Annotated in this window: 117 protein-coding genes, 2 pseudogenes and 2 riboswitches (1 of these 121 cut by a window edge); of the genes and pseudogenes, 106 read left to right on the forward strand and 13 right to left on the reverse strand. The window is 31.5% G+C overall.

The genetic code is table 11. The features are described 5' to 3' along the window. Positions 1-47: 47 nt before the first annotated feature. Complete coding sequence (rpsT, locus tag HMPREF2897_RS06765) at positions 48-299, reverse strand: 30S ribosomal protein S20 (RefSeq protein WP_001831221.1); 252 nt, start codon at positions 297-299, stop codon at positions 48-50. A gap of 292 nt (positions 300-591) precedes the next feature. Between rpsT and lepA the strand changes: the two genes are divergently transcribed. From lepA to recO, 19 genes are all read left to right on the forward strand, one after another. Beyond that, on the forward strand, positions 592-2,415 hold the full coding sequence (gene lepA, locus HMPREF2897_RS06770; RefSeq protein ID WP_002457751.1) for a translation elongation factor 4: 1,824 nt from the start codon (positions 592-594) through the stop codon (positions 2,413-2,415). Positions 2,416-2,532: 117 nt separating this feature from the next. Continuing rightward, positions 2,533-3,657: a radical SAM family heme chaperone HemW gene (gene hemW, locus HMPREF2897_RS06775; RefSeq protein WP_002457750.1), complete on the forward strand. Its 1,125-nt coding sequence runs from the start codon at positions 2,533-2,535 to the stop codon at positions 3,655-3,657. 99 nt (positions 3,658-3,756) lie between these two features. Further along, the gene (hrcA, locus tag HMPREF2897_RS06780; RefSeq protein WP_002457749.1) at positions 3,757-4,734 is read left to right on the forward strand and encodes a heat-inducible transcriptional repressor HrcA; all 978 of its coding nucleotides are present in this window, start codon (positions 3,757-3,759) and stop codon (positions 4,732-4,734) included. Positions 4,735-4,762: 28 nt separating this feature from the next. Further along, the gene (gene grpE / locus HMPREF2897_RS06785) at positions 4,763-5,395 is read left to right on the forward strand and encodes a nucleotide exchange factor GrpE (RefSeq protein WP_002457748.1); all 633 of its coding nucleotides are present in this window, start codon (positions 4,763-4,765) and stop codon (positions 5,393-5,395) included. 55 nt (positions 5,396-5,450) lie between these two features. Beyond that, positions 5,451-7,280 (forward strand): molecular chaperone DnaK, encoded by a 1,830-nt coding sequence (gene dnaK, locus HMPREF2897_RS06790; protein ID WP_002446567.1) that lies wholly within the window; start codon positions 5,451-5,453, stop codon positions 7,278-7,280. 144 nt (positions 7,281-7,424) lie between these two features. Further along, positions 7,425-8,546 carry a molecular chaperone DnaJ gene (gene dnaJ / locus HMPREF2897_RS06795; RefSeq protein ID WP_070592837.1) on the forward strand — a complete coding sequence of 374 codons (1,122 nt, stop codon included), beginning with the start codon at positions 7,425-7,427 and terminating at the stop codon, positions 8,544-8,546. 3 nt (positions 8,547-8,549) lie between these two features. Beyond that, on the forward strand, positions 8,550-9,488 hold the full coding sequence (gene prmA, locus HMPREF2897_RS06800; RefSeq protein WP_002446565.1) for a 50S ribosomal protein L11 methyltransferase: 939 nt from the start codon (positions 8,550-8,552) through the stop codon (positions 9,486-9,488). A 1-nt stretch (position 9,489) separates the two neighbouring features. After that, positions 9,490-10,242 (forward strand): 16S rRNA (uracil(1498)-N(3))-methyltransferase, encoded by a 753-nt coding sequence (locus HMPREF2897_RS06805; protein WP_002457746.1) that lies wholly within the window; start codon positions 9,490-9,492, stop codon positions 10,240-10,242. 5 nt (positions 10,243-10,247) lie between these two features. After that, complete coding sequence (mtaB, locus tag HMPREF2897_RS06810; RefSeq protein WP_002457745.1) at positions 10,248-11,594, forward strand: tRNA (N(6)-L-threonylcarbamoyladenosine(37)-C(2))-methylthiotransferase MtaB; 1,347 nt, start codon at positions 10,248-10,250, stop codon at positions 11,592-11,594. A 124-nt stretch (positions 11,595-11,718) separates the two neighbouring features. Next, positions 11,719-11,895 carry a 30S ribosomal protein S21 gene (rpsU, locus tag HMPREF2897_RS06815; RefSeq protein WP_000048060.1) on the forward strand — a complete coding sequence of 59 codons (177 nt, stop codon included), beginning with the start codon at positions 11,719-11,721 and terminating at the stop codon, positions 11,893-11,895. A gap of 846 nt (positions 11,896-12,741) precedes the next feature. Beyond that, the gene (locus HMPREF2897_RS06820) at positions 12,742-13,452 is read left to right on the forward strand and encodes an NfeD family protein (protein ID WP_002457744.1); all 711 of its coding nucleotides are present in this window, start codon (positions 12,742-12,744) and stop codon (positions 13,450-13,452) included. A 14-nt stretch (positions 13,453-13,466) separates the two neighbouring features. Then, positions 13,467-14,456: a flotillin-like protein FloA gene (gene floA, locus HMPREF2897_RS06825; protein ID WP_001830989.1), complete on the forward strand. Its 990-nt coding sequence runs from the start codon at positions 13,467-13,469 to the stop codon at positions 14,454-14,456. Positions 14,457-14,471: 15 nt separating this feature from the next. Then, positions 14,472-15,155, forward strand: a complete 684-nt coding sequence (locus HMPREF2897_RS06830; protein WP_002457743.1) for a hypothetical protein — start codon at positions 14,472-14,474, stop codon at positions 15,153-15,155. Between the two features lie 290 nt (positions 15,156-15,445). Continuing rightward, positions 15,446-16,393, forward strand: a complete 948-nt coding sequence (locus tag HMPREF2897_RS06835) for a PhoH family protein (RefSeq protein ID WP_002475446.1) — start codon at positions 15,446-15,448, stop codon at positions 16,391-16,393. Further along, on the forward strand, positions 16,394-16,861 hold the full coding sequence (gene ybeY / locus HMPREF2897_RS06840) for an rRNA maturation RNase YbeY (RefSeq protein ID WP_070592838.1): 468 nt from the start codon (positions 16,394-16,396) through the stop codon (positions 16,859-16,861). Position 16,862: 1 nt separating this feature from the next. Then, the gene (locus tag HMPREF2897_RS06845) at positions 16,863-17,219 is read left to right on the forward strand and encodes a diacylglycerol kinase family protein (protein WP_070592839.1); all 357 of its coding nucleotides are present in this window, start codon (positions 16,863-16,865) and stop codon (positions 17,217-17,219) included. Continuing rightward, the gene (cdd, locus tag HMPREF2897_RS06850) at positions 17,219-17,623 is read left to right on the forward strand and encodes a cytidine deaminase (RefSeq protein ID WP_002457741.1); all 405 of its coding nucleotides are present in this window, start codon (positions 17,219-17,221) and stop codon (positions 17,621-17,623) included. The genes HMPREF2897_RS06845 and cdd overlap by 1 nt, the downstream gene beginning before the upstream one ends. Continuing rightward, the gene (era, locus tag HMPREF2897_RS06855) at positions 17,623-18,522 is read left to right on the forward strand and encodes a GTPase Era (RefSeq protein ID WP_002457740.1); all 900 of its coding nucleotides are present in this window, start codon (positions 17,623-17,625) and stop codon (positions 18,520-18,522) included. Before cdd ends, era begins: the two co-directional genes overlap by 1 nt. A gap of 25 nt (positions 18,523-18,547) precedes the next feature. After that, positions 18,548-19,309, forward strand: coding sequence for a DNA repair protein RecO (recO, locus tag HMPREF2897_RS06860; RefSeq protein WP_002486998.1), 762 nt, complete (start codon positions 18,548-18,550; stop codon positions 19,307-19,309). Positions 19,310-19,418: 109 nt separating this feature from the next. On the opposite strand, the gene HMPREF2897_RS06865 is transcribed toward recO, so the two are convergent. Continuing rightward, a complete protein-coding gene (locus HMPREF2897_RS06865; RefSeq protein ID WP_002457738.1) occupies positions 19,419-20,810 on the reverse strand; it encodes a glycine--tRNA ligase in 1,392 nt (463 codons plus the stop codon). A 335-nt stretch (positions 20,811-21,145) separates the two neighbouring features. On the opposite strand from HMPREF2897_RS06865, the gene HMPREF2897_RS06870 reads away from it, so the two are divergent. From HMPREF2897_RS06870 to HMPREF2897_RS07015, 31 genes and pseudogenes are all read left to right on the forward strand, one after another. Continuing rightward, positions 21,146-21,769: a transcriptional regulator CcpN gene (locus HMPREF2897_RS06870; RefSeq protein WP_079994851.1), complete on the forward strand. Its 624-nt coding sequence runs from the start codon at positions 21,146-21,148 to the stop codon at positions 21,767-21,769. A gap of 11 nt (positions 21,770-21,780) precedes the next feature. Then, positions 21,781-22,599: a pyruvate, water dikinase regulatory protein gene (locus HMPREF2897_RS06875; RefSeq protein WP_002457736.1), complete on the forward strand. Its 819-nt coding sequence runs from the start codon at positions 21,781-21,783 to the stop codon at positions 22,597-22,599. A gap of 173 nt (positions 22,600-22,772) precedes the next feature. Then, the gene (gene dnaG, locus HMPREF2897_RS06880; RefSeq protein ID WP_002457735.1) at positions 22,773-24,569 is read left to right on the forward strand and encodes a DNA primase; all 1,797 of its coding nucleotides are present in this window, start codon (positions 22,773-22,775) and stop codon (positions 24,567-24,569) included. Between the two features lie 270 nt (positions 24,570-24,839). Then, complete coding sequence (rpoD, locus tag HMPREF2897_RS06885) at positions 24,840-25,946, forward strand: RNA polymerase sigma factor RpoD (protein ID WP_002446547.1); 1,107 nt, start codon at positions 24,840-24,842, stop codon at positions 25,944-25,946. 154 nt (positions 25,947-26,100) lie between these two features. Next, positions 26,101-26,790, forward strand: coding sequence for a tRNA (adenine(22)-N(1))-methyltransferase (locus HMPREF2897_RS06890; protein ID WP_002476250.1), 690 nt, complete (start codon positions 26,101-26,103; stop codon positions 26,788-26,790). Then, positions 26,780-27,880: a Nif3-like dinuclear metal center hexameric protein gene (locus tag HMPREF2897_RS06895; RefSeq protein ID WP_002446545.1), complete on the forward strand. Its 1,101-nt coding sequence runs from the start codon at positions 26,780-26,782 to the stop codon at positions 27,878-27,880. The genes HMPREF2897_RS06890 and HMPREF2897_RS06895 overlap by 11 nt, the downstream gene beginning before the upstream one ends. 34 nt (positions 27,881-27,914) lie before the next feature. Beyond that, positions 27,915-29,261: a DEAD/DEAH box helicase gene (locus tag HMPREF2897_RS06900; RefSeq protein WP_060545271.1), complete on the forward strand. Its 1,347-nt coding sequence runs from the start codon at positions 27,915-27,917 to the stop codon at positions 29,259-29,261. 9 nt (positions 29,262-29,270) lie between these two features. Then, positions 29,271-30,161 carry a deoxyribonuclease IV gene (locus HMPREF2897_RS06905; RefSeq protein ID WP_002446543.1) on the forward strand — a complete coding sequence of 297 codons (891 nt, stop codon included), beginning with the start codon at positions 29,271-29,273 and terminating at the stop codon, positions 30,159-30,161. A 201-nt stretch (positions 30,162-30,362) separates the two neighbouring features. Further along, a pseudogene (locus HMPREF2897_RS06910) lies at positions 30,363-31,161 on the forward strand (metal ABC transporter ATP-binding protein). Positions 31,162-31,194: 33 nt separating this feature from the next. Beyond that, positions 31,195-32,043, forward strand: coding sequence for a metal ABC transporter permease (locus tag HMPREF2897_RS06915; RefSeq protein WP_002446541.1), 849 nt, complete (start codon positions 31,195-31,197; stop codon positions 32,041-32,043). Between the two features lie 2 nt (positions 32,044-32,045). Then, on the forward strand, positions 32,046-32,465 hold the full coding sequence (locus HMPREF2897_RS06920; protein ID WP_001831164.1) for a Fur family transcriptional regulator: 420 nt from the start codon (positions 32,046-32,048) through the stop codon (positions 32,463-32,465). A gap of 403 nt (positions 32,466-32,868) precedes the next feature. Next, the gene (locus tag HMPREF2897_RS06925) at positions 32,869-33,468 is read left to right on the forward strand and encodes a superoxide dismutase (RefSeq protein ID WP_001831217.1); all 600 of its coding nucleotides are present in this window, start codon (positions 32,869-32,871) and stop codon (positions 33,466-33,468) included. A 400-nt stretch (positions 33,469-33,868) separates the two neighbouring features. Beyond that, positions 33,869-35,956 carry a peptidoglycan D,D-transpeptidase FtsI family protein gene (locus HMPREF2897_RS06930; RefSeq protein ID WP_002475076.1) on the forward strand — a complete coding sequence of 696 codons (2,088 nt, stop codon included), beginning with the start codon at positions 33,869-33,871 and terminating at the stop codon, positions 35,954-35,956. Positions 35,957-36,060: 104 nt separating this feature from the next. Then, positions 36,061-36,210 (forward strand): 50S ribosomal protein L33, encoded by a 150-nt coding sequence (gene rpmG, locus HMPREF2897_RS06935; protein ID WP_001830957.1) that lies wholly within the window; start codon positions 36,061-36,063, stop codon positions 36,208-36,210. A 180-nt stretch (positions 36,211-36,390) separates the two neighbouring features. Continuing rightward, a complete protein-coding gene (locus tag HMPREF2897_RS06940) occupies positions 36,391-36,942 on the forward strand; it encodes a 5-formyltetrahydrofolate cyclo-ligase (RefSeq protein WP_002446539.1) in 552 nt (183 codons plus the stop codon). After that, positions 36,943-38,403 (forward strand): rhomboid family protein, encoded by a 1,461-nt coding sequence (locus HMPREF2897_RS06945; protein WP_038813170.1) that lies wholly within the window; start codon positions 36,943-36,945, stop codon positions 38,401-38,403. Next, positions 38,387-38,587, forward strand: a complete 201-nt coding sequence (locus HMPREF2897_RS06950) for a YqgQ family protein (protein ID WP_002446537.1) — start codon at positions 38,387-38,389, stop codon at positions 38,585-38,587. The genes HMPREF2897_RS06945 and HMPREF2897_RS06950 overlap by 17 nt, the downstream gene beginning before the upstream one ends. Continuing rightward, on the forward strand, positions 38,587-39,573 hold the full coding sequence (locus HMPREF2897_RS06955) for an ROK family glucokinase (protein WP_002446536.1): 987 nt from the start codon (positions 38,587-38,589) through the stop codon (positions 39,571-39,573). Before HMPREF2897_RS06950 ends, HMPREF2897_RS06955 begins: the two co-directional genes overlap by 1 nt. Continuing rightward, the gene (locus HMPREF2897_RS06960; protein WP_001831234.1) at positions 39,573-39,899 is read left to right on the forward strand and encodes an MTH1187 family thiamine-binding protein; all 327 of its coding nucleotides are present in this window, start codon (positions 39,573-39,575) and stop codon (positions 39,897-39,899) included. Before HMPREF2897_RS06955 ends, HMPREF2897_RS06960 begins: the two co-directional genes overlap by 1 nt. After that, positions 39,899-40,522: an MBL fold metallo-hydrolase gene (locus tag HMPREF2897_RS06965; RefSeq protein ID WP_002446535.1), complete on the forward strand. Its 624-nt coding sequence runs from the start codon at positions 39,899-39,901 to the stop codon at positions 40,520-40,522. Before HMPREF2897_RS06960 ends, HMPREF2897_RS06965 begins: the two co-directional genes overlap by 1 nt. A 56-nt stretch (positions 40,523-40,578) precedes the next feature. Further along, a complete protein-coding gene (comGA, locus tag HMPREF2897_RS06970) occupies positions 40,579-41,553 on the forward strand; it encodes a competence type IV pilus ATPase ComGA (RefSeq protein WP_002446534.1) in 975 nt (324 codons plus the stop codon). Beyond that, complete coding sequence (gene comGB / locus HMPREF2897_RS06975) at positions 41,525-42,592, forward strand: competence type IV pilus assembly protein ComGB (protein ID WP_002446533.1); 1,068 nt, start codon at positions 41,525-41,527, stop codon at positions 42,590-42,592. The genes comGA and comGB overlap by 29 nt, the downstream gene beginning before the upstream one ends. Before the next feature lie 17 nt (positions 42,593-42,609). Continuing rightward, positions 42,610-42,927, forward strand: coding sequence for a competence type IV pilus major pilin ComGC (gene comGC, locus HMPREF2897_RS06980; protein ID WP_002446532.1), 318 nt, complete (start codon positions 42,610-42,612; stop codon positions 42,925-42,927). Then, positions 42,917-43,354 (forward strand): competence type IV pilus minor pilin ComGD, encoded by a 438-nt coding sequence (gene comGD / locus HMPREF2897_RS06985; protein WP_002446531.1) that lies wholly within the window; start codon positions 42,917-42,919, stop codon positions 43,352-43,354. Before comGC ends, comGD begins: the two co-directional genes overlap by 11 nt. Further along, the gene (locus HMPREF2897_RS12320; RefSeq protein ID WP_002446530.1) at positions 43,341-43,634 is read left to right on the forward strand and encodes a hypothetical protein; all 294 of its coding nucleotides are present in this window, start codon (positions 43,341-43,343) and stop codon (positions 43,632-43,634) included. The genes comGD and HMPREF2897_RS12320 overlap by 14 nt, the downstream gene beginning before the upstream one ends. Then, the gene (locus HMPREF2897_RS06990; protein ID WP_002457724.1) at positions 43,558-44,049 is read left to right on the forward strand and encodes a competence type IV pilus minor pilin ComGF; all 492 of its coding nucleotides are present in this window, start codon (positions 43,558-43,560) and stop codon (positions 44,047-44,049) included. Before HMPREF2897_RS12320 ends, HMPREF2897_RS06990 begins: the two co-directional genes overlap by 77 nt. A gap of 164 nt (positions 44,050-44,213) precedes the next feature. Then, positions 44,214-44,726 carry a shikimate kinase gene (locus HMPREF2897_RS06995; protein WP_002457723.1) on the forward strand — a complete coding sequence of 171 codons (513 nt, stop codon included), beginning with the start codon at positions 44,214-44,216 and terminating at the stop codon, positions 44,724-44,726. After that, a riboswitch (glycine riboswitch) is annotated at positions 44,723-44,865 on the forward strand. Its footprint overlaps the gene before it by 4 nt. Before the next feature lie 78 nt (positions 44,866-44,943). Further along, the gene (gcvT, locus tag HMPREF2897_RS07000; RefSeq protein WP_002457722.1) at positions 44,944-46,035 is read left to right on the forward strand and encodes a glycine cleavage system aminomethyltransferase GcvT; all 1,092 of its coding nucleotides are present in this window, start codon (positions 44,944-44,946) and stop codon (positions 46,033-46,035) included. Positions 46,036-46,054: 19 nt separating this feature from the next. Next, positions 46,055-47,401: an aminomethyl-transferring glycine dehydrogenase subunit GcvPA gene (gcvPA, locus tag HMPREF2897_RS07005; protein ID WP_002446526.1), complete on the forward strand. Its 1,347-nt coding sequence runs from the start codon at positions 46,055-46,057 to the stop codon at positions 47,399-47,401. Next, positions 47,394-48,902, forward strand: a complete 1,509-nt coding sequence (gene gcvPB / locus HMPREF2897_RS07010; RefSeq protein ID WP_002446525.1) for an aminomethyl-transferring glycine dehydrogenase subunit GcvPB — start codon at positions 47,394-47,396, stop codon at positions 48,900-48,902. The genes gcvPA and gcvPB overlap by 8 nt, the downstream gene beginning before the upstream one ends. 499 nt (positions 48,903-49,401) lie before the next feature. After that, a pseudogene (locus HMPREF2897_RS07015) lies at positions 49,402-49,919 on the forward strand (transposase); the annotation flags it as partial. A gap of 93 nt (positions 49,920-50,012) precedes the next feature. Here the strand turns inward: HMPREF2897_RS07015 and HMPREF2897_RS07020 are convergent. Next, positions 50,013-50,399 (reverse strand): rhodanese-like domain-containing protein, encoded by a 387-nt coding sequence (locus HMPREF2897_RS07020; protein WP_002446524.1) that lies wholly within the window; start codon positions 50,397-50,399, stop codon positions 50,013-50,015. A gap of 159 nt (positions 50,400-50,558) precedes the next feature. On the opposite strand from HMPREF2897_RS07020, the gene HMPREF2897_RS07025 reads away from it, so the two are divergent. Then, positions 50,559-51,389 (forward strand): lipoate--protein ligase family protein, encoded by an 831-nt coding sequence (locus HMPREF2897_RS07025; RefSeq protein ID WP_002457720.1) that lies wholly within the window; start codon positions 50,559-50,561, stop codon positions 51,387-51,389. Positions 51,390-51,429: 40 nt separating this feature from the next. Here the strand turns inward: HMPREF2897_RS07025 and HMPREF2897_RS07030 are convergent, their stop codons facing one another. Both HMPREF2897_RS07030 and HMPREF2897_RS07035 read right to left on the reverse strand, forming a co-directional pair. Next, on the reverse strand, positions 51,430-51,648 hold the full coding sequence (locus HMPREF2897_RS07030; protein ID WP_001831076.1) for an SA1362 family protein: 219 nt from the start codon (positions 51,646-51,648) through the stop codon (positions 51,430-51,432). A 13-nt stretch (positions 51,649-51,661) separates the two neighbouring features. Then, positions 51,662-52,240, reverse strand: coding sequence for a hypothetical protein (locus tag HMPREF2897_RS07035; RefSeq protein WP_070592841.1), 579 nt, complete (start codon positions 52,238-52,240; stop codon positions 51,662-51,664). A 102-nt stretch (positions 52,241-52,342) separates the two neighbouring features. Here HMPREF2897_RS07035 and HMPREF2897_RS07040 point away from each other — a divergent pair, with 102 nt between their 5' ends. The 21 genes from HMPREF2897_RS07040 to HMPREF2897_RS07140 all read left to right on the forward strand — a co-directional run bounded on the left by HMPREF2897_RS07040 (position 52,343) and on the right by HMPREF2897_RS07140 (position 72,714). Beyond that, entirely contained in the window at positions 52,343-53,404 is a 1,062-nt protein-coding gene (locus tag HMPREF2897_RS07040; protein ID WP_002457719.1) for a M24 family metallopeptidase, read from the forward strand. Positions 53,405-53,430: 26 nt separating this feature from the next. Beyond that, positions 53,431-53,988 carry an elongation factor P gene (efp, locus tag HMPREF2897_RS07045; RefSeq protein ID WP_001831269.1) on the forward strand — a complete coding sequence of 186 codons (558 nt, stop codon included), beginning with the start codon at positions 53,431-53,433 and terminating at the stop codon, positions 53,986-53,988. 149 nt (positions 53,989-54,137) lie between these two features. Continuing rightward, a complete protein-coding gene (gene argC / locus HMPREF2897_RS07050) occupies positions 54,138-55,163 on the forward strand; it encodes an N-acetyl-gamma-glutamyl-phosphate reductase (RefSeq protein ID WP_070592842.1) in 1,026 nt (341 codons plus the stop codon). A 17-nt stretch (positions 55,164-55,180) separates the two neighbouring features. Next, the gene (gene argJ / locus HMPREF2897_RS07055) at positions 55,181-56,374 is read left to right on the forward strand and encodes a bifunctional glutamate N-acetyltransferase/amino-acid acetyltransferase ArgJ (protein WP_002446519.1); all 1,194 of its coding nucleotides are present in this window, start codon (positions 55,181-55,183) and stop codon (positions 56,372-56,374) included. A 9-nt stretch (positions 56,375-56,383) separates the two neighbouring features. After that, positions 56,384-57,121: an acetylglutamate kinase gene (gene argB, locus HMPREF2897_RS07060; RefSeq protein ID WP_070592843.1), complete on the forward strand. Its 738-nt coding sequence runs from the start codon at positions 56,384-56,386 to the stop codon at positions 57,119-57,121. Then, positions 57,121-58,251, forward strand: a complete 1,131-nt coding sequence (locus HMPREF2897_RS07065; RefSeq protein ID WP_083310237.1) for an acetylornithine transaminase — start codon at positions 57,121-57,123, stop codon at positions 58,249-58,251. Before argB ends, HMPREF2897_RS07065 begins: the two co-directional genes overlap by 1 nt. Positions 58,252-58,509: 258 nt before the next feature. Continuing rightward, the gene (gene accB, locus HMPREF2897_RS07070; protein ID WP_002446516.1) at positions 58,510-58,983 is read left to right on the forward strand and encodes an acetyl-CoA carboxylase biotin carboxyl carrier protein; all 474 of its coding nucleotides are present in this window, start codon (positions 58,510-58,512) and stop codon (positions 58,981-58,983) included. Further along, positions 58,983-60,341: an acetyl-CoA carboxylase biotin carboxylase subunit gene (gene accC, locus HMPREF2897_RS07075; RefSeq protein ID WP_002446515.1), complete on the forward strand. Its 1,359-nt coding sequence runs from the start codon at positions 58,983-58,985 to the stop codon at positions 60,339-60,341. The genes accB and accC overlap by 1 nt, the downstream gene beginning before the upstream one ends. Positions 60,342-60,352: 11 nt before the next feature. Next, complete coding sequence (locus HMPREF2897_RS07080) at positions 60,353-60,715, forward strand: Asp23/Gls24 family envelope stress response protein (RefSeq protein ID WP_002440021.1); 363 nt, start codon at positions 60,353-60,355, stop codon at positions 60,713-60,715. A gap of 76 nt (positions 60,716-60,791) precedes the next feature. Next, positions 60,792-61,181: a transcription antitermination factor NusB gene (nusB, locus tag HMPREF2897_RS07085; protein ID WP_002446514.1), complete on the forward strand. Its 390-nt coding sequence runs from the start codon at positions 60,792-60,794 to the stop codon at positions 61,179-61,181. 14 nt (positions 61,182-61,195) lie between these two features. Continuing rightward, entirely contained in the window at positions 61,196-62,533 is a 1,338-nt protein-coding gene (gene xseA, locus HMPREF2897_RS07090) for an exodeoxyribonuclease VII large subunit (protein WP_002446513.1), read from the forward strand. Further along, positions 62,526-62,756: an exodeoxyribonuclease VII small subunit gene (locus HMPREF2897_RS07095; protein ID WP_070592845.1), complete on the forward strand. Its 231-nt coding sequence runs from the start codon at positions 62,526-62,528 to the stop codon at positions 62,754-62,756. Before xseA ends, HMPREF2897_RS07095 begins: the two co-directional genes overlap by 8 nt. Continuing rightward, complete coding sequence (locus HMPREF2897_RS07100) at positions 62,734-63,615, forward strand: polyprenyl synthetase family protein (RefSeq protein WP_002495739.1); 882 nt, start codon at positions 62,734-62,736, stop codon at positions 63,613-63,615. The genes HMPREF2897_RS07095 and HMPREF2897_RS07100 overlap by 23 nt, the downstream gene beginning before the upstream one ends. A gap of 317 nt (positions 63,616-63,932) precedes the next feature. Then, a complete protein-coding gene (gene ahrC / locus HMPREF2897_RS07105) occupies positions 63,933-64,385 on the forward strand; it encodes a transcriptional regulator AhrC/ArgR (protein ID WP_002489987.1) in 453 nt (150 codons plus the stop codon). A gap of 15 nt (positions 64,386-64,400) precedes the next feature. Beyond that, positions 64,401-66,077 carry a DNA repair protein RecN gene (recN, locus tag HMPREF2897_RS07110; protein ID WP_002490016.1) on the forward strand — a complete coding sequence of 559 codons (1,677 nt, stop codon included), beginning with the start codon at positions 64,401-64,403 and terminating at the stop codon, positions 66,075-66,077. 262 nt (positions 66,078-66,339) lie between these two features. Beyond that, a complete protein-coding gene (gene lpdA / locus HMPREF2897_RS07115) occupies positions 66,340-67,761 on the forward strand; it encodes a dihydrolipoyl dehydrogenase (protein ID WP_002446508.1) in 1,422 nt (473 codons plus the stop codon). 14 nt (positions 67,762-67,775) lie between these two features. Beyond that, the gene (locus HMPREF2897_RS07120) at positions 67,776-68,774 is read left to right on the forward strand and encodes a thiamine pyrophosphate-dependent dehydrogenase E1 component subunit alpha (RefSeq protein ID WP_002446507.1); all 999 of its coding nucleotides are present in this window, start codon (positions 67,776-67,778) and stop codon (positions 68,772-68,774) included. Next, entirely contained in the window at positions 68,767-69,750 is a 984-nt protein-coding gene (locus HMPREF2897_RS07125; protein WP_002496869.1) for an alpha-ketoacid dehydrogenase subunit beta, read from the forward strand. Before HMPREF2897_RS07120 ends, HMPREF2897_RS07125 begins: the two co-directional genes overlap by 8 nt. A 12-nt stretch (positions 69,751-69,762) precedes the next feature. Then, a complete protein-coding gene (locus tag HMPREF2897_RS07130; RefSeq protein ID WP_070592846.1) occupies positions 69,763-71,082 on the forward strand; it encodes a dihydrolipoamide acetyltransferase family protein in 1,320 nt (439 codons plus the stop codon). Positions 71,083-71,286: 204 nt separating this feature from the next. Then, positions 71,287-71,724 carry a bacilliredoxin BrxB gene (gene brxB, locus HMPREF2897_RS07135; RefSeq protein ID WP_002446504.1) on the forward strand — a complete coding sequence of 146 codons (438 nt, stop codon included), beginning with the start codon at positions 71,287-71,289 and terminating at the stop codon, positions 71,722-71,724. A gap of 12 nt (positions 71,725-71,736) precedes the next feature. After that, a complete protein-coding gene (locus HMPREF2897_RS07140; protein ID WP_002457709.1) occupies positions 71,737-72,714 on the forward strand; it encodes an aromatic acid exporter family protein in 978 nt (325 codons plus the stop codon). Positions 72,715-72,766: 52 nt separating this feature from the next. Here HMPREF2897_RS07140 and prli42 read toward each other — a convergent pair whose 3' ends face one another. Next, positions 72,767-72,862, reverse strand: a complete 96-nt coding sequence (prli42, locus tag HMPREF2897_RS12955; protein ID WP_002493579.1) for a stressosome-associated protein Prli42 — start codon at positions 72,860-72,862, stop codon at positions 72,767-72,769. A gap of 230 nt (positions 72,863-73,092) precedes the next feature. On the opposite strand from prli42, the gene HMPREF2897_RS07145 reads away from it, so the two are divergent. The 3 genes from HMPREF2897_RS07145 (at position 73,093) to HMPREF2897_RS07155 (ending at position 77,529) form a co-directional block, all read left to right on the forward strand. Continuing rightward, positions 73,093-74,217, forward strand: a complete 1,125-nt coding sequence (locus HMPREF2897_RS07145; RefSeq protein ID WP_002457708.1) for a M20/M25/M40 family metallo-hydrolase — start codon at positions 73,093-73,095, stop codon at positions 74,215-74,217. Between the two features lie 79 nt (positions 74,218-74,296). Beyond that, positions 74,297-75,703 carry an NADP-dependent phosphogluconate dehydrogenase gene (gene gndA / locus HMPREF2897_RS07150; protein ID WP_002499780.1) on the forward strand — a complete coding sequence of 469 codons (1,407 nt, stop codon included), beginning with the start codon at positions 74,297-74,299 and terminating at the stop codon, positions 75,701-75,703. Positions 75,704-75,873: 170 nt separating this feature from the next. Beyond that, on the forward strand, positions 75,874-77,529 hold the full coding sequence (locus tag HMPREF2897_RS07155) for a glycoside hydrolase family 13 protein (protein ID WP_002499779.1): 1,656 nt from the start codon (positions 75,874-75,876) through the stop codon (positions 77,527-77,529). Between the two features lie 234 nt (positions 77,530-77,763). Here HMPREF2897_RS07155 and HMPREF2897_RS07160 read toward each other — a convergent pair whose 3' ends face one another. Both HMPREF2897_RS07160 and zwf read right to left on the reverse strand, forming a co-directional pair. Continuing rightward, on the reverse strand, positions 77,764-78,645 hold the full coding sequence (locus HMPREF2897_RS07160) for an AraC family transcriptional regulator (protein ID WP_002457705.1): 882 nt from the start codon (positions 78,643-78,645) through the stop codon (positions 77,764-77,766). A gap of 202 nt (positions 78,646-78,847) precedes the next feature. Beyond that, on the reverse strand, positions 78,848-80,332 hold the full coding sequence (zwf, locus tag HMPREF2897_RS07165) for a glucose-6-phosphate dehydrogenase (protein ID WP_070592847.1): 1,485 nt from the start codon (positions 80,330-80,332) through the stop codon (positions 78,848-78,850). 423 nt (positions 80,333-80,755) lie between these two features. Between zwf and rnz the strand changes: the two genes are divergently transcribed. After that, positions 80,756-81,676, forward strand: coding sequence for a ribonuclease Z (rnz, locus tag HMPREF2897_RS07170; RefSeq protein ID WP_002475208.1), 921 nt, complete (start codon positions 80,756-80,758; stop codon positions 81,674-81,676). Positions 81,677-81,725: 49 nt separating this feature from the next. Here rnz and proC read toward each other — a convergent pair whose 3' ends face one another. Beyond that, positions 81,726-82,541: a pyrroline-5-carboxylate reductase gene (gene proC, locus HMPREF2897_RS07175; RefSeq protein WP_070592848.1), complete on the reverse strand. Its 816-nt coding sequence runs from the start codon at positions 82,539-82,541 to the stop codon at positions 81,726-81,728. Between the two features lie 161 nt (positions 82,542-82,702). On the opposite strand from proC, the gene HMPREF2897_RS07180 reads away from it, so the two are divergent. After that, complete coding sequence (locus HMPREF2897_RS07180; protein WP_002475195.1) at positions 82,703-83,461, forward strand: SDR family NAD(P)-dependent oxidoreductase; 759 nt, start codon at positions 82,703-82,705, stop codon at positions 83,459-83,461. Positions 83,462-83,673: 212 nt separating this feature from the next. Here HMPREF2897_RS07180 and HMPREF2897_RS07185 read toward each other — a convergent pair whose 3' ends face one another. Then, entirely contained in the window at positions 83,674-84,582 is a 909-nt protein-coding gene (locus HMPREF2897_RS07185; RefSeq protein WP_002490017.1) for an aldo/keto reductase, read from the reverse strand. 82 nt (positions 84,583-84,664) lie between these two features. Here HMPREF2897_RS07185 and HMPREF2897_RS07190 point away from each other — a divergent pair, with 82 nt between their 5' ends. From HMPREF2897_RS07190 to xerD, 3 genes are all read left to right on the forward strand, one after another. Next, entirely contained in the window at positions 84,665-85,207 is a 543-nt protein-coding gene (locus tag HMPREF2897_RS07190) for an NUDIX hydrolase (protein ID WP_002457702.1), read from the forward strand. 104 nt (positions 85,208-85,311) lie between these two features. Next, positions 85,312-85,761 carry a ferric iron uptake transcriptional regulator gene (locus HMPREF2897_RS07195; protein WP_001831103.1) on the forward strand — a complete coding sequence of 150 codons (450 nt, stop codon included), beginning with the start codon at positions 85,312-85,314 and terminating at the stop codon, positions 85,759-85,761. A gap of 42 nt (positions 85,762-85,803) precedes the next feature. Continuing rightward, positions 85,804-86,691, forward strand: coding sequence for a site-specific tyrosine recombinase XerD (gene xerD, locus HMPREF2897_RS07200; protein ID WP_002446492.1), 888 nt, complete (start codon positions 85,804-85,806; stop codon positions 86,689-86,691). A gap of 52 nt (positions 86,692-86,743) precedes the next feature. Here xerD and HMPREF2897_RS07205 read toward each other — a convergent pair whose 3' ends face one another. Beyond that, positions 86,744-87,268 carry a DUF309 domain-containing protein gene (locus tag HMPREF2897_RS07205; RefSeq protein WP_038812360.1) on the reverse strand — a complete coding sequence of 175 codons (525 nt, stop codon included), beginning with the start codon at positions 87,266-87,268 and terminating at the stop codon, positions 86,744-86,746. A 97-nt stretch (positions 87,269-87,365) separates the two neighbouring features. Between HMPREF2897_RS07205 and HMPREF2897_RS07210 the strand changes: the two genes are divergently transcribed. From HMPREF2897_RS07210 to HMPREF2897_RS07235, 6 genes are all read left to right on the forward strand, one after another. Then, a complete protein-coding gene (locus HMPREF2897_RS07210) occupies positions 87,366-88,097 on the forward strand; it encodes a segregation and condensation protein A (RefSeq protein WP_070592849.1) in 732 nt (243 codons plus the stop codon). Beyond that, positions 88,090-88,632, forward strand: a complete 543-nt coding sequence (gene scpB / locus HMPREF2897_RS07215; RefSeq protein WP_002446489.1) for an SMC-Scp complex subunit ScpB — start codon at positions 88,090-88,092, stop codon at positions 88,630-88,632. The genes HMPREF2897_RS07210 and scpB overlap by 8 nt, the downstream gene beginning before the upstream one ends. Next, a complete protein-coding gene (locus HMPREF2897_RS07220; protein ID WP_002457698.1) occupies positions 88,625-89,362 on the forward strand; it encodes a pseudouridine synthase in 738 nt (245 codons plus the stop codon). The genes scpB and HMPREF2897_RS07220 overlap by 8 nt, the downstream gene beginning before the upstream one ends. 156 nt (positions 89,363-89,518) lie before the next feature. Next, the gene (locus HMPREF2897_RS07225; RefSeq protein ID WP_002446487.1) at positions 89,519-90,244 is read left to right on the forward strand and encodes a response regulator transcription factor; all 726 of its coding nucleotides are present in this window, start codon (positions 89,519-89,521) and stop codon (positions 90,242-90,244) included. Next, the gene (locus tag HMPREF2897_RS07230; RefSeq protein ID WP_002475213.1) at positions 90,228-91,988 is read left to right on the forward strand and encodes an ATP-binding protein; all 1,761 of its coding nucleotides are present in this window, start codon (positions 90,228-90,230) and stop codon (positions 91,986-91,988) included. Before HMPREF2897_RS07225 ends, HMPREF2897_RS07230 begins: the two co-directional genes overlap by 17 nt. A 392-nt stretch (positions 91,989-92,380) precedes the next feature. Beyond that, positions 92,381-92,516, forward strand: a riboswitch (FMN riboswitch). Positions 92,517-92,578: 62 nt separating this feature from the next. Further along, the gene (locus tag HMPREF2897_RS07235; protein ID WP_038812363.1) at positions 92,579-93,118 is read left to right on the forward strand and encodes an ECF transporter S component; all 540 of its coding nucleotides are present in this window, start codon (positions 92,579-92,581) and stop codon (positions 93,116-93,118) included. Between the two features lie 398 nt (positions 93,119-93,516). Here the strand turns inward: HMPREF2897_RS07235 and HMPREF2897_RS07240 are convergent, their stop codons facing one another. Next, the gene (locus HMPREF2897_RS07240) at positions 93,517-93,765 is read right to left on the reverse strand and encodes a ferredoxin (RefSeq protein ID WP_001831262.1); all 249 of its coding nucleotides are present in this window, start codon (positions 93,763-93,765) and stop codon (positions 93,517-93,519) included. 108 nt (positions 93,766-93,873) lie between these two features. Here HMPREF2897_RS07240 and HMPREF2897_RS07245 point away from each other — a divergent pair, with 108 nt between their 5' ends. From HMPREF2897_RS07245 to ypdA, 4 genes are all read left to right on the forward strand, one after another. Then, complete coding sequence (locus HMPREF2897_RS07245) at positions 93,874-94,836, forward strand: YpbB family protein (protein ID WP_002475207.1); 963 nt, start codon at positions 93,874-93,876, stop codon at positions 94,834-94,836. After that, positions 94,823-96,202 (forward strand): RecQ family ATP-dependent DNA helicase, encoded by a 1,380-nt coding sequence (locus HMPREF2897_RS07250; protein ID WP_002446483.1) that lies wholly within the window; start codon positions 94,823-94,825, stop codon positions 96,200-96,202. The genes HMPREF2897_RS07245 and HMPREF2897_RS07250 overlap by 14 nt, the downstream gene beginning before the upstream one ends. 143 nt (positions 96,203-96,345) lie before the next feature. Next, on the forward strand, positions 96,346-97,767 hold the full coding sequence (ebpS, locus tag HMPREF2897_RS07255; protein ID WP_141751287.1) for an elastin-binding protein EbpS: 1,422 nt from the start codon (positions 96,346-96,348) through the stop codon (positions 97,765-97,767). Positions 97,768-97,899: 132 nt separating this feature from the next. Beyond that, the gene (gene ypdA, locus HMPREF2897_RS07260) at positions 97,900-98,886 is read left to right on the forward strand and encodes a bacillithiol disulfide reductase YpdA (RefSeq protein WP_070592851.1); all 987 of its coding nucleotides are present in this window, start codon (positions 97,900-97,902) and stop codon (positions 98,884-98,886) included. Between the two features lie 212 nt (positions 98,887-99,098). On the opposite strand, the gene HMPREF2897_RS07265 is transcribed toward ypdA, so the two are convergent. Then, positions 99,099-100,067, reverse strand: coding sequence for an asparaginase (locus tag HMPREF2897_RS07265; RefSeq protein ID WP_002490940.1), 969 nt, complete (start codon positions 100,065-100,067; stop codon positions 99,099-99,101). A 78-nt stretch (positions 100,068-100,145) separates the two neighbouring features. Between HMPREF2897_RS07265 and cmk the strand changes: the two genes are divergently transcribed. From cmk to HMPREF2897_RS07345, 16 genes are all read left to right on the forward strand, one after another. After that, positions 100,146-100,793 (forward strand): (d)CMP kinase, encoded by a 648-nt coding sequence (cmk, locus tag HMPREF2897_RS07270; RefSeq protein ID WP_070592852.1) that lies wholly within the window; start codon positions 100,146-100,148, stop codon positions 100,791-100,793. A 483-nt stretch (positions 100,794-101,276) separates the two neighbouring features. Beyond that, positions 101,277-102,455, forward strand: coding sequence for a 30S ribosomal protein S1 (rpsA, locus tag HMPREF2897_RS07275; protein WP_002446479.1), 1,179 nt, complete (start codon positions 101,277-101,279; stop codon positions 102,453-102,455). Between the two features lie 215 nt (positions 102,456-102,670). After that, positions 102,671-103,981, forward strand: coding sequence for a ribosome biogenesis GTPase Der (gene der, locus HMPREF2897_RS07280; protein WP_002468415.1), 1,311 nt, complete (start codon positions 102,671-102,673; stop codon positions 103,979-103,981). 20 nt (positions 103,982-104,001) lie between these two features. Continuing rightward, complete coding sequence (locus tag HMPREF2897_RS07285) at positions 104,002-105,000, forward strand: NAD(P)H-dependent glycerol-3-phosphate dehydrogenase (protein WP_002446477.1); 999 nt, start codon at positions 104,002-104,004, stop codon at positions 104,998-105,000. Positions 105,001-105,170: 170 nt separating this feature from the next. Further along, positions 105,171-105,443: an HU family DNA-binding protein gene (locus HMPREF2897_RS07290; RefSeq protein WP_001043863.1), complete on the forward strand. Its 273-nt coding sequence runs from the start codon at positions 105,171-105,173 to the stop codon at positions 105,441-105,443. A gap of 475 nt (positions 105,444-105,918) precedes the next feature. Further along, complete coding sequence (locus HMPREF2897_RS07295; protein ID WP_002446476.1) at positions 105,919-106,485, forward strand: hypothetical protein; 567 nt, start codon at positions 105,919-105,921, stop codon at positions 106,483-106,485. A 5-nt stretch (positions 106,486-106,490) separates the two neighbouring features. Beyond that, positions 106,491-107,216, forward strand: a complete 726-nt coding sequence (locus HMPREF2897_RS07300) for a demethylmenaquinone methyltransferase (protein WP_002457688.1) — start codon at positions 106,491-106,493, stop codon at positions 107,214-107,216. A gap of 1 nt (position 107,217) precedes the next feature. Beyond that, the gene (locus HMPREF2897_RS07305) at positions 107,218-108,177 is read left to right on the forward strand and encodes a polyprenyl synthetase family protein (RefSeq protein WP_002489986.1); all 960 of its coding nucleotides are present in this window, start codon (positions 107,218-107,220) and stop codon (positions 108,175-108,177) included. A 139-nt stretch (positions 108,178-108,316) separates the two neighbouring features. Continuing rightward, the gene (ndk, locus tag HMPREF2897_RS07310; protein ID WP_001831235.1) at positions 108,317-108,766 is read left to right on the forward strand and encodes a nucleoside-diphosphate kinase; all 450 of its coding nucleotides are present in this window, start codon (positions 108,317-108,319) and stop codon (positions 108,764-108,766) included. Positions 108,767-109,248: 482 nt separating this feature from the next. Further along, the gene (gene aroC, locus HMPREF2897_RS07315; RefSeq protein WP_002446472.1) at positions 109,249-110,415 is read left to right on the forward strand and encodes a chorismate synthase; all 1,167 of its coding nucleotides are present in this window, start codon (positions 109,249-109,251) and stop codon (positions 110,413-110,415) included. A gap of 27 nt (positions 110,416-110,442) precedes the next feature. After that, a complete protein-coding gene (gene aroB, locus HMPREF2897_RS07320) occupies positions 110,443-111,507 on the forward strand; it encodes a 3-dehydroquinate synthase (RefSeq protein ID WP_070592853.1) in 1,065 nt (354 codons plus the stop codon). A gap of 9 nt (positions 111,508-111,516) precedes the next feature. Continuing rightward, a complete protein-coding gene (aroA, locus tag HMPREF2897_RS07325) occupies positions 111,517-112,818 on the forward strand; it encodes a 3-phosphoshikimate 1-carboxyvinyltransferase (protein WP_070592854.1) in 1,302 nt (433 codons plus the stop codon). A gap of 3 nt (positions 112,819-112,821) precedes the next feature. Continuing rightward, the gene (locus HMPREF2897_RS07330; protein ID WP_070592855.1) at positions 112,822-114,066 is read left to right on the forward strand and encodes a tetratricopeptide repeat protein; all 1,245 of its coding nucleotides are present in this window, start codon (positions 112,822-112,824) and stop codon (positions 114,064-114,066) included. Between the two features lie 13 nt (positions 114,067-114,079). Next, entirely contained in the window at positions 114,080-114,643 is a 564-nt protein-coding gene (locus HMPREF2897_RS07335) for a YpiB family protein (RefSeq protein ID WP_002446468.1), read from the forward strand. Positions 114,644-114,654: 11 nt separating this feature from the next. Then, on the forward strand, positions 114,655-115,248 hold the full coding sequence (locus HMPREF2897_RS07340) for a DUF1405 domain-containing protein (protein WP_070592856.1): 594 nt from the start codon (positions 114,655-114,657) through the stop codon (positions 115,246-115,248). A gap of 44 nt (positions 115,249-115,292) precedes the next feature. Then, on the forward strand, positions 115,293-115,343 hold the start of the coding sequence (locus tag HMPREF2897_RS07345; protein WP_002446466.1) for a zinc metallopeptidase. Its footprint extends 645 nt past the window's final position; 51 of the gene's 696 nt are visible here — the first part of the coding sequence; the start codon lies at positions 115,293-115,295; its stop codon lies beyond the right edge, outside the window.

Consider the following 115,343-nt stretch of genomic DNA (forward strand, 5'->3'; position numbering starts at 1 on the left):
GCTATTTTGCTAGGAATTATGTCCCAGCCTCTCTGTTTTAATAATCATTATTTATTAGCTGACATAAGTTTAGATTTAATACGGTCAGCTTTATTAGAATGGATTAAATTACTTTGAGATGCTTTATCAACTTGTTTGATAGCAAATCTTAATAATTCATCTTTGTTTTCAGCATCAGTAGAGATAGCTGTTTTAGCTCGTTTCACAGCTGTACGCATAGCGTTTTTCTTAGAAATATTTCTTTCTTCAGCTGTTTCAGTTGTTCTTACACGTTTGATTGCAGATTTAATGTTTGGCATTACTGTCACCTCCTAAAAGTGATCATAACTTATCAAAATTTATTTGATTACAACAAGAAATATTTTATCAAATGTCTTATATTTGTGCAATCATTTATTTAAAAGTAACTTCAATTGAATTTATTACTTTTTAATTGTTGGAATGAACTACTGAAGTAGATATAATAGTTATGTTAGAATTTACATTTAATTAATTATGTCAAAGATATATTGCATTAAAGTAATAAAAACGTTACTATATCAAAGATACATAGAAGTGAAAGGTTATAAAGATGAAAGCGAGAAGGATAAAATGGATAAGCAAGAACGATACAATAGAAGAGAAAATATTAGAAATTTCTCCATTATTGCGCATATAGACCATGGTAAATCGACATTAGCTGATCGAATTTTAGAGAATACAAAATCAGTTGAAACTCGAGAAATGCAAGATCAATTACTTGACTCTATGGATTTGGAAAGAGAACGAGGCATCACTATTAAACTAAATGCTGTTCGATTAAAATACGAAGCTAAAGATGGAGAAACTTATACATTTCATTTGATAGATACACCAGGGCATGTCGACTTTACGTATGAGGTTTCTCGCTCATTAGCTGCATGTGAAGGTGCAATTCTTGTAGTTGATGCTGCCCAAGGTATAGAAGCACAAACCTTAGCAAACGTTTATCTAGCATTAGATAATGATTTGGAACTTTTGCCAGTTGTTAATAAAATAGACTTGCCTGCAGCTGAGCCTGATAGAGTTAAGCAAGAATTAGAAGATGTTATAGGTATTGATCAAGAAGATGTAGTACTCGCAAGTGCTAAGTCAAATATAGGTATTGAAGAAATTTTAGAGAAAATAGTTGATGTTGTACCAGCACCGGACGGTGATCCTGAAGCCCCACTTAAAGCACTTATCTTTGATTCAGAATATGATCCATACAGAGGAGTAATATCTTCAATTCGAATTATTGATGGTGTTGTTAAAGCTGGGGATAGAATTAAAATGATGGCTACCGGTAAAGAATTTGAAGTTACAGAAGTGGGAATCAATACACCTAAGCAACTACCGATAGAAGAATTAACAGTTGGTGATGTGGGCTACATTATCGCAAGCATCAAAAATGTTGATGATTCTAGAGTAGGTGACACAATTACTTTAGCTGAAAGACCTGCTGACAAGCCGTTACAAGGATATAAAAAGATGAATCCAATGGTATATTGTGGTCTATTCCCTATTGACAATAAAGACTATAATGACCTAAGAGAAGCTTTAGAAAAATTACAACTTAATGACGCATCCTTAGAGTTTGAACCAGAGTCTTCACAAGCCCTTGGTTTTGGATACAGAACTGGATTTTTAGGAATGTTACATATGGAGATTATTCAAGAAAGAATCGAAAGAGAATTTGGTATTGAACTCATTGCAACAGCGCCTTCTGTTATCTATCAATGTATTTTAAAAGATGGTTCTGAAGTTTCAGTTGATAATCCAGCACAAATGCCCGAAAGAGATAAAATAGAACATATTTATGAACCATTTGTCAAAGCTACGATGATGGTGCCGAATGATTATGTAGGTGCAGTGATGGAGTTATGTCAACGTAAAAGAGGTCAATTTATAAACATGGATTATCTTGATGATATAAGGGTTAATATTGTTTATGAAATTCCATTATCTGAAGTAGTTTTCGATTTCTTTGATCAACTTAAATCTAATACAAAAGGTTATGCTTCTTTTGATTATGAATTTATTGAGAATAAAGAAAGTAATCTTGTTAAAATGGATATATTACTGAATGGAGATAAAGTTGATGCTCTAAGTTTTATTGTCCATAGAGATTTTGCATATGAAAGAGGAAAAGCGCTTGTAGAAAAATTAAAAACATTAATTCCACGACAACAATTTGAAGTGCCAGTTCAGGCGGCTATTGGTCAAAAAATTGTTGCACGAACAAACATTAAATCTATGGGTAAAAATGTTTTATCTAAATGTTATGGTGGAGATATCAGTCGTAAACGAAAACTTTTAGAAAAACAAAAAGCAGGTAAAGCTAAAATGAAAGCAGTAGGCAATGTGGAAATTCCTCAAGATGCATTTTTAGCAGTATTAAAAATGGATGATGAATAATGTAGATGAATGGGGTATAGACATTCTTTATGTCTTACCTCATTTTATAATGTCTAGAGTGATATAAGCATATAATGTGAAAACTATATAAATGATTTAAAGATTGGTGGTTATAAAGTGAGTGTAAAAAGTGCATATATTCATATTCCATTTTGCTATAGAATTTGTACTTATTGTGATTTCAATAAATACTTTATCGATAAACAGCCAGTCGATGAATACTTAGACGCACTTATTAACGAGATGCAAGTTGATAATAACAGAAATCTTGAAACAATGTATGTCGGAGGTGGTACACCGACAGCCTTGAATATGAGACAACTTGAGAAGCTACTTAAAGCAATTAATCAAACATTTACAATTAGCGGAGAATTTTCTGTTGAAGCTAATCCTGATGAGTTAACTTATGAAAAAGTTGTACTTTTAAAACAATATGGCGTAAATAGAATATCAATGGGTGTACAAACATTTAAACCTGAACTATTAAAAATTTTAGGCAGAACTCATAAAACTGAAGATATATATAATGCTGTTAGTCATGCCCGAAAAGCAGGTATTGAATCAATAAGTTTGGATTTAATGTACCATTTACCACAACAAACTATCGACGATTTTAAAGACAGCCTAGAACGTGCCATTGCATTGGATATTGATCATATTTCAAGTTATGGATTAATTCTTGAACCTAAAACCCAGTTTTATAATTTGTATAGAAAGGGACATTTAAAATTACCAAATGAAGATTTAGGGGCAGAAATGTATCAATTTTTAATGGATCGTATGAAAAACTCATCATTTCATCAATATGAGATTTCTAATTTTAGTAAACTTAATCATGAATCAAACCATAATAAAGTATATTGGTTAAATGAAGAATACTATGGCTTTGGTGCTGGTGCAAGTGGTTATGTAAACGGTGTACGTTACACAAATCTTAATCCAGTAAATCATTATATTAAAGCGATAAATGAAGGAAAAAAACCAATACTATCTGAAACATCTCCTACTTATAACGAAAGAATGGAAGAAGAAATGTTTCTTGGTTTAAGAATGAATCAAGGTGTTAGTAAAAGCCGTTTTAAGAAAAAGTTTAATAAATTAATCGATGAGGTGTTTGGTGAAACTATTAAAGATTTGAGGTGTAGGGGACTCATAAAAGAGGAAAGAGAATTTATATCTTTAACCGAACGTGGAAAAGTCATAGGTAACGAGGTTTTTGAAGCATTTTTGCTAAATTCATAAAAAGTTAGAAATTTTAGTGCTTTAACATTGACTTACTTTGACCAATTTGATAAATTATAATTAGCACTTGAGACAAAAGAGTGCTAATGAGGTGAAAACATGATTACAAAAAGACAATTAAGCATCCTTAATGCTATTGTTGAAGATTATGTTGATTTTGGACAACCGATTGGATCTAAAACTCTAATTCATCGTCATCACTTGGATGTGAGTCCAGCTACCATTAGAAATGAAATGAAGCAACTCGAAGAAATGCATTTCATTGAGAAGACACACACATCTTCTGGAAGGGTTCCATCTGAATCAGGGATTAGATATTATGTCAATCGCCTTTTAGAACAAACATCTCATCAAAGTCAAAACAAAATTCAACGTTTAAATCAATTATTAATTGAGAATCATTATGATAGTTCGACTGCACTTTCAAACTTTGCACATGAATTATCTATGAAATCTCAATATGCAACGTTGGTAGTCCGCCCGAATCACAAGCAAGATGTTATAAATGATATACATCTAATTCGTGCTAACAACCATTTGATTATTTTAGTAATGGTATTTTCTTCTGGACATGTTGAAAATATACATTTTGTATCGCATGCTCAACTAAATAATATTAATTTAAATAAAATAGCAAACTTTTTGACTGAACATTTCAGTTTTAATCGCAAAGTACTAACTCAAAACATCGAGTCTTACTTTAGTCAAAAAGAAGAGCTATTGCTTGCAAATGAAGTAGTTGAGATGATAAATTTACAAATTGGTAATCAAAGTAATAGCATTTATATGGGTGGAAAGGTTAAACTTATTGATGCGTTAAATGAGTCCAACGTTTCATCTATTCAACCGATTCTTCAATATATAGAATCAAATAAAATAACTGAATTATTAGAAGATATATCAACATCTCAAATCAGTGTCCGAATTGGTAAAGAGATTGATGATAGTTTAAGCGATATATCAATTGTGACTAGTCAGTATCATTTTGATGAGTCACTAAAAGGTCAAATTGCAGTAATCGGACCAACTGCAATGCATTATCAAAATGTAATTCAATTATTAAACCGTATATGGTAGTAATTGGAAATGTATTGGAGGTCAGACTATGTCAGAAAAAGATCAGTCAGTGAATAATACTGAGGAAGATATTAATGTAGAAACTGAAGATAATCAGAATGATACAAAGATTGAAAACTCAGTATCTAACACAGATAATAGTGAAGCTAATGCTAGCGATTCAGAAAATAATTCAGAAGAAAGTATCAAGGATGAAGAGTCAGAGTCTCAAGATACTAAAATTAAAGAATTAGAAAAGCTTGCAAATGATAATGAAGAAAAATATTTAAGATTATATGCTGAATTCGAAAATTATAAACGCCGAATTCAAAAAGAAAATCAAATTAATGCTACTTATAAAGCTCAAGGTGTTTTAACTGACATTTTACCGTCTATAGATAATATTGAGCGTGCACTACAAATTGAAGGTGATGATGAATCGTTCAAATCACTTCAAAAAGGAGTGCAGATGGTTCATGAAAGTTTACTAAGAGCTTTAAAAGACAATGGTCTTGAAGAAATTTTAGCTGAAGGTAAGGAATTCGATCCTAATTTACATCAAGCTGTCGTTCAAGATGACAATCCTGATTTTAAATCAGGTGAAGTTACTCAAGAATTGCAAAAAGGATACAAACTTAAGGATCGTGTTTTAAGACCATCAATGGTAAAAGTAAATCAATAATTAGATTGAAAATACATTGAAATAAATAAAATGATTAAATTGGAGGAATTATATTATGGGTAAAGTAATTGGAATTGATTTAGGTACAACTAACTCTTGTGTTTCTATCTTAGAAGGAGATGAACCAAAAGTAATTCAAAACCCAGAAGGTGCACGTACTACACCATCAGTGGTTGCATTTAAAAATGGTGAAACTCAAGTAGGTGAAGTAGCAAAACGACAAGCTATCACAAATCCTAACACTGTACAGTCTATTAAACGTCATATGGGTACAGATTATAAAGTAGATATTGAAGGTAAATCTTATACACCACAAGAGCTTTCAGCAATGATTTTACAAAACTTAAAAAGCACTGCAGAAAACTATTTAGGAGATACAGTAGACAAAGCTGTTATCACTGTCCCTGCTTATTTCAATGATGGTGAACGTCAAGCAACTAAAGATGCTGGTAAAATTGCAGGCTTAGAAGTTGAACGTATTATCAACGAACCTACAGCTGCTGCACTTGCTTATGGGTTAGATAAAACTGAAACAGATCAAAAAGTTCTCGTATTTGACTTAGGTGGGGGAACATTTGACGTATCTATTCTAGAGTTAGGCGACGGTGTATTTGAAGTATTATCAACTGCCGGAGATAATAAACTTGGTGGCGATGACTTTGACCAAGTAATTATTGATTATCTTGTTTCAGAATTCAAGAAAGAGAATGGTGTTGATTTATCACAAGATAAAATGGCATTACAAAGATTAAAAGATGCTGCTGAAAAAGCTAAAAAAGATTTATCAGGTGTTTCTCAAACTCAAATTTCATTACCATTCATTTCTGCTGGAGAAAATGGACCATTACACCTAGAAATTAGTTTGACTCGTTCTAAATTTGAAGAATTAGCTGATTCATTAATCAAAAAAACTATGGAACCGACTCGTCAAGCATTAAAAGATGCTGGTTTATCTACTTCAGAAATAGATGAAGTTATTTTAGTTGGTGGTTCAACACGTATTCCGGCCGTTCAAGAAGCTGTTAAAAAAGAAATTGGTAAAGAACCACATAAAGGTGTTAACCCAGATGAAGTTGTAGCAATGGGTGCTGCTATTCAAGCTGGTGTAATCACTGGTGATGTTAAAGATGTGGTATTACTTGATGTTACGCCATTATCTTTAGGTATCGAAATTATGGGTGGACGTATGAACACATTAATTGAACGTAATACTACTATTCCAACATCCAAATCACAAGTTTATTCTACAGCAGCTGACAATCAACCAGCGGTAGATATTCATGTATTACAAGGTGAACGTCCAATGGCATCTGACAACAAAACTTTAGGAAGATTCCAATTAACTGACATTCCACCTGCACCACGTGGTGTACCTCAAATCGAAGTAACATTTGATATCGATAAAAACGGTATTGTTAACGTTACAGCTAAAGATTTAGGTACTAATAAAGAACAAAATATCACAATACAATCAAGCTCATCTCTATCTGATGAAGAAATCGATCGCATGGTTAAAGATGCTGAAGAAAATGCTGAAGCAGATAAAAAACGTCGTGAAGAAGTTGACTTGAGAAACGAAGCAGATAGTCTAGTATTCCAAGTTGAAAAAACAGTTAAAGACTTAGGCGAAAATATTAGTGATGAAGATAAGAAAAATGCTGAAGAGAAAAAAGATGCACTTAAAACAGCATTAGAAGGTGAAGACATCGATGATATTAAAGCTAAAAAAGAAGAACTTGAAAAAGTAATTCAAGAATTATCTGCAAAAGTTTATGAACAAGCTCAACAAGCACAACAACAAGCTCAAGAAGAACAAGGTTCTCAAGATAGTACTGTTGAAGATGCAGACTTTAAAGAAGTTAAAGATGACGAAGATAAAAAATAAGTTTAGTATTTAACTTATAATTATCTATTAAGTTTTTAGTAAAAAAGTCAAAGTCAATCGATCATTGACTTTGACTTTTTATTTGGATATTAAGAAACAATTAGATAAACTATTCTTGTTAAACGTATAAAAGGAGAGGTAATTATGGCCAAAAGAGACTATTATGAGGTCTTAGGCGTAAGCAAAAGCGCTTCTAAAGACGAAATTAAAAAAGCTTATCGTAAATTATCAAAAAAATACCATCCAGATATAAATAAAGAAGAAGGCGCAGACGAAAAATTCAAAGAAATCTCCGAAGCATATGAAGTTTTAAGTGATGAAAACAAACGTGCAAATTATGATCAATTTGGTCATGACAGACCACAAGGTGGATTTGGTAGTCAAGGCTTTGGTGGCAGTGACTTTGGTGGATTTGAAGATATTTTCAGCTCATTCTTTGGTGGCGGTTCACGTCAAAGAGATCCTAATGCACCTCGCAAAGGTGATGACCTTCAATACACAATGACAATAACATTTGAAGAGGCTGTATTCGGAACAAAAAAAGAAATATCAATAAAAAAAGATGTAACATGTCATACATGTAACGGTGATGGGGCTAAACCTGGTACAAGTAAAAAAACTTGTAGCTATTGTAATGGTGCTGGTCGTGTTTCTGTTGAACAAAATACTATTTTGGGTAGGGTTAGAACTGAACAAGTCTGTCCTAAATGTGAAGGTAGTGGACAAGAATTTGAAGAGCCATGTCCAACATGTAAAGGAAAAGGTACTGAAAATAAAACAGTTAAACTAGAAGTAACTGTTCCTGAAGGTGTGGATAACGAACAGCAAGTTCGTTTAGCTGGAGAAGGTTCACCTGGTGTTAACGGCGGACCACATGGTGACCTATATGTGGTGTTCAGAGTTAAACCATCCAATACGTTTGAACGTGATGGAGACGATATCTACTATAATCTAGATATTAGCTTTTCACAGGCTGCACTAGGTGATGAAATTAAGATACCTACACTAAAAAGTAATGTTGTTTTAACCATTCCTGCAGGTACACAAACGGGTAAACAATTCCGACTTAAAGATAAAGGCGTAAAGAATGTTCATGGTTATGGTTACGGGGACTTATTTGTCAACATAAAAGTGGTTACACCAACAAAATTAAATGACCGTCAAAAAGAATTATTAAAAGAATTTGCTGAAATTAATGGTGAAGATATAAATGAACAGTCATCTAATTTTAAAGATAGAGCAAAAAGATTCTTTAAAGGAGAATAGTCAATGAATTGGATGGAACTCTCAATTGTAGTTAATCACGAAGTAGAATACGATGTTACGGAAATTCTTGAAAGTTATGGCTCTAATGGAGTTGTAATTGAAGATTCACATATTTTAGAAGAACAACCTGTTGATAAGTTTGGAGAAATTTATGATTTAAACCCTGAAGATTATCCTGAAAAAGGAGTTCGATTAAAAGCTTATTTTAATGAGTTCACTTATAATGAAAACTTAAAATCCAACATTAATCATGAAATATTGAATCTTCAGCAAATTGATAAAACAATTTATGATTATCAGGAAAAACTTATTGCCGAAGTAGATTGGGAAAATGAATGGAAGAATTATTTTCATCCATTTAGAGCTTCAAAACAATTTACGATAGTACCAAGTTGGGAATCATATGTTAAAGAAAATGATAACGAATTGTGCATTGAATTAGATCCAGGTATGGCTTTTGGAACAGGTGATCATCCAACTACAAGTATGTGTTTAAAAGCAATTGAAACTTTTGTAAAACCAACGGATTCAGTTATCGACGTTGGAACAGGCTCAGGCATTTTAAGTATTGCTAGTCATTTACTTGGAGTTCAAAGAATAAAGGCATTAGATATAGATGAAATGGCTGTAAATGTAGCAAAAGAAAACTTTAAGAAAAATCATTGTGATGATGCAATTGAAGCAGTTCCAGGTAATTTATTAAAAAATGAAAATGAGAAATTTAATATCGTTATTGCAAATATTCTTGCCCATATTATTGAAGAAATGATTGAAGATACTTATAATACTTTAATTGAAGATGGTTATTTTATCACATCAGGTATTATTGAAGAAAAGTATCAAGACATAGAATCACAAATGAAGCGTATTGGTTTCAAAATTATTTCAGTAGAACATGACAATGGCTGGGTTTGTATAGTTGGTCAGAAAGTGAGTGGATAATTTGCAAAGATATTTTATGAATCAAAGCGCTGATGAAAATCAGTGCTTTTTTATTGAGAACAAAGAAGACTATCATCATATCGTGAATGTTATGCGTTATAAAGAAGGACAAAATATCATTGTCACTTTTTCAGATGAAAATGTATTTAGATGTAAAATTATTTCAATAAACGATCAATCGATTGAAATTAAATTAGAAGAAAAACAACAAATTAACACTGAACTACCTCAGAACATTACAATATGTAGTGGTTTAATCAAAGCAGATAAATATGAATGGATGATACAAAAAGCAACTGAAATGGGGGCAAACGAATTTATAGCTGTAGCTATGGAACGCTCTGTGGTCAAGCTCAATGATTCTAAAGTAGAAAAGAAATTATCGAGATGGCAAAAAATTATAAAGGAAGCTGCAGAACAAAGTTATCGTTTAACAATACCAAATATAAAATTTAAGTCGAATTTAAAAGAAATTTATGGTATGATAAATCAATATGACTATGTTCTTATAGCATATGAAGAACAAGCAAAGCACGGTGAATTAAGTCAATTTAAGCAAACAATTAAACAATTTAAGACACAGGACCGTGTTTTAATCATATTTGGACCTGAAGGTGGGTTATCAGATAGTGAAATTGCATTATTCGATGATGTAAGTACTATAGTTGGATTAGGTCCACGTATCTTGCGTGCTGAAACTGCACCTCTTTACGCTTTAAGTGCAGTAAGTTATGAAAAAGAATTATTGGGGTGAAGATTATGTCAACAGTTGCGTTTCACACATTAGGTTGTAAAGTAAATCATTACGAAACTGAGGCAATTTGGCAATTATTTAAAGATGCAAATTATGAAAGAGTAGAATTTGAAACAAATGCTGATGTATTTGTTATTAATACATGTACGGTGACAAATACAGGGGATAAAAAAAGTCGTCAGATAATTAGAAGAGCGATTAGACAAAATCCTGATGCAGTCGTTTGTGTAACTGGATGTTATGCACAAACATCATCTGCCGAGATTATGGAAATCCCTGGTGTTGACATCGTTGTAGGTACTCAAGACCGACATAAATTGTTAGATTATATTCAACAATTTCAGGAAGAGAGACAACCTATTAATGGTGTAGGTAATATTATGAAAAATAGAACTTATGAAGAATTAGAAGTTCCTTACTTTACTGATAGAACGCGTGCTTCATTAAAAATACAGGAAGGGTGCAATAATTTTTGCACGTTCTGTATTATCCCGTGGGCACGTGGATTGATGCGTTCTAGAGATCCAGAAAAAGTAGTAGAACAAGCTACTCAACTTGTTAACTCTGGTTATAAGGAAATTGTCTTAACGGGTATTCACACTGGTGGTTATGGGCAAGACCTTAAAAATTATAATCTAGCACAATTGCTAAGAGATCTAGATACTATTGAAGGGCTTGAACGTATACGTATTTCTTCGATTGAAGCAAGTCAACTTACTGATGAAGTTATTGATGTCATAGGAAACTCAAATAAGGTAGTACGTCATTTACATATACCGTTACAATCTGGGTCTGATGATGTGTTAAAACGTATGAGACGTAAATATACGATGGCACACTTTTCAGAAAGATTGACAAAATTACATCAAGCATTACCAGATTTAGCAGTTACTAGTGATGTAATTGTTGGTTTCCCTGGAGAATCTGAAGAGGAATTCCAAGAAACTTACGATTTCATCGTAAATCATCATTTTTCAGAGTTACACGTATTCCCTTATTCTCCTAGAATAGGAACGCCTGCTGCAAGAATGGACAATCAAATTGATGAAGAAACAAAAAATGTTCGTGTGCACAAACTAATTAGTCTAAGTAATCAATTAGCCAAAGAATATGCTTCTAAATTTGAAGATGAAGTTTTAGAAGTTATACCTGAAGAAATGGGTGAAGAACCACAAACACTTGTTGGCTATGCTGACAATTATATGAAGGTAAGATTTGAAGGAGATGACTCATTAATAGGTCAAATAGTGAAAGTTAAGATAGTTAAAGCTAATTATCCAATTAATGAAGGCAAAGCAATACGTGTTGTTAAACATGCAACGAATCAATCTGAAAAAGAAGTACTTGTTTAATTAATAAAAATTGTAAATTTTACTGATTGACCGTCATTTAGAGTTATATTATACTAATAACTGCATAGTTTTACTATGCAATGACTATAAAGTTCCGTTGATATTTGGAGGGAGGGAAATACAGATGTCTAAAACAGTAGTACGTAAAAACGAATCACTAGAAGATGCTTTACGTAGATTTAAACGTTCAGTATCAAAAAGTGGAACTATTCAAGAAGTACGTAAACGTGAATTTTACGAAAAACCAAGCGTAAAACGTAAAAAGAAATCTGAAGCTGCACGTAAACGTAAATTCAAATAATTAATAGCTCTGTTGACTCCCTCAACAAGAATGTTAATTATATATTAGGACAGAATTTGAATTGAATTCACTGTTCTATCTAGAAATGAAGACTAGAACTGATTTATTTGTTTTTAACGTATTTCAGTTCTAGTCTTTAATTGTTAATAAGTCAAAGCTTGGGACAATGATTGAGCTATCTCCCAAATATCGGTAAAAAACACTTTCGTTGAATTCATATTAAATTGATTCATGCGAAAGTGTTTTTCTATTAAAAGAAAATCTTATTCGATAGAAACAAAATATCAAGCAGTTGAAATGAAAGTAGATGAGTATGATTTAAAACAATTATGGAACCATTGAATCTTCAAAATAAAACACAAGTCAAGTATTGTTAGCGATGATATCAAAATGCTGAAAGCTACACATTTTCTCAACATACTAGAAAATATTAGAAAAGATATAGAATTGGATATTAAAAAACTATAAGGTAATGAAAAAAGGTATCAGCAGTAATGATTGATTTAGTGGATCACTTAAAACTAAAATATCTGTCCGAACTAATAATAGAAGTCATGCGTATATCTAAATTACCATAATAGAAAGTTTATAATATTTTCAAGTGTGTGTTATTGATATGTCTCAGTTTTTTCATTTTTATGTCCGACTATACGCTTGTAACTGTAACAAACTGTTGCAACTATATTTAAATGCGTTTGAGTAATAGTTAAAATGCTTTGATTTTATATCGTCTTATATTGCGTTTTTATTTTACTAAATTAACATACTATTTTTATTATAGATATGTAAATGACTATATGATATGTTTCATTTCATGTATAATTATTTTGAGGGCGAGGTGAAAAAATGGATAACTTACATCTAATACATATGCTGTTTATGACAAAACCTTTAAATGGAATGAATTGGGTTGAAAACCTTGCACAGTTTATCACTCAACCTTTTGTTTCTCTTATTTTCACTTGTATTATATTTATTGGCTTTTTATACCAACTATATTCAAAACGCATAAACTTAATGGGAATAATTGCATTACTTGCTTTACTACTTTTATTTTTAGCATTCCTAATTAATGGCGACGTCAACGTGATGTCAGTATTACTGTTTACAATTGGTCTCATACTACTCATCATTGAATTATTTGTTATAGGGGCTGTAATTGGTATGATTGGTATTATTCTAATAACACTAAGTATTATTATACTTGGTGACAATATTTTATTAATGCTTGGAAATGTTATAGTTGCATTAATATTATCAATTATAGAATGGGTGATTTTAGTGAAAATATTCAATAGAAAAATTCCATTTTTAGATAAAGTTATTTTAAAGGATTCAACAAATTCTGAAGCAGGTTATCGTTCACATGACGACCGCTCTCATCTTTTAGGAAAAACCGCACATACTGTTACCGATTTAAGACCAGCAGGAATTATAACTTGTGACAATGATCGAATAGACGCAGTATCTGATGGATCATTTATTTTACGTAATCGACAAGTTAAGATTCTTGAAGTGGAAGGTACACGTGTTGTTGTTAGAGAAATCGAAAAATAAAAAGGAGCGATTTAATGTTTAGTATTGGTTTTATAATCATTGCAGTCATTATAGTAGTTGCACTACTCATTCTGTTTTCATTTGTTCCAGTCGGATTATGGATTTCAGCACTAGCTGCTGGAGTACATGTTGGAATAGGCACGCTTGTGGGGATGCGTTTAAGACGGGTTTCACCAAGAAAAGTTATCGCACCTCTGATCAAAGCGCATAAAGCTGGTTTAAACTTAACTACAAATCAACTTGAGTCTCATTACTTAGCAGGTGGTAATGTTGATCGTGTTGTTGATGCAAACATTGCAGCACAACGAGCTGATATCGATTTACCATTTGAGCGAGGCGCTGCCATTGATTTAGCTGGTAGAGATGTATTAGAAGCAGTACAAATGTCAGTTAATCCAAAAGTTATTGAAACGCCATTTATTGCTGGTGTAGCTATGAATGGTATCGAAGTTAAGGCAAAAGCTCGTATTACCGTACGCGCTAACATAGCAAGACTTGTTGGTGGTGCTGGTGAAGAAACAATCATTGCTAGGGTCGGAGAAGGTATAGTATCTACAATTGGTTCTAGTGAGCATCATACAGAAGTGCTCGAGAATCCAGATAATATTTCAAAAACAGTACTAAGTAAAGGTTTAGACTCTGGAACTGCATTCGAAATTCTATCTATCGATATTGCCGATGTTGATATTAGCAAAAACATCGGTGCTGATTTACAAACAGAACAAGCACTTGCTGATAAGAACATTGCACAAGCAAAAGCAGAAGAACGTCGCGCAATGGCTGTTGCTTCTGAACAAGAAATGAAAGCGCGCGTTCAAGAAATGAGAGCTAAAGTTGTTGAAGCTGAATCCGAAGTACCTTTAGCTATGGCTGAAGCATTAAGATCAGGCAATATTGGAGTTAAAGATTATTATAACCTTAAAAATATTGAAGCAGATACAGGTATGAGAAATGCAATAAATAAGCGCACTGATCAAAACGATGATGAATCACCACAACAATAATGAAGAGGTGATAAGATGAATATTGGCATTATCATTTTCATCATATCTGTGATAATTACAGGTGTTAGCGCATTACGAGATAAAAGTCACGAGGACAGACAAAATCAAAGACCCAATCAAAAACCCTCAAACGACCAACCTCAAGAAGGTGGTTTCTTTGAAAAATTAGAAAAAACTTTTAAAGAAATTAGTGACGAATTAAATGATGAACCTGAAAAAAAGCAGAGTAAACCTTTTGAACCTTCATTACCACCACTGAATGAAGATTGGAATAAAAATGAAAAGAAAAACACATCACATCCTAAAGAAAAACAAAATACTTCACAATCCAAACGTCAAACAACGTCTACTCATGAACATCAAAATATTCCTCAGCTAGATAAGACAACATCAAGAGATGATAATTATGAAAAACTTAAACAGGAACTTGAACAAGATGTAACTAAAAATTTAAGTGATGTACGGAGAGAAATTGATAAAGAAAAAGAAAAGCAACTTGTTATGATTGAGAGAAAAGCTCAAGACATTATCAACGATAAATATCTCTCAGAAAGAACAAAGCGATATCGATTAAAACAACTACTAAATTCTAGGAATGTTGAAAAAAACATGTCGCACTCTGCTTTTCAATATGATAGTGATGAAGTTATAAATGGTATTATTTGGTCAGAAATTTTAAGTAAACCAAAACAGCTTTAATTAGTTTTAAATTTTCAAACATTAATTTAAATATTTAAGTATATGAGAGAGTATATTGTAATTTATTACGGTATACTCTCTTTTTAGTTTGTCTAAAAACAGGTATTTTAGTAAAATTTAATTAAGATTTAAAATGAAATTTAGCTATGAATGATAGTAAGAGTTTAATTCATCATTTATTCATAGCAAGCATGATACAATATTGATGTATCAAGCTAAATTTTATATTATGAAATTTATCTCATGTTGATGAAACATTAAATTTACGTAACTTGAAAAGGAGCGCGTTTATGCCAGGAATAATTCAAATTGACGATATTAATCAATCTCAAGCTTTAATAGGAAATAATGATGAAAACCTAAAAGCGATTGAAGCACATTTTAATGTCGTAATACATGCTAGAGGTCAAGAAATTGCTGTTAAAGGTGAAAAACTAGAGCATGTTGAAAAAGCAGAATTAGTTCTAAAAAATTTACTTAAAGTAATTGAATTAGGTAATACAATTACGCTTAAAGATGTAGAAGCTGCTATAAAAATGGCCGACAATAATACAATTCATCATTTGTTAGATTTATATGATGAAGAAATTACAAAAGATGCTTATGGTAAAACAATTCGTGCTAAGACTATGGGACAACGTATATATATTAATGCTATGAAGCGTAATGATTTAGTATTCGGTATTGGTCCAGCTGGAACTGGTAAAACTTTTTTAGCAGTCGTATATGCGGCTAAACAACTACGTAAAGGATCTGTTAAGCGTATTGTTCTAACGAGACCTGCTGTTGAAGCAGGTGAATCTCTAGGATTTCTGCCAGGTGACTTAAAGGAAAAAGTAGATCCATATTTAAGACCCCTTTACGATGGGTTAAATACTGTTTTAGGTAGAGAGCAAACTCAAAGACTCATCGAACGAGGTGTAATAGAAATTGCACCATTAGCATATATGAGAGGTAGGACCCTAGATGATGCATTTGTTATATTAGATGAAGCTCAAAATACGACACATGCACAAATGAAAATGTTTCTTACCCGTTTAGGATTTGGATCAAAAATGGTTGTCACTGGTGACCAAACTCAAATCGATTTACCAAAAGGGGTAAAAAGTGGTTTAAAAGAAGCGGTAAAAAAACTAAGTGGTGTCAGTGGCATAAGTATTATGAAAATGGATCAAAGCGATGTAGTTAGACATCCACTTGTAAGTAAAATTATTAATCGTTATGAAGGAGTTGAATAAATGTTTACTATAGATTTTAGTGACCATACGGGTCTAGTAGAAACGTCTTGGTTTGACCAAATAGATCAATTATTAACATTCGCAAAAAAGAAAGAAAATATTCATAATGATGCTGAATTATCAGTAACTTTTGTAGATAAAGAGGAAATTCAAAATATAAATAAAGTATATCGTAACAAAGATAAAGTTACTGATGTCATCTCATTTGCTCTAGAAGAAGATGAACCAGAAATAGATTTCAATGACTTTGAGATACCACGTGTTCTAGGTGATATTATTATATGTACAGATGTTGCCAAAGAACAAGCAGAAAGCTACGGACACTCATTTGAGCGTGAATTAGGATTTTTAGCATTACATGGCTTTTTACATTTGCTAGGATACGATCATATGAATGATAATGATGAAAAAGAAATGTTTGGTCGACAAGATGCTATACTTAACGAATTTGGTTTAACTAGAAATTAATATGAAACGTTTTAAATATGCATATGAGGGTTTTCGCGCAATTTTAAAAAAAGACCAAAATTTCTTATTCCACATTTTAGCGGCTATAATAGTTATCATATTAGGAATTGTGTTAAATATTGATCGTATAGATTGGATATTAATCATTGTAGCTATAGGACTTGTTTTAAGTTTTGAAGCTATTAATACCTCAATTGAATTTGTTGTCGACTTAATTACCACTGACTATCATGAATATGCAAAATATGCTAAAGATATAGCTGCGTTTAGTGTTGTCATCGTTTCAATCGTTTCAATATGTATTGGGCTAATTGTTTTTATACCATATATATTAGAAATATTTAAGGGAGGAATGTAATGAGTTATCAATCACACTACTTTAAAGAAGTCCGAGAGGCACAAAAAAATGCTTACGCACCATACAGTAACTTTAAAGTTGGTGCTTATTTAAGAACGAAAGATGGTCGGTGTTTTCACGGAGCAAATGTTGAGAACGCTGCATACCCGATGGGGATATGTGCAGAAAGATCAAGTTTAGTAAGCGCTATATCAGAAGGTTATCAACCGGGTGATTTTGAATCCATTACAGTTACTGTCGATGCTGATAAACCCTCGTCCCCATGTGGCGCATGTCGCCAGGTGATGATGGAACTTTGTGATAAAGATATGCCTGTATATATGACCAATCAAAACGGAGATATGATAGAAGCTACAGTTGGTGAATTATTACCATTAGGATTTTCTGGAAAGGATTTAAATTAATGACAGAACATAAATCAGGATTTGTTTCAATAATCGGTAGACCTAATGTAGGTAAATCTACCTTTGTAAACAGAGTAATAGGACATAAAATTGCTATTATGTCAGATAAAGCTCAGACGACTAGAAATAAAATACAAGGTGTAATGACGAGAGATGATGCTCAAATCATCTTTATCGATACACCTGGTATCCATAAGCCTAAACATAAATTAGGAGATTACATGATGAGAGTAGCTAAAAATACACTTTCTGAAATTGATGCTATTATGTTTATGGTTAATGTAAATGAAGATATAGGTAGAGGAGACGAGTATATAATGGAAATGCTAAAAAACGTCAAAACACCTATATTTTTAGTTTTAAATAAAATTGATTTGGTTCATCCAGATACATTGATGCCAAAAATTGAACAATATCAGTCATATATGGATTTTACAGACATAATTCCAATTTCTGCTTTAGAGGGGTTGAATGTTGATCATTTTATTGATGTATTAAAATCTTTTTTACCAGAAGGGCCTAAATATTATCCTGACAATCAAATTTCTGACCATCCTGAACAATTTGTAGTGAGTGAAATCATTAGAGAAAAAATTCTACATTTGACGAGTGAAGAAATTCCACATGCAATTGGTGTCAATGTCGATCGTATGATTAAAGAGGATGAAGATAAAGTACGTATTGAGGCGACAATTTATGTTGAAAGAGATTCACAAAAAGGTATAGTAATAGGTAAAGGTGGTAAAAAGCTTAAAGAAGTAGGTAAACGTGCACGTAGAGATATCGAAATGTTACTTGGCTCGAAGGTTTATCTTGAATTATGGGTGAAAGTACAACGTGATTGGAGAAATAAGGTTAATTTTATAAGACAAATTGGATATGTTGAAGATCAAGATTAATCAATAGAAAGTTGGTGATCAACTGATGCTAATGAAACAAAAGGGCATCATTATCAAATCTGTTGATTATGGTGAGTCAGATAAAATCATTACAATATTAAATGAATACGGAGCTAAAATACCACTAATGGCCAGACGAGCAAAAAAAGTTAAGTCTGGATTTCAAGCAAATACACAGCTTTTCGTATATGGCTTATTTATTTATAATAAATGGCGAGGCATGGGAACACTAAATTCTGTTGATGTGATTAATCAACATTATGAACTCCAACTCGACTTATTTGAAAGTAGCTATGCATCTTTATGTGCTGAAACAATTGACCGATCAATGGAAGAGAATGAGGTTTCAAAATATAATTATGACTTGCTTCAATTTGTTCTTTCCAAAATTAACGAAGGAACTCCAGCACAATTAATGTCTGTAATCGTCTTATTAAAAAGTATGTCTAAATTTGGATTCACAGCTTCATTTGATCACTGTGCAATTACCGGCATTCAAGATCAATCAAAACTTATAGCGTATAGTTTTAAATATGACGGTGCTATTTCAGAATCTGCATTATATCAGGATCAACATGCTTTTCAGCTCTCTAATCGCACTTTATATCTTCTTAATATCCTACAGCAATTACCCATAAGTAAGATGAATCATCTAAATATTCAGCAAGACATATTAAATGAAATGTCTGAATTACTTATCATGCTTTATCGTGAGTATGCTGGTATGTTTTTTAAAAGTCAAAAATTAATAAACCAATTAAATAGATTAGAAAAAGATTCATTGTGAAAAGATTTCAGAATAAATTTATCATAAAAAGCTCCTATCTGCTGTTGTTAAAACTTAAGATAGGAGCTTTATTCATAATCAAAATTTTTACTTATAAATAAATAGTAAACTAAAATTTAACTTTGTCAGCTAAAAATGTTTCTAGTTCTGATATTGGCATACGTACTTGTTCCATACTATCTCTGTCACGCACTGTTACTTGGTTGTCCTCTAATGAGTCAAAATCAAAAGTGATACAATATGGTGTACCTATTTCATCTTGACGACGATAACGTTTACCAATAGATTGTGATTCATCAAAGTCTATTGCAAAGCTAGAGCTTAGTTGTTCAAAAATTTTAATAGCTTCACTTGATAATTTTTTACTCAATGGTAGTACCGCCGCTTTATATGGTGCTAAAGCTGGGTGGAAATGCATAACTGTACGTGCATCTTTACTACCCTCAACACCTTCTTCAGCATACGCATCACATAAAAATGCTAAAGTCACACGATCTGCACCAAGAGATGGTTCAATACAATAAGGAATGTATTTTTCGTTAGTTTCAGGATCGTGATATTTAAAATCTTCACCTGAATGTTCACTATGTTGTCTTAAATCATAGTCTGTACGACTCGCAATACCCCATAATTCTCCCCAACCAAATGGGAATTTGTATTCAATATCAGTAGTAGCATTAGAATAGTGTGATAATTCATCTTCATCATGATCTCTAAGGCGCATATTGTCTTCTGAGATGTTTAAATCTGTTAACCATTCACTTGCAAAAGTTTTCCAATAATTTTGCCATTCAATTTCTTCACCAGGTTTACAGAAGAATTCAAGTTCCATTTGTTCGAATTCTCTTGTTCTGAAAATAAAGTTTCCTGGTGTGATTTCATTACGGAATGATTTACCAATTTGACCAATACCAAAAGGTAATTTTTTACGCATAGAACGTTGAACATTTTTATAGTTCACAAAAATACCTTGAGCTGTTTCAGGTCGTAAAAATAATTCATTAGTAGAATCTTCAGTAACACCTTGGAAAGTCTTGAACATAAGATTAAATTGACGGATATCAGTCCAGTTTGCAGTCTTACTGACCGGACAAACAATTCCTTCATCATCAATAATTTTTTTCATTTCATCAAAACTTAAGCCATCTGCTATAAAGTTTTCGTCACCTTTTTCATTTTGCATATAATCTTCGATTAATTTATCTGCACGATAACGAATTTTACTGTCCTTATTATCAATCATAGGATCATTAAAATTTCCTAAATGTCCTGATGCTTCCCATGTTTTTGGATTCATAAGAATCGCAGCATCAATACCTACATTGTATGGTGATTGCGTAATAAATTTTTGCCACCAAGCTTTTTTAATATTATTTTTTAATTCAACACCTAACGGACCATAATCCCATGTATTTGATAATCCACCATAAATATCACTACCAGGGAATACAAATCCTCTATGCTTCGCAAGTTGTACAATTGTATCCATATTTTTAACCATAAAAGCCTCTCCTTATACATAAAAACGCCCCAAGACAATACACATAGATTATGCAATATTATCTTGGGACGAGTTTAAATTATTTAAAACACATTGTTGAAATAACATGTGTTTATTTACATTTCAACCCGCGGTTCCACCCAAATTAGTGTAAACACTCGCTTTTATAAAAATTTAATCATATGCCAAAATATGTTTGTTAAGCTCACACCATCCTTAACTCGCTTATTAATAATTCTAATTGAAATAATTTTTAATAGCAAGTGTTTATATGTATTTGTAGCAATTGAAAATAAAAGTTATAATGAGTAAGTATTAAAAAGGGGTGAAGACCTATAGAATTAAGTCAAAGACAAGAACAAATAATAGAGATTGTTAAATCGGAAGGACCTATCACGGGCGAGCATATAGCTGAAAAAATCAATTTGACTCGTGCTACATTACGTCCTGACTTGGCTATACTCACTATGTCTGGTTTTATAGAGGCACGTCCTCGAGTAGGTTATTTCTATTCTGGTAAATCTAAAAATAAAATCATAAACGAAAAATTACGAAAATATGTTGTAAAAGATTATATGTCGCATCCTGTTGTCATAAAAGAAAACATGACTGTTTATGATGCTATATGTACCATCTTTTTAGAGGATGTCAGTACATTATTTATTACAAATGAGAATAACGATTTTGTAGGAGTATGTTCTAGGAAAGACTTACTTCGTGCCTCAATGATTGGTGAGGACATACATACAATGCCTATCAGTGTAAATATGACTAGAATGCCTAATGTTTCATATTTAAAAGAACAGGAACTCGTTATTTATGCTGCAAACCAAATGATTGATAAGGAGATAGATTCATTACCAATTGTTAGACCTAAAGAAAACGACAAATTTGAAGTAATAGGTCGCATCTCTAAAACAACAATCACTAAATTATTCGTTTCATTATTTAAAGAATAGGTGGTAAGTACATGGATAATATAAAGATAATTGTTGCCTCTGATTCAATTGGTGAAACTGCGGAACTCGTTGCAAGAGCAGGCGTTTCACAATTCAATCCTAAACAGTGTAAGCATGAATTCCTTCGATATCCATATATCGAATCATTCGAAAATGTTGATGAAGTCATTCAAGTTGCTAAAGATACGAATGCAATCATTGTTTATACATTAATAAAACCCGAAATTAAAAAGTATATGATATCAAAAGTCAATGAACATGCATTGAAATCTGTTGACATCATGGGTCCATTAATGGAATTGTTATCGAATTCTATAGAAGAAACTCCTTATTATGAACCTGGGATGGTTCATCGATTGGACGATGCTTATTTTAAAAAGATCGATGCAATCGAATTTGCTGTTAAATACGATGACGGAAAAGATCCTAAAGGATTGCCGAAAGCAGATATTGTGTTACTTGGCATTTCAAGAACATCAAAAACACCTTTATCTCAATATTTAGCACATAAAAGCTATAAAGTAATGAATATTCCAATAGTACCTGAAGTGACTCCCCCAGACGGTTTATTTAATGTTGATCCATCAAAATGTATTGCGTTAAAAATTAGTGAAGAAAAATTAAATCGTATACGTAAAGAGAGATTAAAACAATTAGGATTAGGTGACAAAGCTAGATATGCAACTGAAGCAAGAATTCAGGAAGAATTAGATTACTTTGAAAAGTTAGTCGATAAGATTGGTTGCCCTGTTATCGATGTTTCAGATAAAGCCATTGAAGAAACAGCAAATGATATTATTCATTTTATTGAAAAAAATAAATCGAAATGATTTCTTTTCCAATAAATTGAAGGTATAATAATAGAACTTTAATAAGATTGCTATCTTAGAAATGAATGTATTTTATAGGTGGCATTTATAGTTTGAAATATATTCCTTCATTCTTTTAGTAACCACATAAAAATAAAGAATTAGCAATTATGAATATTGATAGGTGATGTCTTTTGCGTATAGATCAATCCGTCATTGATGAAATAAAAAATAAAACTGATATATTAGATTTAGTTAGTGAATATGTAAAACTTGAAAAAAGAGGGCGCAATTATATCGGTTTGTGTCCTTTTCATGATGAAAAGACACCCTCATTTACAGTTTCAGAAGATAAACAAATTTGTCATTGTTTTGGATGTAAAAAAGGTGGTAATGTTTTTCAATTTACGCAAGAAATTAAAGACGTATCATTTGTTGAAGCTGTAAAAGATTTGGGTGAACGGGTGAATATCCAAGTTGATATAGGGCAGAACCAAACAAATTCCTCGACAAAAATTGCGTCTGATGAGTTGAAAATGATTGAGATGCATGAACTCATTAAAGATTATTATCATTATGCTTTAATGAAAACAGTTGAAGGTGAGGAAGCCCTCAATTATTTACATGAACGTGGCTTTACAGATGACCTTATTAAGGAAAGAGAAATTGGGTATGCACCTGATAACTCACATTTTTGTCATGATTTTCTTGAAAAAAAAGGATATGATATAGAACTAGCATTTGAAGCAGGTTTGTTATCTCGTAATGAAGAGAATTTCACATATTTTGATAGATTTAGAAATAGAATTATGTTTCCTTTAAAGAATGGACAAGGACGAATTGTTGGGTATTCAGGACGGACATATACGAATCAAGAACCAAAATATTTAAATAGTCCGGAAACACCTATTTTCCAGAAGCGTAGAATTTTATATAATTTAAATAAAGCACGTAAATTTATTCGAAAACAAGATGAGATTATTTTATTAGAAGGTTTCATGGATGTAATTAAATCAGATTACGCTGGATTAAAACAAGTTGTCGCTAGTATGGGTACCCAGTTATCACAAGAACATATTACTTTTTTACAAAAACTAACGCAAAACGTAACATTAATGTTTGATGGTGATTATGCTGGTAAAGAAGCTACTATAAAAACAGGACAAGCACTGTTGAATCAAGGATTAAATGTGTTTGTGGTTCAACTACCTTCAGGTATGGATCCTGATGATTATATTAGAAAATATGATAACGAACAATTCATAAAATTTGTTCAACAAGACAAACAATCATTTGTGCTATTTAAAGTTAAAATGTATCAAAATGAGATTAATCATAATGATCTTGCATACGAAAAACATTTTAAAGAAACTGTGCGAGACCTTTCTTTAGTCAATTCAGGTATTATTCGTAATAAACTTATTCAAAACATAGCTGATATATTTAAAGTTAGTCCAGAAACCATTCAATATGAGTTAGATGCAACTTATCAACATCAGATGCCGTCGAACACTTATCCTACTTTTCAAGATGAGCCAAGTAAACAACAATTAATACTCGGTCGTCTGACTAAAAATGAGAAAGCAGAAAGAGCTTTAATTAAGCATTTAATGAAAGATAAAGATACTTTTTTGAATTATTATCAAAAAGTTGTACCAGAAGACTTTACAAATAGCTATTTAAAGCGTATATTTAGTTATTTGTACGACTATTATTCAAAAAATGATTATTATACAATTAGCGATATGATGCAATATATTGAATCTAATGAATTGAGAGAAGTTCTTATTGAATTAGATCAATATCATCTAAATGATGAACCTTATGAAAACGAAATAGAGGACTATATTCAAATTATTAAAAATAATAATAACGAAGATTCTTTAGAAAGTTTGAATTATAAATTAAGGGAAGCATCACGTATTGGAGATTCAGAATTACAAAAATATTATTTGCAACTTATCGTTAACAAAAATAAAAATCGAATGTAAAAGCAATATTTATAAGAATTTAATTTAAAATTCAAGAGTAGTTAATCAAATATGGTTACTTTAATTATTTAACGGGTAAATTTGTTATATCAGAACTTCTAAAGTGTATATTTATTCAATTGAACACCACTTATTTAAGCACATATCACTTGATTTTCACTTACTCAGTGTAATCCAGTGATTATTTAGAATATACAAATCATATTAAATTGATATAATATATAATTATTAATAGATTATCAGTATTTACTAAAATCGGGAGGCCTTTTCATGTCTGACAACCAAGTTAAAATTAAAAAGCAAACAATTGATCCGACTTTAACACTAGAAGATGTTAAAAAACAATTAATTGATAAAGGAAAAAAAGAAGGTCATTTAAGTCACGAAGAAATCGCTGAAAAACTACAAAATTTTGAAATGGACTCAGATCAAATGGATGATTTCTTCGACCAATTGAATGACAATGACATTACACTTGTCAATGAAAAAGATAGTTCTGACACGGATGATAAAATCAATCCTAATGATTTGAGTGCCCCTCCTGGTGTCAAAATCAATGACCCAGTGCGTATGTATTTAAAGGAAATTGGTAGAGTTAATCTTTTAAGTGCTCAAGAAGAAATTGAGCTTGCAAAAAAAATTGAACAAGGTGATGAAATTGCTAAATCACGATTAGCTGAAGCAAACTTACGTTTAGTTGTTAGTATTGCTAAAAGATATGTTGGTCGTGGCATGTTATTCTTAGATTTGATTCAAGAAGGTAATATGGGCTTAATTAAAGCTGTTGAAAAATTTGATTTTAGCAAAGGATTTAAATTTTCAACATATGCCACTTGGTGGATTAGACAAGCTATTACACGAGCAATTGCTGACCAAGCGCGTACAATTCGAATACCAGTTCACATGGTAGAAACGATTAATAAATTGATTCGTGTTCAACGTCAATTATTGCAAGATTTAGGCAGAGATCCAGCTCCTGAAGAAATTGGAGAAGAAATGGATTTACCACCAGAAAAAGTCAGAGAGATTTTAAAAATTGCACAAGAACCCGTTTCCTTAGAGACGCCAATCGGTGAAGAAGATGATAGTCATTTAGGAGACTTCATAGAAGACCAAGAAGCTCAAAGTCCATCTGATCATGCAGCATACGAATTGTTAAAAGAACAATTAGAAGATGTTTTAGATACACTTACTGACAGAGAAGAAAATGTTTTACGTTTACGTTTCGGTTTAGATGATGGACGAACAAGAACACTAGAAGAAGTTGGAAAAGTATTCGGTGTAACACGTGAAAGAATTCGTCAGATTGAAGCAAAAGCTTTAAGAAAACTAAGACATCCTAGCCGAAGTAAACGTCTTAAAGATTTCATGGATTAAATTAAAGGAATAAGACATTGGCGTTTGAATTATTAATTAATAGTAATGTCGTTTAACTAAATCATCACACTAAAGTAGGGTGGGATAGTGAATTCAAATTTCTTATTACTGAATTCTATCCTACTCTTTTTTAATACATATAAGGAGTTTAAAAATGATTAACCTTAACCAAAGATTATCAATTGTATGCTCATTTATTAAAAGAGGAACATTGGCTGATATTGGCTCAGACCACGCATATCTACCTATATATGCAATTCAAAACGACTTATGCACAAAAGCAATAGCAGGAGAAGTTATTCAAGGACCTTATAAGGCCGCTAAAAGAAATATTGCAAATTATGAATTAAATCAACTGGTTGATGTACGTCTAGGCGATGGTCTAAGCGTTATAAACGCAGAAGATCAAATTGATAATATAACTGTTTGTGGTATGGGAGGACCATTAATTGCAAAAATTTTAAACGATGGGAAAGATAAATTAGTTAACCACCCAAGACTCATACTACAAAGTAATATACAAACTCAAGCATTAAGACAAACTCTTAACAAACTCTCATATGAAATCGTTGATGAAAGAATCATTGAGGAAAAGGGTCACATATATGAAATCGTGGTAGCTGAGTTTAATAATAACTTAGTTAAATTAAATATATTACAAGAAAAATTCGGACCATTTTTACTTAGAGATTGTAATAACATTTTTCAAAAAAAATGGAAAAGAGAGTTACAAGCACTGCGTGATATAAAATCTCAATTGAATTCAACTTCACATCATGAGAGACTAAAAGAAATAGAAGATGAAATCAACTTAATACAAGAGGTGTTAATTAATGAAAATTAGTGAACTGATGAAAATTTTAAATAATCACGTTCCATTTCATCAAGCTGAATCATGGGATAATGTAGGATTATTAATTGGTAATGATAATTTAGATATTACAGGTATTCTGACAACTCTCGACTGCACCGATGATGTTGTTAACCAAGCAATTGAACTTAATACTAATACCATCATTGCTCATCATCCACTTATTTTCAAAGGAGTAAAACGCATTGTTGAAGATGGATATGGTAGTATTATTCGTAAACTTATCCAAAATAATATCAATCTTATAGCATTACACACTAACCTTGATGTACATCCTGAAGGTGTCAATCGAATGTTAGCGCATCAATTAGGTTTAGAGAACATATCCATGATTAATACAAATAGCTCATATTATTACAAAGTTCAAACTTTTATACCTAAAAATTATGTTGAAGATTTCAAAGACAGTTTAAACGAACTTGGATTAGCTAAAGAAGGTAATTACGAATATTGTTTCTTTGAAAGTGAAGGTAAAGGACAATTTAAACCAGTAGGTGATGCAAACCCTTATATAGGGAAGTTAGATAGTATCGAATATGTTGATGAAATAAAACTTGAGTTTATGATAAAAAGCAATGAATTAGAAATAGCTAAGCGAGCTATTTTAGATAATCACCCATACGAAACACCAGTTTTTGATTTTATTAAAATGAACAAAGAAAGTGAGTATGGATTAGGGATTATTGGACAATTAAACAAAACTATGACTTTAGATGAATTCTCTGAATATGCAAAAAAACAACTCAGTATACCAAGCGTACGATATACAGGTCAACATGATAGTCCAATTAAGAAAGTAGCAATCATAGGCGGTTCAGGTATAGGATTTGAGTATAAAGCTAGCCAACTTGGAGCAGACGTTTTTGTTACTGGTGACATTAAACACCATGATGCTCTAGATGCTAAAATCCAAAATGTAAATTTATTAGACATCAATCATTATAGTGAGTATGTTATGAAAGAAGGATTAAAAGAATTATTAGCAAAATGGTTATTTAAATATGAAAATCAATTTCCGATATATGCCTCTGAAATCAACACAGATCCATTTAAATATAAATAAATGTTATTGATAAACATTTAAAGGAGAACAAATTATGTCAAAACATCCATTTGAACACTTTAATTTAGATGAGAATTTAATTGAAGCTGTTAAAAATCTCAATTTTGAAAAACCGACCGAAATCCAAAATAGAATCATACCGAGAATTCTTAAAGGAACAAATTTAATAGGACAATCTCAAACTGGAACTGGAAAGTCACACGCTTTTCTCTTACCATTAATTCAACTTATAGAAAGTGACATTCAAGAGCCACAAGCCATCGTAGTAGCTCCAACACGTGAACTTGCTCAGCAACTTTATCAAGTTGCTATGCATTTGGTAAAATTCAAAAAAGGTATAAAGGTAAAACTTTTCATTGGTGGCACCGATTTAGAAAAAGATAAACAACGATGTAGCCATCAACCACAACTCATTATTGGTACACCAACAAGAATTAATGATTTAGCACATTCAGGTTATCTTCATGCACATTTAGCCTCATATTTAATTATAGATGAAGCGGATTTAATGATTGACCTGGGTCTCATTGAAGATGTTGACCATATTGCAGCGAGATTAGATGATGAAAATGCTCATCTAGCGGTATTTAGTGCAACAATACCTAAATCATTACAACCATTTTTAAATAAATATTTAAGTCAACCAGAATTTGTAGAAGTAGATGGTAAAGCTCATAATAAAGAAAATATCGAATTTTATCTAATTCCTACAAAAGGTTCTGCCAAGGTAGATAAAACATTGGAACTGATAGATATATTGAATCCTTATCTATGTATTATTTTCTGTAACAGTCGTGAAAATGCCGATGAATTGGCAGACACTTTAAATAAAGAAGGAATTAAAATAGGTATGATTCATGGTGGTTTAACACCAAGAGAACGTAAACAACAAATGAAAAGAATAAGAAATTTAGATTTTCAATTTGTCATTGCAAGCGATCTTGCTTCTAGAGGAATAGACATTGAAGGCGTAAGTCATGTTATTAATTTCGATGTACCCAATGACATCGATTTTTTCACACATCGCGTAGGTCGAACAGGAAGAGGTAATTATAAAGGAGTAGCCATTACATTATATAGTCCTGATGAAGAAAGTAATATTACTCTTATCGAAGACAGAGGTTATAAATTTAAAAATGTAGATATCAAGAATGGTGAATTAAAACCGATTAAGGCACACAATATGCGTAGATCAAGACAACGTAAAGATGATCATTTAACCAATGAAGTTAAACACAAAGTAAGAAGTAAATCAAAACGTAAAGTTAAACCAGGGTATAAAAAGAAATTTAAACAAGAAGTTGAAAAAATGAAACGTCAAGAAAGAAAGCAGTATAGTAAAAAGCAAAAAAGACAAAAACGAAAAACTAATAAAGGATAGGTGAAATGAATGTTACTAGGATCACATGTTTCAATGAGTGGCAAAAAAATGCTGCAAGGGTCAGCAGAAGAAGCACATAAATATGGTGAATCAACATTTATGATTTATACAGGTGCACCACAAAATACAAGACGTAAAAATATTGAAGATTTAAATATCGAAAAAGGCCAACAGGCAATGAAAACATATGGTTTATCAAATATCGTTGTACATGCACCATATATCATTAACATTGCAAATACAACCAAACCTGAAGTATTTAATTTAGGAGTTGACTTTCTACAAAAAGAAATCGAAAGAACTCAAGCACTTGGAGCAAAAGATATTGTACTACATCCTGGGGCGCATGTCGGAGCAGGTGTAGATAAAGGAATCCAAAAAATTATTGAAGGACTTAATGAAGTACTCACACATGATAATGATGTAAGAATAGCACTTGAAACTATGGCGGGTAAAGGAACAGAAGTAGGGAGATCTTTTGAAGAAATTGCTCAAATAATTGATGGTGTTACACATAATGATCGCTTATCAGTTTGTTTTGATACGTGCCACACTCATGATGCCGGATATAACGTCAAAGAAGATTTCGATGGTGTACTAGAAAAATTCGACAATATAATTGGAGTAGATCGAATTAAAGTAGTACATGTTAATGACAGTAAAAACCTAAGAGGTGCACAGAAAGATCGTCACGAAAATATCGGTTTTGGTCATATTGGCTTTGATGCACTTAATTACGTAGTGCATCATGATACTTTTAAAAATATTCCAAAAATATTAGAAACTCCATATGTTGGTGAAGATAAAAAAAATAAAAAACCACCGTATAAATTAGAAATAGACATGTTAAAATCACAAGAATTTGATCCAGACCTCAAGAACAAAATTTTAAATCAATAAAATATTTATAAAATTAAGCCATTCATCGTCTTTTCATTCAGTGAATGGCTTAATTATTTGATCATGTTAAATAAAAATAATAACGTTTTAATTACGACTATCAAGTCATTAGACTAATTATAGAACAACCAAAACTATATGTAATTTAAAATAGTCGTAAACATTACTATTTACATAAAAATTAATAAGTTGTATAGTTATATGCGAGGTGAAAACCATGACAACGCCAGTTTTTGAATTACGAAATTTAGATTATTATTTCGATAATAAGCATGTATTAGAGAACATAAATATCAAAATTAATAAGGGCGAATTTTTAGCAATTGTTGGTCCAAACGGGGCAGGTAAATCTACTTTACTAAAAGTCATATTAGGGCTATTGCCTATACAAAAGGGTGAGATAATTGTTGAAGGAAAACCATTTAAAAGTAATAAATCTTCATTGAAAATTAGCTATGTCTCTCAGAAAGCTTCTGCCTTCAATGCAGGTTTCCCAGCTAGTGTAAAGGAAGTTGTTTTAAGTGGTCTGACTAAAACCAAAAAAATATTTCAAAGATTCAATAAAAGTGATTATCAAAAAGTCAAAAAGGTATTAGAGAGATTAAATATATCTCATTTAATAAATAAAAATATAGCTGAACTATCTGGTGGACAACAACAACGTGTACTTATTGCTAGAGCACTTATTTCTAACCCAAGTGTGCTAGTGTTAGATGAACCTACAAACGGAATTGATGCAAAACATGTAAGCGAATTTTACGATACACTTGATAAATTAAAAAAGCAGGGGATTACAATAATTTTAGTCACCCATGATATTGGCGTTGTAGCAGATACCGCTACAGAAGTAGCATGTTTAAATAAACATCTTCATTTCCATGGTTCTACAGAAGCATTCAAGTCTTTAGATGAAGTGGAAATTTCAAAAATTTATGGTCATCCTATTCAATTTGTTGATCATCAACACAACCGAACATGTTGTAATGAGGGAAATGAATAAATTTATATTAGAAACAAAGAGGAAGTGTAACTTTTGATAGATGCGTTATTAAATTTTGATTTTATTAGATATTCTTTGATTAGCGGTCTGCTTATTGGCTTTATCGCACCATTAATAGGTGCATTTATTGTAGTTCGAAGACTATCATTAATTGCTGACGCTTTGAGCCACGTGACATTAGGTGGCATTTCCTTTGGTATGTTTTTGCTTACCATTATTCCCGTATTCTCAGTAATAAACCCTATGTGGTTTGGTATTCTTTTTGCTGTTATTGGAGCGTTATTAATTGAAAAATTAAGAACTTCATTTTCTAATTATCAAGAAATTGCAATTCCTATTATAATGAGCGCTGGTATTGCCCTAAGTGCTATTTTTATTTCTCTAGCAGATGGTTTTAATCAAGAAATCGTAGGCCTACTATTTGGATCAATTAGTGCAGTAAATATTAGTGATTTAACTACAATTATTATCATTACAATAATTGTTCTCATATTTATTGTTTTATTTTATAAAGAATTATTTATTTTATCATTTGACGAAGAATATAGTAAGGTCATAGGTATACCAAAGTGGATTCAATTTTTGTTTATAGTAATTGTTGCAATGGTTATATCTGCATCAATGAGAGTTGTAGGTATATTATTAGTAAGCGCGTTAATAACTCTTCCTATAGCAATTTCAATGAGAATAACTAAAGGATTTAAACAATTAATAGCATTGAGTATTATATTAGGAGAACTGTCTGTAATTCTAGGATTAATTATAGCTTTTTACATGAATATATCACCTGGTGGTGTCATTGTTGTACTATTAGTAGTAATGCTCATACTAACGATGACTATTAAGAAGTTAAAAATTAAGTTCAAAAAGGGAGTCGTTTAAGAATGAATACAAATGATGCAATTAAAGTTTTAAAAGAAAACGGACTTAAATACACTGATAAACGTAAAGATATGCTAGATATCTTTGTTAAAGAGGATAAATATTTAAATGCTAAACATATTCAACAACAAATGGATAAGGACTATCCTGGAATATCATTTGATACTGTATACAGAAATCTTCATTTATTTAAAGATTTAGGCATTATAGAGAGTACCGAATTAGATGGAGAAATGAAATTCAGAATCGCATGCACAAATCATCACCATCATCATTTTATTTGCGAAAATTGCGGAGAAACTAAAGTGATTGATTTTTGTCCAATTGAGAAGATTAAAAGTCAATTACCCAATGTAAATATTCATACTCATAAACTAGAAGTGTATGGTATTTGTGAAGAATGTCAACGTAAAGCAAACTAAAAAACATTCGGATCATAATACTGGCACATTTCATCATTTCAATTTAAAATTTTCGGTCATGAAATTTTAAATATTTAATATAAAATGAATACTCATGATTTGTAGCAAAAGAACCTAGTGATAATAACTGAAGTTCTTTTACTAATTATAGGCCATTAGTCGTATTTATTAAAATTTATGTATTTTTATGTTTAATCTTCACAAATTTGAGATATATTTATAGTATATCAATTAGTAGATTTAGAAAAATATTAAGAAGATTCACATTAACAATTTTGATAAATTGTAGTGTGGGTCGGGAAAACAATTCTGCAATTAAAACTTTTTTGAAAGCATATTCTTTGTTGCTTATAAATCTACTTGTTATGATATAGTTATAGACAATTTAGGAGGATGATTATTTATGGCTTTTGAATTACCAAATTTACCTTATGCATATGATGCATTAGAACCACACATCGACAAACAAACTATGGAAATTCATCATGATAAACACCATAACACATATGTTACAAAATTAAATTCAGCAGTTGAAGGGACAGATTTAGAAGCTAAATCAATCGAAGAAATTGTTGCTAATTTAGATAGTGTGCCATCTAATATTCAAACAGCTGTTCGTAATAATGGCGGTGGACACCTTAACCATTCATTGTTCTGGGAACTATTATCACCAAATTCTGAAGAAAAAGGTGAAGTTGTAGATAAAATAAAAGAACAATGGGGTTCTTTAGACGAATTTAAAAAAGAATTTGCAGATAAAGCTGCAGCACGCTTTGGTTCAGGATGGGCTTGGTTAGTTGTAAACAATGGACAATTAGAAATTGTTACAACACCAAATCAAGATAATCCAATTACTGAAGGAAAAACACCAATTTTAGGTTTAGATGTTTGGGAGCATGCTTATTATCTTAAATATCAAAATAAACGCCCAGACTATATCAATGCATTCTGGAATGTTGTTAACTGGGAAAAAGTTAATGAATTATATAATGCAACTAAATAATCAATATTAAATAACTTTAGAACATAGAAATTCTAAAAATCAGTTTAAACAATACCTTATATTTTTTGTTGTAGCCCTTAGATGATCGTCATCTAAGGGCTAATTACATATAAAACTAAATACTATCTACAACACGTGAGAAATGAGATTCATTACTTAATATCCATTTTTATTAAAATCTAAATTAACATAAAAGTATATGCATTTAGTTTGAATTACAATACTGATGAAACCGATGTAAAAATTTTTATTATTGATTATTGTTTAAAAGTATATTTATAAATTTGATTATCAATTGATAAAGGAATTTTTCTGCGTCTCTTTTTTGTTAAAATGATAGAAAAATAATCTAATATCATATATCATTTGTATGAGAGACTTTGAATAGAGGTAGGTTGTTTTGCTGAAAAGATTAAAAGAAAAAACAAATGATGAAAAAATGAGAAACACCATGAATAAAAGAATCAATTTCATATTTGGATTTATAGTATTTATCTTTGCTATAGTCGTATTGAGATTAGGTTATTTACAAATAGCACAAGGATCTCATTACAAACAATTAATCAAAAACGATGAAAATATAACTGTTAATGAATCAGTACCAAGAGGCCGAATACTAGATAGAAATGGCAAAGTACTAGTTGATAATGCTTCAAAGATGTCTATTACATACACTAGAAACCGTAAAACTTCACAAAAGGAAATGTTAAATACTGCTAAGAAACTGACAGATTTAATTAAAATGGATACGGATAAAATTACTGAGAGAGATAAAAAGGATTTTTGGATTCAAATGTATCCGTCATCTGCTAAAAAGTTAATGAGAAAAGAACAATTAATGTTAGAAGATGGCAGTATTTCACAAGAACAATTTGATACACAATTAAGAGATAAAATAGGAAAAAAACAATTAAAACAGTTAACTAAAAAAGATTTGCAAGTTTTAGCAATTTATCGGGAAATGAATGCTGGGTCAACTCTAGATCCTCAAACAATTAAAAATGAAGACGTAAGCGAGAAAGAATATGCAGCCGTATCACAACAACTTTCTAAATTACCTGGTGTAAACACTACAATGGATTGGGATAGAAAATACCCATACGGTGATACTTTAAGAGGTATATTTGGAGATGTGTCGACTTCGACTGAAGGTATACCTAAAGAATTAACCGAACAATATTTATCAAAAGGTTATTCACGCAATGATCGTGTCGGTAAATCTTATCTTGAATATCAATACGAAGATGTTCTTAAAGGCACGAAGAAACAAATGAAATATACAACTGATAAATCTGGTAGAGTAATAAGTTCAGAAGTACTTAATCCTGGTTCAAGAGGTCATGATTTACAATTAACTATAGATATTGATTTACAGAAAAAAGTAGAATCTTTATTAGAAAAACAAATTTCTAAGTTACGTAGTCAAGGTGCTAAGGATATGGACAATGCGTTAATGGTTGTCCAAAATCCTAGAAATGGAGACATACTTGCTATGGCAGGGAAGCAAATTGATAAGCAGGGTAAACTCAAAGATTATGATATTGGCAACTTTACAGCTCAATACACGGTCGGTTCTTCAGTAAAAGGAGGAACATTATTAGCTGGGTACCAAAATAAAGCTATTAATGTTGGAGAAACTATGGTAGATGAGCCATTAAAATTCCAAGGTGGTTTAACTAAACGATCATATTTTAATAAAAATGGTCATGTATCTATCGATGATAAACAAGCACTTATGCATTCATCAAACGTATACATGTTTAAAACCGCACTTAAATTAGCAGGTGACCCCTATACTTCAGGTATGTCATTACCTAATAATATAGCAGATGCGGGTCGTAAATTGCGTAAAGGGTTAAATCAAGTAGGTCTTGGCTTAAAAACAGGCATTGACTTACCGAACGAAACGCCAGGCCAAATAGAGCCCTTAACTAATAATCCTGGTAACTATTTAGACTTAGCTATTGGACAATACGACACATATACACCACTTCAGTTGTCCCAATACGTATCAACTATTGCAAATGATGGCTATAGAATTCAACCACATATTGGATTGTCTATTTATGAATCTACTAATAAAGATGAAACTGGCCCATTAAAACGTAAAATTAAGGGTAATGTTTTAAATAAGGTAAATAACTCAAGTGACGAAATTAAAGAAGTTCAAGAAGGATTTAAAATGGCTTTCAATGAAAAGCAAGGTACGGGTTATGCTAGTTTTAGAAATACTGTAGTACCTTCAGCTGGTAAAACTGGGACTGCTGAAGTTTTTCAAGATGGAGAACCTAGAGTTAATTCAACATATATCGGTTATGCACCCGTCGATAATCCTAAATTATCTTTTTCAATTGTCTACACAAATCAACCTGTTCCACCACCTTGGTTAAATGGTGGAGATTTAGGTAGAGACGTAATCAACTACTATTTTAAAGATAAAGATAATAAAGATGACTCTCGATCTAATAACGAAGAGAAAGAAGATTAATTTAAATTGTCAACTTAACTAATCATAAAATTATACTTTGCAATTAGTTAAGTAATTGGTATAATAAATAAGTCGTATTTTGAAAAGGTAAGGAGGAGAAATTCATGCGCGTAAACGTTACATTAGCTTGTACAGAATGTGGAGATAGAAATTATATCTCAACAAAAAACAAAAGAAATAATCCTGAACGTGTAGAAATGAAAAAATATTGTTCACGTGATAATAAACATACTTTACATCGTGAAACTAAATAATTAATGTTTTTAAATTTGTACATGACGATATAAAATCGATTTAATCCCTTTAAAGTAACCACTTATAAAAGTGAAAACTTTGAAGGGATTTTTCATTTACTTTTTGTCTTTAAATACCAACTTAATGACATTAGTTACTATAAACGTTATAATGTTAAGTGAACGAAATGGGTGAATAAAATGGATAAAAAGGGACTACGTAGAAATATAATTAAAAAGATGAAATCTTACGACAAAGTACAAAAACATTTGGCTGATGAATGGTTGGCTAAGAAATTATATCAAAGTGAAGCTTATCGCAAAGCTAACAAAATTGGTATTGTTTTATCGATGCCTCATGAAGTTAATACATATCCAATTATTACTTATTCGCTACATAATAATAAAAAAATTTTTGTTCCTGAAACAAATTATCAACAGCAAGAAATGACTTTTAAACAACTATTATCAATTGAGGATATCGAGAAAGATGGCAAAGGTATTTATCATTCTATTTCCCCAGTCGGTACAACGAATAAAATGGACTTAATTGTAGTACCTGGGGTTGCATTTGATAAATTGGGCTATCGAATAGGTTATGGTGGTGGTTATTATGACCGATTCCTGAGCCAACATAGAAGTAATACAGTTAGTTTACTATATGATTTTCAGTTAGCCCAATTCAATATAGAACCACACGATCAACCTGTAGAGCAATTAATTATTTATCACAATAAAGTGGTGGAGGAATAAATGAATATTAATAAACTTTATTGGAAGGCCTTATATTACTGGATTAGGTATCTTAATTATAATGTAATTTATCGTGATAAAGGGGACGATGAAATATGGTTGTCTCATAAGAGAAAACAATCCATTGTTGTTTTTAGAAAAAATGTTACATCTACCCAAGAGATTAGGTTTGATAAATCAAAAATTATGGAACGACCTGAAGAAATACAACAATTCATCGGTTATTTACCTGAATCTTATGAATTTTATTATTTTACGGATAAAGAGCTTTCAAAAGAAAATTTAAATGAAGAAAAACCAACTAAACTGAAATTTAAAATTTTAAGCAATGAGCAAAGCTTAAAGTCACTCCCTATAAACTTTTTACTTATAAAAATGCTAATTAATAATGAAGATAAAAAGACTTATCTTTATTACAAAAGAAAAGTTTTGACACAAAATCTTGTTGATAAACATATGCAACGTTTTACCCCTATTACATATACACTTATCTTAATTAATATTGTGATATGGTTATGTATGATTTTATACTTAAATCGATTTTCTGATGTTAAACTATTAGAAGTAGGTGGACTTGTTCATTTTAATGTTGTACATGGAGAATGGTATAGACTTATTTCGTCAATGTTCTTACATTTTAATTTCGAACACATTTTAATGAATATGCTTTCTCTATTTATTTTTGGTAAAATTGTCGAATCAATCATTGGTTCATGGCGAATGCTAATAATTTATATTATATCCGGATTATATGGAAATTTTGTTTCTCTATCTTTTAATACGTCTACAATTTCAGTCGGTGCTAGTGGAGCAATATTTGGCTTAATTGGTTCTATTTTTGTGATTATGTATTTAAGCAAGAATTTTAATAAAAAAATGATTGGCCAGTTATTAATTGCATTGGTTGTTTTAATCGGTTTTTCACTTTTTATGTCTAATATTAATATAATGGCACACTTAGGTGGATTTATCAGTGGTGTATTAATTACATTAATAGGCTATTATTTCAAAACACATCGCTCTTTATTTTGGGCATTTTTGATTGTATTTTTACTTATATTCATTGTTTTACAAATTAGAATATTTACTATAAGTGAGGATAATATCTATGATAAATTAATTCGGGATGAAATGATTAAAGGTAATTATAGCGAAGCAAAACATGTTGTAAAGCAAACACTTAATAATAATTACGCCGATGATGAAACATATTACCTTAGTGGTTTGATTACTGCAACTAAGAGCTCGCAAGCAGAGGCCGTATCAGAATGGGAAAGAGGTTTAAGAAAATTTCCAAATTCAGGTGTACTTAATTATGAATTAGCTATAGCTAATCGTTCTTTAAGTGATGATAAAAAGGCTTTAAAATATATAAAAAAAGCTGTAGCAATTAATCCTAATAATAAAAAATATGTTAATTTAAAAAAAGAGTTGAGTAAATCTAATGACGCGAAAAATTAAAAATTTTTATGACGTGTTACAATTACTTAAAACATATGGTTTCATTATCTATTTTAAAAATCCAGATGATATGTATGAAATGATGATACAAGAGATTAAATCCTTATATAGTTATCAATTGTTAACGAAGGATGAATATCTGAATTGTATACTGATAATAAATCAAAGAAGGAATGAAAAATAATGACAGATATTATTTTAGCTGCCGATATAGGCGGAACAACTTGTAAATTGGGGATATTTGACAAGGATTTAGAACAATTGCATAAATGGTCTATTGATACTGATACAAGTGACCACACTGGTGAGTTACTTTTAAAAAACATTTATGATTCTTTTACTGAAAAGGTTGCAGAATTTAAATATGATTTTAACAATGTTGTTGGAGTCGGTATTGGTGTTCCTGGACCTGTTGATTTTGATACTGGAGTTGTATACGGAGCTGTTAATTTACATTGGCCAGGTAGTGTCAATGTAAGAGAAATTTTCAAACAATATGTTAATTGTCCAGTTTATGTTGATAATGATGCTAATGTTGCTGCATTGGGAGAAAAACATAAAGGTGCCGGTGAAGGTGCTGATGATGTAGTAGCAATTACTTTAGGTACCGGACTTGGTGGAGGTATAATTTCTAATGGAGAAATCGTACATGGACACAATGGGTCAGGCGCTGAAATTGGACATTTAAGAGCTGATTTTGATCAACGTTTTCAATGCAATTGTGGTAAATCAGGGTGTATAGAAACAGTTGCTTCTGCTACTGGTGTAGTAAATTTAGTTAATTTCTATTATCCTAAATTAACGTTTAAATCATCAATTTTACAACTTATTAAAGATAACCAAGTAACAGCAAAAGCTGTATTTGATGCAGCTAAAGCCGGTGATCAATTCTGTATATTTATAACTGAAAAAGTTGCAAATTATATCGGCTATTTATGCAGTATCATTAGCGTTACTAGTAATCCAAAATATATTGTTCTAGGAGGGGGCATGTCTACTGCCGGACTTATCCTTATAGAAAATATTAAAACTGAATATCGTAATTTAACTTTTACTCCAGCTCAAAATAATACTGAGATAGTACAAGCTAAATTAGGGAATGATGCTGGTATTACTGGTGCAGCTGGACTTATCAAAACATATATCATAGATAAAGAGGGTGCTAAATAATGGCAATTGTTGATGTAGTAGTTATTCCAGTAGGAACAGAGGGTCCTAGTGTAAGTAAATATATAGCAGAAATCCAAACAAAGTTAAATGAATTTAAACAACAAGGGAAAATTGATTATCAATTAACACCAATGAATACATTAATCGAAGGTGATTTGAAAGATCTTTTTGAGGTGATTCAAGCGATTCATGAATTACCTTTTGATAAAGGATTAGATAGAGTTTGTACAAATATTAGAATTGATGATCGTCGAGATAAATCAAGAAAAATGAATGATAAATTAAAATCAGTACAAAAACATCTAGACCATAGTGGTGAATTATAATGCGAATTTCAAATTTAACATTAGGAATCGTTGACACTAATACGTACTTCATTGAGAATGAAGAAAATGTAATATTAATCGATCCCTCAAGTGAAAGTCAAAAAATAATTAAAAAATTAAATCAAATCAATAAACCTTTAAAAGCAATTTTATTAACACATGCACACTATGATCATATCGGAGCATTAGATGATATTATTGAAAAATATCAGGTTCCAGTTTATATGAGTAAAGATGAGTTTGATTTTTTAACTGATCCAGATAAAAATGGCTCATCTAAATTTACACAATATGGTTTATCTAAAATAGAAAGTCACGCAAATCCATTAAGTTTATCAGAGGGTCCTGCAGAGATTGAAGGATTTAAATTCAAAGTATTACATACGCCTGGTCATTCTCCAGGTAGTCTTAGTTTTGTTTTTAATGACTTTGCTGTTGTTGGCGATACTCTGTTCAAAAATGGTATCGGTCGTACAGACCTTTATAAGGGAGATTATGAAACATTAATTGATTCAATAAAAGATAAATTATTTGAATTAGAAGGTGATATGCCACTTTTCCCTGGACATGGGCCTTACACCACAGTTGACGATGAGCAACTCAATCCTTTTATAAATGGTTAATATTAGAGAGTAAAAAAATCGCCTCCTACGTTTATATATGTAGGAGGTGATTTTTTTTGAAAATTTTATTTGAACAGATTATCAATCATGCAATTAAGCAAGAAGCAAGTGACATACACTTTATACCATGTGAGGAACACACTATAATTAAGCTAAGAATTAAAGATGAGCTCACAATATATGATACACTTTCATTTCCAATTTATAAAAAATTACTTATATACATGAAGTTTCAATCTGGGTTAGATGTATCAACACAGCATAGGGCACAAAGTGGTAGATATAGTTATAAGATGAAGCGTTTATATTATTTAAGAATCTCTACATTACCGTTATCATTAGGCAATGAAAGTTGTGTAATTCGTATAGTACCTCAATACTTCCAAACTAAACGAGAATCATATGAATTTAAAGATTTTAAACATTTCATGAAAAAGAAACAAGGTCTACTTTTGTTTAGTGGGCCAACTGGCTCTGGCAAAAGTACTTTAATGTACCAAATGGTCCTTTATGCACATCAAAATTTGAATTTAAATGTAATATCAGTTGAAGATCCAGTAGAACAAATACTCAATGGAATCACACAAATATCAGTTAATGAAAAGGCAGGTATAAATTATGAAAGCTCTTTCAAAGCCATTTTAAGGTGTGATCCGGACGTAATTTTAATTGGTGAAATCAGAGATTCTACCGTAGCTAAATACGTGATTCAAGCCAGTTTAAGTGGACATTTAGTTTTGTCGACAATGCACGCGAATGATTGCAAGGGAGCATTATTACGATTATTAGAAATGGGTATTTCTGTCCAAGAGTTGTGCCAGGCAATCAATTTAATTTCTAATCAAAGATTAATCACTACTACTACAAATACTCGTCAACTAGTATCGGAATTAATGTTTCAAAGCCAAATCAATTATTTTTTTGAACATAATCATTCTTTACCTAAAAATTTCACAAAATTATCTACACATTTAAACAAAATGTCTAAAGAAGGTGTTATATGTGAAGAAGTTGTCGATAAATACATTTAAATATAAGAGGAATAAATATCTTACTGAAATACAATCAATAAACTTATTACAGAGATTACATCAGCTTTTAAGTCACGGATTCACTTTATATCAAAGTTTTAAATTTTTAAACTCTTATTTTAAATATAAAGAACGAACAATAAATGAAAAGATTATCCAACATCTACAAAACGGCGCTACATGTTATGATATTTTAAAAATGATAGGGTATCCAGAATTAGTTCTTCTTCAAATAAAATTTGCTGAAAACTACGGTAACATTGATGAGGCTCTCGTTGATACTGTTCAATATATGAAAAGAAATTTGAAAGCTAAAAAACGACTCATCAAAACCTTACAATATCCTGTTGCATTAATTTCTATCTTCTTATTCATATTAACCATTTTAAATATAACTGTCATACCTCAATTTCAACAACTTTATGAGACTATGAATGTTAAATTATCAACATTTCAAAATCTACTAACTCTTATTATTACCCTTCTTCCCAAGCTAACTTTCATTTTTATCTTTATGAGTGGTATAGCATTTTTTATCACTTATAAATTTTACTATTATCTACCAATTGAGAGAAAATTAAAATCTATTTTAAAAATCCCAATGATTAATACGTATTATAAAATATATAGAACTTATCAACTTTCCAATCAGCTTTCTTTATTTTACAGAAATGGTACAAGTCTTCAACAAATTGTCCAAATATATCGTAATGAGCAAGATAACGAATTTCTTAAATTTCTGGGTAATTGTCTTTTTAAAGAAGCTAATAGAGGGCTCCCGTTACCTACTATATTAATGAATCTACAATGTTTTCAAAATGATTTAATTAAATTCATAGAACAAGGAGAGAAAAATGGAAAATTAGATATAGAATTAAAATTATACAGTCAAATGTTATTACAGCAATTTGAGGAAAAAGTGTTAAAACAAACAAAATTTATACAACCTATCATCTTCTTTATCTTGGGAATTTTTATTGTATCTTTATACTTAGTCATTATGCTTCCTATGTTCGAACTTATGCAAACAATAAAATAATTTGAGGAGTGACATCAATGAAAACATTGAAATTATTGAAACAAACACGAGCATTTACCTTGATAGAAATGCTTTTAGTATTACTAATAATCAGTTTATTATTAATACTTATAATTCCAAATATTGCAAAACAAACATCTCATATTCAGTCAACTGGATGTGATGCTCAAGTTAAAATGGTAAACAGTCAAATAGAAGCCTACGCTTTAAAACATAACCGCAACCCTTCTAATATTGATGATTTGGTTTCAGATGGTTTTATAAAAGAAGGACAAAAAACATGTAAATCCGGTCAGACAATTAGTATTGCAAATGGAGAGGCAGTTGCCAATTAAAAACATTAAAGCATTTAGTTTAGTCGAGATGATTTTTACTTTGTTTATTATCAGTTGCTTGTTGATAACAACTTTATGGTCACGAAACCTATTCGACATTCAGCTAATTGATGAAGAACATGAAATTAAGCAATTAATAACAAAATTTAATTACTATAAATCTAAAGCTATTAGCAACAATGAATCGATAACTTTATTATTTTTTAATAATTCAAATAGAGTACAAGTAGTTGAAGAAAATGGAGATAAATATAGTTTTAAACTTAATAAAGGAAAAGTGACTAATATAGCTAAAATTCAAACATTAAATTTTGATAAAAATGGAAATATCAATCATTTTGGTTCGCTCATTTTACAATATAATTCACATGCTTATAGATTAATCTTCCATATTGAAAAGGGGCGTTTGAGATTTGTCAAAATATAAATTTAAAGGGTCTTTAATTATTGATGCATTGCTAGCCTTTTTTATAGTTAGTACAATAACAATGATTTTAATACCTATGTTTTCAAACTTAAACAATCAGTATCTTATCAATTTAAATAACATAAAAATCAAGCAAATCATGATAACTAGTCTTCAACACTATAAAAAGAAAGAACTTTATCAAGGGGTTGTAATAGAAAATTATGAAATACAATTATTCAATCATAAAATATGTGGGGCGGATAAAGCATTTAATACGCGAACATGTATTTCTATTTAATATAAAAGCATTTACTTACATCGAAGCATTATTTGCTTTATTTGTGACTACTTTAATACTCACTTTATTACCGACTATACTTAAATTGACTTCATTTTATCTAAATACTGCTCAAAATAACGAAGATATTCAATTTGAATTTTTTAGAAGAGATTTACTTAAAGAGAAAATGACGACTAAAAACAATTATGAGATCGAAAATGCATATACAATTAAACTTAAGAAAAATAAAGATGTTATTAGGTATATTTATAAGAACCGTAAAATTTACAAAAATATTAATCAAAGAGGTAATATTACATTGTTAAATCATGTCTTATCTACTCGTATATTAAAAACGAACGATAATATAGTGAAATTATTAATAACAACAGGAGATGCGAACGATAAACACAAAGAAATCCTTTTTTTATAGCCAAAAAGCGTTCATTAGTTTATATTTAATAGTAATTTTTTCAATTTATTTATCAATTATATCTTTTTATATCTCTCAATATAGTTTAAAATTAAAGACAATACATAACTTAGATGTTTACTACAATAAAGTTATCGTTAATAAGTTAAAAGAGGTAGATTAATTTGAAGAGTATTCAAGTGCCTATTATTTTAGTTGGTTTCATGGGAACTGGTAAAACCACTGTTGGAAAATATCTTTCAGATTTATATAATTTAAGTTATGTGGATTTAGATAATTTTATTGAAGTAAATGAATGTAAATCTATACCTGATATATTTAATGATATCGGAGAAAAAGGTTTTAGATCATTGGAGACAAAGTACCTAAAAGCATGTCTCAATACTTTCGATATTATTTCAACTGGAGGAGGTATTATAGAAGATACGAATTCATTAAAGCTCTTAAAAAGCCAAAAGCATGTGGTTTGGCTAGATTGTGACATTGAAATCATTTTCAAACGAGTTAAAAATGATTCACATAGACCCAATGCTAAAAGTAAAAATCTTAACCAACTTGATGCCTTGTATTCTTCAAGACTTTCAAGATATAATGAAATCGCATTCATGAAAGTTGATAGTGCACAGAGTGTCTCTGAAATTTGTACTTTAATTAAAACAAAATTATTAAGCGATTGATCAGTATTAGAGAGAATAGAGATCAAAACTTGAATCATTATGAGTTAAACGATTATAGTCTATTACAATTTTGACTCTCTATCGCCGAAGGTGCAAGTGAAATAACGAAACTCTCAGGCAAAAGGATAATACTGTGACGCATTCCTGAAATGAGTATTAAAACAGGGTAGCTTTATGCTATCCTGTTTTTTAAAAATTATTAATTGGGGGTACAAGTATGACAACAGATTTGAAAAAAACACCTTTATATCAAAATTACGTTGATAGTGGTGCTAAAATTGTTGAGTTTGGTGGATGGGCAATGCCTGTTCAATTCTCAAGTATCAAAGAAGAACATAACGCAGTTAGATATAATGTTGGTCTTTTTGATGTAAGTCATATGGGAGAGATAGAGATTAGTGGTAAAGATGCAGAACAATTTATACAATACATCCTTTCTAATGATACAAATCTTCTAACAAATGATAAAGCAATGTATAGTGCTTTATGTAATGAAGAAGGTGGAGTCATTGATGATTTAGTTACATATAAACTTAATGAAAACCACTACTTGCTTATTGTAAATGCTGCAAATACCAATAAAGATTATCAATGGATTAAAAAACATAGCTCTAATTTCACCGTAGATGTAAGCAATACTTCAGACAAATACGGACAATTAGCTATTCAAGGTCCTCGTTCAAGAGCATTGATAAATGAATTAGTGGATGTAGATGTAAGCCATATGGCAATGTTTGAATTTAAACAGAATGTACAACTTTTTGGTAAATCTATTATTCTTTCGCAGTCTGGTTATACTGGAGAAGATGGCTTTGAAATTTACTGTAAGCAAGAAGATACTAAGGATATATGGGAACAATTATTAAAATACGATGTTACACCATGCGGTTTAGGTGCTCGTGATACTCTAAGACTTGAAGCTGGATTACCTTTACATGGTCAAGATTTATCTGAATCAATTACTCCTTATGAAGGAGGAATAGCCTTCGCTGCTAAACCGTTAATTGCAAATGATTTTATTGGCAAATCAGTACTCAAAGCTCAAAAGGAAAATGGTTCCGAGCGTAGAACAGTAGGTCTTGAACTATTAGGTAAAGGCATTGCTAGAACAGGTTATGAAGTACTAGATGAAAATAGTAATCAAATTGGTTTCGTTACATCAGGAACACAATCCCCATCTTCTGGTAAATCTATAGCACTTGCAATAATAGATAGAGGTGCATTTGAAATGGGCAAAAAAGTAATAGTGCAAATACGTAAGCGTCAAGTTGAGGCAAAAATAGTTAAAAAAAATCAAATTGAGAAATAAATTTAAAGGGGTGTAAATATTGAGTCATCGTTATATACCATTAACTGAACAAGATAAAAATGAAATGCTAAATAGTATTGGGGCAAAGTCTATTTCCGAATTATTTGATGATATACCTACAGATATTTTATTAAAAAGAAATTTAAACATTGCCGAAAGCGAAGCGGAGACGATATTACTTAGAAGGTTAAATCGTCTCGCAGCTAAAAATACAACTAAAGAAACACATGCAACATTTCTGGGTGCGGGCGTTTATGATCATTATACTCCTGCTGTTGTCGATGCAATGATTTCAAGATCTGAATTCTACACCGCATATACACCTTATCAACCTGAAATTTCTCAAGGTGAGTTACAAGCAATTTTTGAATTTCAAACACTCATTTGTGAATTAACAGATATGGATGTAGCAAATTCTTCTATGTATGATGGTATGACTAGTTTTGCTGAAGCATGTATATTGGCGCTAAGTCATACGAAAAAAAATAAAATTGTAGTTTCAAGTGGACTACATTATCAAGCCTTACAAATTCTACACACATACGCCAAAACTCGTGATGAATTTGAAATAATTGAAGTTGACCTTAAAGGTACTATTACTGATTTAGAAAAATTAGAACAACTTATCGATGACAACACAGCAGCTGTCGCTGTACAATATCCAAACTTTTATGGTTCTATTGAAGATTTAGAACAAATTAATAATTATATAAAGGATAAGAAAGCTTTATTTATCGTATACGCCAATCCACTTTCTTTAGGATTACTAACACCACCAGGTACATTCGGGGCAGACATAGTAGTGGGAGATACACAGCCTTTTGGTATTCCTACCCAATTTGGGGGTCCACATTGTGGATATTTTGCTACAACAAAGAAATTAATGAGAAAAGTACCTGGTCGATTAGTTGGACAAACTCAAGATGACGAAGGTAATCGTGGATTTGTTCTCACCTTACAAGCTAGAGAACAACATATCCGTCGTGATAAAGCCACTTCTAATATTTGTTCAAATCAAGCTTTAAATGCACTTGCATCTTCAATAGCAATGTCTGCTTTAGGTAAACAAGGGATTTATGAAATTGCAGTTCAAAATCTTATAAATGCTAATTATGCTAAAAATAAGTTTGAAGAGCATGGTTTTGAGGTACTAAAAGCACAATCTTTTAATGAATTTGTAGTCAAATTTAATCAACCAATAAAAAATATTAATCTTAAATTAGCAGAATATGGGTACATTGGTGGTTTTGACTTAGGTGAAGTATCAGATGATTTTAAAAACCATATGTTAGTCGCAGTTACAGAGTTAAGATCTAAAGATGAAATAGATGATTTTGTTATGAAAGCAGGTGAGTTAAATGATTAGTAAATCAAGCCCTTTAATATTTGAAAGATCCAAAAAAGATAGATATGCGTATTCTTTACCACAAAATGACATTGAAAATATCAATATTGCTTCACTCTTAGATGATAAGTATATTCGTAAACATAAGGCTGAGTTTCCTGAGGTTTCAGAATTAGATTTAGTTAGACATTACACTGAACTATCAAATAAAAATTTCGGGGTTGATACTGGATTTTATCCATTAGGTTCATGTACGATGAAATATAATCCTAAAATTAATGAAAAGGTAGCTCGTATTTCTGGTTTTAGTGAATCTCATCCTTTACAAGAAGAAGAACACGTCCAAGGTTCTCTTGAAATTATATATAGTTTACAAGAAGAATTGAAAGAAATTACTGGTATGGATGAAGTTACCCTACAACCTGCTGCAGGTGCGCATGGTGAATGGACCGCTTTAATGATTTTTAAAGCTTATCATGAAAAAAATGGACAAAGCCATCGAGATGAAGTAATAGTACCTGATTCAGCACATGGTACTAATCCTGCTTCTGCCTCATTTGCTGGATTTAAATCAGTAACTGTAAAATCTAATCAACGTGGGGAAGTTGACATAGAAGATTTAAAAAGAGTAGTAAACGACAATACAGCTGCAATCATGTTAACTAATCCAAATACATTAGGTATATTTGAACAGAATATTATTGAAATTGGGAAAATCGTTCATGAAGCAGGTGGTTTATTATATTACGATGGGGCAAATTTAAATGCTATTTTAGATAAAGTACGTCCTGGTGATATGGGCTTTGATGCAGTACATCTTAATTTGCACAAAACATTCACTGGTCCTCATGGCGGTGGTGGACCAGGATCAGGACCAGTTGGAGTAGTAGAGAAATTAGCCAGTTATCTACCTAAGCCTATGGTTATAAAAGATAATGATAGATATAAATATGACAATGATATTCCAAATTCAATTGGACGAGTAAAACCGTTTTACGGAAATTTCGGTATTTATTTAAGAGCATATACTTATATCAGATCAATGGGAGCCAATGGTTTAAAAGAAGTATCTGAAGCTGCCGTTCTTAATGCGAATTATATTAAATCTCGCCTTAAAAATCACTTTGAAATTCCGTTCAATCAATATTGTAAACATGAATTTGTATTAAGTGGAACTTTACAAAAACAATATGGTGTCAGAACATTAGATATGGCTAAACGACTGTTAGATTTTGGTGTGCATCCACCTACAATATATTTTCCTCTCAATGTCGAAGAAGGAATGATGATTGAGCCAACAGAAACTGAATCTAAAGAAACACTTGATTACTTTATTGATGCGATGATTCAAATCGCTAATGAAACAAAAAATGATCCAGATAAAGTTTTAGAAGCACCACATACAACTATAATTGACCGATTAGATGAGACGACTGCAGCACGAAAACCAATTCTTAAATTTGAAGAACTTAAGAACGAAAAGTATAAAGAACACACAAATATTGATTCTGAAAATAATTAAATCACTAAAAAGAAATCTTTATACTAGCTAAAACTTCTATAAGTTACAATAATCAAAAGTTAACTTATACTAATCTTTTACTAAATAGAAAATATCTTTTTTAAAGCATTTAAAAATTAGATTTGATGTTAATACGTAGCTTTTTTATGATATTTTTGAGAAAGGTGCGCCAATCCTCTATACGGGCTGAGACGGTACCTTTTGATGACGAGTCGTTCTCAATATGAAAATTATATAAATAAAGAAAGCGGCTGGGACATCATTCCTAGCAAAATAGCCAGTAAATGAGTTTTTTAAATTCATTTACTGGCTTCTTTATTTACAATACTTCGTATTGTTGGCTCGCTTTCTTAGGGGACAGCTTCAGCCTGTAGTCTTCAGCTTGTCCTGTTCCCTCAAGAGTCTCGCCAAAATACTTTGTATTTATATGTAATTTTACATTGAAATACTTTAAAAAATAAGGCCCATTCGTATAATTTAATAAACATTACTAAACTAAATTAACGATGATTTCATTTGTCCAAACAATCAAAGACCAGGATTTAAAAGATATGCCTATCGTCATGATAAATATGGTTTTAAACGAGACTTTAAAATAAATAAATGTGATGATTGTTCAGAGTGTCCTCTGAAACACACCAATGTATGAACTTCAATTCAAAACAAACAAAAAAATAATGAAGAATTATAGTTTGGAATATTTTAAAGCGCAAATTAATAAAAAGTTTTCAGAACCAAAAACAAAAACCATCTACAGTCAAAGAAAATTTAGTGTGGAGCCTGTTTTTAGATTTATGAAGGCTATTTTAGGTTTCACTCGAATGTCTGTTCAAGGTATATATAAAGCCAAAAGAGAACTATGATGTCTACTAATGGAACTTAATATAAGAAAAGTAACAGCTCAACGAGCTGAAAATAATCAAAAATTTATAAAAAAGACAATTTCGATATTTTTCAATAGAAATTGTCCTTATTTACTTATCCTGGAACTTTATGTCCAGAATTTTCTTTAAATGATTTATATATCATCATCTAAAAAACTCTTTGAAAGCATCTATTAACCTAATCCTTTCAAAGAGTTTAATAACTTAAAGACATCATTTCGTAAAATTACTTTTTAGATTTTATTTTACCTGTCCATTTTTTGTAACCGCCTTTAAGCATGTAAATATTTTTATATCCATTTTTTCTTAATATACGTGCAGCACGATAACTTGCTATACCATTAGCATCACATAAATAAATAGGTTGATCATTTCTTAGTCCTTGAAATCGTTGCTTAAATACTGTGATAGGAATATTACGTGCACCATTAATATGTCCATAATCATAATCCACTTTTTCCCTCACATCAATAACTTGAGCTTTTCTTAAACCCTTATGGAATTCATTCTGGTCTAATTCATTTACAGCTCGCTTATTAAGAATTTGTTGGATAATCATATATGCAATGATAATAACAATAATACCAATTGCAATGTACAAAGAGATACTCATCTTGCATCCTCCCTAATTTACCGATATTATAATTATAAGACTGTTAGTACAATTTATCAAAATATTTTTTCGAGTTAGATTATGTTTATATCACATAATCTAAATATACAAAGAGAAACATAATAGTTTTAATTTTAATATTTCGATAGGGGTATGATTATGACTGAAATATGGAATTTTATAAATACTGGAAGCAAAAATCCTTATTATAATATGGCAATGGACGAAGCGTTACTAAATTTTGTATCGCGTGGAGAAATTGATCCAGTTATAAGATTTTATACTTGGAATCCTGCAACACTCTCAATAGGCTACTTTCAACGGCTCCAAAAAGAAATTGATATTGATAAAGTAAAAGAAAAGGGCTATGGCTTAGTAAGACGTCAAACGGGTGGTAGAGGCGTGTTACACGATAAAGAATTAACATATAGTGTTATTGTTCCAGAGTCTCATCCAAATATGCCTTCAACTGTAACTGAAGCTTATAAAATTATTTCACAAGGATTATTAGAAGGTTTTAAAAATTTAGGTTTTGAAACTTATTTCGCTATCCCCCGTTCTAAAGAAGAACGAGACAAATTAAAGCAACCACGAAGTTCGGTATGTTTTGATGCACCTAGTTGGTATGAGCTTGTAGTAGAAGGCAGAAAAATTGCAGGTAGCGCTCAAACCAGACAAAAAGGTGTCATTCTTCAACATGGTTCAATTTTACAAGATATAGATATCGATGATTTATTTGATATGTTTATATTTAAAAATGAACGACTAAAAGCGAAAATGAAAGAAAATTTTGTTCAAAAAGCTGTAGCTATTAATGACATTTCAAATCAACATATTACATTAAATGAAATGGAGAACGCCTTTAAATCAGGTTTTAAAAAAGGACTGAATATAGATTTTAAACCTCTAGAATTAACGGAAAAACAAAAAGAGGAAGTACAAGAACTCGAAGAAAAATATCGCTCTGAAGCATGGATGTACCGTAAATAATTATGAAGAAAGCAATAAGGCGAAATCATTTGATATCGCCTTATTGCTTTCTTTTTTGTCTTTTATATTTACGAAGTGCTTTTTTATACTTCCTTTGATCTTCTGTTAAAAAGAAGAAATAATATATAATATAAATAATTAAAGCTATAATTGCAAAACTAATAATAGCTTTCATAATTGAAAATAAAAACTCATCAAGATTCATCATTAAACCAAATGCAGCTATCGCTAATATTAAATAAAAGATGAATTTACGCATCTCAAAACTCCTATTAATTTAAATTTGTATTTATTGTTGCAAGTTTTTTTTGACCTTTTTCTATTTTGTTATTATCTTTCGTTTCATATCCTTTTTTAATTGTATTGAATGCTGAAGATAAGTCTTTATTAAGTTGACGTATTTCTTTTTCTTTTTTCTTATCTTCTTCAGATTGTGATTCAGAGTCTACAGATTCTTTATATTTAATGAAAGAACTGTCAATATTATTTGAAATGTCATCTAATTTTCTTTGAATCGTCACTTTATTATTATTTTTATTAACTTTTGACTCAATATCTCTATAATCTTTAATGGCTTTTGCAATAGAATCATAATAATCAGATGATGCTTTTAAATTTTTTATTTTTAACTTATTAGATGAAGCTTCTTTAGTATTTTCTTTATCTTGTTTAAGGGCGGCTATTTTAGATTTATGTTCGCCAATTTCTTGATTAAGTTCTTGAATATCAAGTTTTAATTGATGATTATCATCACGTAACTCAGTCGTTTTATCTTCTAAAGGAGATAAGTTCTGACTCCCACAACCCATTAGCAAACTGCTCGCACCAACTATTAATATTAACTTTTTCATTGTATTCTCCCTAAACCAAAAACTATTATTATTATTACTAGTTATGCTATCATTCTAATGTATAAAATAAAAATGTACAAATGTAAACGTAGGAGGGAAATAATGAATAAATTAAGAAAAGTTCAAGATATCATTGAACATAAGCACTTAGATGCAATCATCGTATTATCAGATTATAATAGACGTTACCTTTCAGATTTTACTGGTACAAGTGGTGCACTAATCATAACACCTAAAAAACAATATCTTATTACTGATTTTAGATATATAGACCAAGCTACAGAACAGGCACAAGATTTTGAAATTATAAATCGAAAATCAAGTTTGATTTCTGAAATTAAATGTATATTAGAAAGAGAAAATTTATCAAATATTGGTTTTGAAGGTCATTTAATCAGTTATGATACTTATGTTGAACTTAATAAAGGATTAATTACTTTAATAAGCATATCTAATGAAATTGATAAGATTAGAGAAATTAAAAATAAGGAAGAAATTCAGCTCATTCAACAAGCGGCTAAGATAGTAGATCAAACATATGAATATATCCTCACTCAAGTAAGTATCGGAATGACAGAACGAGAAATCAAAGCTAAATTAGAAAGTAAGATGTTAGAATTAGGTGCAGATGGCCCTTCATTCGACACAATAGTAGCTTCAGGTTACCGAGGTGCATTACCGCATGGTGTTGCAAGTGATAAGCGTATTGAAAAGGGAGATATGATTACATTAGATTTTGGTGCATACTATAGAGGTTATTGTTCCGATATTACACGCACGTTTGCCATAGGAGAACCGGATCCAAAACTCAAAGAAATATTTAATATAGTTCTAACTTCTCAAAAGAAAGCTATTGAAGAAATCAAACCAGGTATGACTGCAAAAGAAGCAGATGCTATATCTAGAAAGTATATTTCATCTCACAATTATGGTGAGCAGTTTGGCCACTCACTTGGTCATGGTATTGGCCTTGATATTCATGAAGGTCCACTATTATCTCAAAATAGTTCAGATGAATTAAATATAAATAACTGTGTTACTATAGAACCAGGTATATACATTGAGGGATTGGGTGGCGTTAGAATAGAAGATGACATTCTTATTACAGAAAATGGATGTCATGTCTTTACTAATTGCTCAAAAGACCTTATTATTTTAGAGTAAGCGCGTATAATTGAGGAGGAGACTGAATGATTTCAGTAAATGATTTTAAAACAGGTTTAACGATTTCTGTTGATAACGGAATCTGGAAAGTTATTGATTTCCAACATGTCAAACCAGGAAAAGGCTCAGCTTTTGTTCGTTCTAAATTACGTAATTTAAGAACAGGTGCTATTCAAGAAAAAACTTTCAGAGCTGGCGAAAAGGTTGAACAAGCAATGATCGAGAATCGTCGTATGCAATATTTATATGCTGATGGCGATAACCACGTATTCATGGATAACGAGACATTTGATCAAATCGAATTACCTGGTGACTACTTAAAAGATGAATTAAATTATTTAAAAGCGAACATGGAAGTTCAAGTTCAATCTTATGAAAGTGAAGTTATTGGTGTTGAATTACCAAAAACTGTAGAGCTTGAAGTTACTGAAACTGAACCTGGAATCAAAGGTGATACTGCCACTGGCGCAACAAAATCTGCGACTGTTGAAACAGGTTATACACTAAATGTACCTTTATTTGTAAATGAAGGTGACACACTAGTGATAAATACTAGTGATGGAAGTTACATTTCTAGAGGATAAACACTAATTAACTATACTCCAGAGTATACATCAATAAGATGTTATACTTTGGAGTTTTTGTTTTCAAAATGTAAAATTACAAAGTATAGTATTGTAATTATTAATAAATATGTATATAATTACATAATAATACAATAAGGAGTGTATATATGCATATTTCTATAGTAGGTATCACAGGCTATACAGGACTAGAATTGTTAAGATTAGCACTAAATCACCCTCATATAACTGTTTCATCGATTCATGCCACAAAAGAAGTGGGAGTGCAAATTTCTGATATATTCCCTCATTTGAAAGGTATTTGTGATAAAGAAATTCAGGCTTTCGACAGTGAATTTATTATGACACACTCAGATTTGGTATTTTTTGCCACTCCAAGTGGCGTTGCAAAAGATTTATCTAAAAATTTCGTTAATAATAATTTTCCTGTCATAGACTTATCAGGTGACCATCGTTTATCTCCAGATGTTTATCTCAAATGGTATAAAAAATCACCGTGTACTGTAGATATACAAAAGCGTTTTACATACGGTCTTTCAGAAGTAATGAATATTAGTCATTGCAATAGATTTATTGCTAACCCTGGTTGTTATGCAACTGCAACTGAATTAGCACTATATCCCTTAATCAGCAATCATTTAATCCGTGTTGATTCTATAATTGTTGATGCTAAAAGTGGTCTTACTGGAGCTGGTAAAAAATTAAATCAGTCAACCCATTATGTAAATGTAAACAATAATTATGTGACGTATAAACTTAATAAACATCAACATATTCCTGAAATTGTGCAAACGTTGCAGTTTTTTAACAAAAATTTACAGAATATTCAGTTTTCTACATCACTTATTCCGGTTAACAGAGGTATTGTTGCAACTATATACACACAGCTTGAAAGTGGAGTGAAAATAAATCAAATAGAATCTACCTACAAGACTGTATATAAAAATAAGCCTTTCATAAGAATTAAAGATGGGTTACCACAGTTAAATGAAGTAATAGGAACAAATTACACTGATATTGGTTTTGTTTATAACGAAACTACGGGTGTTTTAACAATTTCATCAGTTATTGATAATTTAATTAAAGGTGCCGCTGGCCAATCTATTCAAAATATGAATCTGATGTTTAATTTCGACGAAACTGATGGTCTAATTTTGGCACCTTTATATATCTAATATAGGGGGACTAAATAATGAATATAATTAAGGGAAATATTGCAAGTCCTCTTGGGTTTGCAGCTGATGGTCTGCACGCTGGCTTTAAAAAGAAAAAATTAGACTTTGGTTGGATTGTTTCAGAAGTACCTGCAAATGTAGCAGGTGTATTTACAACTAATAAGGTGATTGCTGCACCATTAAAATTAACAAAAAACAGCATCGAAAAAAGTGGTAAAATGCAAGCTATTGTTGTTAATTCAGGTATTGCTAATTCTTGTACTGGTAAACAAGGGGAAAAAGATGCCTTTAAAATGCAACAACTGGCCGCAAATAAATTGCAAATTCAACAAGAATATGTAGGTGTCGCATCTACAGGTGTTATTGGAAAGATGATGCCAATGTCTATTCTAGAGAATGGCTTTTCCAAACTAGTTAAAAACGGTAATGCTGATGACTTTGCAAAAGCGATATTAACAACGGATACTCATACAAAAACATGCGTTGTAAACGAAGTTTTTGGTAACGATACAGTAACGATGGCAGGTGTAGCAAAAGGGTCAGGAATGATACATCCTAATTTGGCTACAATGCTAGCATTTATAACCTGTGACGCTAACATCTCATCACAAACATTACAACAAGCTTTAAAAGATGTAGTTGAAGTTACATTCAATCAAATCACTGTAGATGGTGATACTTCAACAAATGATATGGTGCTTGTAATGTCAAATGGATGTACAAATAATAACGAAATTAAAAAAGACAGTGAAGACTACTATAAATTTAAGCAGATGCTTCTATATATTATGACCGATTTAGCTAAAAGTATTGCAAGGGATGGCGAAGGTGCTTCTAAATTAATAGAAGTCACGGTTAAAGGTGCAAAAGAATCTAGTGCTGCAAGAATGATTGCTAAAAGTGTGGTGGGTTCAAGTTTGGTAAAAACCGCAATTTTTGGCGAAGATCCTAATTGGGGTAGAATTATTGCTTCTGCAGGTTACGCTAAAACAAATTTTGATATTAATCAGGTAGACATTTTTATCGGTAGGATACCTGTATTAATAAGATCCTCACCAATAAAGTACGATAAAGAAGAAATTCAAGAAATAATGAGTGCTGAAGAAATATCAATTGAACTTGACCTTCATCAAGGAAATTACGAAGGTCAAGCATGGGGATGTGATTTATCGTATGACTACGTTAAAATCAACGCACTTTACACCACTTAGGAGGAACATATGAAAAACATCATCGTAATTAAGCTCGGTGGTATAGCTATAGAAAATTTAAACGACGCGTTTATACAACAAATTAAAGCTTGGCACCTTGAAAACAAAAAAATAATTATTGTTCACGGTGGCGGCCAAGTCATCAGTGATTTATTAACTAAAAACAATCATTCAACTATTAAAATTGATGGCATGAGAGTGACTGCTAAAAATGACTTACCTATCATATATGATGCTTTAATTAACATAGTAGGACACCAACTTTTAGTGAGACTTAAAGAATCTAATTTAGAATTTTTTCAATTCAAAGAAAAGATAAAAGAACTTGTGAGCGCCGAATTTTTAAATAAAAATATCTATGGTTACGTTGGGAAAGTTAAAGAAATCAACACGATGCTATTAGAAAATATTTTATCACGCGACATTATACCAATCATCACTAGTTTGGGTGTAAATGAGCAAGGGGAATATCTTAATGTTAATGCTGATCACCTCGCCACCGCAATTGCTAAGAGACTAAAAGTCGAAAAATTAGTATATATAACTGATGTCCCTGGTGTAATTGAAAAAGATAAAACGCTTGCTACTCTTACAAGTAAGGAGGCAAAAACAAAAATTGAAAATAAAATAATTACTGGTGGCATGATACCTAAAATTGAGAGTGCAATCCAAACATTAGAATCAGGCGTCGAATCGATTTTAATTGCAAATAATTTACAAAAAGGAACAATCATAAGGGGTGATTAATGATGAGTTATCTTTTTAATAATTACAAACGGGACAATATAGAATTTGTTGATGCTAATGAAAATGAATTAATTGATAAAGATAATAATGTTTACCTAGATTTTTCGTCAGGTATAGGTGTCACAAATCTAGGTTTTAATATGGAAATTTACCAAGCAGTACTTAATCAACTGAATTTAATATGGCATTCACCCAATTTATACCTAAGTAGTATTCAAGAGGAAGTGGCTCAAAAATTAATTGGTCAACAAGATTATTTAGCTTTCTTTTGCAACAGTGGAACAGAAGCGAATGAGGCGGCTATTAAACTCGCACGTAAAGCTACTGGCAAGTCGGAAATTATTGCTTTTAAAAAGTCTTTTCACGGCAGAACGTACGGCGCAATGTCTGCAACAGGACAAAAGAAAATTACAGATCAATTTGGTCCGGTTGTTCCTGGATTCAAATTTGCTATTTTTAATGATTTCAATTCATTTAAATCATTAACTTCATATAATACTGCAGCTGTAATTATAGAAATCATTCAAGGTGAATCAGGAGTACTACCTGCTGATCCTTTATTTGTGAAGCAATTAAATGAGTATTGTATACAAAAAGATATTCTTATAATTGTAGACGAAGTTCAAACGGGCATAGGTAGAACTGGTAAGTTATATGCTCATGAACATTATCAATTGTCTCCAGATATCATCACATTAGCTAAAGGGTTAGGTAACGGCCTTCCTATTGGAGCAATGTTAGGCAAAAAGAATTTAGGTCATGCATTTGGCTATGGTTCTCATGGCACAACATTTGGAGGAAATAGATTATCATTAGCCGCTGCAAACCAAACGCTTACTATCATTAAACATGCTGATTTGATGAATGATGTTCAATCAAAGGGTCAATTTCTTATTGAAAACTTAAGAAAAGGTTTAGCAAATAAAAGAAATGTAATTGAAGTCCGTGGTATAGGCTTAATGGTAGGAATAGAGATCAATAATGATCCTATTCAAATCGTGCGAGAAGCTAAACGTAGAGGGTTAATCATTTTAACAGCTGGTATAAATGTGATTAGGTTATTACCTCCATTGAGTATCACTAAAAAACAATTGGAAAAAGGTATAGAAATACTAACTGAAATCATTTGATTTATAAATGGTATCTTATCTAAAATATCGAGTTGATATACAGAGTGTACAATTCAGCAAAGCAACTTTTAAAACACCGTTTCGTTAAAAATACAAAAAATAAAACGAAACGAGTGTCTTTTTTATGCCTTCAATCAATCTCTAAAATATTTAAATAAATAACGACGTTTTGATGTTTAATGAACATGCTTGAATTGAATCTTTTACTCAAGTAAAATAGATGGGTAGATGAAAACAAACCTAAGGAGTCAGTAAGAAATGAACTTTAAAGAAATAAAAGAATTAATCGAAATTCTTGACCAATCTAATTTAACTGAAATAAATATTGAAGATAATAAAGGCAGCGTAGTTAATTTAAAAAAAGAAAAAGAGACTGAAATAGTTACACCACAAGTTACTCAACAACCAACTCAACCGATAACTCATGCGCAAATCGATAATGAAACACAACAAAAACCATCACATAGCTATAATGATGAACAAAGTAGTGATAATAATTACAATACCATTAATGCACCAATGGTTGGTACATTTTATAAATCACCTTCACCAGATGAAGAAGCATATGTTCAAGTAGGAGATAAAGTTACGAATGACAGTACTGTTTGTATATTAGAAGCTATGAAATTATTTAATGAGATTCAAGCCGAAACAACAGGTGAAATCGTAGAAATTTTAGTAGAAGACGGACAAATGGTAGAGTATGGCCAGCCGTTATTTAAGGTGAAATAATGAAGAAGATTTTAATCGCTAATCGTGGTGAAATCGCAGTAAGAATAATAAGAGCGGCACACGATTTAGGTATTCAAACAGTAGCTATATACTCAGAAGGTGACAAAGATGCATTACATACTCAAATTGCTGATGAAGCATATTGCGTCGGTCCTACTTTATCAAAAGATTCTTATTTAAATATACCAAATATTTTATCTATCGCTACTTCTACAGGATGTGATGGTGTTCATCCTGGATACGGCTTTTTGGCTGAAAATGGTGATTTTGCTGAATTGTGTGAAGCATGCCAATTAAAATTTATTGGGCCAAGCTATCAATCAATTCAAAAAATGGGAATAAAAGATATTGCTAAAGCTGAAATGATTAAAGCCAATGTACCTGTAGTACCAGGAAGTGAAGGGCTTATTCAAAGTATAGATGACGCTAAAAAAACTGCTAAAAAAATTGGCTATCCAGTTATCATCAAAGCCACTGCAGGTGGTGGTGGAAAAGGTATTCGGGTTGCTCGTGATGAGAAAGAACTTGAAACTGGTTACCGTATGACACAACAAGAAGCTGAAACAGCGTTCGGAAATGGCGGTTTATACTTAGAAAAATTTATAGAAAACTTTAGACATATAGAGATTCAAATTATTGGCGATACTTATGGAAACGTTATACATTTAGGTGAACGTGATTGTACAATTCAAAGAAGAATGCAAAAACTCGTTGAAGAAGCACCTTCACCAGTATTAAGTGAAGATAAACGCCAAGAAATGGGTAATGCTGCAATCAGAGCTGCAAAAGCTGTAAATTATGAAAACGCAGGTACAATTGAATTTATATATGATTTAGATGATAATCAATTTTATTTCATGGAAATGAATACACGTATTCAAGTCGAACACCCAGTAACTGAAATGGTAACAGGAGTAGATTTAGTAAAATTACAACTCAAAGTTGCTATGGGTGAAGCGTTACCTTTTAAACAAGAAGATATTTCCATTAACGGTCATGCCATTGAATTTCGAATCAATGCTGAAAATCCTTACAAAAACTTTATGCCTTCACCAGGCAAGATTACTCAATATCTTGCCCCAGGCGGTTTTGGAGTGAGAATTGAATCAGCATGTTATACTAATTATACGATACCACCTTACTATGACTCCATGGTGGCAAAACTTATAGTTCACGAACCTACACGTGAAGAATCAATTATGACAGGCATTCGTGCTTTAAGTGAATATCTTGTTTTAGGTATCGACACTACGATTCCATTCCACTTAAGACTTCTAAATAATCATATTTTTAGAAGTGGGGAATTTAATACAAAATTCCTAGAAAAGTATAATATTATGGACGATAATAACCAATAGGAGGATAAAGGATGGTCAATGTAGCAGATTATTCTCAATCTAATTTAGGAAAAATTGAAATAGCACCAGAAGTATTATCTGTTATCGCATCCATTGCGACATCAGAAGTAGAAGGCATTACAGGTCATTTTGCTGAATTAAAAAAAACAAATCTAGAGAAGATTAGTCGAAAAAATTTAAACAGAGATTTAAAAATCGAAGCTAAAGAAGACGGAATATACATTGATGTATTTTGTTCTCTAAAACATGGCGTAAATATTTCTAAAACTGCAAATCAAATTCAATCAGCGATTTTCAATTCAATTACGACAATGACAGCTATTGAACCACAGCAAATTAATATTCACATCAGAAGTATCGTAGCAGAAAAATAAATAATTTAAATTATAGGTGCACTTTAACTAGAAAGTTGTACCTATAATTTTATAAATACATTTGAAGGAGTAAAATATGAGTCGTAAAGATGCAAGAATACAAGCTTTTCAAACTTTATTTCAACTTGAAATAAAAGAGACGGATTTAACAATTCAAGAAGCAATTGAATTTATTAAAGATGATCATTCTGATTTAGACTTTGATTTTATATACTGGTTAGTTACTGGAGTCAAAGATCATCAAATCGTTTTAGACGACACAATAAAACCCCATTTAAAAGACTGGTCTATCGATCGTTTACTGAAATCAGATCGTATTATTTTAAGAATGGCAACGTTTGAAATATTGCACAGCGATACACCTAAAAAAGTAGTTGTTAATGAAGCTGTAGAACTTACAAAACAGTTTAGTGATGATGATCATTATAAATTTGTTAATGGTGTTTTAAGTAATATAAATGATTAAAATGAGTGATAACTATGACTGAATATTTAAGTGTTTCTGCACTAACTAAATATATAAAATATAAATTTGACCAAGATCCTCATCTTCAATCAGTTCTTATCAAAGGAGAATTATCTAACTTTAAAAAGCACTCAAGCGGACATTTATATTTTAATGTCAAGGACAAAGAAAGTGTCATCAGTGCAATGATGTTTAAAGGAAATGCTTCTAAGTTAGGCTTTGAGCCTAAAGAAGGTGATGAGGTTTTAATTGAAGCTCGCGTTTCTGTTTATGAAAGACGAGGAAATTATCAAATTTATGTTAATAAGATGCAAATCGATGGTATTGGTAATTTATACCAAAAGCTTGAACAACTAAAAAAGAAATTGAAAAAAGAAGGCTATTTTGATCAAAGTAACAAAAAACTTATACCAAAGTATCCAAAGAAAATAGCGGTTTTAACAGCGAGTACAGGTGCAGCCATTAGAGACATACATAGTACGATTAATAATCGCTACCCTTTGGTCGAGCAAATTCAAATCAGTACCCTTGTTCAAGGCACGCAGGCTAGGCAAGATATAATAAAAAAGATTCAATATGCCGATTCATTAGATGTTGATACAATAATAGTTGGACGCGGTGGTGGTTCAATTGAAGATTTGTGGAACTTTAATGAAGAAGATGTTGTTAAAGCCATCTTTAATTGTCAAACACCTATTATATCAGCTGTAGGTCATGAGACTGATTTTACATTAAGCGATTTTGTAGCAGATGTTAGAGCTGCGACACCTACTCAAGCTGCTGTTATAGCAACACCTGATCAATATGAGTTATTACAACAAATTAAACAGTATGAATATACATTATCAAGATATATAAAACAATATATCGAACATCAGAAGAAACAACTTAATCACATATCATCATATTATAAATTTAAGCAACCGAGTTTATTGTACGATCAACAAATTCAAAAACGTGATGAATTAGAAAGACAGTTAAATCTTCTATTAAATACTAAAGTTGAAAAGTCAAAACATCACCTCAAGTTACTTCAACAAAGTTTTAATTTTAAAAATTTAAATCAGCAGATTACTCAAGAAAAGCAATCTGTTTATCAATTGCATTCTAGATTGTCCAAAATAATGTCCAATAACATTACTAATTTAAAAACAGTGCTAAAAAATAAATTAGAAAATCTCAATAATTTAAGCCCTACCAATACGATGCTTAGGGGATACGCAATTGTCAACAAAGACGATGAAGTGATTACAAGCACACATAAATTGAATGAAAACGACAAAATATCTTTAACAATGAAAGACGGAAGTGTCGATGCAATGGTTAAGAAAGTAAGGTGTAATGATGAGTAAAGAAAAGCAAAGTTTCGAAGAAATGATGAAAGAACTTGAAAATATCGTTCAAAAATTGGATAATGAAGCAGTTTCTTTAGAAGAATCCCTCGATTTATACCAACGTGGTATGAAACTATCTGCTAATTGTGATTCAACTTTAAAAGAAGCAGAGAAAAAAGTGAATGAATTAATGCAAGAAGAAGTTGGTGATGAAGGCAATGAAGAAACTGCAAATGAATAAATTAATAGATATAATTAATACATCACTGAATAAATCAATACAATCATCACCATTAAAGACTAATTTAGAAGAAAGTATGAAATACTCATTAAATGCTGGTGGTAAAAGAATCAGACCAGTCATATTATTATTAACACTAAAAATGCTTAATAAAGATTATCAACAAGGACTAAATAGTGCATTAGCATTGGAAATGATTCATACTTATTCTTTAATTCATGATGATTTACCAGCAATGGATAATGACGATTACCGTAGAGGAGAATTAACAAATCATAAAGTATATGGTGAATGGAAAGCCATTCTTGCTGGTGATGCATTATTAACAAAAGCTTTTGAATTAGTTTCTAATGATACTACCATTGAAGATAGTGTGAAAGTAAATATTATACAAAGACTTTCAAAAGCAAGTGGACATTTGGGAATGGTAGGTGGCCAAGCGCTTGATATGGAAAGTGAAGGGAAGTCAATTCGTTTAGAAACTTTAGAGTCAATTCATAAAACTAAGACAGGTGCTTTACTAAATTTTTCAGTTATGGCCGCGGTAGACATTGCTCAAGTTGAACAAAATATTGCTAAGAATCTAGATGAATTTAGTCATCATTTAGGAATGATGTTTCAAATTAAAGATGATTTGCTGGATGTATATGGTGATGAATCAAAACTTGGCAAAAAAGTAGGCAGTGATATAGTAAATCATAAAAGTACTTATGTTTCTTTACTTGGAAAAGATGGAGCAGAAGAAAAGTTAAACAATCATCAATGTCTTGCCTTGAACTGCTTAAATCAAATTTCTGATCAATATGATACTTCAGAATTAAGCGATATTGTAGATTTATTCTATAACAGAGACCATTAATTTATAACAAAATTTTATACTATCGTCAGAATGTTTACTTTAACGTTATAACACATTTATATCTGTAGGTTGTCTTCATAGCTTATCTATGAGGCAATCTTTTTTAATTCTTCAATTTATATACAAGAATTATTCACATTTTTATTTCTAAACACTTATTTTAGTATTATTAATTATGAAAGTGATTTTGTAATAAATACTGATATAGTGCTCATTAGATATTTTAACTTCACAATTTCAAAATAGTGTTTAGTAGTAGTTCAGACCGCCATGTGTTAAAATCAATGTATAAATATTCGTAATTTGAGGTGTTAATTGTGCCAAAAAAGTCAGTGAGACACATAAAAATAAGAGAGATAATTTCAAATGAACAAATAGAAACACAAGATGAACTAGTTAAACGTTTGAATGAGTATGATTTAAATGTTACACAAGCTACTGTTTCACGAGATATTAAAGAATTGCAATTAATTAAAGTTCCTGCACCTACAGGACAATATGTTTATAGTTTACCAAATGATCGTAGATATCATCCATTAGAGAAGTTGGGTAGATATTTAATGGATTCATTTGTAAATATTGAAGGCACTGGTAATCTACTAGTACTTAAAACGCTTCCTGGTAATGCTCAATCCATTGGTGCTATACTTGATCAAATTGATTGGGATGAGGTGCTTGGTACAATTTGTGGTGATGATACATGCTTACTTATTTGTCGAAACGAAGAAGCGAGTGAAGAAATCAAAACTCGAATTTTCAATTTATTATAAGGATGCGATGAATTTATGTTACAAACCTTATCAATAAAACAATTTGCCATTATTGACGAACTTGATATAAACTTTTCTGACGGTCTAACAGTTATGAGTGGTGAAACTGGCTCAGGAAAATCTATCATTATTGATGCCATTGGACAGTTAATCGGTATGAGAGCTTCTTCTGATTACGTCAGACATGGCGAAAAGAAAGCGATTATCGAAGGTATCTTTGATATAGACGAGAGTAAAGATGCAATTAAAATACTAGAATCTTTAGCTATAGATGTTGATGAAGATTTTCTATTAGTTAAAAGAGAAATATTCAGTTCTGGCAAGAGTATATGTCGAATTAATAATCAAACTGTCACTCTACAGGACTTAAGAAAAGTGATGCAAGAACTGCTTGATATTCATGGGCAACATGAAACACAGTCTTTACTTAAGCAAAAATATCATCTTCAACTATTAGATGATTATGCAGACAATCAATATTCAGATTTACTTAATCAATATCAACTTTCTTATAAGCAATATAAAAATAAACGTAAAGAATTAGAGGAATTAGAATCTGCGGACCAAGCTTTATTACAACGATTAGACTTAATGAAGTTTCAATTAGAGGAACTAACCGAAGCTTCACTGAAAGAAGGCGAAGTGGATCAACTTGAATCCGATATTAAAAGAATTCAAAACTCTGAAAAATTAAATCTAGCTTTAAACAACGCACATCAAGTTCTAACTGATGAAAACGCAATACCCGATAGGTTGTACGAATTAAGCAACTACTTACAAACGATTAATGATATCGTTCCAGAAAAATTCGTAAGATTAAAAGAGGACATTGATCAATTTTACTATATACTAGAAGATGCTAAGCATGAAATTTACGACGAAATGGCTAACACTGAATTCGATGAGCAAGTTTTAAATGAGTATGAATCCAGAATGAATTTACTTAATAATTTAAAACGTAAATATGGTAAGGATATTACTGAACTTATTGGTTATCAAAGTAAACTTGCAAATGAAATTGATAAAATAGAAAACTATGAACAAAGTACATCACAATTAAGGGAAGAAATTAAAACGCTTTATAACGATGTGATAGATATAGGAAAAAAACTTTCTCAAGAACGTAGGCGTGTAGCGAGAGAGCTAAGGGACCATATTGTTTCTGAAATACAAAATTTACAAATGAAAGATGCTAACCTTGAGATTTCGTTTAAACCATTAGATGAACCTACAATTGAAGGTATTGAATTTGTGGAATTTTTAATTAGTCCAAATCGTGGTGAACCACTTAAAAGTCTTAATAAAATCGCTTCAGGTGGTGAGCTTTCAAGAATTATGCTAGCTCTAAAAAGTATATTTGTTAAATCACGTGGCCAAACAGCGATTCTTTTTGATGAAGTTGACTCGGGTGTATCTGGTCAAGCAGCACAAAAAATGGCTGAAAAAATGCGAGATATTGCTCAATACATTCAAGTTATTTGTATTTCACACTTACCTCAGGTAGCTTCAATGAGTGATCATCATCTACTTATAAGCAAGGCATCCAATGCCGATAGAACTACAACTCAAGTCAAAGAATTGAAAGATGAAAATAAAATAGATGAAATAGCACGTATGATTTCAGGAGCAAGTGTGACTGAGCTCACAAGAGAAAATGCAAAAGAAATGATTAAGCAAAATCACAATATTTAATTATGATTACCAAATTCAAGCACAATGATTTTGGTTTTGATTAAAATTACAAATGATGTAAAATAGTTAAGTATTATTTAAAATTGAAGAAAACAAGATTGTAATTAGAAATATCAATAATGTTAATACTACTATTATTTTCATCTCTTGTTTATTCTTTTTATCTAATGAATAGCGTGAACATTAAATAAACCTCTAGAGGACTAAAATACAGAATTTATATTTGTATTTTTAGTCTTCTATAAATTTAAGGAGTTAGACCATGTCAGAAAAACAATATGATTTAGTCGTGTTAGGTGGTGGTACGGCAGGATATGTAGCCGCCATCAGAGCTTCTCAATTAGGAAAAAAAGTAGCGATAGTAGAAAAATCACTCTTAGGTGGTACGTGTTTACATAAAGGATGTATACCTACTAAAGCACTTTTAAAATCGGCTGAAGTCAATCATACTATTAAAAACGCACATACATTTGGAATTGATGTCAATCATTTTAAAATTAATTTCCCTAAAATTTTAGAACGTAAAGATGCGATTGTTAAACAGTTGCATAAAGGCGTCAATCAACTGATGAAACATCATCATATAGATATTTACAATGGTATTGGACGAATTATGGGAACATCTATATTTTCTCCTCAGAGCGGTACAATTTCTGTGGAATATGAAGACGGCGAATCAGATATACTACCTAATAAAAATGTGCTTATAGCTACTGGGTCGTCACCACAATCTCTTCCGTTCATTAACTTTGACCATCAACAAATACTATCGAGTGATGATATCCTAAGGTTAAATACACTACCACAAAGATTAGCAATCATAGGTGGAGGTGTTATTGGTTTAGAATTTGCATCTCTGATGAATGATTTAGGTACTGATGTAGTAGTAATCGAAGCGAACGACAGAGTTCTTCCTACCGAGAGTCCACAAGTTGCCTCATTACTAAAAGAAGAATTAACTGATCGAGGCGTTACATTTTACGAAAATATTCAATTGACCAAAGAGCATTTTAATCAAACTGATAAGGGTGTAACTATTAATATTTCAGATGAGCCCGTCCAATTCGATAAAGTACTTATTGCAATTGGTAGAAAGCCTAATACAAATGATATTGGTTTAAATAACACTAAAATAAAGACTTCTGATGCTGGTCATATTATAACTAATGCTTATCAGCAAACTGAAGATAAACATATATACGCAGCAGGAGATTGTATAGGGCAATTACAATTGGCACACGTTGGTTCAAAAGAAGCTATAGTTGCAGTTGAACATATGTTTGATTGTTCCCCTATACCTGTCAATTATGACCTGATACCAAAATGTGTTTATACAAATCCAGAAATTGCTTCAATTGGTAAAAATTTAGAACAAGCAAAAAAAGCAGGCCTTAAAGCAAAAAGTATCAAAGTTCCTTTTAAAGCTATAGGAAAGGCAATGATTGAAGATGTAACCCAATCAAAAGGATTTTGCGAGATGGTAGTTAATAAAGATGACGATGAAATCATAGGTCTTAATATGATAGGGCCACATGTTACAGAATTAATAAATGAAATTTCATTGTTACAATTTATGAATGGCTCATCTTTAGAACTTGGTTTAACAACACATGCACATCCTTCATTATCCGAGGTAGTCATGGAATTAGGTTTAAAAGCTAATGGTCAAGCAATTCATGTATAGTTGGAGGTAAAAAAATGATAGATTACAAGTCAGCAGGCCTTACAGAAGAAGACCTCAAAAAAATATATAAATGGATGGACTTAGGAAGAAAAACAGACGAAAGACTATGGTTACTCAATCGTGCAGGTAAAATTCCATTTGTCGTCAGTGGTCAAGGGCAGGAAGCAACTCAAATTGGTATGGCATATGCAATGCAAAAAGGTGATATCTCATCCCCTTATTATCGTGATTTAGCATTTGTTACTTATATGGGAATTTCTCCTTTAGATACCATGTTATCAGCTTTTGGAAAACGTGATGACATTAACTCAGGCGGTAAACAAATGCCTTCTCATTTCAGTCACAAAGAAAAAGGCATTTTATCTCAAAGTTCTCCGGTAGCTACTCAAATACCACATTCAGTCGGTGCTGCATTAGCACTTAAAATGGATAACAAGCCAAACATTGCTACTGCGACAGTTGGAGAAGGCAGTTCAAATCAAGGTGACTTTCACGAAGGTATGAACTTTGCTGCAGTTCACAAATTACCTTTCGTCTGTGTAATAATTAACAATAAATATGCGATATCTGTACCTGATTCACTACAATATGCTGCTGAAAAGTTATCTGATCGTGCATTAGGTTACGGTATGCATGGAATCCAGGTAGATGGAAATGATCCAATTGCGGTATACAAAGCAATGAAAGAAGCAAGAGAACGAGCGCTAGCAGGTGAAGGTCCAACATTGATAGAAGCAGTCACTTCACGTATGACACCACATTCATCTGATGATGATGATACATATCGTTCAAAAGAAGAAAGAGACCTATTGAAACAAGAGGATTGTAATATAAAATTTAAAACGGCCTTACTCGATCAAGGCATCATAAACGAAAATTGGTTGAGTCAATTAGAAACAGAGCATAAAGAACTCATTAATGAAGCTACTAAATCTGCTGAAGCAGCACCATACCCTTCAGTAGAAGAAGCTTTGACATATGTTTATGAAGAGGGAGGTCAACAAAATGACTAAATTATCATACTTAGAAGCTATACAAAATGCACAAGACTTAGCATTAAATCATTTTAGTAATGCATTTATACTTGGCGAAGATGTAGGAAAAAAGGGTGGCGTTTTCGGCACAACTAAAGGATTACAAAGTAAGTATGGTGATGAACGTGTAATTGATACACCTCTTGCGGAATCGAATATTATTGGTACTGCTATTGGTGCAGCAATGCTAGGTAAGAGACCTATTGCCGAAATACAATTTGCAGATTTCATTTTGCCTGCTACAAATCAAATTATAAGTGAAGCAGCTAAAATGAGATACCGTTCAAATAATGACTGGAATTGCCCACTGACTATCAGAGCACCATTTGGTGGTGGCGTTCATGGTGGATTATATCATTCGCAAAGTGTTGAAAGCATTTTTGCTTCAACTCCTGGTTTAACTATTGTTATTCCTTCATCACCTTATGATGCTAAAGGTCTTCTATTATCCTCTATAGAATCTAACGATCCAGTCTTATACTTTGAACATAAAAAAGCATATCGTTTTCTAAAAGAGGAAGTTCCCGAAACATATTATACTGTACCTCTAGGTAAAGCTGATGTTAAAAGGTCAGGAGAGGACATTACTGTATTTTGTTACGGATTAATGGTGAATTACTGTTTACAAGCCGCAGATATTTTGGCAAGTGACGGCATCGATGTTGAAGTAGTCGACTTAAGAACTGTTTATCCACTAGATAAAGCAACTATCATTGAACGCTCTCAACGTACTGGTAAAGTTCTCCTTGTTACTGAAGATAATCTAGAGGGGAGCATTATGTCTGAAGTATCTGCAATTATAGCTGAAAACTGTTTGTTCGATTTAGATGCGCCAATCATGCGACTAGCTGCACCGGATGTCCCATCTATGCCGTTTTCACCAACATTAGAAAATGAAATTATGATGAACCCAGAAAAGATACAGGACAAAATGCGTGAACTCGCACAATTTTAAGGAGGGTGTCAATTGGATATAAAAATGCCTAAGCTTGGTGAAAGTGTGCATGAAGGTACGATTGAACAATGGTTAGTATCAGTTGGAGATCATGTAGATGAGTATGAACCATTATGTGAAGTTATTACAGATAAAGTAACAGCTGAAGTGCCTTCAACAATTTCAGGAACAATAACAGAATTAGTGGTTGAAGAAGGACAAACTGTTAATATAAACACAGTGATTTGTAAAATCGATTCGGCAAATGATCAAAATCAAACAGAATCGGCAAATGATTTTAAGGAAGAACAAAATCAGCATTCTCAATCAAATGTAAAGGTGTCACAATTCGAAAATAATCCTAACACTCATGAAATTGAGGAGCATACAGCCTCAAGTCGCGCAAATAACAATGGACGATTTTCGCCTGTTGTCTTTAAATTAGCTTCTGAACATGGTATTGATTTAACACAAGTCATAGGAACTGGTTTTGAAGGTCGTGTTACTAAGAAGGATATTCAAAATATTATTAACAATCCAAACAATCAAGAAAAAGAAAAAGAATTTAAACAAACAGATAAAAAAGATCATTCAATCAACCATGGTGACTTTTTACATCAATCCTCATCTAAAAATGAAAACGCACCATTATCAAATGAACGTGTCGTACCAGTTAAAGGTATTAGAAAAGCTATCGCACAAAATATGGTTACTAGTGTCAGCGAAATACCTCACGGTTGGATGATGGTTGAAGCCGATGCGACGAATTTGGTTCAGACTAGAAACCATCATAAAGTTCAATTCAAACAGAACGAGGGGTACAATTTAACTTTCTTTGCGTTCTTTGTAAAAGCTGTTGCAGAGTCTTTAAAAGCAAATCCATTACTCAATAGTACATGGCAAGGAGATGAAATTGTTATCAACAAAGATATTAATATCTCTATTGCTGTTGCAGATGATGATAAATTGTATGTGCCAGTCATTAAAAATGCAGATGAAAAGTCAATTAAAGGTATTGCACGTGAAATTAATGATTTAGCTACTAAAGCGAGATTAGGGAAATTATCACAAAGTGATATGCAAAACGGTACATTTACGGTTAATAATACTGGTTCCTTTGGTTCTGTTTCTTCAATGGGAATCATTAATCATCCACAAGCTGCCATTTTACAAGTAGAATCAGTTGTAAAGAAACCTGTAGTTATAGATGATATGATAGCAATTAGAAATATGGTTAATTTGTGTATTTCAATCGATCATCGTATTCTCGACGGTGTTCAAACGGGAAAATTTATGAATCTTGTTAAGAAAAAAATAGAACAATATTCTATTGAAAATACATCTATTTATTAATTACAAACATTGATTACCAATTAAACTTCATATTATAGTTGAACGCTTTAAGGAGGAGAATTTCTTCTTAAAGCGTTCTTCAGTATTCATTTTAAATTTCAACTAGAATTTTTCAATCATCATAAATTAATCCTGTTGAACAATGTGCTGTTAATTAGTAGAATAAAATAAGTAAAATTAACTTATTATGGAAGGTGACAAATCATGGATTTAAACTTTGATTTATATATGAATGATGTTGTTGAACAAGCACGAAACGAAATTGAGCATGCTGGTTATCAACAATTAACTTCTGCTGAGGATGTTGATCAAGTTTTACAACAAAAAGGGACATCTTTAGTCATGGTAAATTCCGTATGCGGATGCGCAGGTGGGATTGCACGTCCTGCTGCGGCACATGCATTACATTATGATAAATTACCTCAACGATTAGTTACAGTATTTGCAGGGCAAGATAAAGAGGCAACACAACAAGCCAGAGAATATTTTGAAGGATATGCACCCTCAAGTCCATCTTTTGCTTTGATTAAAGATGGTAAAATCACCGAAATGATTGAACGACATCAGATTGAAGGTCATGATGTAATGGACGTAATCAATCAGTTGCAATCTTTATTTGATAAATATTGTGAAGAAAGATAAAAGGTTAGTTCCATGCTTAAGTTAAATCCCTATAAAATAGGATTTAGAACTGTCAAAACTGCTGTGGGAATGACTTTAGGAGTAATCATATGTAAACTTTTAGGTTTAGATAATTATGCATCCAGTGCTATTTTAGTTGTATTGTGCATAAAGCACACTAAGATGCATTCAGTACAAGCAATTTTATCTCGACTAGTTTCATGTTTACTCATATTATTTTTAGGTTCAGCAATTTTTAGTCTTTTAGGACAACATGCATTTGTTTTAGGTTTAATTGTTTTGTTGTTTATTCCTTTGACTGTTGTTCTAAATGTGCAAGAAGGTGTTATTACTAGTTGTGTCATATTATTACATGTCTTTAACGCCAAGGCTATTAATGGGCACCTTATTTTAAATGAAATAATGCTATTAATAGTGGGCTTAGGTATAGCATTTCTAATGAACTTAATGATGCCTAGTTTAGATAAGAAATTGAATCATTTTAAGCAGGATATCGAAAATCAAATAACTGAAATATTTAATATTTTTAGTCAAGCCTGCTCAATGCATAATGATCATTTAAATATTAAATTTGATTCATTACTTTTAAATATTAAAAAAGCAAAATCACTTGCTTTTAGAGATGTTAAAAATCACTTTGTACGAAACGAAAATTCATTTTATCATTATTTCGATATGAGGGAAGAACAAGTTGAATTATTAAAACGTATGACATCGTTATTAGAAAAGATAAATACAGATGATCCTATACTTGAAAAGATTTCACAATTAATGTATGAAATTGGAAGTAATGTAAATAGCAATGATTATACGGCTCTAAGACTACATTCACTTTATGAAATACGTTTATCTCTCGATGATTTACCATTACCGACTACTCATAAGACTTTAAATTCCCGTGCACATATTATTCAAATTCTAAATGAACTAGAAGAATACTTAAATATTAAATCTCAATTTGGTTCTTTAAAATTGCATAGTGAAATATAAAAAAACCGTTACTTGACGAAATATTAATTAACGTCATGTAACGGTTTTTTCATTAGTTCATTAATGGAGCTATGCTAGTTAATAGTAATGCTAGTACTACTGCAATTAACATAACAACAATAATGACACGTAACACTTTATTGTTCAATTTTAATCCTCCGCATCATAAAGTCATATTCAACCATTGAGTCATTGACACTATAAACTATAATTCATTCACTCGTAAAATATCAACTTTATAATAATAAAATTATATACTTTATCTTATAGGTTGTAAAATGTCATAGAATTAAATCATTAGTGAAGAGTTAAATTAGTTTTGACAATTCATAATGTCAGTTAAAATATATTTATACAAGTAAAAAGGGGGGACCAAAAATGATTAATCAAAAGCGTTTATTAGATTGTTTTCTAGAATTAGTGCAAATTAATTCGGAAACAGGACACGAAGAAACAATTCAACCTTATCTTAAAGATACGTTTAAAAAAATGGGGCTCAATGTTATTGAAGATGAAGCTTCAAAAAATGATGGATTAGGTGCTAACAATCTTATTTGCACGCTAAAAAGTAATATAAGTCATCAGAATGTGCCGAAAATTTATTTTACAAGTCACATGGATACTGTAGTTCCAGGAAAAAACATCCAACCTGTAGTAAAAGAAGATGGATACGTTTATAGCGATGGAACTACGATACTTGGCGCGGACGATAAAGCTGGTCTTGCGGCAATAATTGAAGCGATTAAACAAATTAAGGAATCAAATTTGCCACATGGACAGATTCAAATAATTATAACCGTGGGAGAAGAATCTGGATTAGTAGGTGCTAAAGCAATAGATACTCGACTTCTAGATGCAGATTTCGGCTATGCTGTAGATGCAAGTAAAGATGTTGGAACTACTGTTATCGGTGCTCCAACTCAAGTAAAGATTTATACAACTATAAAAGGGAAAACAGCCCATGCAAGCACACCTAAAAAAGGTATTAGCGCAATAAATATTGCATCAAAAGCAATCAGTCGAATGAAATTGGGACAAGTAGATGCATTAACAACAGCCAATATCGGTAAATTTCACGGTGGCTCTGCAACTAATATTATAGCTGATGAAGTCACTTTAGAGGCAGAAGCACGGTCACATGATGATCAAAGCATTAATAAACAAGTGAAACATATGAAAGAGACTTTCGAAACAACAGCAAATGAATTAGGTGGTCAAGCTGAAGTGTTAGTTGAAAAAAGTTATCCTGGATTTGAAGTTAATGAAACTGACAAAGTAACACAATATGCTATATCTAGTGCATTAGCCCTCGGGCTAAAAGGGGATACCTGTATTGCTGGTGGTGGTTCAGATGGCAACATCATGAATCAATACGGTATTCCTTCCGTAATTTTAGGAGTAGGATATGAAAACATACATACTACTTCAGAAAGAATAGCAATAAAAGATATGTATATGCTCACAAGACAAATAATAAAAATTATTGAGTTAGTAGCTGAATAAAACATGCATATCATGATTGTTAATTAGCGATTTATGTTACAATATTATTGAAAATTTTTGAACAAGAGAGGTAAGTAATATGACACAACAAATTGGAGTAGTGGGTTTAGCAGTAATGGGGAAAAACCTAGCTTGGAATATTGAATCACGTGGTTATAGTGTTTCTGTTTATAACCGATCAAGACAAAAAACTGATGAAATGGTTAAAGAATCACCTGGAAAAGAAATTTACCCAACATACTCTTTAGAAGAATTTGTAAAATCTTTAGAGAAACCTCGTAAGATTTTATTAATGGTAAAAGCTGGACCTGCAACAGATGCCACTATAGATGGTTTATTACCTTTATTAGACGATGATGATATTTTAATTGATGGTGGTAATACTAATTACCAAGATACGATTCGTCGAAATAAAGCTTTAGCTGAAAGTAGCATTAACTTTATTGGTATGGGGGTTTCTGGTGGAGAAATCGGCGCACTCACGGGACCTTCTTTAATGCCAGGTGGTCAAAAAGATGCTTATAATAAAGTCAGCGATATATTGGACGCAATTGCTGCTAAAGCACAAGATGGTGCTTCATGTGTGACTTACATTGGCCCTAATGGTGCAGGACATTATGTTAAGATGGTACACAATGGTATCGAATATGCTGATATGCAATTAATTGCTGAAAGTTATGCAATGATGAAAGATTTATTAGGCATGTCACATAAAGAAATTTCTCAAACTTTTAAAGAATGGAATGCTGGAGAACTTGAAAGTTATTTAATAGAGATTACAGGTGATATTTTCAATAAATTAGATGATGACAATGAAGCACTTGTAGAAAAAATATTAGATACTGCAGGTCAAAAAGGCACAGGTAAATGGACTTCAATTAACGCACTAGAATTAGGTGTTCCGTTAACAATCGTTACAGAATCTGTATTTGCGAGATTCATCTCATCAATTAAAGAAGAACGTGTTACTGCATCTAAATCTTTAAAAGGACCTAAAGCACATTTTGAAGGCGATAAAAAAGCATTCTTAGAAAAAATACGTAAGGCACTTTATATGAGTAAAATATGCTCATATGCTCAAGGTTTTGCTCAAATGAGAAAAGCCAGTGAAGATAATGAGTGGAATTTGAAATTAGGCGAATTAGCAATGATTTGGCGTGAAGGTTGTATTATTCGTGCACAATTCCTACAAAAAATAAAAGATGCCTACGATAATAATGAAAACCTACAAAACTTATTATTAGACCCTTACTTCAAAAACATTGTTATGGAATATCAAGATGCACTACGTGAAGTAGTAGCTACTAGTGTATACAATGGCGTGCCAACACCTGGTTTTTCAGCAAGTATAAATTACTATGATAGTTATCGTTCAGAGGATTTACCTGCAAATTTAATTCAAGCACAACGTGATTACTTTGGCGCACATACTTATGAACGTAAAGACCGTGAAGGTATTTTCCATACACAATGGGTAGAAGAATAATTAAAATTAAAAAATCTCACTCTAAATTGGGTGGGATTTTATTGAAATTTTAATGTAAACGTTTTCTCTTAGCATAATTTTTATCAAAATTAATGAGTCCTTTTATTTTAACTTATTAATTTTGTTTATTTTAATATTTTAGTTTTTTTAATAATAGAGGAGATGATTTTATGAAAAGAAATTGGTGGAAAGAAGCTGTTGCATATCAAGTATATCCACGTAGTTTTAATGATAGTAATGGAGATGGAATAGGTGATTTGCCTGGATTAATTGAAAAATTAGATTATCTAGAAAATTTAGGAATAGATGTCATTTGGTTAAGCCCAATGTATCCATCACCAAACGATGACAATGGATATGATATTAGTGACTACAAAGGCATTATGAGTGAATTTGGTACAATGGACGATTTTGATCAATTGTTATCAAGCATACATCAAAGAGGAATGAAATTAATATTAGACTTAGTGGTGAATCACACATCAGATGAACACCCATGGTTTATTGAATCAAAATCTAGTAAAGCAAGTGCAAAAAGAGATTGGTATATTTGGGCGGATCCTAAACCTGATGGATCTGAACCTAATAACTGGGAAAGTATCTTTAATGGTTCAACTTGGGAGTTTGACGAATCGACTAAGCAATACTATTTCCATTTATTTAGCAAAAAGCAGCCAGATTTAAATTGGGAAAATCCAGATGTAAGACAAGCTGTGTTTGATATGATGAATTGGTGGTTTGAAAAAGGTATTGATGGATTTAGAGTTGACGCCATTACTCATATTAAAAAGAATTTTGAAGCAGGAGATTTACCTATACCTGATGGCAAAAAATTTGCTCCAGCATTTGATGTAGATATGAATCAGCCAGGAATACAAGAATGGCTCCAAGAAATGAAAGATAAATCGTTAAGTCGATATGACATTATGACTGTAGGCGAGGCTAATGGTGTCACTCCTAATGATGCTGAAGAATGGGTAGGAGAAGAAAAAGGGAAATTTAATATGATATTCCAGTTTGAACATCTCGGTTTATGGAGTACTGGCGATACGAAATTCGATGTTAAAGCCTATAAACAAGTCTTAAATCGTTGGCAAAAGCAACTAGAAAATGTAGGTTGGAATGCTTTATTTATCGAAAACCATGATCAACCACGCCGTGTTTCAACCTGGGGTGATGATAAAAATTATTGGTATGAATCAGCAACTAGTCACGCTACTGCCTACTTTTTACAACAGGGCACACCTTTTATTTACCAAGGTCAAGAAATAGGTATGACTAATTATCCATTTGAAAGCATTGAAAGTTTCAACGATGTCGCAGTTAAAACTGAATATCAAATAGTCAAAAAAGAAGGTGGAGATGTCAATCAATTACTAGATAAATATAAAATGGAAAACCGTGACAATGCAAGGACTCCAATGCAATGGAATAATTCAATCAATGGTGGATTCACTACTGGTAAGCCATGGTTTCATGTAAACCCTAACTATACAGAAATTAATGTTAAACAACAACTAAATGATAAGTTTTCGATACTCTCTTATTATAAAGCGTTAATTCAACTTAAAAAATCTGATTTGATTTACACTTACGGTAAGTTTAGTATGGTCGATGCAGAAAATGAGCAGATTTTTGCTTATACACGCTCATTTAAAAACAATACAGTATTAATTGTAGCCAATCTAACAAATGAAGTATCAGAACTAAACCTACCTTTTGAATTAGATATTTCATCTGTAGATATAAAATTGCATAATTATCACTTAAATGATATAAATTTAGACCATATTAAACCTTATGAAGCATTCGTCGTTGAAATATAATACCGTGACGATAATTCAGAAATTAATAATGAACACGCCAGTGACGTTAATTACCTCACTGGCGTGTTCACTATACATTGGTAGTCCATAACTCATTTATATTAAGTTTGTCCCGACTAAATTTAGTTGAACACAACTCGAAGAATTTCATTCTAAAATTCAACAAATCTATCGAGTTGGAATTCAAAACACAATTCATATAATACTGATAACCTCATAACTCTATGTCACATTTTAATTTTGATAATCCTCATCTAAATCATAGATTTCTTGTTTAATAGGTAACCATAGTTGAATCTTAGTGAACGGGTCATTAAATGAAATATCAAGTGGATAAATCTCAACATATAAACTATTTCGCTCATAGGGTAAAGTTAGTTGTAAGCTAGATTCAATATAATACCAAGCCTCGTTTGTAGCATAATCAATTTCACCTTGTAAATTAAACAATGCATAATGGCGACCAGGTAAAAATCTGCTTTCAAGGTGTGAAGGGTAACGTTCACTCGGAACACCAACAAATATTTCTAAACCTTGTTCCAGAGGACAACTGACTACAAATAATTCATACGGGCTCGTATCATTATAACGTTTAAGTTCTTTAATATAACCATCTACTAATAAATCCTCTAAAAAGTCTGGGATATTAAATGGATTTGATAATTGCTTAGTAGGAATAAATCTTGAATAGCCAACTAAAGATATATCATCAGTCTCTTGAAGCCTGTATGTATAGGGTGCATTTTCAGTCGTTGATAATTTTATATACAATCGTTTCTGTATTTTTAGTTCATCTTTTTTTGTTGTAGCTTGAATAGGTGAGATACCATGAAAATCACTAAAATCATTTGCGAAATCATTTGAATTCGCATAACGATATTTCTTAGCAACATCCATTAATCGACTAGCTCCATTAACTACATCGTTTGCTGCTATTGTCATTTTACGTGCACGTGCGTATTCCTCTGGTGACTGACCAACAATCATCTTAAAAGATTGATCCAAATGATACGGCGAAAGACCAACGTAATCACTTAATTCTTGCAAATTAAAAGGCTCTAACAAACGATCCTCAATATATACAATTGCTTGTTGTATTTGCTTGATAACGTCCAAAACTTTCACTCCAATTAAATTCAATCATAATCTTTATTGTACATTATTTTTAAATATTATACATCTTAAAGCTAGATTAATTTTTTGCAAAAATATAAAAAATGTGAATGATTATAGTCCTAAATCACTACAAGTTCTTTTGAACGTTGCGTAAATTAAGATATCATCATTCACACTAATCTATATTTATATAAAATTCATATTAGTGGATATCATCCCACCAATGATTCCCATCGCGACTTAATAAAAGATCACTTTCAAGAGGGCCATTTGTACCCGCTTCATAGTTAGGGAAACATGGTTCAACCATTGTCCATTGATCTTGGATTGCATCTACAAATTTCCAAGTAGATTTTAATTCTTCCCAATGTGTAAAATTAGTCGCATCACCTTTAAGACAATCAAACAATAAGTTTTCATATGCATCTACAGTATTCATTTTATCTTGGGCACTCATTGCGTATGATAATTGCACGGGCTCAGTATCAATTCCTTGAATGTTCTTTTTAGCATTTAAATGCAATGAAATTCCTTCATTTGGTTGAATATTAATGACTAGCAAATTGGAATCTAGTAAATTGTCAGTTTCATAATATAAATTCATAGGTACTTCTTTAAATTCTACTACGACTTGTATCGTTTTTGATTTCATGCGTTTACCTGTTCTAATATAGAAAGGAACTCCAGCCCATCTAAAGTTGTCAATTGTTAATTTACCCGATACAAATGTAGGTGTAACCGAATCCTTTGCTACACGATCTTCTTCTCGATATGACTTAACCTGTTTACCATCTATAGTGCCTTGATCATATTGACCACGCACGAAATTCTTTTTAATTTCTTCTGGTTTTAATTGTCTAAGAGATTTAAGTACTTTGACTTTTTCTGCACGTATATCTTCACTGTTCAAACTTATCGGTGCTTCCATTGCAAGTAAAGCAACCATCTGTAGCATGTGATTTTGTACCATGTCTTTAAGTGCACCACTAGATTCATAATACCCACCACGATCTTCGACACCTAATACTTCTGATGATGTAACTTGAATATTTGAAATGTATTTATTATTCCATAAAGGTTCAAACATTGCGTTTGCGAATCGTAATACTTCTATATTTTGCACCATATCTTTGCCAAGATAGTGATCTATCCGATATATTTCTTCTTCTTTAAACGAACGTCTTATTTGATTATTTAATGATTCAGCAGATTTAAGATCACTGCCAAATGGTTTCTCTATAACTAAGCGTTTAAAGCCCTTAGTTTGAGTAAGACCAGAAGATTTAAGGTAATCTGAGATCACTCCAAAAAATTGTGGTGCCATCGCTAAGTAAAACAGACGATTTCCACCTAAAGCAAATTCTGAATCTAGTCGCTCACTAAATTGAAGTAATGACTGATAACTATCTTTATCACTCACGTCAGTTTTATGATAAAAAACATGCGTCATAAACTCATCAATTCTATCTGTATCTTTAACATAAGTTTGAATTGACGCTTTAACTTGGTCGCGAAATTGTTCGTTATTATAGTCGCGACGTCCTATACCAATAATAGCAATATGTTCATCTAAATTATCTTGTTGATATAAATGGAATATAGAAGGAAATAGCTTTCTATGACTCAAATCTCCTGTGGCACCGAATATTGTAATCAAACAAGGAATGTGTTTTTGTTTAGTACTCAAGATTAAAACCTCAATTCTTAAATAAATATAATAAAAGATGATATACTTTATGATTAAACATAATTTTAGTTACGATACTTTTATTGCGTAGTATTAAAAGTAAATCAATCACATAGTTAAATATGCTTATGGATTTCATTTGATAAGAATGTAATTTTAATTCATATCAAAACATACTAGATTAATTTATTATATGATAATCACAACGTAAGGTCATTATATTTGCTTAAAGTTAAGTAAAATAAATTGAAAAATGCTTTATGACTTAAAAATCAACTTTAACAAATATGAGACACAAGTTTGCGCTTAATAAAATAATATCAAAAATGATTATGCGATAATAGTTTATAATTATATTTTATTTCTTGATTTAGAAATTATTCTTACGTATGATAAAATGAGTTAAGAAGAGGAGGATGAAGCATGGAAGTTACATTTTTCGGTACAAGTGCTGGGTTACCGACGAAAGAGAGAAATACACAATCCATTGCTTTAAATCTAGAACCATATTCAAATTCGATATGGTTATTTGATGTGGGCGAGGGAACACAACATCAAATTTTAAGACATTCTATTAAGTTAGGGAAGATAGATCATATTTTTATAACACATATGCATGGTGATCATATTTTTGGTCTCCCTGGACTACTAACAAGTCGTTCGTTTCAAGGTGGAGAAAATAAACCCCTTACTATTATAGGGCCTAAAGGGATTCAAAATTACATCGAAACATCTTTACAACTTTCTGAATCGCATTTGAATTATTCGATTACCTATATCGAAATCAATCAACAATTAGCGTATCACCACAATGGTTTTACTGTACAAGCTGAAATGCTTAACCATGGCATTCCTTCATTCGGATATCGTATTGAAGCCCCAATCACGCCTGGTACAATCAATGTAGATGCCTTGAGAGATATTGGACTAGAACCTGGTCCAAAATATCAGGAAGTCAAATTACAAGAAACGTTCGAATATAAAGGATTAATTTACAATTCAGATGATTTTAAAGGTAAAGCTAAACCTGGTCCAATTATCAGTATATTTGGTGATACAAAACCGTGTGAAAATGAATATAAATTAGCAAACAACTCTGATTTAATGATTCATGAAGCAACTTACATTGAAGGAGATAAGAAACTTGCTAATAATTACCATCATAGTCATATAGACGATGTATTTAATCTAATTAAGCAAGCCAATGTAAATAAAAGTCTTATCACTCATATCAGTAACAGATATAACATTGATGAAGTTACATCAATATACAATGAGTTATCCCTTGATCAAACTTCTCCAAATTTTTATTTCGTTAAAGATTTCGATACCTTCAAAATATAATAAAACGCTTTTCTCTCAGAATACTATCTTAGGAGAAAAGCGTTTTTATTTATTCATCTTCTTTATGTGATAATTCCATACTTCTATTCACAGCTGCACCTAAACAATCTTCAAACATCGACACAATATCATATTGAGATAGTGCATCAAGTCCAGCTTGTGTAGTACCACCTTTAGATGTAATATTTTTTCTTAATTGAGACATACTTAAATCTGAACGCTCAATCATTTTACTTGTTCCAATAATTAAATTGCGTATAGATTCTTCGACTTGATTTCGTTCTAAACCTAATTCAGTACCTGCTTTTACATATTGTTCAAATACATGATATAAAAATGCCGGCCCACTTCCTGTAATTGCAGTAACTTGATGTAGATGTTCTTCGGAGATTTCTATAACTGATCCAAATGCATTGATTAATTCATCCACTTCATTTTTAGATTTAGGATCAAAATTATTTGAAAAACTTATTCCAGTAACCGAATGTCCAACTTGAGCATTTGTATTTGGCATAATACGAGCTAATGGATTATTGGTATTAAGTTGCTGACGAATATAATCAATAGATAAACCTGCCATTATAGAAATAAACCTATTATCATTAGTAATGTGTTCTCTAATACGATTAGCTAAATTTTCAAAATCATGGGGCTTTGTACCTAAAAATACATAATCGGCATCTTTGAGTAATGCTTCATCATCATAACTATAATTAACCCCTAATTTTTCTGCAAAGCTTTTTAATGCTTGTTCATTGGATTTATTAGTTAAATAAATATCATTTGCATTTAAATTGTTGGAATTAATAATTCCAGTAAAAATTGCCTGCGCCATATTACCAGCGCCATAAAATACAAGTTTCATATTCATCTCAGCTCCTTCAATTTTGAATACTATTCATTGACTTAAAGTTATGCATATATAGTATCATATATCATAGTTAAGTAATATTACACACAAATAAAATTGAATGCTATCACACTTTATTAAGCTTGTTATTAAAATATACATAAAGGAGGAGCGACGTGATAGGTAAACACTTTATTATAACTGGAGCAACGAGTGGGTTAGGCTATGCAATAACCAATGAATTACTTCAAAGAGGCGCCCATGTTACTATACTTGCAAGAAATATCGATAAGTTCAATCGAATCAAAGAAAACTATTTTAAACCTGAACATATCAATGTGATTAAATGTGATTTAATGCAACGAAAAGATATTGAATCATTACAAGCGTTTTTAACCACACCTATAAATGGTTTCATCTATAGTTCAGGTGTCGGATATTTTAAGTCTATAAATGAACATTCAACTCGTGAAATATTAGAAACTTACGAGGTTAATCTTACAAATTTTAATTTGTTATACAAAGTGATTCAACCCCAATTAGTAAAAGCAGCATATATCGTTGGTATATCTAGTCAAGCTGCTTTAGTTTCTCAGGCTAATGCGGCCCATTACGGTGCATCGAAAGCAGGGTTTAGCGCCGTGCTTAATGCATTGAGATTAGAACAACCGGAATTAAAAGTACTCAATGCACAGCTCGGTCCAATAGATACACCATTCCATAAAAACGCAGATCCTACTCTTAAGTATTTTAAAAATTATAGACACATGATGATGCAACCACAACAACTTGCCAAGCGAATAGTGGAAGGAATAATACTAAATAAAATTGAAATTAATCAACCATCATGGATGCAAATAATGCTTAAATTTTATCAATTATGTCCACGTACACTAGAAAAATTTTGTCCAAAACTATTTAAAAATAAAGTTTAAGGTAAAAAACAACATTGACTGAATGGACATTTTTACAAATGATCTTTCAAAACCTCATATTCGGATTTTATCAACGTGGTCAATATGATTTTTGGTATTAGTATTGCCTTAAAATAAAGAGATCCTACAGACGTCATTTAACCGTTTTATCTGTTGGATCTCTTTATTTAAGTATAGTCATTTAGGTATTTAACAAGTTGGTTAATATCCTTTTATTTCAAATGTTGTGTATATTCAATATCTTTTACTCTATTACGTGCGGATTTGATTTGATCTAAACTGATGTCTTTATAATAATTGCGGACATTCTCTTCAAGTTGTTCAACGTTACTAGCTCCTACAATAATTGACCCCATAGCATCATGAGAAGTTAAATATTTAAATGATAACGCGGTTAAATTACTTTCCAATTCTTTAATAGAAGCAATCGTGCTACCCAATTCGTCTTGAGTGTAATCTAACACACCGTTTTCAAATTTTTCATCTATAACATCAACACTTTTTGAAGTTAATAAACCTTTAAATACAGGGCCACGTGCTAGAATTTTAACTTGCTTATCATGAACATCATTAATAAGACTTTCAGGACGATTATCTATTAAATTAAACTGGGACATAAGTGTTTCAATTTGACTATTTTTAAGATAATAGTCTATCACGTTAGGGCGTATAGATGAAATTCCATATGCACGAATATATCCTTCTTGCTTTAATTCATCAAATGCACTAATAGTTTCGTCCAGAGGATCGTCTATTGTTCCGCCATGTAATTGATATAAGTCTAAATGGTTTAATCCTAATCGTTTCAAAGATCCTTTAACACTTTCTTTAATATGTTTTTTCGAAGGATCCCACGTCATATGTCCATCGTCAGTTAATCGATTTCCAACTTTAGTTCCGATAACGATGTCATCACGATTTTGATATTTTTTTAATGCTTTACCAACAATTTCTTCATTAACTCCTTGATCGTAAATATCTGCAGTATCAAAATACGTAATACCATTATCAATTGCACTTTCAATAATAGGTTGGGCTTTTTTATAATCTGTGCCTAAACTCATGCAACCTAACCCAAGTTCAGAAATTTCGATGCCACTTTTTAGAATATTTTTTTGCATGTCCAGTCTCCTTTCGATACACTTTAACTGACGAATTCAGTTTATCAATTTATAAAAACAATTAAAAGGAACGTGTTTAAATATGAGATTAAACGAAAAAACAATCGATAGAACGGTTATTTACAATGGTAGTATTATTGATTTAGAAGTACATGATGTTGAATTACCCGATGGCAGTACATCTAAACGTGAACTTGTGTTTCATCATGGTGCGGTAGCAGTGTGTGCAATAACACCTGAAAATGAAGTTTTATTAGTTAAACAATTTCGTAAGGCTGCAGATCAACCACTTTTGGAAATTCCTGCAGGTAAATTAGAACAGGGTGAAGATCGTAAAGAAGCGGCTATTAGAGAACTACAAGAAGAAACAGGATATATTGCTTCAGATTTGCAATTTGTCACTAATATGTACGGGTCTCCTGGATTTTCAAGTGAAAAACTTTCTATATACTTTACAGACCAATTAACGATTGGAGAAACCAATTTAGATGCTGATGAATTTGTCGAGCTTCAAAAAGTACCTTTAAGTCAAATAGATTCATTGCTAAAAGATAATAAAATTGAGGATGCCAAAACAATCATTGCGTTGCAACATCTATTATTAAATTATAATCATTCTAAATAACAAGCAAATCTTCTTGCTTTTTACCGACAATATTGGTATTTTATTAAATGAACCATGGATTAAATTAAAATGATTATAATTCTTAGTAGAGGAGTGAGGCTTCCGTGGAAGAACGATTAAATCGCGTGAAGCAGCAATTACAACAATCATCATATAAATTGACTCCACAAAGAGAGGCAACTGTTAGAGTATTAATTGAAAATGAGAAAGATCATCTTAGCGCAGAAGATGTGTACTTAAAAGTCAAAGATAAGGCTCCAGAAATAGGGTTAGCAACCGTTTATAGAACTTTAGAATTGCTAGCTGAAATAAAAGTGCTAGATAAAATAAATTTTGGTGATGGTGTAGCTCGTTTTGATTTAAGAAAAGAAGGTGCCAAGCATTTCCATCATCATCTTGTTTGTATGGAATGTGGTAAAGTCGAAGAAATTGAAGAAGACTTATTACCTGAGGTTGAAAATCGTGTTGAAAATGAGTTTAATTTTAAGATTTTAGATCACCGTTTAACGTTTCACGGTGTATGTTCTGAATGCCAAGCCAAAAATAAGCAATAACTTAGCCAACAGACAAGTTACCGCTTCAATAGGGGTGCTAACATGAATAATATCATTGACGAATATTTAAATTTTATTCAAATTGAAAAAGGATTAAGTAACAATACTATAGGGGCGTATCGAAGAGATTTAAAAAAATATAAAGATTATCTTGAAGATAACAAGATTTCACATATCGATTTTATTGATAGACAAATTATCCAAGAGTGTCTTGGCCACCTTATAGATATGGGGCAATCTTCAAAATCTCTCGCAAGGTTTATTTCTACAATTAGAAGCTTTCATCAGTTTGCATTACGCGAAAAATATGCTGCCAAAGACCCAACTGTTTTAATAGAAACGCCCAAATATGAAAAGAAACTGCCAGATGTGCTTGAAATAGACGAAGTAATAGCATTACTGGAAACGCCTGATTTAGCCAAGAATAATGGATATCGTGATCGTACGATGTTGGAACTTTTATACGCCACAGGTATGCGTGTAACTGAAATTATTCAATTGGATGTTGAAGACGTAAACTTAATGATGGGATTTGTACGAGTGTTCGGGAAAGGGAACAAGGAAAGAATTGTCCCCTTAGGAGATACCGTCATCGAATATTTAACTACGTATATCGAAACCGTAAGACCTCAATTACTCAAACAAACCACAACCCAAGCGCTATTCCTTAACATGCACGGAAAATCTTTATCAAGACAAGGCATTTGGAAAATCATTAAACAATATGGTTTGAAAGCTAATATCAATAAGACGCTTACACCACATACATTACGGCATTCTTTTGCAACACATCTCTTAGAAAATGGTGCAGATTTAAGAGCGGTACAAGAAATGCTAGGTCACTCTGACATTTCTACAACCCAACTTTATACACATGTATCCAAATCACAAATCAGAAAAATGTATACGCAGTTTCATCCAAGAGCTTAGTAATATAGGAATTTGTAACCAGTAAATTTATGTTTAATAGCCAACCATAAATCTACTGGTCTTTTTTATTACTTTTATTTCGATACTGTCTATGGAATAAAGCACGTTCTCTATTTTTTATCACTTCAGTTCTGTCACGTTTAATATGATGATCAACAATATAAGGTTCCTTAATTATTTGAGAAGTAAATAAATAATCCGGATATTTACGTTTAATAAGTGTCCGAAACTCTGGTTCAATAGGTAATTGTAACGGAGTAAAGTGTTTTTGTAATTTAACTGCTTCAATACTTTTCATAATAAGTTCTTCAAATTCATTGATATTAAGGTGTAATTGAGTCGCATCTTTAGCGTGGTTAATAGTTAATAACGCTTTTTCAAAAGATTTTAATGCGCCTTTTAAATTCCCACGTCGATAGTGATAATTAGCTGTTGCAAACAAAATCAGACTTACCACTGCATCATGTTTTGAAAAAGTATTTTGTGATTTCCAAGCATCTTCTAAAATATCATGACATAGAAAGTAATGTTGATGCTTATGAAACTGATAATAATAATCCATTAATGATTGTTCCATTAGATTTCACCCATAATTTAAAAGTTATATGTATTCATGCTATAATAATTTAGTGAAATATGCATTAACGACGCAATTTGATATAGAGGTAGATGTAATGTATGAAGTAAAACTCGATGCATTTAATGGTCCATTAGACTTATTATTGCATCTAATTCAAAAATATGAAATTGATATTTATGATATCCCTATGAAAGCCTTAACTGAACAGTACATGCAATATGTTCATGCGATGAATCAGCTAGAAATTAATGTTGCTAGTGAATATTTAGTAATGGCATCAGAATTATTAATGATTAAAAGTAAATTACTATTGCCTCAATCGAGCATCGAAGAAGATATAGAAGAGGATCCTCGTGAGGACTTAGTAGGAAGACTTATTGAGTATCAAAACTATAAAGAATATACTGAAATATTAAATACTATGAAAGAAGAACGCGATCTTTATTTTACTAAACATCCGACGGACCTTACTCATTTAGAGACAAATGAATCGTGGGATTCTAATCAAACGATTGATTTAACTGAATTGATTGTAGCTTATCAAAGAGTTAAAAATCGGGTTGAACTTAACACTCCTAAATCTGTAGAAATTAAAAAAGAAACATTTACGATTCAACAAGCGACAGCCCAGGTTACCGAACGATTAAAACAACATGAATCGTTTAACTTTTTCAGTTTATTCACATTTCATGAACCGGTCGAACAAATTGTTACTCATTTTTTGGCAATTTTAGAAATGTCAAAATCAGGAATAGTTAATATCAAACAAACAAAACAATTTGATGATATTGACATAATAAGAGGAGTGAACTATAGCATTGGATAATATTGCAATACTTGAAGCATTACTATATACCTCCGGCGATGAAGGATTAGAGCAAAAACAAATTATTGACATATTAGACATCAACCTCAATCAATTAGAAGATTTAGTTAGTAGATATCATTCACATGGCTTAACAATTCAAAGATATGGGTCAACTTATGTACTTACAACAAAAAAAGAAACTTCTACATATATAGAACAATTAGTCAAAGAAAAGTCTAAAATGAAATTATCCCAAGCAGCAATGGAAACACTCTCTATTATTGCATATAATCAACCGCTGACACGTGGAGATATAGAAATGATTAGAGGAATTAATTCGGATGGAGCTGTAAAAACCTTAATTGCTAGAGGATTAGTAGAAGCAAAAGATGTTGATCATTCTAGAAGCCATCATTTACTAACCACAGATTTATTTCTAAATGTGTTTGGAATCGAAAACTTAGATGCATTACCTACTACAGAAGAAGATGAGGCAGAAATGGATGAATTCTTTAGTAATTTAGTTAACCAAAAAGGAGAGTCAAATGAGTAAAGAAAAAGAAAGATTACAAAAAAGAATCGCTAAAAGCGGGTATACATCTCGTCGAAAAGCAGAAGTACTTATCACTGAAGGACGAGTTAAAGTCAATGGGCAAACTGTAACAGAATTAGGGTCCAAAGTGATGCCATCAGATTTAGTTGAAGTTGATGGTATTAAAATCGAACAAGAAGACAAAATTTATATTTTGTTTTATAAACCAACTCAAGTCATTACGAGTGTTTCTGATGATCGTGGACGTAGGGTGGTTACGGATTACTTTGATGATCTAGAATCACGTATTTATCCGGTTGGACGATTAGATTATGACACATCTGGAGTTTTATTATTAACTAATGATGGAGAATTTACTAATTTGATGACACATCCTCGATATCACATTAAAAAGAAATACGTCGCTAAATTAAAAGGTTATTTAATGAGAGAGGAAATTAAGCAACTTGAAAAAGGAATAGAATTAGAAGATGGATATACACAACCAGCACAAGTTAAAATAAAAAAGCAAGATAAAGAGAAAAATACGACTTTAGTTGAAATTACAATTAGTGAAGGGCGAAATAGACAAGTTAGACGTATGTTTGAGTATTTCGGTCATCAAGTTAATAAGTTAGCAAGAATTCAATTTGGTCCCATAGATTTAAAAGGTTTGAACGCCGGTGAAGGAAGAGTTCTTACACCACATGAAGTAAAAACATTAAGACATTTGGCTGAAAACGGTAAATAAACACTAAAAAGATGTAATCACCATTTAGATTGATATTTTTTTCACAAGGTTAACCTTTGAGTCACTCAACATCGTTAACCTATGATATAATGACAAATGTATTTAAGATATAATGACAAATGTATTTAACAGCAAGTGTAGGAGGTAGTAAAAAGTATGACTAACGAAATTTTAATCGTTGATGATGAAGATAGAATTAGAAGATTACTTAAATTATATTTAGAAAGAGAATCTTTTGAAATTCATGAAGCAAGAGATGGTAAAGAAGCCTACGAGCTTGCTCTTGAAAACAACTATGCGTGCATCCTCTTAGATTTAATGCTTCCTGAAATGGATGGAATTGAAGTTGCCTCTAAACTTAGAGAACATAAAGATACACCTATCATTATGCTTACTGCAAAAGGTGAAGAAACAAATCGTGTTGAAGGATTTGAATCGGGAGCAGATGATTATATTGTGAAGCCTTTCTCACCAAGAGAAGTAGTATTGAGAGTAAAGGCGTTATTAAGACGCACACAAACTGCAAACACTGAGCAAAGCGAACCGCACGCACGCGATATTATTGAATTTAGTCATCTTGTGATTGATAATGACGCTCATCGGGTCCTTGCGGATAATCAACAAGTGAATCTAACACCTAAAGAGTATGAATTACTCATCTATTTAGCTAAAACTCCAAATAAAGTATTTGATCGAGAACAGTTACTTAAAGAGGTTTGGCATTACGAATTTTATGGGGACTTGCGTACAGTAGATACTCACGTCAAAAGACTTAGAGAAAAGTTAAATCGAGTATCAAGTGATGCTGCACAAATGATACAAACTGTGTGGGGTGTCGGTTATAAATTTGAGGTAAAACCTAGTGATGAACCGACTAAATAGTGTTGTTATAAAACTGTGGTTAACTATTATTTTAATAGTAGCGACAGTTTTAATTTTATTAAGTGTTTCATTAATCACTTTTATACAATATTACTTTACGCAAGAAACAGAATATGCGATTAAAGAAGATGCCAAAAGAATTAGTTCTCTTGTTGAGAAGTCTCATAACAAAACGTTAGCTATCCAAAATAGCCAAACACTCATTGATGGACCGGGTGGCCTCATTATTATGAACGACATGAGCGAGAAACCAGACTCATCATATAAAGACACTAAAAAACAAATGTTCAATGAAATAAAAAAGAGTACTAAATTTAAAAAAGTGTTTAAAGAAGGTGAGTATGAAACCCAAAATATTACAATAAAAAATAAAGGTAATTCTCAATCTTATCTTTTGTTAGGATACCCAATGAAAGCTCAAAAGGGTGCTCAGAGCCATTATAGTGGTGTTTTTATATATAAAGATTTGAAATCTATCGAAGATACAAATAATGCTATTACAATTATTATCTTAATAACCGCTATTATATTTACTATAGCAAGCACAATATTTGCATTCTTTTTATCTAATAGAATAACAAAACCCTTACGTCAATTAAAAACTCAAGCACAAAAAGTTTCTGAAGGGGATTATAGTCAAATTTCAACTGTCGCTACTAAAGATGAAATAGGTGATTTATCACGTGCATTTAACAACATGAACGTTGAAATTCAAGAGCATATCAAAGCAATTTCTTCATCTAAGAATATAAGAGATACATTATTAAACTCTATGGTAGAAGGCGTTCTAGGTATTAATAATCAACGTGAAATCATATTGTCGAACAAGATGGCTGATGATATTATGCGTCACATTGATGATTTTTCAAAAGAATCTATTGAACAGCAAATTGAAGCAACATTTGAATCACAAGAGAATGAGTATTTAGAATTAGAAATTAATACAAGATACTATGTATTTATCTCCAGTTATATAGATAGAATTCAAACGAATGGTAGAAGTGGTATTGTCATGGTCATCCGTGATATGACAAATGAACATAATCTTGATCAAATGAAAAAAGATTTTATAGCAAATGTATCACATGAATTACGTACGCCAATCTCTTTATTACAGGGTTACACTGAGTCCATAGTAGACGGTATAGTTACCGAACCAGATGAAATACGTGACTCATTAGCAATCGTTTTAGATGAATCTAAGCGACTTAATCGTTTAGTCAATGAGTTACTAAATGTAGCTCGTATGGATGCTGAAGGATTATCAGTTGAGAAGGAATTACAACCTATTCAGCATCTTCTTGATAAAATGGAGTCTAAATATCGCATGCAAAGTGAAGAGTTAGGTTTAACAATGACGTTTGATTCTAATAATGACGAACAATTATGGAACTATGATATGGATAGAATGGACCAAGTATTAACTAATTTAATTGATAATGCAACAAGATATACGCAAGCTGGTGATTCTATAAAGATTTCTATTGAAGAAGATTCAGATTTCAATATTTTAACAATAACTGATACAGGCACTGGTATAGCGCCGGAACATCTGAAACAAGTATTTGACCGTTTTTATAAAGTAGACGCTGCTCGAAAAAGAGGTAAGCAAGGCACTGGGTTAGGTCTTTTCATTTGTAAAATGATTATTGAAGAACACGGTGGACGTATTGATGTTGAGAGCGAATTAGGCAAAGGTACTTCATTTATTATTAGACTACCTAAATCAAAGCAAATTAGTTAGAAACCGAAAAGTATCATAAATTGTCAGTTTCAATGATTATTTTGAAAACAGAGAAATTATAATGCTACCCATCAAAATTAATATACAAAATACGCCTGAGACACAGAGTGATGTCTCAGGCGTATTTTGTATATAATCAGTCGATAACTATATTGATCATAGATTTAATTATCATTATATTTGAATAACTTCTACAAGTTTAAAGATATCATTCCAGAATCAATAAAGTTTATTTATTTATTGGTAAATATTTTATGTGTTAAAACTTAAATCCAAGTTATATATTGATTTCACATTTTGTTATTAAGGTCTAAAAATTATATTAACCGTAAGCAGAAATATTGAGTTTTTAAAACTAATCATGTATTATAATTTTAAAATAAAATTGATATATTCATCTTCGGGGTAGGGTGTAATTCCCAACCGGCAGTAATTTAAGCCTGCGACGACAACGTATTAATTTTTGCTTTGTCTTGATTCAGTGAAAGTCTGAAGCCGACAGTATAGTCTGGATGGGAGAAGATGGAGGTTTTTTGTTGTACAAATTTCCTCCTTTTCTAGGTAAGATGAATGGAAGGAGAAAATTATATATGCAACAAAACAAACGTTTGATTACAATTAGTATGTTAAGTGCGGTAGCGTTTGTGTTAACTTTCATCAAGTTTCCATTGCCATTTATTCCACCGTACCTAACTCTCGATTTTAGTGATGTTCCGACGTTATTAGCAACATTCCTCTTAAGTCCTATTGCTGGGATTATCGTTGCACTCATCAAAAATATTTTAAATTTTCTATTTAATATAGGGGATCCTGTTGGACCAGTAGCTAACTTTTTAGCAGGTGTCAGCTTTTTGCTATCATCATACTATGTTTATAGAAAAAGAAGAAATAATCGTTCTTTAATTTATGGATTAATTACAGGTACAATCGTTACGACTATTGTTTTGAGCATTTTAAATTATTTTGTGTTACTTCCATTATATGGAATGATATTTAATTTAGGTGATGTGCTTAATAACGTAAAAATTGTTATTGTGTCTGGAGTCATACCTTTTAATTTAATTAAAGGCATAATCATTTCCATTATATTTGTGTTGTTATTTAGAAGATTAAGACATATCATTAAATAAAAAACATTTTAAACTTTTTTGATTTATTTATTATAAAGACAATGTTCATATTCAAAAGTGGACATTGTCTTTATGTTATTTCTAAAGATATAAAGAAATGTAACACATAAACAATTTAACAATAGTGAGCGTAACGCTTTAAGATATTATGATTTTAAACTTCTTATCAAATAGAACACTGATTTTAATGAGCCATATAAAATGTTATCAATAATTACTAATAAACAACCCCAAATGAATCATATTAAACAATTCATTTGGGGATCAATTCATCTAATAGCTTATTATTTTATTGTTTATGGTTAGTTAACTTAACAATTAATTCTCATACAAATTGATATACTATAAATAGTAATAAATTATTTAGATTAATTTTTATGTATTCTAAGAATCATATTTTATTCAAATTTCAGTGCGTCACCATCAAATGGTTCGTCTTCAATTTTGATTGAGTCAGTAGGACAACCTTCTAGTGCATCTTCCATATCTTCATATAACTCTTCAGGCACTTCAGCAGTACCTTGGTTATCGTCGAGGATTACGTATGCAATACCTTCATCATCGTAATCATATATATCTGGAGCAGCTGCACCGCAAGCACCGCATGCTATACATGTATCCATATCAACGATTGTATATTTTGCCATATTTATTCGCCTCCTTTGATAAAAATGCTACACTAGTATTGTAAATACAATTGTAGACAACGATAGATTACATTTCAATTTATTCGTTTTATAGAGTGAGGGTTTAATTTGTACAATATACTATCATACGCCATGAGTCATGCATTTAACTACAAAACCAATAAAAGTATCTATAATATTTTAATAGGCAAGAAGTCACACCAAACGTTTTTTGATGCGTCAAGCCAACAACTTTTGTCATTATATCATAGTTTACCTAATTTAAAGTATTCAACTTTTGAGCAATTTATACTCCAAAAGGATGATTTTGAAAAATCAATTCAAGTAAAAATACATCCACAATACACTTATGATAGTCTCACTCAAACGTTTAGTTGCATACAATTACTTATCCAAACGTTATCTCATAAACGCAAGGAGTCAAATACATTTATTCCAATTGTTCAAAATACCTATGTCCAACAAAGGGTCAAACAAATTTATCAACAGGTCATTGAATCAAATCAAGTATCAAAAACTATAGACGAAATATATTTATTATTTGAGAATTTAAATAATAAAGCCAACCATACATTTCTTCATTATTATTTACAAGGATATGAGGAATCTATGTATACTAGACAACAAATAAGTTTAATTGAGGGTATACCACAATCAGAACTATTTGAACGAGAAATGAATGAACTGATTGCCTTATTGAATCAATTAAAAGATTCAACGAAATATCCAATACTTTCTCAAGCTATCATTCTTTCACCATTACAATCAAATACATACTTAAGCTATCAAAAGTTAAAATCTGGGCTCAATTTAAAAGAAATTGCTCAACTACAAAATGTAAAACTTAACACAATTGAAGATCATGTTCTAGAAATGTATATTAAGGGTTATCTGATTGACTATACATTATTTATAAATAAAAAAGATATTCTCGAATTTATAAACTACTATCAAAATCATCGAGGTAAACGATTAAAATTTCATAAAGAACATTTTACTGATTGGACTTACTTTCAAATTAAGTTAGTTATAGTAGGAATAGAAAGAGGTGACTTAATTGCTGAAAGATAATTTAAAGAAATGGTTTGGTTTTGATGAATTTAAAGAGGGGCAAGAAGAAATTATTGATAGCGTCCTTCATGGAAAGCATACACTTGGAATTTTACCAACTGGTAGTGGTAAAAGTTTATGTTATCAACTCCCAACATATATATTAGAAAAACCAACATTAATTATATCACCACTCATTTCACTTATGGATGATCAAGTAATGCAAATGAAGTTAAAAGGCGAAACACATGTTGCATGTATCCATTCTGGCATGGACGAAGTAGAAAAAAGAGACAATATTAAACGACTAAGTAAAAGTAGATTTATTTATTTAAGTCCAGAATATATATTGCAACCCCATAATTTTAAGTACATCGCTCATATCAACTTTGGATTAATAGTATTAGATGAAGCACACTGTTTATCAGAGTGGGGGTATGATTTTAGACCTCACTATGCTTTAGTTGGTAAAATTATTCATCATTTTAATTCAGCAACAGTGTTAGCACTAACAGCTACAGCACCACCTCAATTAGAGACTGATTTATCTCACATTTTATCACTCAAATTAAATGTAGTTCAAAAAAGTATGAATCGAAAAAATATTAGCTTACAGCACTTTAATTTTAATGATGATGAGGGGAAGATTGAATGGCTGTTACCATTTTTATCTAATTCTGGGCCTACAATTATATATGTTTCTTCTAAAAAAAGATGTTTAGAACTAGCCCAAATGATTTATGATTCAGGATATCTAACAGGTATATATCATGGAGATTTAAGTTATCAGGAACGCCAAACAGTTCAACAACAGTTTTTTAATAATGACATACCAGTTATAGTAGCAACAAGTGCTTTTGGAATGGGAATAAATAAAAAAGATATTCGTACAGTCATACATTTTCATTTATCATCTTCACCATCTAACTATTTACAAGAAATTGGTCGTGCTGGTAGAGATGGTAAACAAAGTCAAGCCATTAGCTTATTTCAACCTGATGATAGTTTCATTCTAGAAACATTACTATTCACTGATATGATCACTGATGACGATATCACAATGTTTGAGATGGGAAACCACTTACCAGATGAAAAGGAAAAAATTTTAAGTACTTTAAACTTACAATTCACATTTAGCCAACTTAAAGATATATTTCATCAATCATATCAACGTAAGCGACTAGGTTATATGAGAATGATGGGGTATACAAATTTAGATCAATGTAGACGCAAATACTTGCTGGAATTTTTTGGTGAACATCCTCAAAGTCCAAAACAATGTTGTGATCAAGATTCAAGCTTAGAATCTATTCAGATATTGAATCGTAAAAAGGTGAAAAGAAAACTAAGTTTTAATGAAAAATTATATAATTTGTTCGAAACCTAGCTATCGCTTTACTTACTGAAATTTAACAAGCTATAATCAATATGTAGACCCAATTAAGCAGTGTTAAATACTTTTAATTATTTTACATATTTAATTTTAACTTGGGTATAGAGTAATTAATCAAAATAGAAGGGATGATAGTTGTGTCTAATAATAATTTTAAAGATGATTTTGAAAAGAATCGTCAATCTATTAATCCAGACGAGCATCAAAGAGATTTAAAAGAAGATGATAAAACAAATGAAAATAATAAAGAAGTAGACTCTCAAAACAGTGTATCTAATAACTCAAATCAGCAATTTCCACCAAGAAATGCACAACGACGAAAAAGACGCAGAGAGACAGCTACAAATCAAAGCAAACATCAAGACGACAAGCATCAAAAAAATAGTGACGCTAAAACTACAGAAGGTTCATTAGATGACCGTTATGACGAAGCACAGTTACAGCAACAACATGATAATTCGCAACAGCAAAATAAAATTGAAAAACAATCACAAGATAGTAGAATGATAGATGGAAAAGATGCAGCTATTGTAAATGGAAAATCTGAGTCTTCAGAACATAAATCAAAATCAACACAAAATAGACCCGGCCCTAAAGTTCAACAACAAAAGGATAAATCAGAAAGTACGCAATCAAAATCTTCAACAAACAAAGATAAAAAAGTAGCTACAGGAGCTGGAATAGCTGGTGCAACTGGTGTTGCAGAAACATCCAAACACCATCATAATAAAAAAGATAAACAAGATTCTAAACAGTCAAATCATGAGAATGACGAAAAATCTGTTAAAAATGATGACAAAAAGCAATCTAAAAAAGGCAAGAAAGCAGCAGTCGGTGCTGGCGCAGCTGCAGGAGTTGGTGCGGCTGGTGCTGCGCATCATAACAAACAAAATAAACATCAAAATGAGGAAAAAAATTCTAGTCAAAACAATCAGTACAATAACCACTCAGATGATAAGAAAAAAGGTGGTTTCATGAAAATCTTGTTACCACTCATAGCAGCCATTCTTATTCTAGGTGCAATAGCAATATTCGGTGGTATGGCTTTAAATAATCACAACGACAGTAAAAGTGATGACCAAAAAATAGCGAATCAAAGTAAGAAAGACTCAGATAAAAAAGATGGTGAGCAATCCGGAGATAACAAAGACAAAAATCACGATAGTAAAAAAGACAAAAAATCTGATTCTGATAAGAAAGCTAATGATGATTCTGATAAGAACGCTAATAATGATTCTGATAAGAACACTAATGATGACTCTGATAATAGTTCCTCAAATCCTAACGCTACTTCAACTAATAATAACGATAATGTAGCTAATAATAACTCAAATTATACAAACCAAAATCAACAAGATAATGCAAATCAAAATAGCAATAATCAACAGACAACTCAAGGACAACAATCACATACAGTATACGGTCAAGAAAACTTATATCGTATCGCCATACAATATTATGGAGAAGGAACTCAAGCTAACGTAGATAAAATTAAACGTGCGAATGGATTAAGCAGTAATAATATTCATAATGGTCAAACACTAGTTATTCCTCAATAACATGATTAATAGTCCCAGTATTGGTGACAAACACCAATATTGGGGCTATATTTTTATTTAATTCAAAATTCAGGTCTTAGCTAAAATAGTGAATAACTGATATAATTATTTGGTGATTAAAGGAGGATAAGTATGCAAACTATTGAAAGCATCATTATAGGTGGCGGTCCATGTGGATTAAGTGCAGCAATTGAACAAAAGAAAAAAGGTATTGAAACATTAGTAATTGAAAAAGGTAATGTTGTTGAATCAATCTATAATTATCCAACACATCAGACTTTTTTCTCATCAAGTGATAAATTAAGTATCGGAGATATTCCTTTTATTGTTGAAGATAGTAAGCCAAGACGCAATCAAGCGCTTGTATACTATAGGGAAGTCGTTAAACATCATCAACTTAACATACATCCGTTCGAAGAAGTTTTAACAGTTAAAAAAATAAATAATAAATTTGCAATTACAACCACAAAAGGTGTATATGAATGTAAATATTTAACTGTTGCTACGGGTTATTATGGTCAACATAATACTTTAGAAGCGGAAGGGGCAGAATTACCTAAAGTATTCCATTACTTTAAAGAAGCACATCCGTATTTTAATCAAAATGTTGTTATTATTGGAGGCAAAAACTCTGCTGTTGATGCTGCGTTAGAATTAGAAAAAGCTGGTGCTAATGTAACTGTTTTATATCGTGGTGAACAGTATCCTAAAGCAATTAAACCATGGATATTACCTAATTTCGAATCATTAGTCAATCATGAAAAAATAACGATGGAATTTAATGCGACAGTAACCAAAATTACCGATCATTCAGTGACTTATGAAAAAGATGATCAACTTATAGAAATTGATAATGACTACGTTTTTGCTATGATTGGTTATCATCCAGATTACGATTTCTTAAAAACGATAGGTATAGATATCCATACCAATGAATATGGTACTGCTCCTGTTTATAATCGAGAAACATTTGAAACAAACGTCGAAAATTGTTATATAGCTGGTGTTATTGCTGCGGGTAATGATGCAAATACTATTTTTATCGAAAATGGTAAATACCATGGTGGTGTCATTACACAAAGCATTTTGACAAAAAAACAAACACCACTTGAAACATAGAGCCTACAAAAAGCTTGGGATACTAAACAATGTCCCAAGCTTTCTTAATGTATTGGTAATCAATGACTCAATTAAAATGCACATATTAATGATAGGTAAGCCTTAATTAGAGTATAATTGCACTAAAGAAATTTCATAGACAATGCACGCAACTAATAGAAATCGGAGTGTGACAATGAACTCGATACGAATTTTTGTCCCACTCTTTTTAATTACTCTTCGAAATATCGCTCTAATTGATTATGAGTCATATCCTGACTCAAACCAACTAGTAATTTTAGCCTTGCCTTTGGTCCATTTAAACCATTCGAAAAAATAACATCATTATTTTTTAAATCTGCGCCACCACCTTCATAAGCATATACAGGACTAACAATGCCATTGAATGATCTAGATACGAGAACTAGAGGAATCTTATTCTTTAGACATTGCTGTAGTCCATTAAGACAACTTTTTGGAAGATTACCTTGTCCTAGTGCTTCGATGACTATACCATCAACGTGCTGTTGTGCATAAAATGATAGTACATCATCTTCCATACCCATGTATGCTTTTACAAGTGGAACACGTAAATTTACATCGATATATTGATAGGTAGTTTGTCTGTAGGGATGATGATAAAATTGTACTCGATTCTTGGTGAGTACACCTAAAGGCCCCTGATTAGGACTTTGAAATGTATTTATATTCGAAGTATGTGTCTTTGTCACATTACGAGCAGTATGAATCTCATCATTAAATACAACCATTACCCCTTTATGATTAGCCTCAGATGAAGTAGCAACCCTTATAGCAGAAATAAAATTATAGAGACCATCGGAACCAATCTCATTGGATGATCTCATTGCTCCAGTAATTACTATGGGCTCTTGAATATCAATTAATAAATCTATTAAAAAAGCTGTTTCCTCAAGTGTATCTGTTCCATGAGTAATAACAAATCCATCATATATATTTTCTTTAGAATATGTAATGATTTCGTCTCTTAATCGCACAACATTCGAAATTGTCATATGCGGCGAGGGTATATTTAGAAGATTGATTTCGTCAACCTTTGCATATTGACTAATGATATTTTGATGTTGAGATATTGGATTTTCTTCATTCGTTATCACTTTATTAGTTTGATCTTGTGACATACTTATTGTGCCACCAGTGTGTATGACAAGTAGACGTTTCATTACGTATTCCTCCTATTTATTCTTTACTTTTTTATGATAAAATAATATCTATAAAACAACAAGGAAGGTTATCAAATAATGAGTTCAATTAATATTGCACTAGATGGCCCAGCTGCTGCAGGTAAGAGTACTATTGCTAAACGTGTAGCCAGTCGTCTATCTATGATATATGTTGATACAGGAGCAATGTATCGTGCCATTACATATAAATATTTACAAAATGGCAAACCCGAAAATTTTGATTATCTAATTAATAACACTAAACTTGAGCTTACTTATGATGAAGCAAAAGGGCAAAGAATCGTACTAGACAATCAAGACGTCACTGATTATTTAAGAGAAAATAATGTAACACATCACGTATCTTATGTTGCTTCTAAAGAACCAGTGCGTTCCTTTGCAGTGAAAATACAAAAAGAATTAGCTGCTAAAAAAGGTATCGTTATGGATGGCCGAGATATTGGTACAGTTGTATTACCAGATGCCGAATTAAAAGTTTATATGATTGCATCTGTTGCTGAACGCGCTGAACGACGACAAAAAGAGAATGAACAACGTGGCATTGAATCAAATTTAGAACAATTAAAAGACGAAATTGAAGCACGAGATCACTATGATATGAATCGTGAAATTTCGCCATTACAAAAAGCCGAAGATGCTATTACACTTGATACTACTGGTAAATCTATTGAAGAGGTAACAAATGAAATATTGTCTCTACTTTAAATGTTAAAATTAAAATCCTAATATTGTTTATTGTAAACATTTAAGTGTAGTAGAATTTATAATCAATGACTAGAACATATTAAAATTATTAGTGTTGATTTATACAAAAGCCACGGACGCTCTGTCTCTGGCTTTTATTTTTGACCATTGAGAACTATGTAAATAATCTTATTTTTAACCAAGTCTCCTCGATAGAGTAGTAATACAATGTTTATTACCAATTCTGATATATCTTTTTCAATTTTATTCCTCATATTATTATGAGCTTAGGATTAATTGCCATGAAATTTATGTTACAATAAAAATAACAATGTTATTAAATATACTATAAACTAAATTGACCATCACTTAACTAGGTGCTCTGTTAAACTTTTGTTATAAATTAAAGATAGATGCAACCTATTCATATAAAGTGGTATCTCTTGACAATTTTACTTGTTTATAAGATGTTATAATTATGTAGTGTATAAGGAGGCATACAAGATGACTGAAGAATTCAATGAATCAATGATTAATGATATTAAAGAAGGTGACAAAGTCACTGGTGAAGTTCAACAAGTAGAGGATAAACAAGTTGTTGTGCATATTAATGGTGGCAAATTTAATGGAATTATTCCTATTAGCCAGCTTTCAACACATCATATCGAAAACCCTAGTGAAGTTGTAAAAGTCGGTGATGAAGTTGAAGCGTACGTCACTAAAATCGAGTTCGATGAAGAAAACGATACTGGGGCATACATTTTATCAAAAAGACAACTTGAAACTGAAAAATCTTATGAATATTTACAAGAAAAACTAAATAACGATGAAGTGATTGAAGCTGAAGTTACTGAAGTAGTTAAAGGTGGTTTAGTCGTTGACGTTGGTCAAAGAGGTTTTGTACCTGCTTCTCTAATTTCAACTGATTTCATTGAAGACTTTTCTGTATTCGATGGTCAAACAATCCGTATTAAAGTGGAGGAACTTGATCCTGAAAATAACAGAGTCATTTTAAGCCGTAAAGCTGTGGAACAGTTAGAAAACGATGCTAAAAAAGCTTCAATATTAGATTCTTTAAATGAAGGCGATGTTATTGATGGTAAAGTTGCTCGATTAACTAACTTTGGTGCTTTCATTGATATTGGTGGTGTAGATGGTTTAGTTCATGTATCTGAATTATCTCATGAACATGTTCAAACACCAGAAGAAGTTGTGTCAGTCGGTGAAGCAGTCAAAGTTAAAGTTAAATCTGTAGAAAAAGATTCTGAACGTATTTCTTTATCTATTAAAGACACTTTACCAACACCATTTGAAAACATTAAAGGGAAATTTCACGAAGATGATGTTATTGAAGGTACTGTAGTACGTTTGGCGAACTTTGGCGCATTCGTAGAAATTGCTCCATCCGTCCAAGGTTTAGTGCATATTTCTGAAATCGATCATAAACATATCGGTTCTCCTAACGAAGTATTAGAACCCGGACAACAAGTTAATGTAAAAATATTAGGTATCGATGAAGATAATGAAAGAATTTCATTATCAATCAAAGCAACATTACCAAAAGAGAATGTCATTGAAAGTGACGCATCCACAACTCAATCATATCTTGAAGATGATAATGATGAAGATAAACCAACATTAGGCGACGTTTTTGGTGACAAATTTAAAGATCTTAAATTTTAATTAAACTAAAATTATTTGCGATATAAAATATAATGACTCCAATTTACGCGTAAGCTTAAAATCAAATTTACGTGTAATAATTGGAGTCTTTTTTTAAACGATATACTGTACAAAATATATCTTTTCGAACATGTAAAATAAACATATTCAAGTTTTGAATAAATCTGCTCTTATGATAAAATTATGTAGATTAAAAAAGAGAGGAAGTTTATCCTATGACTAAACCGATAGTAGCAATTGTAGGAAAACCAAACGTAGGGAAATCTACAATTTTTAATAGAGTTGTCGGCGAACGTGTTTCTATCGTAGAAGATACACCAGGCGTTACTCGTGATCGTATTTATTCATCTGGCGAGTGGTTGACTCATGAATTTAACATCATTGATACAGGTGGTATTGAAATTGGAGATGCTCCTTTTCAAACTCAAATCCGTGCACAGGCAGAAATAGCAATTGAAGAAGCAGATGTCATCATTTTTATGGTCAATGTTAGAGAAGGACTTACACAAAGTGATGAAATGGTCGCACAAATGCTTTATAAATCTAAGAAACCTGTTGTATTAGCTGTGAATAAAGTTGATAATCTTGAAATGCGTAATGATATCTATGATTTCTATTCTTTAGGCTTTGGAGATCCATATCCTATTTCTGGTTCACATGGATTAGGACTTGGGGATTTACTAGATGCTGTCGTTGAAAACTTTAATAAAGAATCAGAAGATCCTTATGACGAAGATACGATACGTCTTTCCATCATAGGTAGACCTAATGTTGGTAAATCTAGCTTGGTCAATGCTATTTTAGGCGAAGAACGTGTTATTGTGTCTAATGTTGCTGGTACAACTCGAGATGCCATTGATACCGAATACTCTTATGATGGACAAGATTATGTATTGATTGATACTGCTGGAATGAGAAAAAAGGGTAAGGTGTATGAATCGACTGAAAAATATTCTGTATTACGTGCATTAAAAGCGATTGAGCGTTCAGAAGTAGTATTAGTAGTTATTGATGCTGAACAAGGTATAATTGAACAAGATAAACGTGTAGCTGGCTATGCACATGAGGAAGGTAAAGCTATTGTTATTGTAGTAAATAAATGGGATACAGTCGAAAAAGATAGTAAGACAATGAAAAAATTCACTGATGATGTTAGAAATGAATTTCAATTTTTAGATTATGCTCAAATTGCGTTCGTATCAGCAAAAGAAGGGCTAAGATTAAAAACATTATTCCCTTATATCAATCAAGCCAGTGAAAATCATAAAAAGCGTGTCCAAAGTTCGACACTTAATGAAGTTGTTACTGATGCCATCTCAATGAATCCAACACCTACTGACAAAGGTAGAAGACTTAACGTATTCTATACAACTCAGGTTGCAATTGAACCACCGACATTTGTAGTATTTGTTAATGATGTCGAATTAATGCATTTTTCTTATAGGAGATATTTAGAAAACCAAATTCGTAATGCTTTTGGTTTTGAAGGAACACCTATTCATATTATTCCAAGAAAAAGAAATTAAAAACAAAGGGGAATTCAATAATGAGAAAAATTACAGTTTTTGGTATGGGTAGTTTTGGTACTGCATTAGCTAATGTATTAGCTCAAAATGGTCATGATGTTTTAATGTGGGGCAAAAATGTAGAGAATGTAGATGAACTTAACACACATCATATGAACAAAAGTTATCTTAAAGATGCTAAATTAGATTCATCTATAAAAGCAACTGCAGATTTAAATAGCGCAGTGCAATTTTCAGATATCTATCTTATGGCTCTACCTACAAAAGCAATAAGAGAAGTATCAAAAGATATCGATCAATTACTCACATCTAAAAAGACTTTTATTCATGTTGCTAAAGGCATTGAAAACGGTACATTTAAGCGCGTATCTGAAATGATTGAGGATTCTATCTTGCCAGAACATAATGGAGGAATCGGTGTCTTATCAGGTCCAAGTCATGCTGAAGAAGTTGTTATCAAACAACCTACAACTGTAGCTGCATCATCTAAAGATAATAATGTGAGCAAACTTATTCAAGATTTATTTATGAACGACTATTTACGTGTTTACACAAATAATGATTTAGTAGGTGTAGAACTAGGTGGTGCTTTAAAAAATATTATAGCTATAGCTAGTGGTATCGTTGCCGGCATGGGTTACGGTGATAATGCCAAGGCTGCTTTAATGACACGAGGTTTAGCCGAAATCAGTCGACTTGGTGAGAAACTTGGAGCGGATCCAATGACTTTCTTAGGTCTAGGTGGCATAGGTGACTTGATCGTAACTTGTACGTCCACACATTCACGAAATTACACACTTGGATTTAAATTAGGGCAAGGCAAAACAGCAGAAGAAGCTTTAAAAGAGATGAAAATGGTAGTTGAAGGTATTTATACAACTAAGTCAGTATATCATCTTGCTCAACAAGAAGGAGTAGAAATGCCTATCACCAACGCACTATATGAAGTTTTATTTGAAGATGTCCCTGTAAGTAAAAGTGTCAGAACACTTATGGAAAGAGACAAAAAAGCAGAATAGATAGTGTAATATTACTTTTTATGAGCGAATATTAAAAAAATTCGTCATAAATCGCATAAAACCAACGTTTCTATTGCATAAATCGTTGCGATGACAGTAACCCTTGTGTTAAAGTCAAAACATAATGATATAATGAATATCATTATAAAACCTCAGGAGGTGAATTCATAATGAATAAAACTGATTTAATCAATGCAGTTGCAGAACAAGCTGACTTAACTAAAAAAGAAGCTGGTTCAGCAGTAGATGCTGTATTTGAATCTATCCAAAACTCACTTGCTAAAGGTGAAAAAGTACAATTAATCGGTTTCGGTAACTTTGAAGTACGTGAACGCGCTGCTCGTAAAGGTCGTAACCCTCAAACAGGTAAAGAAATTGACATCCCTGCAAGTAAAGTACCAGCATTTAAAGCTGGTAAAGCATTAAAAGATGCTGTAAAATAATTTACTTAAAAAAGCCCCTTTGAGGGCTTTTTCTTTTTAACTTATAGATCAATGGTCTATCGCTCTATATATTTTATTTTTAAGTAGATTCAACACTTCATAATTTGTATCAATATTAAAAATATTTATATTATCGACTGTCTTAGTCTTAAAATTTGATAAATTACGTCATTTCAATCAATTACATATATATTTAGGAATGAGTTTGGGTTGATATACTCATTTACTATTTAATTAAGCTCGTTTATCTAGCTATACTAGCTAGTAATCATCTAGTTAAAAAATTTATATAAAGCCATCTAGTAATTATTATCATATTAGTAATTACTAGATCTTTGGTAAAATGAGTTTTATTCCTCAAATCGCAAGCCACTTGCATAGAATAACTATTTATTTTAAAAGACTTAATCCAATAGATTTTATTTTTTTACATATAATGTTAATATTGTTAATGATAATATCGTGAGGTGTGAACATGGAAACGACAATAAGCAAACTGAACAAACATGTAGAACAACTGCTTAAGGGCATTAATGAGTATGAGTCTATTGAAATCAATAGCTCTTTAAGTCAATTATTAGATATGTACTCTATCCCAGATGAAGCTAAGATTGCTTGCCTCACAATTGATACATCTATGCGTCATTTGGATGCTATCGGTGATAATCATCTATCTAAGAAAGCAATATTAATAGGGGACCTATTAAGTGCTCATTTCTATACTCTATTAGCAAATATTCAAGATTCCACTTTTCAACTTACAATGAGCAAGGCCATTGTTAAAATCAATGAGGATAAATCATCAATTAATCAAAATGATCTCACTGATGAAGAATTGAAAGATGCGATTCTAGATATCGAAATACTATTTCCATATCTTACAATTAACCATTTTGGAAGTTCTGTTGATAAAATCAAATTATTCACTGAATTGACTTCTAAATATAAAGATTACCATCCTGAGTATCTGGGTAAGTTTAACAGACATGAAATAGATAAATATATTCAAGAAATTAGCAAAAGTTATAAAAAGAAGAGGTAATGAAAATGGCTGAAAATCAAGCTAAAAAAGAACAAGTTCATACAGTATTCCAAAATATTTCTCAAAAATACGATCGACTCAACAACATCATAAGTTTCGAACAACATAAAGTATGGAGAAAACATGTTATGAGTACTATGAATGTACAAAAAGGTAGTAAAGCTTTAGATGTGTGTTGTGGTACCGCTGATTGGACTATTGCATTAAGCGAAGCAGTAGGCTCAAAAGGTCAAGTAACTGGTCTTGATTTTAGTGAAAATATGCTTGAGGTAGGTAAACAGAAAACTGCTTCATTGGACAATATCCAGCTTGTTCATGGTGATGCTATGAATTTACCATTTGATGATAACTCATTTGATTATGTTACTATTGGTTTTGGCTTACGCAATGTACCGGATTATTTGTCAGCACTCAAAGAAATGCATCGAGTTTTAAAACCAGGAGGCATGGTGGTATGTCTTGAAACAAGCCAACCGACATTGCCATTATTCAAACAAATCTATAGTTTATACTTTAAATTTGTGATGCCAATTTTTGGTAAGATGTTTGCTAAGTCTAAAGAGGAATATGAATGGTTGCAACAATCAACATTTAATTTTCCTGACAAACAAACATTGAAAGGCCTATTCTTTGAAGCAGGTTTTAACGATATCATTGTACGTAGCTTTACAGGTGGCGTTGCTGCAATGCACCTTGGCTATAAAGAAAACAGTTCTAGCAAAGGTGATTAACGTGGCAAAGTTAAACATTAACAACGAAATAAAGAAAGTAGAAAAGCGACTTGAAGAAGCAATTATAAGTTCTGATCAAACATTACAAGACGCCTCATTCCATTTACTATCTTCAGGTGGAAAAAGAGTTAGACCCGCTTTTGTTATTTTAAGTGGTCAATTTGGCTCTAACAACAAACCTTCAGAAGATACGTATCGTGTAGCAGTAGCTTTAGAACTAATTCACATGGCTACCTTAGTCCACGATGATGTGATAGATAAAAGTGATAAACGTAGAGGTCGACTCACTATTTCAAAAAAATGGGACCAAAGTACAGCTATTTTAACAGGAAATTTCTTACTTGCTATGGGACTCAAGCATCTATCTGAAATCAGTGATACTCGTGTCCATACGACCATTTCTAAATCAATTGTTGATGTGTGTAGAGGAGAACTATTCCAATTTCAAGATCAATTTAATAGCAATCAAACAATTACTAATTATTTACGTCGTATCAACCGTAAAACAGCACTTCTTATTCAACTGTCTACACAAGTTGGTGCGATTACTTCTAATGCGTCAAATGACGTTATTCGTAAATTAAAAATGATCGGACATTATATAGGTATGAGTTTCCAAATTATAGATGATGTGCTAGATTTTACCAGTTCTGAAAAGAAACTTGGTAAACCGGTTGGTAGTGATCTTATGAATGGTCATATTACATTACCTGTACTATTAGAAATGCGAAAAAATAAGACTTTTAAAGATAAAGTTTCACAACTTAATCCCGACAGTCCTCAACATGCTTTCGAAACTTGTATAACAATAATTAGACAGTCCGAAAGCATAGAACAGTCAAAACAAATAAGTGAAAAGTATTTAAATAAAGCAATCCATTTAATCGATGAATTAGAGGATGGTCCTAATAAAGAACTATTTAGAAAGCTTATTAAAAAAATGGGAAGTCGAAATAAGTAAGTTTTGTGACAAAAGTTGAAAGCGCTTCATTATCCTGTTACCATACTAAGTAGCAGGATATTTTTATAGCTTGCAATGTTTTAAGTTTTTTACATACTTATAAAAATGAATGAAACACATGCACAGGGGGACACACGAAGTGGAACGCACATTTTTGATGATTAAACCGGACGCTGTCCAAAGAAATTTAATTGGTGAGATTATATCTCGCATTGAAAAGAAAGGTCTTAAGCTTGTTGGCGGTAAGTTTATGCAAGTTCCTATGGAACTAGCTGAAAAGCATTATAGTGAACATGAAGGAAAACCGTTCTACGACAAGTTAATTTCATTCATTACTTCTGCACCCGTTTTTGCTATGGTAGTAGAAGGTGAAAATGCTGTAGCTGTATCTCGTAAAATTATTGGAAGTACAAATCCAAGTGAAGCAGCTCCTGGTACAATTCGAGGCGACTATGGTTTAAATCTAGGTCGTAATATTATACATGGTTCGGATTCAACAGAATCAGCACAACGTGAAGTTAAATTATGGTTTACAAGTAGTGAAATTGCTGATTATAAAGAACCTAGAGAAGATTGGTTATACGAATAATAAAAATATCAAATAATGAAATTCATTTTATCCGTTAATGTCTGTGACGCACATTTGTGTCTCAGGCATTTTTTATGATTAACCAAATGCCATTTGCTTAAAATAATACTTATTGAATTAGTCTTTTTAATTTTTTATCTAGGGATTAAACGATGTAACACCATAAAAAGTTCGATTATGTAGCAATTTTTATCTTTTGACAATTGAGTATTCATTATTAAGTAATGACGTATTTTTAGTATTTCATTCATGTATCTAATGATTTAGCTCTTTTGATTTTTTTCAGTAGACTGATTTTTAATTTATATAATATCACTACGACATAACAATCATCTTGGTGCTATTCTTTCTAAAATATTTATCACTGCTAAAATAAAAATCTTCTTGTTTATCTAACTGACTTATGTTGTTTGATTGAATATGATAATATATTAAACATATTACAATTTAATGTATTGAAGAATAGAAAGGGGCGTGCGATCATGAGATACCTCACATCCGGTGAATCACATGGACCACAACTTACAGTCATCATTGAAGGTGTTCCAGCTAATTTAGAAATTACGGCTGAAGATATTAATAAGGAAATGTTTAAACGTCAAGGGGGATATGGTCGGGGTCGTCGTATGCAAATTGAAAAAGATACTATAGAAATTGTGTCAGGCGTCAGAAATGGCTTTTCTTTGGGAAGTCCAATAACTTTAGTAGTTACTAACGACGATTTCACTCATTGGAGAAAAATAATGGGCGTCGCACCAATTAGCGATGAAGAAAGAGAAAATATGAAACGTACCATTACAAAACCTAGACCAGGCCATGCTGATCTTGTAGGCGGTATGAAATATAATCATCGTGATTTAAGAAATGTGCTCGAGCGTTCATCTGCTAGAGAAACAGCAGCAAGAGTTGCTGTGGGTGCTGTTTCAAAAATTCTTTTAGAACAATTAGATATCCACTTATACAGCCGTGTAGTCGAAATTGGTGGTATTAAAGACAAAGGTTTATATGATGTAGATATGTTCAAAAATAATGTAGATAAAAATGATGTACGTGTAGTTGACGAAAATATAGCGCAACAAATGAGAGATAAAATAGATGAAGCAAAAAAAGACGGAGATTCAATCGGGGGCGTAGTTCAAGTAATGGCTGAAAACATGCCTATTGGTGTGGGAAGTTATGTACATTATGACCGTAAATTAGATGGACGTATTGCACAGGGTGTTGTGAGTATCAACGCATTCAAAGGTGTAAGTTTTGGTGAAGGATTTAAAGCAGCTGAAAAACCTGGTAGCGAAATTCAAGATGAAATTCATTATAATCAAGATTTAGGCTATTTTAGAGCTACAAATCACTTAGGTGGATTTGAAGGAGGCATGAGTAATGGGATGCCTATCATTGTTAATGGTGTGATGAAGCCTATCCCTACTTTATATAAGCCACTAAACTCAGTTGATATTAACAGTAAAGAAGACTTCAAAGCTACTATTGAACGCTCAGATAGTTGTGCAGTGCCCGCAGCTAGCGTAGTATGTGAACACGTTGTCGCTTTTGAATTAGCAAAAGCAGTACTCGAAGAGTTTCAATCTAACCACATGGACCAACTCATAGCACAAATTAAAGAGCGTCGACAACTCAATATAGAATTTTAATTACCCTAGAATGATTGAGGTGAAAGCATGGAACTTAAAACATCATATGCAAGTGATAATTATCCCATTATCGTTGAACATCACGCAATTAACTCTTTAGAAAGATATATTAAAAATGAAGAACAACGTTTTTTCATTATCGATAAGCAAGTCTATAATTTATTTGTAGATAAACTTGAAGCTTTGGCTCAAAAACTTGATGCTAAATGTATCGTAATCCCTTCTGGAGAAACGTCAAAATCATTCGAACATTATCATCGTACTATTGAATATTTACTAAGCCATCAATTAACACGTCAAACGTGTATTGTTGCCATTGGTGGTGGTGCTACAGGAGATTTCGCAGGGTTTATTGCTGCAACTTTACTTAGAGGCGTATCATTTGTCCAAGTACCGACAACTATTTTAGCCCACGATTCAAGTGTAGGTGGTAAAGTTGGAATTAATTCTGAGCATGGTAAAAATTTAATTGGTGCTTTTTATCGACCCAAAGCTGTTATTTATGATTTAGATTTTTTAGAAACTCTACCATATTCTGAAATACTAAGTGGGTATGCTGAGGTCTATAAGCACGCTTTATTAAACGGCGAGGATTCAACAAAAAATATCGAATCTAATTTTACCTCAAATAAAAATTTACAAGCGTTAAAAAATCTAGATTATTATTTATTTGAGGGTATAAAAACAAAACTAAATATTGTTGTTGAAGATGAGAAAGAAAAAGGTAAAAGAAAGTTTCTTAATCTTGGTCATACATTTGGTCATGCAATTGAATATGAGCATAAAATTCCTCATGGTCATGCAGTTATGATTGGTATTCTTTATCAATTTATTGTTGCGAATCACTTATTCGAGTCAAATTATAACATTCAACACTATATTAATTATATGAAAAAACTTAAATATCCATTATCTATCATCAAACAACTTCATTTTGAAGATACATACCATTTTATGCTTCTAGATAAAAAAAATGATTACAATGGTATTCAAATGGTCTTACTTAAAAATTTAGGGAAACCAGTTGTCACTCATGTTGATAAGGATACGCTTTTATCAGCTTTCGAGGAATTACAATCTTATTTTAAGTAGGTGAATCAAATGAATAACAGTGAAATAATTAATATTAATGGACCACTCAAAGGTGAAATAGAAGTACCTGGTGATAAATCGATGACACACCGCGCTATTATGTTAGCTTCATTAGCTAAAGGTATATCAACCATTTATGAACCATTATTGGGAGAAGATTGTCGACGTACTATGGATATCTTTAAACAATTGGGTGTAACAATTGAAGAGCAGGACAATTCTATCATAATCAATTCACCAGGATATCGAAATTTCACAACGCCACACCAAGTTCTCTATACTGGTAATTCTGGTACTACTACACGATTACTTGCTGGTCTTTTAAGCGGATTAGGCATTGAAAGTGTTTTATCTGGTGATGTATCTATAGGCAAAAGACCCATGGATAGAGTGATGAAACCTCTGCTGAAAATGAACGCTAATATATCTGGAATTGATAATAATTACACACCGCTTATTATTAAGCCTTCAACCATTAAAGGTATAAATTATCAAATGGAAGTTGCAAGTGCACAAGTTAAAAGTGCTATTTTACTTGCTAGCCTATTTTCAAAAGAAGCAACGACACTTACAGAAATTGATGTTAGTAGAAATCATACAGAAACATTGTTTGAACACTTTAATATTCCTATATCAATTCAAGGTAAGACAATCCAAACCATACCTTATGCAATTGAACATATACAGCCTAGAGACTTTCATGTTCCAGGGGATATCTCATCTGCTGCATTTTTCATAGTCGCAGCTCTAATTACGCCCGGTAGTGACATTACAATTCATAATGTTGGCATTAATCCCACTCGTTCAGGTATCATAGATATCGTTAAACAAATGGGAGGAAACATTGAATTAAGTAATGTAAGCAAAGGTGCAGAACCAACTGCATCAATACATGTAACATATACACCGAATTTGAATGCTGTTACAATTAAAGGCGACTTAGTTCCAAGAGCTATCGATGAATTGCCAGTTATTGCATTACTTTGCACACAAGCTTCAAATTCTTGTATTATCAAAGACGCAGAGGAATTAAAAGTGAAGGAAACAAATCGTATAGATACTACTGCAGACATGCTAAATTTACTTGGTTTTAATTTACAACCCACACATGATGGACTTATTATACATCCATCAGAATTTAGATCAAATGCAACTGTCGATAGTCAAACAGATCATCGTATAGGAATGATGTTAGCTGTAGCTTCACTACTTAGTTCAGAACCACTCAAAATAGAGCAATTTGACGCTGTTAATGTTTCCTTCCCAGGTTTTTTACCTAAACTAAAGCTTTTAGAAAATGAGGGAAAATAAAAAATGGAAGATATCTATAAACTTATAGACGATATCAATCTACAAAAAATAGAAAACTTAGATTCTCGAGTAAATGAGGCATTGAGTTCAAACAATGATGATGCGTTATTTATACTTGGTGAAACTTTATATAATTTCGGTCTTACACCTCAAGGGTTAGAAGTTTTTAGAACGTTGTATCATAAATACCCAGATGAAAGTGAATTACTCATTTACTTTATCGAAGGTCTCATGTCTGAAAATCAAACTGACGAAGCACTTGAATATTTAGCACAAGTAGAACCATCTACCGAAAAATTGATGCTAGAAGCCGATCTATACCAACAAATTAATATGTTAGAAGTAGCAATTGACAAATTGCAAGAAGCATTAGATCTTGAACCTAATGATCCAATTATTCACTTCGCCTTAGCAGAGCTATTATACTACGATGGGCAATACTTACGAGCTATAAGAGAGTATGAAACAGTATTGGAAACAGGTGAATATGAAGTGAATGGAGTAAATCTTTTCTCGCGAATGGCAGATTGTAGTTTACAAAGTGGTAATTATTCAGATGCTATTAGCTTATTTGATGAAATTAGTGAAGAAGAGATGAATTCTGAAGATTACTTTAAAAAATCAATTGCCTATGAAAAAAACGATTTAACGCAAGAAGCAATTAAAATTATGCAAACATTACTTTCAAAAGATCCTGATTTTATACAAGGATATTTTTATCTTCAATCTCTATTTGAAAATGAAAAAAATTATCCTGATGCTATAGAAACTGGTAAGGAAGGATTACGTTTAAGTCAATTTTACAAAGAATTAATGGTTTCTACAGGTAGCTTAGAAATAGAGCATGGAGATGCAAATGAAGGTGTAGAATTGTTAAAACAAGCCTTAGAGGTCGATAATGCATATCATGAACCATTGTTGATTTTAAGTGATTTATATCGTAATGAAGAAGACTATGAATCAATTATACAATTGTTGACTTATGTAGACGAAGAAGATTTAGATCCTATTTTCATGTGGCATTTAGCATATGCATACGGTCAAGAAGAACGAGATAAAGAAGCGCAACATTTCTTTGAATTAGCATATCCAACATTACAAACTCAAGTTGAATTTTTAAGCGATTATTATTTCTATTTATTAGAAATTGGTCAAAAAGAAAAAGCACTTTTGATTTTAAATCAATTATTAGAAATTGATCCAAGCAATGAAAATTGGCATGATGAGTCAATGAGATTGCAAATGTAAGTTGGTGACTTAAATGAATGATTCTCTTATTCGTATCAAACAAAATTTTATAGAATATATTCTGTTTAACTATCGTTTTAAATCAAGAATTACTGTGTGGGTATTAAATTATTTAAAGGCAAATCAAGATAAGCTAAATAATGTACATTTCGTAAATAGTAAAATCAATAATCATTATACTTTAGAAATTGCAGAAGTGGATACAACTGCTTCTGCAATTCAATTGAGCAAGGATAATAAAGCTTATATTAATACAAATCAAATTTTTAATTATATTGCAAATCATACATTAAGATTAGATATACAAATACATTTTGCTCATTGTCACGCGCGAGAACCTCGCTTAGATGATTTAATATTAATGCAGCTCATTCATTCACCTAGTTATTCATCTTATGTACAAGACTTGTATTCAATTTCTATGGATAAAAGAAAACAAACAACTATTATTCAAACCTTACAAAACAATATTGATTTAAGTTTACAAATGAATGAACCTGATTATTTTTATCAACTCACACAAATACTTAATGTGTTAAAATCAAAAGATATTCAATCAACTTTAAATGATAGGTAGCCCATACTAAGATGAATCAATGGCTTTGGGAAACTTCACTTTATCAAAAATGGTTGATTTCTTTTATTTTAGTTTGCAATATATTTGGTACGATATACGGTTATCATTGGTATAGTAGTCAATTAGCTAACACGCCAAATTATTTTAAATTATTTGTTCCAGATAGTCCCACTGCTACATTATTTTTATGTTTATCATTATTACTCATACTATTTAATAAGCGTAATGCACTGATTGACGCTTTAGCTTTTATAACTCTATTTAAATATGGTAGTTGGGCTGTAATTATGAATATTTTGATGTTCATAAAAATGAGTGATGTTGCTATAAACGGACTTATGTTGCTCATATCTCATGCAATTATGATGTTAGAAGCTATCTATTTTTATCCTCGTTTTAAAATATCTAAGTTGGCTGGATTGATGACTTTCATATGGGTGACTGTCAATGACGTAATAGATTACATATACGGACAATATCCATACTATAATTTTATCGCCAAACATTTAATTGAAGTAGGGGTGTTGGCTTATAGTCTCACTATCATATCGTATATTTTATTTTTAAAATTACAAAAGTGGTTGAAAGTTAAAATATTTGATTAAAGATAAATTTGACAGTAAAATGAAAATAAAGGAGAGTGAGTTTAATGTCTTTAATATCAATGATTATATATTTCGTAATATTAATGGTCATTCCA

The sequence above is a fragment of the Staphylococcus sp. HMSC065D05 genome, from assembly GCF_001813195.1.
GTDB classification, from domain to species: domain Bacteria; phylum Bacillota; class Bacilli; order Staphylococcales; family Staphylococcaceae; genus Staphylococcus; species Staphylococcus epidermidis.

What these genes read in the sequence shown, in the direction of transcription:
- rpsT (WP_001831221.1), bottom strand. Translation starts at nt 299, where the DNA reads ATGCCAAACATTAAATCTGCAATCAAACGTGTAAGAACAACTGAAACA.
- lepA (WP_002457751.1), top strand. Translation starts at nt 592, where the DNA reads ATGGATAAGCAAGAACGATACAATAGAAGAGAAAATATTAGAAATTTC.
- hrcA (WP_002457749.1), top strand. Translation starts at nt 3,757, where the DNA reads ATGATTACAAAAAGACAATTAAGCATCCTTAATGCTATTGTTGAAGAT.
- grpE (WP_002457748.1), top strand. Translation starts at nt 4,763, where the DNA reads ATGTCAGAAAAAGATCAGTCAGTGAATAATACTGAGGAAGATATTAAT.
- dnaK (WP_002446567.1), top strand. Translation starts at nt 5,451, where the DNA reads ATGGGTAAAGTAATTGGAATTGATTTAGGTACAACTAACTCTTGTGTT.
- dnaJ (WP_070592837.1), top strand. Translation starts at nt 7,425, where the DNA reads ATGGCCAAAAGAGACTATTATGAGGTCTTAGGCGTAAGCAAAAGCGCT.
- prmA (WP_002446565.1), top strand. Translation starts at nt 8,550, where the DNA reads ATGAATTGGATGGAACTCTCAATTGTAGTTAATCACGAAGTAGAATAC.
- mtaB (WP_002457745.1), top strand. Translation starts at nt 10,248, where the DNA reads ATGTCAACAGTTGCGTTTCACACATTAGGTTGTAAAGTAAATCATTAC.
- rpsU (WP_000048060.1), top strand. Translation starts at nt 11,719, where the DNA reads ATGTCTAAAACAGTAGTACGTAAAAACGAATCACTAGAAGATGCTTTA.
- HMPREF2897_RS06820 (WP_002457744.1), top strand. Translation starts at nt 12,742, where the DNA reads ATGGATAACTTACATCTAATACATATGCTGTTTATGACAAAACCTTTA.
- floA (WP_001830989.1), top strand. Translation starts at nt 13,467, where the DNA reads ATGTTTAGTATTGGTTTTATAATCATTGCAGTCATTATAGTAGTTGCA.
- HMPREF2897_RS06830 (WP_002457743.1), top strand. Translation starts at nt 14,472, where the DNA reads ATGAATATTGGCATTATCATTTTCATCATATCTGTGATAATTACAGGT.
- HMPREF2897_RS06835 (WP_002475446.1), top strand. Translation starts at nt 15,446, where the DNA reads ATGCCAGGAATAATTCAAATTGACGATATTAATCAATCTCAAGCTTTA.
- ybeY (WP_070592838.1), top strand. Translation starts at nt 16,394, where the DNA reads ATGTTTACTATAGATTTTAGTGACCATACGGGTCTAGTAGAAACGTCT.
- HMPREF2897_RS06845 (WP_070592839.1), top strand. Translation starts at nt 16,863, where the DNA reads ATGAAACGTTTTAAATATGCATATGAGGGTTTTCGCGCAATTTTAAAA.
- cdd (WP_002457741.1), top strand. Translation starts at nt 17,219, where the DNA reads ATGAGTTATCAATCACACTACTTTAAAGAAGTCCGAGAGGCACAAAAA.
- era (WP_002457740.1), top strand. Translation starts at nt 17,623, where the DNA reads ATGACAGAACATAAATCAGGATTTGTTTCAATAATCGGTAGACCTAAT.
- recO (WP_002486998.1), top strand. Translation starts at nt 18,548, where the DNA reads ATGCTAATGAAACAAAAGGGCATCATTATCAAATCTGTTGATTATGGT.
- HMPREF2897_RS06865 (WP_002457738.1), bottom strand. Translation starts at nt 20,810, where the DNA reads ATGGTTAAAAATATGGATACAATTGTACAACTTGCGAAGCATAGAGGA.
- HMPREF2897_RS06875 (WP_002457736.1), top strand. Translation starts at nt 21,781, where the DNA reads ATGGATAATATAAAGATAATTGTTGCCTCTGATTCAATTGGTGAAACT.
- rpoD (WP_002446547.1), top strand. Translation starts at nt 24,840, where the DNA reads ATGTCTGACAACCAAGTTAAAATTAAAAAGCAAACAATTGATCCGACT.
- HMPREF2897_RS06890 (WP_002476250.1), top strand. Translation starts at nt 26,101, where the DNA reads ATGATTAACCTTAACCAAAGATTATCAATTGTATGCTCATTTATTAAA.
- HMPREF2897_RS06895 (WP_002446545.1), top strand. Translation starts at nt 26,780, where the DNA reads ATGAAAATTAGTGAACTGATGAAAATTTTAAATAATCACGTTCCATTT.
- HMPREF2897_RS06900 (WP_060545271.1), top strand. Translation starts at nt 27,915, where the DNA reads ATGTCAAAACATCCATTTGAACACTTTAATTTAGATGAGAATTTAATT.
- HMPREF2897_RS06905 (WP_002446543.1), top strand. Translation starts at nt 29,271, where the DNA reads ATGTTACTAGGATCACATGTTTCAATGAGTGGCAAAAAAATGCTGCAA.
- HMPREF2897_RS06920 (WP_001831164.1), top strand. Translation starts at nt 32,046, where the DNA reads ATGAATACAAATGATGCAATTAAAGTTTTAAAAGAAAACGGACTTAAA.
- HMPREF2897_RS06925 (WP_001831217.1), top strand. Translation starts at nt 32,869, where the DNA reads ATGGCTTTTGAATTACCAAATTTACCTTATGCATATGATGCATTAGAA.
- rpmG (WP_001830957.1), top strand. Translation starts at nt 36,061, where the DNA reads ATGCGCGTAAACGTTACATTAGCTTGTACAGAATGTGGAGATAGAAAT.
- HMPREF2897_RS06940 (WP_002446539.1), top strand. Translation starts at nt 36,391, where the DNA reads ATGGATAAAAAGGGACTACGTAGAAATATAATTAAAAAGATGAAATCT.
- HMPREF2897_RS06945 (WP_038813170.1), top strand. Translation starts at nt 36,943, where the DNA reads ATGAATATTAATAAACTTTATTGGAAGGCCTTATATTACTGGATTAGG.
- HMPREF2897_RS06950 (WP_002446537.1), top strand. Translation starts at nt 38,387, where the DNA reads ATGACGCGAAAAATTAAAAATTTTTATGACGTGTTACAATTACTTAAA.
- HMPREF2897_RS06955 (WP_002446536.1), top strand. Translation starts at nt 38,587, where the DNA reads ATGACAGATATTATTTTAGCTGCCGATATAGGCGGAACAACTTGTAAA.
- HMPREF2897_RS06960 (WP_001831234.1), top strand. Translation starts at nt 39,573, where the DNA reads ATGGCAATTGTTGATGTAGTAGTTATTCCAGTAGGAACAGAGGGTCCT.
- HMPREF2897_RS06965 (WP_002446535.1), top strand. Translation starts at nt 39,899, where the DNA reads ATGCGAATTTCAAATTTAACATTAGGAATCGTTGACACTAATACGTAC.
- comGC (WP_002446532.1), top strand. Translation starts at nt 42,610, where the DNA reads ATGAAAACATTGAAATTATTGAAACAAACACGAGCATTTACCTTGATA.
- HMPREF2897_RS06990 (WP_002457724.1), top strand. Translation starts at nt 43,558, where the DNA reads ATGAAATACAATTATTCAATCATAAAATATGTGGGGCGGATAAAGCAT.
- gcvT (WP_002457722.1), top strand. Translation starts at nt 44,944, where the DNA reads ATGACAACAGATTTGAAAAAAACACCTTTATATCAAAATTACGTTGAT.
- gcvPB (WP_002446525.1), top strand. Translation starts at nt 47,394, where the DNA reads ATGATTAGTAAATCAAGCCCTTTAATATTTGAAAGATCCAAAAAAGAT.
- HMPREF2897_RS07020 (WP_002446524.1), bottom strand. Translation starts at nt 50,399, where the DNA reads ATGAGTATCTCTTTGTACATTGCAATTGGTATTATTGTTATTATCATT.
- HMPREF2897_RS07025 (WP_002457720.1), top strand. Translation starts at nt 50,559, where the DNA reads ATGACTGAAATATGGAATTTTATAAATACTGGAAGCAAAAATCCTTAT.
- HMPREF2897_RS07030 (WP_001831076.1), bottom strand. Translation starts at nt 51,648, where the DNA reads ATGCGTAAATTCATCTTTTATTTAATATTAGCGATAGCTGCATTTGGT.
- HMPREF2897_RS07035 (WP_070592841.1), bottom strand. Translation starts at nt 52,240, where the DNA reads ATGAAAAAGTTAATATTAATAGTTGGTGCGAGCAGTTTGCTAATGGGT.
- HMPREF2897_RS07040 (WP_002457719.1), top strand. Translation starts at nt 52,343, where the DNA reads ATGAATAAATTAAGAAAAGTTCAAGATATCATTGAACATAAGCACTTA.
- efp (WP_001831269.1), top strand. Translation starts at nt 53,431, where the DNA reads ATGATTTCAGTAAATGATTTTAAAACAGGTTTAACGATTTCTGTTGAT.
- argC (WP_070592842.1), top strand. Translation starts at nt 54,138, where the DNA reads ATGCATATTTCTATAGTAGGTATCACAGGCTATACAGGACTAGAATTG.
- argJ (WP_002446519.1), top strand. Translation starts at nt 55,181, where the DNA reads ATGAATATAATTAAGGGAAATATTGCAAGTCCTCTTGGGTTTGCAGCT.
- argB (WP_070592843.1), top strand. Translation starts at nt 56,384, where the DNA reads ATGAAAAACATCATCGTAATTAAGCTCGGTGGTATAGCTATAGAAAAT.
- HMPREF2897_RS07065 (WP_083310237.1), top strand. Translation starts at nt 57,121, where the DNA reads ATGATGAGTTATCTTTTTAATAATTACAAACGGGACAATATAGAATTT.
- accB (WP_002446516.1), top strand. Translation starts at nt 58,510, where the DNA reads ATGAACTTTAAAGAAATAAAAGAATTAATCGAAATTCTTGACCAATCT.
- accC (WP_002446515.1), top strand. Translation starts at nt 58,983, where the DNA reads ATGAAGAAGATTTTAATCGCTAATCGTGGTGAAATCGCAGTAAGAATA.
- HMPREF2897_RS07080 (WP_002440021.1), top strand. Translation starts at nt 60,353, where the DNA reads ATGGTCAATGTAGCAGATTATTCTCAATCTAATTTAGGAAAAATTGAA.
- nusB (WP_002446514.1), top strand. Translation starts at nt 60,792, where the DNA reads ATGAGTCGTAAAGATGCAAGAATACAAGCTTTTCAAACTTTATTTCAA.
- xseA (WP_002446513.1), top strand. Translation starts at nt 61,196, where the DNA reads ATGACTGAATATTTAAGTGTTTCTGCACTAACTAAATATATAAAATAT.
- HMPREF2897_RS07095 (WP_070592845.1), top strand. Translation starts at nt 62,526, where the DNA reads ATGAGTAAAGAAAAGCAAAGTTTCGAAGAAATGATGAAAGAACTTGAA.
- HMPREF2897_RS07100 (WP_002495739.1), top strand. Translation starts at nt 62,734, where the DNA reads ATGAAGAAACTGCAAATGAATAAATTAATAGATATAATTAATACATCA.
- recN (WP_002490016.1), top strand. Translation starts at nt 64,401, where the DNA reads ATGTTACAAACCTTATCAATAAAACAATTTGCCATTATTGACGAACTT.
- lpdA (WP_002446508.1), top strand. Translation starts at nt 66,340, where the DNA reads ATGTCAGAAAAACAATATGATTTAGTCGTGTTAGGTGGTGGTACGGCA.
- HMPREF2897_RS07120 (WP_002446507.1), top strand. Translation starts at nt 67,776, where the DNA reads ATGATAGATTACAAGTCAGCAGGCCTTACAGAAGAAGACCTCAAAAAA.
- HMPREF2897_RS07125 (WP_002496869.1), top strand. Translation starts at nt 68,767, where the DNA reads ATGACTAAATTATCATACTTAGAAGCTATACAAAATGCACAAGACTTA.
- brxB (WP_002446504.1), top strand. Translation starts at nt 71,287, where the DNA reads ATGGATTTAAACTTTGATTTATATATGAATGATGTTGTTGAACAAGCA.
- HMPREF2897_RS07140 (WP_002457709.1), top strand. Translation starts at nt 71,737, where the DNA reads ATGCTTAAGTTAAATCCCTATAAAATAGGATTTAGAACTGTCAAAACT.
- HMPREF2897_RS07145 (WP_002457708.1), top strand. Translation starts at nt 73,093, where the DNA reads ATGATTAATCAAAAGCGTTTATTAGATTGTTTTCTAGAATTAGTGCAA.
- gndA (WP_002499780.1), top strand. Translation starts at nt 74,297, where the DNA reads ATGACACAACAAATTGGAGTAGTGGGTTTAGCAGTAATGGGGAAAAAC.
- HMPREF2897_RS07155 (WP_002499779.1), top strand. Translation starts at nt 75,874, where the DNA reads ATGAAAAGAAATTGGTGGAAAGAAGCTGTTGCATATCAAGTATATCCA.
- rnz (WP_002475208.1), top strand. Translation starts at nt 80,756, where the DNA reads ATGGAAGTTACATTTTTCGGTACAAGTGCTGGGTTACCGACGAAAGAG.
- proC (WP_070592848.1), bottom strand. Translation starts at nt 82,541, where the DNA reads ATGAAACTTGTATTTTATGGCGCTGGTAATATGGCGCAGGCAATTTTT.
- HMPREF2897_RS07185 (WP_002490017.1), bottom strand. Translation starts at nt 84,582, where the DNA reads ATGCAAAAAAATATTCTAAAAAGTGGCATCGAAATTTCTGAACTTGGG.
- HMPREF2897_RS07190 (WP_002457702.1), top strand. Translation starts at nt 84,665, where the DNA reads ATGAGATTAAACGAAAAAACAATCGATAGAACGGTTATTTACAATGGT.
- xerD (WP_002446492.1), top strand. Translation starts at nt 85,804, where the DNA reads ATGAATAATATCATTGACGAATATTTAAATTTTATTCAAATTGAAAAA.
- HMPREF2897_RS07205 (WP_038812360.1), bottom strand. Translation starts at nt 87,268, where the DNA reads ATGGAACAATCATTAATGGATTATTATTATCAGTTTCATAAGCATCAA.
- HMPREF2897_RS07210 (WP_070592849.1), top strand. Translation starts at nt 87,366, where the DNA reads ATGTATGAAGTAAAACTCGATGCATTTAATGGTCCATTAGACTTATTA.
- HMPREF2897_RS07220 (WP_002457698.1), top strand. Translation starts at nt 88,625, where the DNA reads ATGAGTAAAGAAAAAGAAAGATTACAAAAAAGAATCGCTAAAAGCGGG.
- HMPREF2897_RS07225 (WP_002446487.1), top strand. Translation starts at nt 89,519, where the DNA reads ATGACTAACGAAATTTTAATCGTTGATGATGAAGATAGAATTAGAAGA.
- HMPREF2897_RS07230 (WP_002475213.1), top strand. Translation starts at nt 90,228, where the DNA reads ATGAACCGACTAAATAGTGTTGTTATAAAACTGTGGTTAACTATTATT.
- HMPREF2897_RS07235 (WP_038812363.1), top strand. Translation starts at nt 92,579, where the DNA reads ATGCAACAAAACAAACGTTTGATTACAATTAGTATGTTAAGTGCGGTA.
- HMPREF2897_RS07240 (WP_001831262.1), bottom strand. Translation starts at nt 93,765, where the DNA reads ATGGCAAAATATACAATCGTTGATATGGATACATGTATAGCATGCGGT.
- ypdA (WP_070592851.1), top strand. Translation starts at nt 97,900, where the DNA reads ATGCAAACTATTGAAAGCATCATTATAGGTGGCGGTCCATGTGGATTA.
- HMPREF2897_RS07265 (WP_002490940.1), bottom strand. Translation starts at nt 100,067, where the DNA reads ATGAAACGTCTACTTGTCATACACACTGGTGGCACAATAAGTATGTCA.
- cmk (WP_070592852.1), top strand. Translation starts at nt 100,146, where the DNA reads ATGAGTTCAATTAATATTGCACTAGATGGCCCAGCTGCTGCAGGTAAG.
- rpsA (WP_002446479.1), top strand. Translation starts at nt 101,277, where the DNA reads ATGACTGAAGAATTCAATGAATCAATGATTAATGATATTAAAGAAGGT.
- der (WP_002468415.1), top strand. Translation starts at nt 102,671, where the DNA reads ATGACTAAACCGATAGTAGCAATTGTAGGAAAACCAAACGTAGGGAAA.
- HMPREF2897_RS07285 (WP_002446477.1), top strand. Translation starts at nt 104,002, where the DNA reads ATGAGAAAAATTACAGTTTTTGGTATGGGTAGTTTTGGTACTGCATTA.
- HMPREF2897_RS07290 (WP_001043863.1), top strand. Translation starts at nt 105,171, where the DNA reads ATGAATAAAACTGATTTAATCAATGCAGTTGCAGAACAAGCTGACTTA.
- HMPREF2897_RS07295 (WP_002446476.1), top strand. Translation starts at nt 105,919, where the DNA reads ATGGAAACGACAATAAGCAAACTGAACAAACATGTAGAACAACTGCTT.
- HMPREF2897_RS07300 (WP_002457688.1), top strand. Translation starts at nt 106,491, where the DNA reads ATGGCTGAAAATCAAGCTAAAAAAGAACAAGTTCATACAGTATTCCAA.
- aroC (WP_002446472.1), top strand. Translation starts at nt 109,249, where the DNA reads ATGAGATACCTCACATCCGGTGAATCACATGGACCACAACTTACAGTC.
- aroB (WP_070592853.1), top strand. Translation starts at nt 110,443, where the DNA reads ATGGAACTTAAAACATCATATGCAAGTGATAATTATCCCATTATCGTT.
- aroA (WP_070592854.1), top strand. Translation starts at nt 111,517, where the DNA reads ATGAATAACAGTGAAATAATTAATATTAATGGACCACTCAAAGGTGAA.
- HMPREF2897_RS07330 (WP_070592855.1), top strand. Translation starts at nt 112,822, where the DNA reads ATGGAAGATATCTATAAACTTATAGACGATATCAATCTACAAAAAATA.
- HMPREF2897_RS07335 (WP_002446468.1), top strand. Translation starts at nt 114,080, where the DNA reads ATGAATGATTCTCTTATTCGTATCAAACAAAATTTTATAGAATATATT.
- HMPREF2897_RS07340 (WP_070592856.1), top strand. Translation starts at nt 114,655, where the DNA reads ATGAATCAATGGCTTTGGGAAACTTCACTTTATCAAAAATGGTTGATT.